The organism is Pseudomonas sp. 14A, assembly GCF_018132745.1.
GTDB classification, from domain to species: Bacteria; Pseudomonadota; Gammaproteobacteria; order Pseudomonadales; family Pseudomonadaceae; genus Aquipseudomonas; species Aquipseudomonas mercuritolerans.
This window is the reverse complement of record NZ_JAGRQJ010000009.1, coordinates 230,686-344,442: the sequence shown is the minus strand read 5'-3', so window position 1 is coordinate 344,442 and position 113,757 is coordinate 230,686. Positions and strand designations below refer to the sequence as shown.

111 protein-coding genes, 1 tRNA gene and 1 pseudogene (2 of these 113 cut by a window edge) are annotated in these 113,757 nt (G+C 59.9%); 64 read left to right on the top strand and 49 right to left on the bottom strand.

The genetic code is table 11. The features are described 5' to 3' along the window. On the top strand, window positions 1–297 hold the final stretch of the coding sequence (locus PS14A_RS26750; protein ID WP_212615956.1) for a trifunctional transcriptional activator/DNA repair protein Ada/methylated-DNA--[protein]-cysteine S-methyltransferase. 786 nt of this gene lie to the left of the window's left edge; 297 of the gene's 1,083 nt are visible here — the last part of the coding sequence; the start codon falls outside the window, past its left edge; it ends in the stop codon at window positions 295–297. A 58-nt stretch (window positions 298–355) separates the two neighbouring features. Continuing rightward, window positions 356–973 (top strand): DNA-3-methyladenine glycosylase, encoded by a 618-nt coding sequence (locus PS14A_RS09550; RefSeq protein WP_212615954.1) that lies wholly within the window; start codon window positions 356–358, stop codon window positions 971–973. Window positions 974–1,049: 76 nt separating this feature from the next. Here PS14A_RS09550 and PS14A_RS09545 read toward each other — a convergent pair whose 3' ends face one another. After that, window positions 1,050–2,000 (bottom strand): LysR family transcriptional regulator, encoded by a 951-nt coding sequence (locus PS14A_RS09545; RefSeq protein ID WP_038861502.1) that lies wholly within the window; start codon window positions 1,998–2,000, stop codon window positions 1,050–1,052. A gap of 279 nt (window positions 2,001–2,279) precedes the next feature. Here PS14A_RS09545 and PS14A_RS09540 point away from each other — a divergent pair, with 279 nt between their 5' ends. From PS14A_RS09540 to PS14A_RS09530, 3 genes are read left to right on the top strand one after another with little or no spacing between them, the layout of a single operon-like run. After that, window positions 2,280–2,978, top strand: coding sequence for a CoA transferase subunit A (locus tag PS14A_RS09540; RefSeq protein WP_212615952.1), 699 nt, complete (start codon window positions 2,280–2,282; stop codon window positions 2,976–2,978). A gap of 24 nt (window positions 2,979–3,002) precedes the next feature. Continuing rightward, window positions 3,003–3,668: a CoA transferase subunit B gene (locus PS14A_RS09535; RefSeq protein WP_016774134.1), complete on the top strand. Its 666-nt coding sequence runs from the start codon at window positions 3,003–3,005 to the stop codon at window positions 3,666–3,668. Window positions 3,669–3,679: 11 nt separating this feature from the next. Then, complete coding sequence (locus PS14A_RS09530; protein ID WP_212615950.1) at window positions 3,680–4,861, top strand: acetyl-CoA C-acetyltransferase; 1,182 nt, start codon at window positions 3,680–3,682, stop codon at window positions 4,859–4,861. A gap of 366 nt (window positions 4,862–5,227) precedes the next feature. Here PS14A_RS09530 and cobF read toward each other — a convergent pair whose 3' ends face one another. Both cobF and PS14A_RS09520 read right to left on the bottom strand, forming a co-directional pair. Next, entirely contained in the window at window positions 5,228–5,983 is a 756-nt protein-coding gene (cobF, locus tag PS14A_RS09525) for a precorrin-6A synthase (deacetylating) (protein WP_212615949.1), read from the bottom strand. Continuing rightward, entirely contained in the window at window positions 5,983–6,552 is a 570-nt protein-coding gene (locus tag PS14A_RS09520) for a histidine phosphatase family protein (RefSeq protein ID WP_137216115.1), read from the bottom strand. Before PS14A_RS09520 ends, cobF begins: the two co-directional genes overlap by 1 nt. A gap of 317 nt (window positions 6,553–6,869) precedes the next feature. On the opposite strand from PS14A_RS09520, the gene PS14A_RS09515 reads away from it, so the two are divergent. The 8 genes from PS14A_RS09515 to PS14A_RS09480 all read left to right on the top strand — a co-directional run bounded on the left by PS14A_RS09515 (window position 6,870) and on the right by PS14A_RS09480 (window position 15,082). Then, window positions 6,870–7,724, top strand: coding sequence for a MurR/RpiR family transcriptional regulator (locus tag PS14A_RS09515; protein ID WP_130911635.1), 855 nt, complete (start codon window positions 6,870–6,872; stop codon window positions 7,722–7,724). Between the two features lie 2 nt (window positions 7,725–7,726). Continuing rightward, window positions 7,727–8,371: an isochorismatase family cysteine hydrolase gene (locus PS14A_RS09510; RefSeq protein ID WP_212615947.1), complete on the top strand. Its 645-nt coding sequence runs from the start codon at window positions 7,727–7,729 to the stop codon at window positions 8,369–8,371. After that, window positions 8,368–9,699, top strand: coding sequence for a glutamine synthetase family protein (locus PS14A_RS09505; RefSeq protein ID WP_212615944.1), 1,332 nt, complete (start codon window positions 8,368–8,370; stop codon window positions 9,697–9,699). The genes PS14A_RS09510 and PS14A_RS09505 overlap by 4 nt, the downstream gene beginning before the upstream one ends. After that, window positions 9,683–10,435, top strand: a complete 753-nt coding sequence (locus PS14A_RS09500; RefSeq protein WP_130911638.1) for an N-formylglutamate amidohydrolase — start codon at window positions 9,683–9,685, stop codon at window positions 10,433–10,435. Before PS14A_RS09505 ends, PS14A_RS09500 begins: the two co-directional genes overlap by 17 nt. 54 nt (window positions 10,436–10,489) lie before the next feature. Further along, window positions 10,490–11,839 carry an APC family permease gene (locus PS14A_RS09495; protein WP_076567476.1) on the top strand — a complete coding sequence of 450 codons (1,350 nt, stop codon included), beginning with the start codon at window positions 10,490–10,492 and terminating at the stop codon, window positions 11,837–11,839. Between the two features lie 118 nt (window positions 11,840–11,957). Continuing rightward, complete coding sequence (locus PS14A_RS09490) at window positions 11,958–12,974, top strand: arginine N-succinyltransferase (RefSeq protein WP_212615942.1); 1,017 nt, start codon at window positions 11,958–11,960, stop codon at window positions 12,972–12,974. A 49-nt stretch (window positions 12,975–13,023) separates the two neighbouring features. Beyond that, entirely contained in the window at window positions 13,024–14,058 is a 1,035-nt protein-coding gene (gene astA, locus PS14A_RS09485; protein WP_130911641.1) for an arginine N-succinyltransferase, read from the top strand. 154 nt (window positions 14,059–14,212) lie between these two features. Then, entirely contained in the window at window positions 14,213–15,082 is an 870-nt protein-coding gene (locus tag PS14A_RS09480; RefSeq protein WP_212615940.1) for an oxaloacetate decarboxylase, read from the top strand. 105 nt (window positions 15,083–15,187) lie between these two features. Here the strand turns inward: PS14A_RS09480 and PS14A_RS09475 are convergent, their stop codons facing one another. From PS14A_RS09475 to PS14A_RS09465, 3 genes are all read right to left on the bottom strand, one after another. Continuing rightward, window positions 15,188–15,490, bottom strand: a complete 303-nt coding sequence (locus PS14A_RS09475; protein WP_212615938.1) for a hypothetical protein — start codon at window positions 15,488–15,490, stop codon at window positions 15,188–15,190. Window positions 15,491–15,891: 401 nt separating this feature from the next. After that, a complete protein-coding gene (locus PS14A_RS09470; RefSeq protein WP_130911643.1) occupies window positions 15,892–17,127 on the bottom strand; it encodes a M20/M25/M40 family metallo-hydrolase in 1,236 nt (411 codons plus the stop codon). A gap of 237 nt (window positions 17,128–17,364) precedes the next feature. Continuing rightward, window positions 17,365–18,438: a diguanylate cyclase gene (locus PS14A_RS09465; RefSeq protein ID WP_212615937.1), complete on the bottom strand. Its 1,074-nt coding sequence runs from the start codon at window positions 18,436–18,438 to the stop codon at window positions 17,365–17,367. 189 nt (window positions 18,439–18,627) lie between these two features. Between PS14A_RS09465 and PS14A_RS09460 the strand changes: the two genes are divergently transcribed. From PS14A_RS09460 to PS14A_RS09415, 10 genes are all read left to right on the top strand, one after another. Beyond that, entirely contained in the window at window positions 18,628–20,082 is a 1,455-nt protein-coding gene (locus PS14A_RS09460) for an NAD(P)/FAD-dependent oxidoreductase (RefSeq protein WP_212615929.1), read from the top strand. Between the two features lie 21 nt (window positions 20,083–20,103). Next, complete coding sequence (locus PS14A_RS09455; RefSeq protein ID WP_212615920.1) at window positions 20,104–21,030, top strand: alpha/beta fold hydrolase; 927 nt, start codon at window positions 20,104–20,106, stop codon at window positions 21,028–21,030. Beyond that, window positions 21,027–22,526 (top strand): glycolate oxidase subunit GlcD, encoded by a 1,500-nt coding sequence (gene glcD / locus PS14A_RS09450; protein WP_212615918.1) that lies wholly within the window; start codon window positions 21,027–21,029, stop codon window positions 22,524–22,526. The genes PS14A_RS09455 and glcD overlap by 4 nt, the downstream gene beginning before the upstream one ends. After that, on the top strand, window positions 22,526–23,575 hold the full coding sequence (gene glcE / locus PS14A_RS09445) for a glycolate oxidase subunit GlcE (RefSeq protein WP_212615917.1): 1,050 nt from the start codon (window positions 22,526–22,528) through the stop codon (window positions 23,573–23,575). The genes glcD and glcE overlap by 1 nt, the downstream gene beginning before the upstream one ends. A 2-nt stretch (window positions 23,576–23,577) precedes the next feature. Beyond that, window positions 23,578–24,798 (top strand): glycolate oxidase subunit GlcF, encoded by a 1,221-nt coding sequence (gene glcF, locus PS14A_RS09440; protein ID WP_212615915.1) that lies wholly within the window; start codon window positions 23,578–23,580, stop codon window positions 24,796–24,798. Between the two features lie 88 nt (window positions 24,799–24,886). Next, window positions 24,887–26,266, top strand: a complete 1,380-nt coding sequence (locus PS14A_RS09435) for a VOC family protein (protein ID WP_212615913.1) — start codon at window positions 24,887–24,889, stop codon at window positions 26,264–26,266. 175 nt (window positions 26,267–26,441) lie between these two features. Beyond that, entirely contained in the window at window positions 26,442–26,984 is a 543-nt protein-coding gene (locus PS14A_RS09430; RefSeq protein ID WP_212615911.1) for a hypothetical protein, read from the top strand. A gap of 175 nt (window positions 26,985–27,159) precedes the next feature. Next, on the top strand, window positions 27,160–28,170 hold the full coding sequence (locus tag PS14A_RS09425; RefSeq protein ID WP_249121225.1) for a DUF6708 domain-containing protein: 1,011 nt from the start codon (window positions 27,160–27,162) through the stop codon (window positions 28,168–28,170). Window positions 28,171–28,288: 118 nt separating this feature from the next. After that, on the top strand, window positions 28,289–28,786 hold the full coding sequence (locus tag PS14A_RS09420; protein ID WP_130911649.1) for a hypothetical protein: 498 nt from the start codon (window positions 28,289–28,291) through the stop codon (window positions 28,784–28,786). Window positions 28,787–28,942: 156 nt separating this feature from the next. Continuing rightward, window positions 28,943–29,770: a glycosyltransferase gene (locus PS14A_RS09415; RefSeq protein WP_212616073.1), complete on the top strand. Its 828-nt coding sequence runs from the start codon at window positions 28,943–28,945 to the stop codon at window positions 29,768–29,770. Window positions 29,771–30,093: 323 nt separating this feature from the next. Here the strand turns inward: PS14A_RS09415 and PS14A_RS09410 are convergent, their stop codons facing one another. The 6 genes from PS14A_RS09410 to PS14A_RS09385 form a co-directional block, all read right to left on the bottom strand. Beyond that, window positions 30,094–30,678 (bottom strand): hypothetical protein, encoded by a 585-nt coding sequence (locus PS14A_RS09410; protein WP_212615904.1) that lies wholly within the window; start codon window positions 30,676–30,678, stop codon window positions 30,094–30,096. An 86-nt stretch (window positions 30,679–30,764) separates the two neighbouring features. After that, window positions 30,765–30,965, bottom strand: coding sequence for a hypothetical protein (locus PS14A_RS09405; RefSeq protein WP_212615902.1), 201 nt, complete (start codon window positions 30,963–30,965; stop codon window positions 30,765–30,767). Window positions 30,966–30,976: 11 nt separating this feature from the next. Then, window positions 30,977–31,219 (bottom strand): hypothetical protein, encoded by a 243-nt coding sequence (locus PS14A_RS09400; RefSeq protein ID WP_130909480.1) that lies wholly within the window; start codon window positions 31,217–31,219, stop codon window positions 30,977–30,979. Between the two features lie 664 nt (window positions 31,220–31,883). Next, a complete protein-coding gene (locus tag PS14A_RS09395) occupies window positions 31,884–32,951 on the bottom strand; it encodes a lipocalin-like domain-containing protein (protein WP_212615900.1) in 1,068 nt (355 codons plus the stop codon). Beyond that, window positions 32,941–35,412 carry an ABC transporter permease gene (locus PS14A_RS09390; protein WP_212616072.1) on the bottom strand — a complete coding sequence of 824 codons (2,472 nt, stop codon included), beginning with the start codon at window positions 35,410–35,412 and terminating at the stop codon, window positions 32,941–32,943. The genes PS14A_RS09395 and PS14A_RS09390 overlap by 11 nt, the downstream gene beginning before the upstream one ends. Continuing rightward, complete coding sequence (locus PS14A_RS09385) at window positions 35,409–36,062, bottom strand: ABC transporter ATP-binding protein (protein ID WP_016774109.1); 654 nt, start codon at window positions 36,060–36,062, stop codon at window positions 35,409–35,411. Before PS14A_RS09385 ends, PS14A_RS09390 begins: the two co-directional genes overlap by 4 nt. Before the next feature lie 138 nt (window positions 36,063–36,200). On the opposite strand from PS14A_RS09385, the gene PS14A_RS09380 reads away from it, so the two are divergent. After that, window positions 36,201–38,174: an alkyl sulfatase dimerization domain-containing protein gene (locus PS14A_RS09380; protein WP_212615898.1), complete on the top strand. Its 1,974-nt coding sequence runs from the start codon at window positions 36,201–36,203 to the stop codon at window positions 38,172–38,174. 335 nt (window positions 38,175–38,509) lie between these two features. Here PS14A_RS09380 and PS14A_RS09375 read toward each other — a convergent pair whose 3' ends face one another. After that, the gene (locus PS14A_RS09375; protein ID WP_212615890.1) at window positions 38,510–39,361 is read right to left on the bottom strand and encodes an AraC family transcriptional regulator; all 852 of its coding nucleotides are present in this window, start codon (window positions 39,359–39,361) and stop codon (window positions 38,510–38,512) included. A gap of 97 nt (window positions 39,362–39,458) precedes the next feature. Between PS14A_RS09375 and PS14A_RS09370 the strand changes: the two genes are divergently transcribed. Together PS14A_RS09370 and PS14A_RS09365 are read left to right on the top strand one after the other, a co-directional pair. Next, the gene (locus tag PS14A_RS09370) at window positions 39,459–40,403 is read left to right on the top strand and encodes a LysR family transcriptional regulator (protein WP_212615889.1); all 945 of its coding nucleotides are present in this window, start codon (window positions 39,459–39,461) and stop codon (window positions 40,401–40,403) included. Further along, window positions 40,400–41,419 carry an AraC family transcriptional regulator gene (locus tag PS14A_RS09365; protein WP_212615887.1) on the top strand — a complete coding sequence of 340 codons (1,020 nt, stop codon included), beginning with the start codon at window positions 40,400–40,402 and terminating at the stop codon, window positions 41,417–41,419. Before PS14A_RS09370 ends, PS14A_RS09365 begins: the two co-directional genes overlap by 4 nt. A gap of 114 nt (window positions 41,420–41,533) precedes the next feature. Here PS14A_RS09365 and PS14A_RS09360 read toward each other — a convergent pair whose 3' ends face one another. Beyond that, on the bottom strand, window positions 41,534–43,231 hold the full coding sequence (locus PS14A_RS09360; protein WP_212615879.1) for a sulfatase-like hydrolase/transferase: 1,698 nt from the start codon (window positions 43,229–43,231) through the stop codon (window positions 41,534–41,536). Between the two features lie 388 nt (window positions 43,232–43,619). On the opposite strand from PS14A_RS09360, the gene PS14A_RS09355 reads away from it, so the two are divergent. The 17 genes from PS14A_RS09355 to PS14A_RS09275 all read left to right on the top strand — a co-directional run bounded on the left by PS14A_RS09355 (window position 43,620) and on the right by PS14A_RS09275 (window position 62,094). Beyond that, window positions 43,620–44,972: a UDP-glucose/GDP-mannose dehydrogenase family protein gene (locus PS14A_RS09355; protein WP_137216092.1), complete on the top strand. Its 1,353-nt coding sequence runs from the start codon at window positions 43,620–43,622 to the stop codon at window positions 44,970–44,972. Beyond that, window positions 44,969–46,003, top strand: a complete 1,035-nt coding sequence (locus tag PS14A_RS09350) for an NAD-dependent epimerase (protein WP_212615877.1) — start codon at window positions 44,969–44,971, stop codon at window positions 46,001–46,003. Before PS14A_RS09355 ends, PS14A_RS09350 begins: the two co-directional genes overlap by 4 nt. A 14-nt stretch (window positions 46,004–46,017) precedes the next feature. After that, window positions 46,018–46,764: a sugar transferase gene (locus PS14A_RS09345; RefSeq protein WP_110646483.1), complete on the top strand. Its 747-nt coding sequence runs from the start codon at window positions 46,018–46,020 to the stop codon at window positions 46,762–46,764. Next, window positions 46,764–47,411, top strand: coding sequence for a CpsD/CapB family tyrosine-protein kinase (locus PS14A_RS09340; RefSeq protein WP_024012451.1), 648 nt, complete (start codon window positions 46,764–46,766; stop codon window positions 47,409–47,411). The genes PS14A_RS09345 and PS14A_RS09340 overlap by 1 nt, the downstream gene beginning before the upstream one ends. A 21-nt stretch (window positions 47,412–47,432) precedes the next feature. Continuing rightward, window positions 47,433–48,455: a polysaccharide biosynthesis/export family protein gene (locus tag PS14A_RS09335; RefSeq protein ID WP_130909491.1), complete on the top strand. Its 1,023-nt coding sequence runs from the start codon at window positions 47,433–47,435 to the stop codon at window positions 48,453–48,455. Between the two features lie 16 nt (window positions 48,456–48,471). Next, window positions 48,472–50,064 (top strand): Wzz/FepE/Etk N-terminal domain-containing protein, encoded by a 1,593-nt coding sequence (locus PS14A_RS09330; protein WP_130909492.1) that lies wholly within the window; start codon window positions 48,472–48,474, stop codon window positions 50,062–50,064. Continuing rightward, window positions 50,061–51,152, top strand: a complete 1,092-nt coding sequence (locus PS14A_RS09325; protein WP_212615875.1) for a glycosyltransferase family 4 protein — start codon at window positions 50,061–50,063, stop codon at window positions 51,150–51,152. The genes PS14A_RS09330 and PS14A_RS09325 overlap by 4 nt, the downstream gene beginning before the upstream one ends. Then, entirely contained in the window at window positions 51,149–52,516 is a 1,368-nt protein-coding gene (locus PS14A_RS09320; RefSeq protein ID WP_212615873.1) for an O-antigen ligase family protein, read from the top strand. The genes PS14A_RS09325 and PS14A_RS09320 overlap by 4 nt, the downstream gene beginning before the upstream one ends. Then, entirely contained in the window at window positions 52,513–53,481 is a 969-nt protein-coding gene (locus tag PS14A_RS09315; RefSeq protein WP_212615871.1) for a glycosyltransferase, read from the top strand. Before PS14A_RS09320 ends, PS14A_RS09315 begins: the two co-directional genes overlap by 4 nt. Further along, entirely contained in the window at window positions 53,474–54,610 is a 1,137-nt protein-coding gene (locus tag PS14A_RS09310) for a glycosyltransferase (RefSeq protein WP_212615869.1), read from the top strand. The genes PS14A_RS09315 and PS14A_RS09310 overlap by 8 nt, the downstream gene beginning before the upstream one ends. A 13-nt stretch (window positions 54,611–54,623) precedes the next feature. Then, the gene (locus PS14A_RS09305) at window positions 54,624–55,625 is read left to right on the top strand and encodes a polysaccharide deacetylase family protein (RefSeq protein ID WP_212615862.1); all 1,002 of its coding nucleotides are present in this window, start codon (window positions 54,624–54,626) and stop codon (window positions 55,623–55,625) included. Next, window positions 55,622–56,929, top strand: a complete 1,308-nt coding sequence (locus PS14A_RS09300) for an oligosaccharide flippase family protein (protein WP_212615855.1) — start codon at window positions 55,622–55,624, stop codon at window positions 56,927–56,929. The genes PS14A_RS09305 and PS14A_RS09300 overlap by 4 nt, the downstream gene beginning before the upstream one ends. Further along, entirely contained in the window at window positions 56,926–58,845 is a 1,920-nt protein-coding gene (locus tag PS14A_RS09295) for a hypothetical protein (protein WP_212615853.1), read from the top strand. Before PS14A_RS09300 ends, PS14A_RS09295 begins: the two co-directional genes overlap by 4 nt. A 61-nt stretch (window positions 58,846–58,906) precedes the next feature. Beyond that, the gene (locus PS14A_RS09290; protein ID WP_212615851.1) at window positions 58,907–59,596 is read left to right on the top strand and encodes an N-acetyltransferase; all 690 of its coding nucleotides are present in this window, start codon (window positions 58,907–58,909) and stop codon (window positions 59,594–59,596) included. Between the two features lie 4 nt (window positions 59,597–59,600). Continuing rightward, window positions 59,601–60,791: a GNAT family N-acetyltransferase gene (locus PS14A_RS09285; protein WP_212615849.1), complete on the top strand. Its 1,191-nt coding sequence runs from the start codon at window positions 59,601–59,603 to the stop codon at window positions 60,789–60,791. Next, entirely contained in the window at window positions 60,788–61,480 is a 693-nt protein-coding gene (locus PS14A_RS09280) for a hypothetical protein (RefSeq protein WP_056784508.1), read from the top strand. The genes PS14A_RS09285 and PS14A_RS09280 overlap by 4 nt, the downstream gene beginning before the upstream one ends. 305 nt (window positions 61,481–61,785) lie before the next feature. Beyond that, window positions 61,786–62,094: an addiction module antidote protein gene (locus PS14A_RS09275; RefSeq protein ID WP_137216070.1), complete on the top strand. Its 309-nt coding sequence runs from the start codon at window positions 61,786–61,788 to the stop codon at window positions 62,092–62,094. A gap of 116 nt (window positions 62,095–62,210) precedes the next feature. On the opposite strand, the gene PS14A_RS09270 is transcribed toward PS14A_RS09275, so the two are convergent. Then, window positions 62,211–63,008 carry a class I SAM-dependent methyltransferase gene (locus tag PS14A_RS09270; protein WP_212615847.1) on the bottom strand — a complete coding sequence of 266 codons (798 nt, stop codon included), beginning with the start codon at window positions 63,006–63,008 and terminating at the stop codon, window positions 62,211–62,213. A gap of 308 nt (window positions 63,009–63,316) precedes the next feature. Between PS14A_RS09270 and PS14A_RS09265 the strand changes: the two genes are divergently transcribed. Continuing rightward, window positions 63,317–63,508: a hypothetical protein gene (locus PS14A_RS09265; RefSeq protein WP_038862015.1), complete on the top strand. Its 192-nt coding sequence runs from the start codon at window positions 63,317–63,319 to the stop codon at window positions 63,506–63,508. Further along, the gene (locus PS14A_RS09260; protein ID WP_082228561.1) at window positions 63,498–63,767 is read left to right on the top strand and encodes a type II toxin-antitoxin system mRNA interferase toxin, RelE/StbE family; all 270 of its coding nucleotides are present in this window, start codon (window positions 63,498–63,500) and stop codon (window positions 63,765–63,767) included. The genes PS14A_RS09265 and PS14A_RS09260 overlap by 11 nt, the downstream gene beginning before the upstream one ends. Window positions 63,768–63,839: 72 nt before the next feature. Here PS14A_RS09260 and PS14A_RS09255 read toward each other — a convergent pair whose 3' ends face one another. After that, a complete protein-coding gene (locus PS14A_RS09255) occupies window positions 63,840–64,739 on the bottom strand; it encodes a LysR family transcriptional regulator (protein WP_130909506.1) in 900 nt (299 codons plus the stop codon). A 233-nt stretch (window positions 64,740–64,972) separates the two neighbouring features. Here PS14A_RS09255 and PS14A_RS09250 point away from each other — a divergent pair, with 233 nt between their 5' ends. Further along, on the top strand, window positions 64,973–65,992 hold the full coding sequence (locus tag PS14A_RS09250) for an alpha/beta hydrolase (protein WP_212615845.1): 1,020 nt from the start codon (window positions 64,973–64,975) through the stop codon (window positions 65,990–65,992). A gap of 108 nt (window positions 65,993–66,100) precedes the next feature. Then, on the top strand, window positions 66,101–67,528 hold the full coding sequence (locus PS14A_RS09245; RefSeq protein WP_137216064.1) for a mechanosensitive ion channel family protein: 1,428 nt from the start codon (window positions 66,101–66,103) through the stop codon (window positions 67,526–67,528). A 208-nt stretch (window positions 67,529–67,736) separates the two neighbouring features. Here PS14A_RS09245 and ycaC read toward each other — a convergent pair whose 3' ends face one another. From ycaC to PS14A_RS09215, 6 genes are all read right to left on the bottom strand, one after another. Further along, the gene (gene ycaC / locus PS14A_RS09240; RefSeq protein WP_016774080.1) at window positions 67,737–68,360 is read right to left on the bottom strand and encodes an isochorismate family cysteine hydrolase YcaC; all 624 of its coding nucleotides are present in this window, start codon (window positions 68,358–68,360) and stop codon (window positions 67,737–67,739) included. A gap of 68 nt (window positions 68,361–68,428) precedes the next feature. Continuing rightward, the gene (locus PS14A_RS09235) at window positions 68,429–70,267 is read right to left on the bottom strand and encodes an amidohydrolase (protein WP_212615843.1); all 1,839 of its coding nucleotides are present in this window, start codon (window positions 70,265–70,267) and stop codon (window positions 68,429–68,431) included. Window positions 70,268–70,307: 40 nt separating this feature from the next. Beyond that, window positions 70,308–70,934, bottom strand: coding sequence for an antibiotic biosynthesis monooxygenase (locus PS14A_RS09230; RefSeq protein WP_041478579.1), 627 nt, complete (start codon window positions 70,932–70,934; stop codon window positions 70,308–70,310). Then, window positions 70,927–71,340 (bottom strand): DoxX family protein, encoded by a 414-nt coding sequence (locus tag PS14A_RS09225; RefSeq protein ID WP_212615842.1) that lies wholly within the window; start codon window positions 71,338–71,340, stop codon window positions 70,927–70,929. Before PS14A_RS09225 ends, PS14A_RS09230 begins: the two co-directional genes overlap by 8 nt. Before the next feature lie 1,185 nt (window positions 71,341–72,525). Beyond that, a complete protein-coding gene (locus PS14A_RS09220; protein WP_212615841.1) occupies window positions 72,526–73,449 on the bottom strand; it encodes a LysR family transcriptional regulator in 924 nt (307 codons plus the stop codon). A gap of 54 nt (window positions 73,450–73,503) precedes the next feature. Beyond that, entirely contained in the window at window positions 73,504–74,478 is a 975-nt protein-coding gene (locus PS14A_RS09215; protein ID WP_249121240.1) for an MBL fold metallo-hydrolase, read from the bottom strand. Window positions 74,479–74,722: 244 nt separating this feature from the next. Here PS14A_RS09215 and PS14A_RS09210 point away from each other — a divergent pair, with 244 nt between their 5' ends. Both PS14A_RS09210 and PS14A_RS09205 read left to right on the top strand, forming a co-directional pair. Continuing rightward, a complete protein-coding gene (locus PS14A_RS09210; protein ID WP_130909566.1) occupies window positions 74,723–75,154 on the top strand; it encodes an AraC family transcriptional regulator in 432 nt (143 codons plus the stop codon). 134 nt (window positions 75,155–75,288) lie between these two features. Further along, a complete protein-coding gene (locus tag PS14A_RS09205) occupies window positions 75,289–78,213 on the top strand; it encodes a winged helix-turn-helix domain-containing protein (protein WP_212615838.1) in 2,925 nt (974 codons plus the stop codon). On the opposite strand, the gene PS14A_RS09200 is transcribed toward PS14A_RS09205, so the two are convergent. Both PS14A_RS09200 and PS14A_RS09195 read right to left on the bottom strand, forming a co-directional pair. Further along, the gene (locus PS14A_RS09200; RefSeq protein ID WP_212615836.1) at window positions 78,178–79,650 is read right to left on the bottom strand and encodes a winged helix-turn-helix domain-containing protein; all 1,473 of its coding nucleotides are present in this window, start codon (window positions 79,648–79,650) and stop codon (window positions 78,178–78,180) included. The genes PS14A_RS09205 and PS14A_RS09200 overlap by 36 nt on opposite strands. A gap of 90 nt (window positions 79,651–79,740) precedes the next feature. Continuing rightward, on the bottom strand, window positions 79,741–80,691 hold the full coding sequence (locus tag PS14A_RS09195; RefSeq protein ID WP_137215839.1) for a GlxA family transcriptional regulator: 951 nt from the start codon (window positions 80,689–80,691) through the stop codon (window positions 79,741–79,743). Between the two features lie 220 nt (window positions 80,692–80,911). Here PS14A_RS09195 and PS14A_RS09190 point away from each other — a divergent pair, with 220 nt between their 5' ends. Further along, window positions 80,912–81,634 carry a pirin family protein gene (locus tag PS14A_RS09190; protein WP_212615834.1) on the top strand — a complete coding sequence of 241 codons (723 nt, stop codon included), beginning with the start codon at window positions 80,912–80,914 and terminating at the stop codon, window positions 81,632–81,634. Between the two features lie 41 nt (window positions 81,635–81,675). On the opposite strand, the gene PS14A_RS09185 is transcribed toward PS14A_RS09190, so the two are convergent. Together PS14A_RS09185 and PS14A_RS09180 are read right to left on the bottom strand one after the other, a co-directional pair. Further along, window positions 81,676–82,092 (bottom strand): hypothetical protein, encoded by a 417-nt coding sequence (locus PS14A_RS09185; RefSeq protein WP_122506565.1) that lies wholly within the window; start codon window positions 82,090–82,092, stop codon window positions 81,676–81,678. Window positions 82,093–82,341: 249 nt separating this feature from the next. Then, entirely contained in the window at window positions 82,342–83,217 is an 876-nt protein-coding gene (locus PS14A_RS09180; protein ID WP_212615827.1) for a LysR family transcriptional regulator, read from the bottom strand. 111 nt (window positions 83,218–83,328) lie between these two features. Between PS14A_RS09180 and PS14A_RS09175 the strand changes: the two genes are divergently transcribed. From PS14A_RS09175 to PS14A_RS09160, 4 genes are all read left to right on the top strand, one after another. Further along, a complete protein-coding gene (locus PS14A_RS09175) occupies window positions 83,329–84,528 on the top strand; it encodes a YbfB/YjiJ family MFS transporter (protein ID WP_212615825.1) in 1,200 nt (399 codons plus the stop codon). Between the two features lie 61 nt (window positions 84,529–84,589). Further along, entirely contained in the window at window positions 84,590–85,588 is a 999-nt protein-coding gene (locus PS14A_RS09170; RefSeq protein WP_212615823.1) for an NAD(P)H-quinone oxidoreductase, read from the top strand. 113 nt (window positions 85,589–85,701) lie between these two features. Next, window positions 85,702–86,646, top strand: coding sequence for an alpha/beta hydrolase (locus tag PS14A_RS09165; protein WP_212615821.1), 945 nt, complete (start codon window positions 85,702–85,704; stop codon window positions 86,644–86,646). Between the two features lie 52 nt (window positions 86,647–86,698). Next, window positions 86,699–87,301, top strand: coding sequence for a hypothetical protein (locus tag PS14A_RS09160; protein ID WP_241669541.1), 603 nt, complete (start codon window positions 86,699–86,701; stop codon window positions 87,299–87,301). 61 nt (window positions 87,302–87,362) lie between these two features. Here PS14A_RS09160 and PS14A_RS09155 read toward each other — a convergent pair whose 3' ends face one another. After that, complete coding sequence (locus tag PS14A_RS09155) at window positions 87,363–87,692, bottom strand: hypothetical protein (protein WP_137215725.1); 330 nt, start codon at window positions 87,690–87,692, stop codon at window positions 87,363–87,365. Between the two features lie 185 nt (window positions 87,693–87,877). On the opposite strand from PS14A_RS09155, the gene PS14A_RS09150 reads away from it, so the two are divergent. Then, complete coding sequence (locus tag PS14A_RS09150) at window positions 87,878–88,153, top strand: hypothetical protein (RefSeq protein ID WP_130911099.1); 276 nt, start codon at window positions 87,878–87,880, stop codon at window positions 88,151–88,153. A 127-nt stretch (window positions 88,154–88,280) separates the two neighbouring features. Then, window positions 88,281–88,496 (top strand): hypothetical protein, encoded by a 216-nt coding sequence (locus PS14A_RS09145; RefSeq protein ID WP_016774063.1) that lies wholly within the window; start codon window positions 88,281–88,283, stop codon window positions 88,494–88,496. 80 nt (window positions 88,497–88,576) lie between these two features. Here the strand turns inward: PS14A_RS09145 and PS14A_RS09140 are convergent, their stop codons facing one another. The 3 genes from PS14A_RS09140 to PS14A_RS09130 all read right to left on the bottom strand — a co-directional run bounded on the left by PS14A_RS09140 (window position 88,577) and on the right by PS14A_RS09130 (window position 91,461). Beyond that, a complete protein-coding gene (locus PS14A_RS09140) occupies window positions 88,577–88,864 on the bottom strand; it encodes a hypothetical protein (protein WP_137215726.1) in 288 nt (95 codons plus the stop codon). A 172-nt stretch (window positions 88,865–89,036) separates the two neighbouring features. Then, a complete protein-coding gene (gene rtcA, locus PS14A_RS09135) occupies window positions 89,037–90,062 on the bottom strand; it encodes an RNA 3'-terminal phosphate cyclase (protein WP_137215727.1) in 1,026 nt (341 codons plus the stop codon). Between the two features lie 172 nt (window positions 90,063–90,234). Further along, the gene (locus tag PS14A_RS09130; protein ID WP_212615819.1) at window positions 90,235–91,461 is read right to left on the bottom strand and encodes an RtcB family protein; all 1,227 of its coding nucleotides are present in this window, start codon (window positions 91,459–91,461) and stop codon (window positions 90,235–90,237) included. A 195-nt stretch (window positions 91,462–91,656) separates the two neighbouring features. Between PS14A_RS09130 and rtcR the strand changes: the two are divergent. Together rtcR and PS14A_RS26595 are read left to right on the top strand one after the other, a co-directional pair. After that, window positions 91,657–93,017 (top strand): annotated as a pseudogene (gene rtcR / locus PS14A_RS09125) (RNA repair transcriptional activator RtcR); the annotation flags it as partial. A 42-nt stretch (window positions 93,018–93,059) separates the two neighbouring features. After that, window positions 93,060–93,254: a hypothetical protein gene (locus PS14A_RS26595; protein ID WP_249121244.1), complete on the top strand. Its 195-nt coding sequence runs from the start codon at window positions 93,060–93,062 to the stop codon at window positions 93,252–93,254. A gap of 847 nt (window positions 93,255–94,101) precedes the next feature. On the opposite strand, the gene PS14A_RS09120 is transcribed toward PS14A_RS26595, so the two are convergent. The 9 genes from PS14A_RS09120 to thrS form a co-directional block, all read right to left on the bottom strand. Then, window positions 94,102–94,178 (bottom strand) — tRNA-Pro (locus PS14A_RS09120). Window positions 94,179–94,267: 89 nt separating this feature from the next. Further along, complete coding sequence (locus PS14A_RS09115) at window positions 94,268–94,624, bottom strand: MerR family transcriptional regulator (RefSeq protein WP_003179985.1); 357 nt, start codon at window positions 94,622–94,624, stop codon at window positions 94,268–94,270. After that, window positions 94,605–94,907, bottom strand: a complete 303-nt coding sequence (gene ihfA / locus PS14A_RS09110; protein ID WP_002553164.1) for an integration host factor subunit alpha — start codon at window positions 94,905–94,907, stop codon at window positions 94,605–94,607. Before ihfA ends, PS14A_RS09115 begins: the two co-directional genes overlap by 20 nt. A gap of 3 nt (window positions 94,908–94,910) precedes the next feature. Continuing rightward, window positions 94,911–97,289 carry a phenylalanine--tRNA ligase subunit beta gene (pheT, locus tag PS14A_RS09105; RefSeq protein WP_212615817.1) on the bottom strand — a complete coding sequence of 793 codons (2,379 nt, stop codon included), beginning with the start codon at window positions 97,287–97,289 and terminating at the stop codon, window positions 94,911–94,913. A gap of 26 nt (window positions 97,290–97,315) precedes the next feature. Continuing rightward, complete coding sequence (gene pheS, locus PS14A_RS09100; protein WP_003226365.1) at window positions 97,316–98,332, bottom strand: phenylalanine--tRNA ligase subunit alpha; 1,017 nt, start codon at window positions 98,330–98,332, stop codon at window positions 97,316–97,318. A 109-nt stretch (window positions 98,333–98,441) separates the two neighbouring features. Next, the gene (gene rplT, locus PS14A_RS09095) at window positions 98,442–98,798 is read right to left on the bottom strand and encodes a 50S ribosomal protein L20 (RefSeq protein WP_002553161.1); all 357 of its coding nucleotides are present in this window, start codon (window positions 98,796–98,798) and stop codon (window positions 98,442–98,444) included. 27 nt (window positions 98,799–98,825) lie between these two features. Next, on the bottom strand, window positions 98,826–99,020 hold the full coding sequence (gene rpmI, locus PS14A_RS09090; RefSeq protein WP_002553160.1) for a 50S ribosomal protein L35: 195 nt from the start codon (window positions 99,018–99,020) through the stop codon (window positions 98,826–98,828). 60 nt (window positions 99,021–99,080) lie between these two features. After that, the gene (gene infC, locus PS14A_RS09085) at window positions 99,081–99,632 is read right to left on the bottom strand and encodes a translation initiation factor IF-3 (RefSeq protein WP_169432615.1); all 552 of its coding nucleotides are present in this window, start codon (window positions 99,630–99,632) and stop codon (window positions 99,081–99,083) included. Then, window positions 99,632–101,554: a threonine--tRNA ligase gene (gene thrS / locus PS14A_RS09080; protein ID WP_024012407.1), complete on the bottom strand. Its 1,923-nt coding sequence runs from the start codon at window positions 101,552–101,554 to the stop codon at window positions 99,632–99,634. Before thrS ends, infC begins: the two co-directional genes overlap by 1 nt. A gap of 370 nt (window positions 101,555–101,924) precedes the next feature. Between thrS and PS14A_RS09075 the strand changes: the two genes are divergently transcribed. Both PS14A_RS09075 and PS14A_RS09070 read left to right on the top strand, forming a co-directional pair. Continuing rightward, window positions 101,925–102,227 carry a hypothetical protein gene (locus tag PS14A_RS09075; protein WP_130899498.1) on the top strand — a complete coding sequence of 101 codons (303 nt, stop codon included), beginning with the start codon at window positions 101,925–101,927 and terminating at the stop codon, window positions 102,225–102,227. A gap of 290 nt (window positions 102,228–102,517) precedes the next feature. Further along, window positions 102,518–102,730: a cold-shock protein gene (locus PS14A_RS09070; RefSeq protein WP_003179963.1), complete on the top strand. Its 213-nt coding sequence runs from the start codon at window positions 102,518–102,520 to the stop codon at window positions 102,728–102,730. 64 nt (window positions 102,731–102,794) lie between these two features. Here PS14A_RS09070 and PS14A_RS09065 read toward each other — a convergent pair whose 3' ends face one another. Together PS14A_RS09065 and PS14A_RS09060 are read right to left on the bottom strand one after the other, a co-directional pair. Then, a complete protein-coding gene (locus PS14A_RS09065) occupies window positions 102,795–103,112 on the bottom strand; it encodes an I78 family peptidase inhibitor (protein WP_130902656.1) in 318 nt (105 codons plus the stop codon). A gap of 166 nt (window positions 103,113–103,278) precedes the next feature. Then, window positions 103,279–103,581: a hypothetical protein gene (locus PS14A_RS09060; protein ID WP_130911082.1), complete on the bottom strand. Its 303-nt coding sequence runs from the start codon at window positions 103,579–103,581 to the stop codon at window positions 103,279–103,281. A 131-nt stretch (window positions 103,582–103,712) separates the two neighbouring features. Here PS14A_RS09060 and PS14A_RS09055 point away from each other — a divergent pair, with 131 nt between their 5' ends. Beyond that, window positions 103,713–103,913, top strand: coding sequence for a hypothetical protein (locus tag PS14A_RS09055; RefSeq protein ID WP_130911081.1), 201 nt, complete (start codon window positions 103,713–103,715; stop codon window positions 103,911–103,913). 33 nt (window positions 103,914–103,946) lie between these two features. On the opposite strand, the gene PS14A_RS09050 is transcribed toward PS14A_RS09055, so the two are convergent. The 8 genes from PS14A_RS09050 to PS14A_RS09015 all read right to left on the bottom strand — a co-directional run bounded on the left by PS14A_RS09050 (window position 103,947) and on the right by PS14A_RS09015 (window position 111,560). Next, the gene (locus tag PS14A_RS09050) at window positions 103,947–104,975 is read right to left on the bottom strand and encodes a nucleoside hydrolase (protein ID WP_212615816.1); all 1,029 of its coding nucleotides are present in this window, start codon (window positions 104,973–104,975) and stop codon (window positions 103,947–103,949) included. Window positions 104,976–105,006: 31 nt separating this feature from the next. Then, window positions 105,007–105,411 carry a D-ribose pyranase gene (gene rbsD / locus PS14A_RS09045; protein ID WP_212615814.1) on the bottom strand — a complete coding sequence of 135 codons (405 nt, stop codon included), beginning with the start codon at window positions 105,409–105,411 and terminating at the stop codon, window positions 105,007–105,009. Continuing rightward, on the bottom strand, window positions 105,408–106,325 hold the full coding sequence (rbsK, locus tag PS14A_RS09040) for a ribokinase (protein WP_212615812.1): 918 nt from the start codon (window positions 106,323–106,325) through the stop codon (window positions 105,408–105,410). The genes rbsD and rbsK overlap by 4 nt, the downstream gene beginning before the upstream one ends. Before the next feature lie 24 nt (window positions 106,326–106,349). After that, entirely contained in the window at window positions 106,350–107,369 is a 1,020-nt protein-coding gene (locus tag PS14A_RS09035) for a LacI family DNA-binding transcriptional regulator (RefSeq protein ID WP_212615810.1), read from the bottom strand. A gap of 3 nt (window positions 107,370–107,372) precedes the next feature. Next, window positions 107,373–108,350 (bottom strand): ABC transporter permease, encoded by a 978-nt coding sequence (locus PS14A_RS09030; protein WP_212615808.1) that lies wholly within the window; start codon window positions 108,348–108,350, stop codon window positions 107,373–107,375. Beyond that, window positions 108,347–109,900: a sugar ABC transporter ATP-binding protein gene (locus PS14A_RS09025; RefSeq protein WP_212615799.1), complete on the bottom strand. Its 1,554-nt coding sequence runs from the start codon at window positions 109,898–109,900 to the stop codon at window positions 108,347–108,349. The genes PS14A_RS09030 and PS14A_RS09025 overlap by 4 nt, the downstream gene beginning before the upstream one ends. 55 nt (window positions 109,901–109,955) lie before the next feature. Continuing rightward, window positions 109,956–110,912 (bottom strand): sugar ABC transporter substrate-binding protein, encoded by a 957-nt coding sequence (locus PS14A_RS09020; RefSeq protein ID WP_024012403.1) that lies wholly within the window; start codon window positions 110,910–110,912, stop codon window positions 109,956–109,958. Between the two features lie 198 nt (window positions 110,913–111,110). Continuing rightward, entirely contained in the window at window positions 111,111–111,560 is a 450-nt protein-coding gene (locus tag PS14A_RS09015) for a hypothetical protein (protein ID WP_212615798.1), read from the bottom strand. Window positions 111,561–111,896: 336 nt separating this feature from the next. On the opposite strand from PS14A_RS09015, the gene PS14A_RS09010 reads away from it, so the two are divergent. The 3 genes from PS14A_RS09010 to PS14A_RS09000 form a co-directional block, all read left to right on the top strand. Next, window positions 111,897–112,985: an asparaginase gene (locus PS14A_RS09010; protein ID WP_212615797.1), complete on the top strand. Its 1,089-nt coding sequence runs from the start codon at window positions 111,897–111,899 to the stop codon at window positions 112,983–112,985. A 197-nt stretch (window positions 112,986–113,182) separates the two neighbouring features. Then, window positions 113,183–113,452 (top strand): DUF1654 domain-containing protein, encoded by a 270-nt coding sequence (locus tag PS14A_RS09005; protein WP_016774035.1) that lies wholly within the window; start codon window positions 113,183–113,185, stop codon window positions 113,450–113,452. Between the two features lie 4 nt (window positions 113,453–113,456). Next, window positions 113,457–113,757, top strand: the 5' end (the start) of a protein-coding gene (locus tag PS14A_RS09000; RefSeq protein WP_137215737.1) for an endonuclease I family protein. It continues 389 nt past the right edge of the window; the window shows 301 of its 690 coding nt (coding positions 1–301); the start codon lies at window positions 113,457–113,459; the stop codon falls past the right edge of the window.

Below are 113,757 nucleotides of genomic sequence, written 5' to 3'. Positions count from 1 at the left end.
CCGCTGCACCTGCCCGGCAGCGCGTTCGCCCGTGAGGTGTGGGCGGCGCTGTTGCAAATTCCCTATGGCCACACCAGCACGTACGGCGCCATCGCGGCAGGCCTGGGCAAACCCGGCGCCAGCCGTGCCGTCGGCCTGGCCAACGGGCACAATCGCCTGTCGATCGTGGTGCCGTGCCACCGAGTGATCGGCGCAGACGGCTCGCTGACCGGCTATGGTGGCGGACAACCGCGCAAGGCGTTCTTGCTCAGGCTGGAAAACGCCGCACTGCAATTGACTCAACAATTGGCTTTTTGAGCCATGCAATCCAACACGCAAGTAAGGATTTCGATGGGTATGTCCGAATCACCGCAACATGGCTGACATGTATGAGATGGCCAGCGCTTTTCTGGCCGCGATAGACACTGACTGGCAGCGCCATATCAACGCCGTCGGCCCGTGCCTGCATCAGCCACATCCGGCGCGCGATCCCTATGAATCGCTGGTCCGGGCGATTGCCTATCAGCAACTGCACGCCAAGGCCGGCGATGCGATCCTTGGGCGTTTGGTGGAGTTGTTTCCGGGGCAGGCGTTTCCGCGTCCGCAGCAGATTCTGGCTACCGAGGTCGAGCAACTGCGCGCTTGCGGATTTTCCGCCAGCAAGATCGCGACGATCCAAGGGATTGCCCAGGCGACGCTGGACGGCGTGGTGCCGGATTACCCGACTGCACGGGCGATGGGCGATGAAACCCTGATCGAACGCCTGACCAGCCTGCGCGGTGTCGGCCGCTGGACCGTGGAGATGCTGCTGATCTACAGCCTCGAACGCATGGACATTCTGCCGGCCGATGACTTCGGCGTGCGTGAGGGATATCGGCGCTTGAAGAGACTGGAGGTGCAGCCGACGCGCAAACAGATGATCGAGATTGGCCAGGCGTGGAGGCCTTATCGGACGGTGGCGGCCTGGTATCTGTGGCGCGTGGCCAAGGTTTAGACCGCGTTATCGTTCTTCGCGAGCAGGCTTGCTCCCACATTAATTGGAGGCGGCAGGTAGAACCCGGGAGTTGAAACTAAACGCGGTCGGCTCCCTTTCCCCCTCTCCCTGGGGAGAGGGCTGGGGTGAGGGGGAAATCGAACTGCCGCTGCAAATTTTCCGCCCTGAGAATCTCGAACAACGCCTGCGCCGCCGCCGACAGTTCATTGCCCGGCTCGGTCAACACGCCAATCGCCCGCTCCACCGAGTCATTCAAGGTCAAGCAATGCGCGCCCAATTCGCGCATCTGCCCCGCGCACAATGCCGGCACCGCGCTGACCCCAAGCCCGCTGGCAACCATTCGCCCGACGGTCGCCAATTGATGACTTTCGAACTCCACCGGCAACTTCATTCCGCGCGCCTGCAAATGCTCTTCCAGCATCACCCGCACGGTCGATGGCCGCTGCAGGGTGATGAATGGTTCCTTTAGCAAGGTCTGCCAATCGATGTCGGCGCGACCGGCCAGCGCTGAATCGGCCGGCACCACGGCGACAAAGCGATCGACATACAGCGGCGTGAATGTCATCGATGTGCTCTGCATCGGCGCGAACGCCACACCGAGTTCAACCTGACGATCGCGGACCATTTCCAGCACTTGCTCGTTGATCACGTCGTTGACCGTGACGTTGACGTTCGGATAACGCGCGCGGAAGCTCTTGAGAATCGGCGGCAGCAGATTGCCGGCAAATGACGGCATCGCCGCCAGCGTCACGCGTCCGCGTTGCAGGCTGAAACGCTGGCGCATCTCGTCTTCGGCATTGTCCCAGTCGGCGATCAAGCGGCGCGCCAGCGGCAGCAGGGACTCGCCTTCCGGGGTCAGCGCGACATTACGCGTGTTGCGGCTGAACAAGCGCCCTCCCAGCCCCTCTTCCAGGGCTTTGATGGTCAGGCTCAGCGCTGACTGCGACAGGTGCAGACGCTCGCAGGCCACGGCGAAGCTCAGGCTATGGGCCACGGCGAGAAAGGCACGGATCTGTTTGATGGTCATGGTCGCTTTGCTCCAGTTGCGAGCGGCAAGCTTCAAGCTGCAAGCCGTGATGCGACGACTCCATGTAGGAGCTGCCGAAGTCTGCGATCTTTTGATCTTGAAAATCAACGGCAAAAGATCGCAGCCTTCGGCAGCTCCCACATTAGGTTGCCGAAACATTGATTATTGATGTTTATCAATCAATCAACCGCAAAAATCAACTTAACAAATATATCCCGCAGAGAGACACTCCAGTCATTCGGCTAGCCAGCCGCCCGCAAATAATTAAAAGAGGTGCCTATGGCAGGTTTCGACAAGCGTGTGTATTCCTACGAGGAAGCGATGGCCGGGCTGGAACACGGCATGACCGTCATCGCCGGCGGCTTTGGCCTGTGCGGCATTCCAGAAAACCTGATCGCAGAGATCAAGCGCAAGGGCACCCGTGACCTCACCGTGGTTTCCAACAACTGCGGCGTTGATGGGTTCGGCCTTGGCGTGCTGCTCACCGACCGCCAGATCAGCAAAGTCATCGCCTCGTACGTTGGCGAAAACAAACTGTTCGAAGAGCAACTGCTCAAGGGCGAAATCGAAGTCATCCTTACCCCGCAAGGCACCCTCGCCGAAAAAATGCGCGCGGGCGGCGCCGGCATTCCGGCGTTCTTCACCGCCACTGGCGTTGGCACCCCGGTTGCTGAAGGCAAGGAAGTGCGTGAGTTCAAGGGCCGCAAATACCTGATGGAAGAGTCCATCACCGGCGATTTCGCCATCGTCAAAGGCTGGAAGGCCGACCATTTCGGTAACGTCGTTTACCGTCACACCGCGCAGAATTTCAACCCGCTGGCCGCGACCGCGGGCAAGATCACCGTGGTCGAAGTCGAGGAAATCGTCGAGCCCGGCGAACTCGACCCGACGCAGATCCACACCCCGGGTATCTACGTCGACCGGGTCATTTGCGGCACGTTCGAAAAACGCATCGAACAGCGCACCATCCGCAAATAATTCAGGCCTACGGAGAACAACAACATGGCACTTACCCGCGAACAAATGGCTCAGCGCGTCGCCCGCGAAATGCAGGACGGCTACTACGTCAACCTCGGCATCGGCATTCCGACCCTGGTCGCCAACTACATCCCCGAAGGCATGGAAGTCATGCTGCAATCGGAAAACGGCCTGCTCGGCATGGGCCCGTTCCCGACCGAAGAAACCATCGATGCCGACATGATCAACGCCGGTAAACAAACGGTGACGGCGCGGATCGGCGCGTCGATTTTCAACTCCGCCGAATCCTTCGCGATGATCCGTGGCGGGCATGTCGACCTGACCGTGCTCGGCGCCTTTGAAGTGGATGTGGAGGGCAACATCGCCTCGTGGATGATCCCCGGCAAACTGGTCAAGGGCATGGGCGGCGCGATGGATCTGGTGGCCGGCGCCGACAACATCATTGTCATCATGACCCACGCGTCCAAGGACGGTGAGTCCAAGCTGCTGGCCAAATGCAGCCTGCCGCTGACCGGTGCCGGCTGCATCAAGCGCGTGCTGACCGACCTCGCCTATCTGGAAATCGAAAATGGCGCTTTTGTCCTCAAGGAACGCGCACCTGGCGTCAGCGTTGAGGAAATCGTCGCCAAAACCGCTGGTAAACTGATCGTCCCGGATCATGTACCGGAAATGCAGTTCGCTGCCCAGTGAGGAATTCGCACATGCAAGACGTCGTCATTGTTGCCGCCACGCGTACCGCGATCGGCAGTTTTCAGGGCTCCCTGGCCAATGTGTCCGCAGTAGATCTGGGCGCGGCGGTGATCCGCCAGTTGCTCGAGCAGACCGGCCTCGACGGTGCGCAGGTCGATGAAGTGATCATGGGCCAGGTGCTGACCGCTGGCGCCGGGCAGAACCCGGCACGTCAGGCCGCGATCAAGGCTGGCCTGCCCCATGCCGTACCGGCCATGACCCTGAACAAGGTTTGCGGTTCGGGTCTCAAGGCCCTGCACCTGGGCGCGCAAGCGATCCGCTGCGGCGACGCCGAGGTGATCATCGCCGGCGGTCAGGAGAACATGAGCCTGTCCAACTACATCATGCCGGGCGCGCGCACCGGTCTGCGCATGGGCCACGCACAAATCGTCGACACCATGATCAGCGATGGCCTGTGGGATGCGTTCAACGATTACCACATGGGCATCACTGCCGAGAATCTGGTCGACAAGTACGAGATCAGCCGCGAACAGCAGGACGCCTTTGCTGCCGCGTCTCAGCAGAAAGCCGCCGCCGCGATCGAGGCCGGTCGCTTCGTTGATGAAATCACGCCGATCCTGATTCCCCAGCGCAAAGGCGATCCTGTCGCGTTCAAGGTCGACGAGCAGCCACGCGGCGATACCACCGCAGAATCTCTGGCGAAATTGCGTCCGGCGTTCAAAAAGGACGGCAGCGTCACCGCTGGCAACGCCTCGTCGCTGAACGACGGTGCCGCCGCTGTGATTCTGATGAGTGCCGAAAAAGCCAAAGCGCTGGGCCTGCCGGTTCTGGCCAGAATCGCTGCGTACGCCAACGCTGGCGTCGACCCGGCGATCATGGGCATCGGCCCGGTATCGGCGACCCGCCGCTGCCTGGACAAGGCTGGCTGGAGCATCGATCAGCTCGACCTGATCGAAGCCAACGAAGCGTTCGCCGCGCAATCGCTGGCCGTGGCCAAGGACCTGCAATGGGACTTGAACAAGGTCAACGTCAACGGCGGCGCCATCGCCCTCGGTCATCCGATCGGCGCATCGGGCTGCCGCGTGCTGGTGACGCTGCTGCATGAAATGCTCAAACGCGATGCGAAAAAAGGTCTGGCGACCTTATGCATCGGCGGCGGTCAGGGTGTCGCGCTGGCGCTGGAACGCGTTTAACCACGACATCCGCGTTAGCCTGCTCAAAAGCCCCTCACCCTAGCCCTCTCCCAGAGGGAGAGGGAACTGATCGGGGAATGCGCAGGAGTGATGTCGGCTTGAACGAGCAGAGTTGATTCCATAATCGACTCGGTCATCCAGGTCGATGTCTGACGCAAGACACCTCGGTCGGCTCCCTCTCCCCCCGGGAGAGGGCTGGGGTGAGGGGAACTGGTGACTGCGTTGCATCGAGTTTCTTTTTGCATGTTCAGAGTCTGTAGTGAATGTTCTGGCCCCTTCGCGAGCAGGCTCGCTCCGACATTCTGCAACGCAATTCCCTGTGGGAGCGAGCCTGCTCGCGAAAGCGCTTGTTCAGGCGCCAACCACTCAAGGCTTGCGCAATAGATAGGTATCCATAATCCACCCATGCTCCGCCCGCGCCGCTTTGCGCACCCGTTCGATCTCATCGGCGACATCCGCCAGCCGGCCGCTGAGCAGTATCTCGTCCGGCGTGCCCAGGTAAGCGCCCCAGAAAATCTCGGTCTGCCGATCCGCCACCCGCTGGTAGGAATCCTCGGCATCGAGCATCACCACCAGACTGTCCGATTCACTCACCTGCCCCGCCGCCAATCGCCGACCCGTGGTGATTTCCACCGAACGGCCAATCGTGTTCAACGGTATTTTGTGCTGCGCCGCCAGGGCCTGCACGCTGGTAATCCCCGGGATCACTTCGTATTCGAACTCACAGCGACCACCCGCCTGAATCGCCTGGAGGATGCGCAGTGTGCTGTCGTACAACGCCGGATCGCCCCAGACCAGAAAACCGCCGCACTCGCCGTCGGACAATTCTTCATTGATCAGGCGTTCGAAAGTCTGTTGCCTGACGCGGTTCAGCGCATCGACACTTGCCGCGTAATCCACGTTGCCGCGCTCGCGCTCCGGACTGCTGGCTTCGACAAAGCGATAAGCGTGGTCGGTGATGTAGCGCTCGCAGATCTCCCGGCGCAGGTCGATCAGTGTCTGCTTGCTCTGGCCTTTATCCAGCAGAAAGAACACATCGACCCGATTCAGCGCTTTCACCGCTTGCATGGTGATGTAGTCCGGATTGCCGGCGCCAATGCCGATGACCAGCAGCTGTTTCATCAGAATTCCTCTTCAAGGGCCATGCCCGGCAAGCGTAGCCGCCAGAGGCCATTGAAGCGCAAGTCGATCATCGCCAGCGGTTCGATGTCGATTGCGTGGAACGCCGCGCCTTGCAGCACCTGCATCAGCGCTGCGCGCATGACGAAAGGATGAGTCACCGCCACGACATGCCCAGGCGTTGCAGCGATTGTGTCCAGCCACTTTGCCACCCGCTGCGTCAGTTGCCTGACTGATTCGCCGCCATGGGGTGCCGCTTCAGGATCGGCCAGCCAGGCCTGCAACGCGTCGGGTTCCCTGGCTTGCAATTCTTTGATCGACTGGCCGTGCCAGCGTCCCCAGTCGCAATCGCGCAGGGCTTGATCAATCTCTGCATCGGCACCAAACCATGCCGCCGTTTGCTGAGTTCTCAATTCCGGGGCGCAAATCAGCCGCCGTGTTACCGCCAATCGGGCCCTGAACGCGTCGGACCGAACAGCCAGATTTTCAACAGGCTCGTCCGTAGGAAAACGCGCCAGTTTCTGTGCGACGGTTCGCGCATGGCAAATCAGTGTCAAACGGCTACTTGGCACAAGCAGGTACTCGCTCGAATTATATGAAAGCAACGGCCACTAGCCGGGCTGCGGCGCATTGTGCCGTAAAACCGTGGTCCTTAGCGTAGCCCGGCCGCTGGCTGAACGCGCTCATTGGGCAATGTCTGACACCAGCGAGGGCAAAGGACTACAGAGCGTTGCAACTTCCACGTAAGCCTTGCTACACGGGCATCCTGCACACTTTTGGTGCTCGAAAAACCTGTACAAAAATTCGCTAGACATGTAACACCCATTACATAAATACTCGTTTAACGGATTGTGAAACGAATTCGACACCCCATCCAGCAGGAGCCCGGATGCCCCCTCTCAGAGACCTGATCACCGAGCCCGGCCTGGACTTGACGCCGTCAGAGCGCAAAGTCGTTCGCGCCCTGCTCGACCAGTACCCGCGCAATGGTCTCGGGCCTATGGCGCGGCTGGCCGAACATGCCGGTGTCAGCGATCCGACTATCGTGCGCTTGGTGAAAAAGCTCGGTTTCGGCGGTTATGCCGAATTCCAGGAAGCCCTGCTCAGCGACATGGATCATCGCCTGCGTTCACCGCGCACCTTGTTGCAGCCGCGCTCGCAGCAGAACAAGGACGATGCCTGGGCGCATTACCTGGCGGACAGCCAGCGTTTGCTGGTCGACACCCAAGCCCTGACCCAGCCTGAGGACGTGCGCATCCTCGTGGAATGGCTGCTCGACAGCCGCCATCAGGTCTACTGTTTCGGTGGCCGCTTCAGCATTCTGCTGGCCAATTACCTGCTCAACCACCTGCGTCTGCTGCGCCCCGGCTGCTTCGCCCTGGAAGACAACGCCCTGTTGCCCGACCGTTTATACGATCTGCAACGTCAGGACGTGGTGCTGGTGTTCGACTACCGGCGCTATCAGACCCAAGCTTTGCGCGTTGCGCAGGCGGCGAAAAACAACAACGCGCGAGTGGTGTTGTTCACCGATGTCTACGCCTCGCCGCTGCGCGAACTGGCCGACCTGATCATCAGCGCGCCGGTCGAATCGGCATCGCCGTTCGACACCATGGTACCGGCGCTGGCGCAGGTCGAGGCGTTGATCGCCTGCCTGACCTTGCGCGTGCCAGACCCGGCCGATCGCCTGGAAGGCATCGATGCCCTGCGCAACGACTTTGCGACTCACCTGCTGGAGGACAAATAAGGATGTTCAGCCTTCCCCACCGCTCGCCTCGGGACCTGCCGTTTGCGACCGATCACACCGCTTTGCTGCTGGTGGACATGCAGCGCGCCTGGCTCGAACCGCAATTCGACCCGCACCTGAGCGAGCCGGATGCCGAGTATTTTCTCCAGCGCACGCGCAAGCAGGTGGTGCCCAATCAACAACGTCTGCTTGGCGCCTTTCGCCAGGCGCAGCAGAACGTGCTGCACACGATTATCGAAAGCCTGACCGCCGACGGTCGCGACCGCTCGCTGGATCACAAGCTGTCGGACATGCATCTGCCCAAGGGCAGCGCTCAGGCTCAGGTCATCGCTGAGCTGACCCCGGCCGAGAACGAAATCGTGCTGCCGAAGACCTCCTCCGGGGTGTTCAATTCAACCAACATTGATTACGTGCTGCGCAATCTGCAAACCCGCCATCTGATCATCGCCGGCATTGTCACCGACCAATGCGTGGACATGGCTGTGTGCGATGCAGCCGACCGTGGCTATCTGGTCACGCTGGTGGAGGACGCCTGCGCCACTTACACAGCTGAACGCCACCACGCCTGTCTCAACGCGATCAAGGGTTATTGCTGGATCACCGACACGGACACTGTGCTCGGCCGTTTGCAGGAGATGCAGCCATGAGCCCGCGCCTGACGCCGTTGCCGATGACCACACTGGTCACCACCGACCTGATCGGCATCACCCGTGGCCGCTCGTTTCCCAGCGATGAGCTGGAGCATTACCAGGCGGCGGGTTGCGGCTGGGTCCCGGCCAACAGCGCGTTGACGCCGCAGGACATCATCGCGTCGAGCAATCCGTGGGGCGCGTACGGCGACCTGCGGCTGATTCCCGATCTGAGCAGCCGCGTCACTGTCGGCAGCGGCCCGGACGCCAATGCGCCGGTGCTGGATTTCATCCACGCCGACATTCGTGAGACCGACGGCCAGGCATGGGGCGCCTGCCCACGCACATTGCTGCGCGATGAAATCGAGCGCTATCACGATGAGCTGGGGTTGCAGGTCAACGCCGCCTTCGAACATGAATTCAACCTGCACGCTGGCGTGGCTGAACACGCGGCGTTCTCTCTCGAAGCGCAGCGCCAGGGCGCCGAATTCGGCGGCTGGCTGCTCAGCGCCCTGCGCGATGGCGGGGTCGAGCCGGAAATGTTCCTGCCGGAATACGGCAAGCACCAATACGAAATCACCTGCCGCCCGACCCTTGGCGTGGCGGCGGCGGATCGCGCGGTCAACGTGCGGGAAATCACTCGGGAAATCGCCCGGCAGATGGGCCTGGATCTGAGTTTTGCGCCGAAGACTGCCGCCGAAGCGGTGTGCAACGGTGTCCATCTGCACGTCAGCCTGCTCGATGTGGCCGGTCAGCCGATGCTCTACGACGCCGGCACCAGCAACGGCCTATCGAGCATCGGTCAGCACTGGGCTGCCGGAGTCCTGCATTTTCTACCGGCGCTGTGCGCGTTCACCGCGCCGACGCCGCTGTCGTACCAGCGTTTGCAGCCGCACCACTGGAGCGCGTCGTATGCGTGTCTGGGGCAGCAGAACCGTGAAGCGGCGCTGCGCATCTGCCCGACCGTGACCTTGGGCGGCAAGTCCGCCGCGCAGCAGTTCAACCTGGAATTCCGCGCCATGGACGCTACCGCCTCGCCGCATCTTGCCATGGCTGCGCTACTGATTGCCGGGCGGCTGGGCATCGAACAGCGTCTGGCGCTGAACGCGGTTACCGATGAAATTCCCGATTCACTCAACGACGAGCAACGCAAGGCCCGGGGCATCGTCGCCCTGCCCGCCTCGCTGGCGCAGGCGCTGGATTGCCTGCGCGACAGTGCAGCCTTCAACGAATGGCTGCCCAAGCCGTTGCTCGACACTTATTACGCCCTGAAAACCGAGGAACTGGCGCTGACGGAACAGCTCTCGCCCGCTGACCTGTGTGAGCACTATGCACGCCTGTACTGAATCCGCCGAGCTTGGGTTGTACACCCGCCCGGTCTACAACCTGAGCCGCGAGGACTCGACGAACCCGTTGATCCTCGTGTGCGAACACGCCAGTCGCTACATTCCCGAAGCCCTGAACAATCTGGGCCTGGACGAGGCGGCCGCACGCGAACATATCGCTTGGGACATCGGCGCGCTGCAACTGGCCGAACAGTTATCGGAACAGCTCGGCGCCACGTTGCTCAGCGCCAATTACTCACGGCTGCTGATCGACCTCAACCGCCCGCGACATGCCCCGGACAGCATTCCACTGCAAAGCGAGATCTACCAGATCCCCGGCAATCGCGAGCTCGACGAAGCGGCCCGCGAGTATCGCCGGCAGACCCTGTTCAAACCGTTTCATGCGCGCTTGCAGACTTTGATCGACGAGCGCATCGCCCGAGGCCAAGCGGTGCGTGTGGTCGGCATTCACAGTTTTACCCCGGTGTATTACGGCCAGCCGCGACCGCTTGAAGTCGGCGTGCTGTTCGGCCAGGCCAGAGACTATGCCGAGCGCCTGCTTGACGGCCTCCAAGCGCATCCACTGAAAGTCGCGGGCAACCAGCCGTACAAAATTGATCCCTTGGGCGACATGACCGTGCCCGTGCACGGTGATGCCAGGGGCCTTGAGGCGGTGCTGATCGAGGTGCGCAATGATCTGCTGCGCAGCCCCGAAGCGGTTTCGCGCTGGGCAGGTTACCTCGCACCTTTGCTGTAAACGATGGACCGATAAAACATAAAACGACCGATGGCTGACAAGGAGTTGCGCTTCATGGAAATTGAAGAATTCGGCTACAAGCAAGAGTTGAAACGTAGCCTGACGCTGACCGATCTGGTGGTGTACGGGATGATCTTCATGATCCCCATCGCGCCGTTCGGTGTGTATGGCTACGTCAACGCCGAAGCGCCGGGGATGGTGCCGCTGGCGTACATCATCGGCATGGTGGCAATGCTGTTCACTGCGCTGAGTTACGGCAGCATGGCCAAGGCCTTTCCGGTTGCCGGTTCCGTATATTCCTACGCCCAGCGCGGCCTCAATCAACATGTCGGTTTCATCGCTGGCTGGCTGATGCTGCTCGATTACCTGCTGATTCCACCGCTGCTGTACCTGTATTCGGCGATGGCGCTCAACCATTTGTACCCGGACATTCCCAAGGTCGGCTTCATCCTGGCGTTTCTGGTCAGCGCGACGTTCGTCAACCTGCGCGGCATCACCTTCACCGCGCGGATGAACATGCTGTTCCTGCTGGCACAACTGGTGGTGCTGGGCATCTTCCTGTTCTATGCCTGGAACGCGTTGCACAACGGTGGCGGTAACGGTGAGCTGACGCTGGCGCCGCTGTATCACCCGGAAACGTTCAACTTCGCCCTGCTAATGCAAGCCGTGTCGATCGCCGTGCTGTCGTTCCTCGGCTTCGACGCGATCTCCACCCTCGCCGAAGAAATCAAGGAAGATCCGGGCCGCAGTGTCGGCAAGGCAGCGCTGATCACTCTGGCGGTGATGGGCACGATTTTCGTCGTACAAACGTGGATTGCCACCGATCTGGCAGCGGGCATGGGCTTCAAATCCGCCGACACCGCGTTTTATGAAATTGCCGAAATCGCCGCCGGCAGCTGGCTGGCGACCCTGACCGCCGTCGCCACGGCGCTGGCCTGGGGCGTCGCGGTGGCGATCACCTCGCAGGCCGCCGTCTCGCGTCTGCTGTTCGGCATGGCCCGCGACGGCAAACTGCCCAAAGTGTTGGCCAAGGTCCACCCGAAACACAACACGCCGTACCTGAGCATTTATCTGGTGGCGGTGTTGTCGCTGCTGATCTGCTACCTGTTCATCGACGCGGTCGACATCCTCACCTCGCTGATCAACTTCGGCGCCCTCAGCGGTTTCATGCTGCTGCACCTGACGGTGATCAACCACTACTGGCGTCGGCAGAAGTCGGGGCAGTTTGTGCGCCATCTGCTCTGCCCGGTGATCGGCTTCATCATCGTCGCCGCCATCATGTACAACATGGGCGTCGATGCGCAGAAACTCGGCCTGATCTGGATTGCCCTGGGCCTGGTGTATCTGTTCTTCCTCAACAAGCTCGGCGCCAGCACTGCGCTGCCAGACCCGAGCAAAGGCTGACAAGAAAAAGAGCGGCGTCTGACAACAAATCAGGCGACCGCCGATTCAACGCGTGGAAACCGACAGTGATAGTCAGGTTCGGCGAACGGGCCGAACCTTTTGATACAGGAGTACATCCATGCTGGTCTTACGCCCAGTCGAGCAGAATGATCTGCCCCAGCTACAGCGCCTGGCTCGCGAGAGCCTGATCGGCGTGACCTCGCTGCCGGATGACAGCGAGCACCTGCGCGAAAAAATCGCCGCCTCGTGCGCGTCATTCGACAGCGCCGCCGCAGCGCAGGGGCCGGAGAACTATTTCTTCGTGCTCGAAGATCTCGAACGCCGGCAATTGGTCGGTTGCTCGGAAATCCTTGCCACCGCCGGCTTCAAGGAGCCGTTCTACAGCCTGCGCAACCGCCATTTCACCAGCGCTTCGCGGGAATTGAACATCGAGCACGGCGTGCCGGCGTTGTCGCTGTGCCATGACCTCAGCGGGCATACCCTGTTGCGCGGTTTCCACATTGACGCCGCGCTGGTGCGCACGCCGTTTTCCGAACTACTGTCGCGAGCGCGCCTGCTGTTTATTGCTGCGCATGCACAGCGGTTCTCCGAGGCGGTGATTACCGAGATCGTCGGCTACAGCGACGAGCAGGGTCACTCGCCGTTCTGGGATGCGCTGGGCAAGCATTTCTTCGACCTCCCCTACGCGGAAGCCGAGCGTCTGTGCGGGTTACAGAGCCGCACGTTCCTTGCCGAACTGATGCCGCAATACCCGATCTACGTGCCGATGCTGCCGCAAGCGGCGCAGGATTGTATCGGGCGCGTGCACCCGGACGGCCAGGAAGCGTTCGACATCCTTGAGCGGGAAGGCTTCGAAACCAACAGCTACATCGACCTGTTCGACGCCGGACCGACGCTGTATGCGCGTACCGCGAACATTCGCTCGATCGCTGACAACCAGACTGCCATCGTCCGCCAACAAGTATCGACCGACGCCCGTGGCCGTTACCTGCTGAGCAACGACGCCCTGCATGACTACCGCGCGATGGTCACCGAACTCGACTATCACCCCGGTCAGCCGCTACCCCTGACACCCGCCATCTGTGCGGCGCTGAAGGTCAGCGATGGCAGCTCGATACGGTTGGTCGCTCTGTGAGCCGCGTTAGCCATCCGCGCCTGAATCGGTACGCCAAAGGAGTTGGAGCATGATTGTCCGTCCGGTAAAAGTCAGTGATCTGCCTGCATTGATGACCCTCGTCGAACAGGCAGGGCCAGGTTTCACCACCCTTCCTGCCAACGAGGACCGCCTCGCACATCGAGTGCGTTGGGCACAGCGCGCATTCGCCGAACAGGTGGAACGCGCCGATGCCGATTACCTGTTCGTACTCGAGGATGATGAGCAGCGCGTGGTCGGTGTCAGCGCGATGGCCGGCGCCGTTGGCTTGCGCGAGCCCTGGTACAACTACCGGCTCGGGGTGACTGTCAGTTCGGCACCGGACCTGGGCATTCAACGACAGATTCCGACGTTGTTCCTCAACAACGAACTGACCGGCCAATCGGAGCTGTGCTCGCTGTTCCTGCGCCATGACCAGCGCAGCGGCAGCAATGGCCGCCTGTTGTCGCTGGGTCGTCTGTTGTTCGTCGCCGAATTCCCGCATCTGTTTGGCGAGAAGATGATCGCCGAACTGCGCGGCAGTGCCGATGAAAACGGTTGCTCGCCGTTCTGGGACAGCCTCGGCCGGCACTTTTTCCAGATGGATTTCACCCACGCCGATCACTTGTCCGGCCTGGGCAACAAAGCCTTTATCGCCGAACTGATGCCACGTCAGCCGCTGTACACCTGCCTGCTCACCGAACAGGCGCAGGCGGCGATCGGCCAGACGCATCCAAACACCCAACCGGCGTTGAAAATCCTTCAGGCTGAAGGTTTTGCGCACAGAGGCTACATCGACATTTTCGACGGTGGCCCGGTCATCGAAGCGCCGATCCGCAGCATCCGCACGGTACGCGACAGCCTCGAACTGACCCTGAGCCTCGGCACCCCGGATGAGCAGGCACCGCTGTGGCTGATTCACAACCGCCGCCTGGAAAACTGCCGTATCACCGCAGCCCACGGTCGACTTGTCGGCAACAGCCTGGTGGTCGACCGACTCACCGCCAAACGCCTGCAATTGCAGCCGGGCAATTCGGTGCGCGCGGTGCTCCTGCCCCATCAACAGCAACATGCCGTGGCGGCCTGATATTTCCGGCACGGGAGATTAAACCTTTCAGCCGCCAGTCCTGCCGCGCAAATTCGTCATGATTCTTGACCCATTCGCGTGATAGCCTTTTCATTCTTCGGCGTTGACACCTTTGCTCAAGCCTTTCCATTCCTTATGTATTGGTGGAACTCGTATGACCAGGCTTTCCCATCAAGATTTGCGCCGCAATTTCCGTCAGCTGCTGGCCTCCAACACCTGCTACCACACGGCTTCGGTATTCGACCCGATGTCCGCCCGCATCGCCGCTGACCTGGGTTTTGAAGTCGGTATCCTCGGCGGTTCCGTGGCCTCGTTGCAGGTGCTCGGCGCGCCGGACTTCGCCCTCATCACCCTCAGCGAATTCGCCGAACAGGCCACGCGCATTGGCCGCGTCGCCCAATTGCCAGTGATCGCAGACGCCGACCACGGCTACGGCAATGCCCTCAACGTGATGCGCACCATCGTCGAACTGGAACGCGCCGGCGTCGCTGCACTGACCATCGAAGATACCCTGCTGCCCGCGCAATTCGGGCGCAAATCCACCGACCTGATCACCGTAGCCGAAGGCGTCGGCAAGATCCGCGCGGCGCTGGAAGCCCGGGTCGACACGGAAATGGCCATCATCGCCCGCACCAATGCCGGCATTCTGCCGAACCAGGAAATCATCAGCCGCACCCGCCAATATCAAGCGGCGGGCGCTGACGGTATCTGCATGGTCGGCGTGCAGGACTTCGATCAACTGGAACAGATCGCCGAGCACCTGACCGTGCCGCTGATGCTGGTCACCTACGGCAACCCGGCCCTGCGCGACGACAAACGCCTGGCCGAACTGGGCGTGCGCGTGACCATCGACGGCCACGGCGCCTACTTCGCCGCGATCAAGGCCACCTACGACAGCCTGCGCGAACAGCGGCAGATCTTCACCCAGGCCGCCGATTTGAGCGCGACCGAGTTGACCCACACCTACACCCAGCCGGAGGAATACATCCTCTGGGCCAAGGAATACATGAGCGTCAAGGAGTGATGCATACGCTGTACCGGCCCCTTCGCGAGCAGGCTCGCTCCCACAGTTGAAATGCGCTCCCCTGTGGGAGCGAGCCTGCTCGCGAAAGCGTCTATTGCAACACCGCTAAACCGGCGTCTTGTACCCCGCCTCCCGCTGCGCCGCCCGCGCCTGAATCACATTCAGAATCGCGCAGCCCTCGCGCATCAGCAGATGAACCGCGCTGGTCACCCGCGTCAGATCACAATCGGAAATGCCCTTGAGGTTAAGGCTGGCAAAGGTGTCGGCCAGATCACGCACGACCACAAACCGGTTCATCGCACAGGCGGCCATGTCGCTGAGTTCAGTATGGGTATTGATGAAGAGCACCGGCGATTCGGCGTCGTAGGTGTCGATGGGGAGGTAGTGCGACATTACTTGGTCGGTCATAGAGTTCACTCCAGAAAGGTCAGGTTCTGTATTCGACCGGCCAAGATCGTCGCAGAGTTATCTGCGAACCGAGACTATAAGAGCCGCGCCCAACGGCCGCAACCAAAGCTTCTGTCGGACTTTTCGGTATTTTTTGTACGCCGCCCTCGACTTCCACTTTTCCCACAAAAGCCCCTCACCCTAGCCCTCTCCCAGAGGGAGAGGGGACTGATTGGGGGATGCTCTGGATCTACGCCGACGTGAGAGATCGCGTTGAATGCGAATTTGAATTCAACTTGATCTGGCGGTTGCCACATGGACCACAAACAACGCGGTCAGTCCCCTCTCCCTCCGGGAGAGGGTTAGGGTGAGGGGCCGATTTCTCTGGCACCCCGCCCGGCCTTGTCACACCGCAAACCCCATCACCGCGGCTTGGCCAACTCCATGATCATCCGCGACAACAGATAAATCCGCGGCGCCACGCTCGCCACTTCGGCGTATTCCTCAGGCGTGTGAATATTGCCGCCGACGATCCCGAAGCCATCCAGCGTCGGCGTGCCAACGCCTGCGGACAGACTGGCATCCGCCGCGCCACCACTGCCCTCCTCGGTCAGTTTGCGGCCAATTTCGCCGTAAATTCCCTGGGCCATGGCCATCAGCCGATCCGACTCGGCCGTTTGTGGCATCGGCGGTAAACCGCGCTGCAGGGACGTTTTCACTTCGGTATCGGCAATCAACTTGTCCTGCGAGACCCGCGCCAGATCCTTCTCGATGCGATCAAATTCCTCCGGCACTGCCGCACGCACATCCGCCTTGGCCGTGGCCTGATCCGGAATCACGTTGGTGCGATCGCCGGCCTTGAGCACGGTGAAGTTGATGGTGGTTTTCTTCGCCTCATCGCCGAGTTTGCCCAGCTGGAGAATCTGGTGCGCCGCTTCCATCGCCGCGTTCCGTCCAAGCTCTGGCGCGACGCCGGCGTGGGCGGCCTTGCCTTTGACTTCGACCAGCGCCGTCGCACTGCCCTTGCGCCACACCACCAGGCCATCGGCCGGGCGGCCCGGTTCGAGGTTGAGGGTGACGTCGTGCTGTTTGGCGGTTTTCTTGATCAGGTCGGTGGCGACATCCGAGCCGGTTTCTTCGCTGGCGTCCAGCAGGAAAGTGATCTGCGCGTAGTCTTTGAAGTCGAGGTTCTTCAGCACTTTCAGCGCATAGATGCCGGCGACGATGCCGCCCTTGTCGTCCATCACCCCCGGCCCATAGGCGCGGCCGTCCTTGATGTGGAATGGCCGCTCGGCTGCGGAGCCTTCCTTGAACACCGTATCCATGTGCGCCATCAGCAGGATTTTCGCCTTGCCGGTGCCTTTGAGCGTGGCCAGCACGTGGTTGGATTTTTCCGGGGTGTTCGGCACCAGTTCGATAGTTGCGCCGAGTTTTTTCAGCTCATCGATGGCGATCTCGCTGACCTGTTTCAGGCCCGGTTCATAACCGGAACCGGAGTCGATATTGACCAGCCGTTCCAGTAACTTCAGGGCTTCGGGCTGATACTGCTCGGCATCGGCGAGCACTTGTTTATGTGGTTCGGCGGCGTTTGCGGCCGAGAATGCGAGGGACAGACCGAGGCTGGCAGCCAGCAGTGAGCGGGGAAATGAGAACGTCATGAAGCAGTCCTTGTTTCGTGTCGGGGGACTTCAACCGTAACCGACATCGGCGCGAGGCTCTATAGCGGATGCGACACTTGCCCGACTGACACCGAACAAACTGTAGGAGCTGCCGAAGGCTGCGATCTTTTGATTTTGATCGTTCCCACGCGCAGCAAAGGAATGCAGGCCGGGACGCAGAGCGTCCCAAAAGATCGCAGCCTTCGGCAGCTCCTACATGGGATCTCCGATCACTCGTCAAACCGAATCCAGCAGCGCCTGCCTCGGTTTGTTGTCGCTGTTGCAGATCACCCGGTTGCGCCCACTCGCCTTGGCTTCGTACAACGCCTGATCGGCCTCATCCAGCCAACGCGTGGCGTCTGCATGGCTCGGGTCGTAGGCGGCCAGGCCAATGCTCAGACTGACCTTCAGCGCAGGGTTCTGCTCATAGCCCATCACGGCGAAACGCTCGCGCAAGGCCTCCATCGCCTGAGCTGCGTTGAACAGCGGCAGTTCCGGCAGGATCACGCAGAACTCATCCCCGCCATAGCGCCCGGCCACGTCCGTAGCGCGCAGATTGTGTTTGAGCAGTTTGCTCAACTGGCGCAGGACGATATCGCCAGCGACGTGGCCATAGGTGTCATTGATCGCTTTGAAATGGTCGATATCGATCAAGGCAATCGCCGCGCCCTGCTGCTGGCGTTTGCAGCGCTGGAACGCGAGGTTCAGTTGATCCTTCCATGCGCCGTGATTGAGCAGGCCGGTCAGGCTGTCGGTGCGACTCAGCGCCAACAGCTCGCGCTTGTGCCGACCGAGGGTCGAGGCCTGACGAAAGCAGATCCAGCCCAGCGCCAGCGGATACAGCAACAGCAACGGCAAACAGGCGTACAGCTGCAGCGGCGTTGTTGGCGGAATGAACGCCGGCGCAAACACCACCAGCCCCACGCCGATGCCCAATAGCTGCGCCGCCGACCCGGCGAGCAAAAAACGCCCACCGCCAATGGCGACGTTGTTCATTGCCATCATCGAAATCGTGGTTGCGCTGGGCAGCGGATTGAACTGCATGGCAGCGACCCAGAAGCCGCCCATGAACGCATCGATCAGCAAGTTGCGGTGTTCGGCGCGAAACGGCACGCTCGCACGGCGCGCCCATTGAAAGGCCAGATGCGGCCAGACTAGGCCGTTGAACAGCATCAAACCCCACACCCACAGCGGCGGATCGAGCGCATGCATCGCCACGCTGACACACATCAGCCCGAGCAGCAGCCCGAACACCCGCGACCTGTACAGCCTCCTGGCCAGTGAAAGTCCCTTTCCCCGCGTATTTCCCATAAGGGCCTCGACCGCGCGATGCATGGTTACACCCCGACACGGATGTGTTCGGAGTCTATCAGGGCACGGTTAAATAGCCATCACCGGCCAGCGGCCTGAATAGAGCGCCATCAGCGCCGCACACATGGCCAGGAGTTGGCTATAAATGAAAGAGGGGAAATGGAAAAACAACTATAAAAAAGGGGGCACATGCATACCTACGCTGTGTTGATCATCGGCAGCGGTTTCGGCGGCCAGTGCGCGGCGGTCAACCTGCTCAAGGCCGGAATCGACGACTTTCGCATTCTCGAGCGACGCGACTTCTTCGGCGGTACCTGGTGCCAGAACACCTACCCCGGCGCAGCGGTAGACGTGCCGTCGCCGCTGTATTCGCTGTCATTCGCGCCCTACCGCTGGTCGCAGATGTTCGCCGAACAGGCGGAACTGCGGCGCTACACCGAACAAGTAATCGAGCAGTTCGGTTTACGCGAGCGCGTGGAACTGGGGGCCGATGTCGAGCGCGTCGAATGGGACGAAGCGGAAAAGCATTGGTTGGTGCACACCCGCGCCAGAGGTACTTTCCGAACCCAATTCCTGATCAATGCTTCCGGGCCGTTGAGTCAGCCGGTCATTCCCAACTTTCCCGGGATGGATCGCTTTCAAGGCAAGACTTTTCACACAAATAATTGGGATCACAGCTACGACTATCGCGGTAAACGCGTGGCGATCGTCGGCAGCGGTGCCAGCGCAGCCCAAGTGATCCCGGCGATTGCACCCCAGGTCGAACATCTGCATGTGTTCCAACGCACGCCGCATTGGGTGCTGCCGCGAGCCGATCGCAAATTCGGCCGTTTCCAGCGCTGGCTGCTTGGCCTGAAGCCGGCGTACAAGCTGCTGCGCTGGCTGATCTACTGGCAATTCGAAACCCGGGTGATCGCCTTCAAATACTCAAGACCGGCAATTCACCTGGTCCAACAACATGCGCTGCGCTTTCTCAAGCGCCAGGTTCCAGACCCGCTGCTGAGAGAGAAGCTCACCCCGGACTTCACCATCGGCTGCAAACGGGTGTTGGTGTCCAGCACGTACTACCCGGCGCTGAGCCGCGCCAACGTCACGCTGCACAGTCGCGAGCACGGCATCGCTTCGATCGACGAAAGCGGGATCAACACCGTGGACGGCGAGCATCTCGAAGTTGATCTGATCGTCTGGTCCACCGGTTACGACGCCACCGACGGGGTAATTTCCTACCCGGTCAGCGGCAAGAACGCGGTGCAACTCAGAGATGTCTGGGCCGAATACCCGCGCGCCTACCTAGGCACCAGCCTGCCGGATTTCCCCAACCTGTTTATCGTCACCGGGCCGAACACCGGCATTGGCCACACTTCGGCGCTGTTCATCATCGAATCGCAGATGAACTACATCCTCGACTGCATCCGCACCGTACGGGCCAAAGGCCTGCGCAGCATCGAAGTGCGCCGTGACGCAGAACGTACCTACACTGCAATGATCCACCGGGAAATGCAGCGCACGGTGTGGAAGTCCGGTGGTTGCCACAGTTGGTACCAGAGCAAGAGCGGTCATGTGATCGCCATGTTTCCCGGCTTCAGTTTCAGCTATCACCTGCTGACCCGGGCGCTGAAACCGGCCGACCATATTTTGTCCTGAATACGTAAAAGGAAGACGTCGATGCTTTTGCTGTTTGTCGCACTCGCGGTTTTCGTGGCCTGGAGCTGGCTGAGTTATCCGGCGGTTGGCCATTGGCTGTACGACCTGGCCATGGCCAGCGAGGCCAGGTTGTACAAATTGCACAAGATCGAAGTGCCGATCGCCGAAATGACCGTGTCGACTTGGCAAGGCGGGCCGTACGAGGCGTCCAGCGCGATCCTGATGCTGCACGGCTTCAGCGCCGACAAAAACCTCTGGCTGCGCTGCGCCCGGCATTTCGTGCGCCAGTATCGGGTGATCATTCCGGATCTGGCCGGCCACGGCGAAACCGGCTTCAAGGCTGGCGGCGGTTACGACATTGCGGTTCAGGCCAAACGCATGATTCAACTGCTCGATGTCTGCGGCGTGGAGAAAGTCCACGTCATCGGCAACTCCATGGGCGGCTACATTGCCGCGTGGCTGGCGGCGACCTATCCGGAGCGAATCGCCTCGCTGGCCTTGATCGACCCGGCCGGCGTCACCGCACCGGAGCCGAGCGACATGGAGCGCCATCTGGCGCGCGGGCACAATCCGTTCCTGATCAACTCCCGCGAAGAATTCCAGCGCTTCTACGCAATGACCATGGAATCGCCGCCGTGGGTACCGAAGCTGGTGCTCGACGCCGTCGCCCAGCGTTACGAGCGGCAGCGCGATGAACTCGAAGAAATCTTCCGCGACTTCCACGCCAGCCCGCCGATGGAGCCAAAACTGGCCGAGATCAAATGCCCGGCGCTGCTGCTGTGGGGGCGCAAGGACCGCTTGATCGACGTCAGCAGCGTACCGGTCTGGAGCAAGGGCATCGCCAATCTCGAAGTGGATGTGTGGGATCACGTCGGGCATATGCCGATGGTCGAACAGCCGGGAAATACCGCGCGGCTGTACGGGGAATTTCTGGAACGACAGCGATGAACATCCTTTACGACGAACGCCTCGACGGTCCGTTGCCCGAGGTGAACAAGGGCGAATTGCTCAAGGCTCTGCAACAAACCCTGCCGGACCTGGACATCCTCTGGCGCGAAGATGAACTCAAACCCTACGAATGCGACGGCCTCTCCGCCTACCGCACCACGCCGATGCTGGTCGTCCTGCCCCGGCGTCTGGAGCAAGTGCAAACCCTGCTGAAACTCTGCCATCAGAACAACGTGCCCGTGGTCGCGCGGGGTGCCGGCACTGGATTGTCCGGCGGCGCGCTGCCACTGGAAAAGGGCCTGTTGCTGGTGATGGCGCGCTTCAACAACATCCTGCACATCGACCCCGCTGCACGTATCGCGCGGGTTCAGCCGGGGGTGCGCAATCTCGCCATCTCCCAAGCGGCGGCCCCGTTCGGCTTGTATTACGCACCGGATCCGTCGTCGCAGATTGCCTGTTCGATCGGCGGCAACGTCGCGGAAAACGCTGGTGGCGTGCATTGCCTCAAGTACGGCCTGACCGTGCACAACGTGCTGAAAATCGAAGTGCTGACCATCGAGGGCGAACGCCTGACGCTGGGCTCCGAGGCACTCGATTCCGCCGGTTTCGACCTGCTCGCCTTGTTCACCGGCTCCGAAGGTCTGCTGGGGATTATCACCGAAGTCACGGTGAAGCTATTGCCCAAACCGCAAGTCGCCAAGGTCCTGCTCGGCAGTTTCGATTCAGTGGAAAAGGCCGGCCGCGCGGTTGCCGAAATCATCGCTGCCGGGATCATTCCGGGTGGTCTGGAAATGATGGACAACCTCGCGATTCGCGCCGCCGAAGATTTTATCCACGCCGGTTACCCGGTCGACGCCGAGGCGATTCTGCTGTGCGAACTCGACGGTGTCGAAGCCGACGTGCACGACGATTGCCAGCGCGTACGGGAAGTCATGACAGCGGCCGGCGCCACCGAGGTGCGCCAGGCCCAGGACGAAGCCGAGCGCGTACGTTTCTGGGCCGGTCGTAAAAACGCGTTCCCGGCGATTGGCCGGTTGTCGCCGGATTATTACTGCATGGACGGCACTATCCCGCGCCGCGAATTGCCCGCTGTGCTGCAAGGTATCGCCAGCCTCGGCGAGGAATATGGCTTGCGCGTAGCCAACGTGTTCCATGCCGGCGACGGCAACATGCATCCGCTGATTCTGTTCGACGCCAACCAGCCAGGCGAACTGCATCGCGCCGAGGCGTTGGGCGGCAAGATCCTCGAACTGTGCGTGAAAGTCGGCGGCAGCATCACCGGCGAGCACGGCGTCGGTCGCGAGAAAATCAATCAGATGTGCGCGCAGTTCAACAACGACGAGTTACTGCTGTTTCATGCGGTGAAAGCCGCGTTCGATCCGCAGGGCCTGCTCAATCCCGGCAAGAACATTCCGACCCTGCACCGCTGCGCCGAATTTGGCGCGATGCACATCCACGCCGGGCAACTGCCCTTCCCCGAGCTGGAGCGATTCTGATGGCTGATTTCGACGGCGCCGAGGCCCTGCTCAATCAGGTCAACGCCGCGCGGGCCAATGCCACGCCGCTGAAGATTCAGGGCGGCAACAGCAAGGCCTTTCTCGGCCGCGAGGTGGCCGGCGAAGTGCTCGACACCCGTGCTCATCGCGGCATCGTTCAGTACGACCCGACCGAACTGGTGGTCACGGTGCGCGCCGGCACGCCGTTGTCCGAGCTGCTCGCGGCGCTGGATGACGCCGGGCAAATGTTGCCCTGCGAACCGCCATCCTTTGCCGACAGCGCCACGGTCGGCGGCATGGTCGCCACGGGACTGTCCGGACCTCGCCGGCCGTGGTCCGGCTCGGTACGCGACTTCGTTCTCGGCACGCGGGTGATCACCGGCCTCGGTCAACATCTGCGCTTCGGTGGCGAAGTGATGAAAAACGTCGCCGGCTATGACCTGTCGCGGCTGATGGCCGGCAGTTTCGGTTGCCTCGGCGTGCTCACCGAAGTGTCGCTGAAAGTCCTGCCGAAACCGCGCCAGTGCCTGAGCATTCGCCTTGATATCGACTGCGCTCGCGCCTTGAGCAAACTTGCCGAATGGGGCCAGCAACCGCTGCCGATCAGCGCCGCGTGCCACGATGGCCGGAGCCTGTACCTGCGCCTGGAAGGTGGCGAAGGTTCGGTGACGGCGGCGCATCAACGCCTCGGCGGCGAGCCGCTGGATTCGGTTTTCTGGCGCGACCTCAACGAACAGCGCCTGAGTTTTTTTGACGAAGGTTTGCCGCAGTGGCGCCTGTCATTGCCGAACAACCTCGGCCCGCTCGAGCTGCCCGGCGAGCAACTGATCGACTGGGCCGGTGCGCAACGCTGGGTGAAATCCGAAAGCCCTGAGATTCACGCACTCGCCCATTCCTTGGGCGGCCATGCAACGTGCTTTACCCACGGTGCCACCGACTCGCCGTTTCAACCCTTGGCGCCAACCCTGCTGCGCTACCACCGGCAACTCAAGGCGCAACTCGACCCGCAAGGGCTGTTCAACCCCGGGCGAATGTACGCGGAGGTCTAGCCATGCAAACCACCCTCAGCGAGCAATCGCGGCAACTGCCCCGCGCCGCCGAAGCGGAAAAGATCCTGCGCACCTGCGTGCATTGCGGTTTCTGCAACGCGACGTGCCCGACGTATCAACTGCTCGGCGATGAACTCGATGGGCCGCGCGGACGCATTTACCTGATCAAGCAAGTGCTGGAAGGCGCACCGGCCACCGAGCAGACGCAACTGCATCTGGATCGGTGCCTGTCGTGCCGCAACTGCGAAACCACCTGCCCATCCGGCGTCGATTATCACAACCTGCTCGACATCGGCCGCGCGGTGGTCGACAGCGCGGTGCCGCGCCCCGCCGCCCAGCGCTTGCTGCGCGAAGGCTTGCGCGCGTTGGCGCCGAATCCGGCTGTGTTCAAAGGCTTGCTGCGCATGGGCGCGACCTTTCGGCCGCTGCTACCGCGCCTGCTGGAAAGCAAACTGCCGCAGCGCTTGGGTGTTATGGGGTCGCGCCCTGCTCCTCGGCATGCGCGCCGGGTGTTGTTGCTCGAAGGTTGCGTGCAACCGGGTCTGTCGCCGAATACCAATGACGCAACGGCGCGGGTGCTTGATCGTTTGGGCATCAGCGTCACTCCGGTGAGCGAGGCCGGTTGCTGCGGCGCTCTCGACTATCACCTCGACGCTCAGGGCAAAGGTCTCGACCGCGCTCGGCAGAACATCGACGCCTGGTGGCCGCATCTGCAGAACGGCGCTGAAGCCATCGTGCAGACGGCCAGTGGTTGCGGCGCGTTCATCAAGGATTACGGGCATTTGCTTGCGGACGATCCGATCTACGCGTTGAAAGCCCGGCGGATCAGCGAAATGACTCGGGATCTGGTGCAAATAATCGCTGAGGAACCACTGGAGCAAGTATGCGCCGCCAGCGAACGGCGCATCGCCGTGCATTGCCCGTGCACCTTGCAGCACGCGTTGAAACTTGGCGGCGCGGTGGAAGCCGTGCTGACCCGACTTGGCTTCAACCTCACATCAGTGCCGGATGGCCATTTGTGCTGCGGCTCGGCGGGCACCTACTCGCTGACCCAACCCGTGCTGGCGCGGCAACTGCGTGACCAACGGCTCAACGCGCTGGAAAGTGGCCGGCCTGAATTGATCGTCACCTCGAATGTTGGCTGTCAGAGTCATCTGGCCAGCGCGGGCCGTACGCCAGTCAAGCATTGGATCGAACTGGTGGATCAGTCGTTGGCAGAATGAAGTTCGTAGGATTCTTCGTTTGCCCGCGTGGGCGAAGGCTGCGATCTTTTCCGGCATCCATTTCGTCACCGTGGCAGGAATTTTTTTCATGACCGTGCAGCCGTTCGTCAGCCCCGACCTGATCCGCCAACGCTTCTCCCGAGCGATGTCCGACATGTACCGCGAAGAGGTGCCGCTGTACGGCGCGCTGATGGAACTGGTGGAAAAAACCAATCGCGAAGTGCTGGCACGTCAGCCTGAGATTGCCGGACAGCTCAAGCGCACCGGCGAAATCGAGCGGCTGGACATGGAACGCCACGGCGCCATTCGCGTCGGCACCGCGAGCGAACTGGCCACCCTCGCCCGCCTGTTCGCGGTGATGGGTATGCAACCGGTGGGTTATTACGACCTGACCCCGGCCGGTGTGCCGGTGCATTCAACGGCGTTTCGTGCGGTGCATGAAGAAGCGTTGCAGGTCAGCCCGTTTCGCGTGTTCACCTCGTTGCTGCGCCTGGAGCTGATTGAAGATCCTGAATTGCGTTCGTTTGCCGAGTCGGTACTGGCCCGTCGTTCGATTTTTACTGAAGAGGCGTTGCGCCTGATTGAACAGGCGGAAACGGCAGGCGGACTGAATGACGACGAAGCCGCAGAATTCGTCCGACAGGCACTGGAGACTTTTCGCTGGCACCACAGCGCCACGGTCAGCGCCGCGCAATACCAGAAACTCAGCGCCCAGCACCGCTTGGTCGCCGATGTCGTTGCGTTCAAAGGTCCGCATATCAATCACCTTACGCCGCGCACGCTGGACATCGACACCGTGCAGGAGCAGATGCCTGCCCATGGCATCACACCCAAAGCGGTGATCGAAGGCCCACCGCGCCGCGACTGCCCGATCCTGCTGCGCCAGACCAGCTTCAAAGCGCTGGACGAGCCGATCGCCTTCACCGATCAGCCCGAAACCCGTGGCAGCCACAGCGCGCGTTTCGGCGAAATCGAACAACGCGGCGCCGCCCTCACGCCCAAGGGTCGCGCGCTGTATGACCGCTTGTTGAATGCCGCTCGCGATGAATTGGGCGACTTCCCTAACGAAGCCAATGCCGCACGCTACAACGCGCTGATGACGCAGCACTTTGCCGAATTTCCTGACAGCATCGAGGGCATGCGCGAACAGGGGCTGGCGTACTTTCGTTATTTCGCTACGGAAAAGGGCTTGGCCGCTGAAGGACTTGGTGAGTCGTCCCTGGAGGACTTGCTGCGCGATGGCTATGTGAAAGCGGAGCCGCTGGTGTACGAAGATTTCCTGCCGGTTAGCGCAGCGGGGATTTTTCAGTCGAACCTGGGGGATGCCGCACAGGCGCATTACGGCGAACACTCCAATCGACAGGCTTTCGAACAGGCGCTGGGGCGTTCGGCCATCGATGAGTTGGGGTTGTATGCCGAGACGCAACGGCGGTCGATTGAGGAGTGTTTGACCCGACTCGCGCGTTAAACATTAAAAGATCGCAGCCTACGGCTGCTCCTACAGGGGAAACGCATTCCAAATGTAGGAGCTGCCGTAGGCTGCGATCCTTTGATCTGAAGCTATGAGGCAATCTTTGCCTCTGGACGACTTGCAAAAATGGATGGAGTCCAGCGTCTGGGGGAACAAAACTAAGAATCGCAGCATGCAGGACGAATGGAACGAACTGGCAAAGGTCGTGCAAAAACCTACTTGTGAAATGATTCGTGATGCCAAGCAGACCTATCTGAAGCTTATAATTCCAGGCGTTAGCACGCAGGAAATGGATACTCGAAAATTGCAATTGAAAGCGTACCAGCAATATCGCGATGTTCCAAAGAAAGGGGGTTACGCGCCCGGCCCTTTTCCCTTGAGATGGCGGGAGTGCACGACAACCTGGATTAGTCGATTAGTCGTAGCCAGTAAAGGCAACGAAGCGTTGACAATTCATTTGCCGATCAGTGACTCATTGCAGACCACAGATTTTTCCTTGGCATTGACCATCGCTTATCAATTGGAAGCTGAACGTGACGTAATGCACGAAACCTGCTTTGTGCTCCGTGACCTGCATATTATTAGCTCACCTTATAGGCGCGATCCAGCGCGCGGTGTCTTTAAGCTTGATTCTGCTGACTCGTTGCCGATTGGCACAAGTAAATCCCAATTCATATTGTTCAAAAAAGAAGATTTGGGGACCATCGATGCTTAAAAGCCTTTTCAAGCGCGGCGCTAAATTCACTACTTCTGAAGCCGCAGCGGACATCCGTAGCGAGAGGCCAAGGGCTGGAGAAGTCCGCGTCCGTGGAATGAATGAAACTTTGTTTCTATCGCCATTACCGGTCTATACAGGACAAACTCAATCCTCTCGCCGGAATTTTTCAGGGATGAACGAAGTATTCCTGGAACTCGGTGGAAGTAATTGGGGAATGGTTGAACAAGGAAAAATACTTGCCGCTGGAATTTGGATGGCATTGACGACAGCATTCATTGCTCCGGTGCTTATCTGTGCTTGGCTCGCACTTTTCAGCCCTCACGGAATAGATCGAAGGTTCGTCGACCTAATTGGTGACTCGTTACTGGTTTTTGCTAGTGGCTCTCTACTGTTTATTCTCCCTCTTGGTGCGTACTTATACGGAATGCTCTCCGGCGTCTTTGAAGCAGCAAAAACCTACCCCGTCCGCTTCAACCGCCAACGCCGCGAAGTCTGCTACGTCGACAGCAAAACCCGCCGCGTCCTCATCGTACCTTGGGAAAGCGTCGTCGCCTGGGTCTCCAACACTCAGGGCGTCACCAGTTATGGCGCTACTCGCCAGTACGCGTTCGGCATGGGTCTGGAGGATGAGGAGCAGGACAAAGTGCAATTCCTACTGCTACCACAACCCAGCGATGCACATGCTTTAGGGATGTGGACGTCAATTCGTAATTACATGGAAGACGGTCAGTTGGTAGATGCTTCAAACCCGATGCTCAAGGCACTGGGTTTGACTCCATCCGGTGATCGGCTCAAACCGTACGAAGGCCTACACACTTTTGAAATCGAACGCGAAGACGCACGCGCGATGGGGTCGCTGGACGAGGGTGGCGACGAACTGACGCCCGAGCAGCGCGAGCATTACGGTTACTCGAAAAAATCCTACTGGCCATTGCGCCGCTGGTACATGTGGCGCGTGCTGAGCTTCTGGAAGATGCCTTACATGCTAGCCGAATGGGCGCATCGCAAAGGGCGGCCTACCCTTCCGGAGCAAGTGCAAACGTGGTCTGAGGCGTTGCCACCAGAACAATGGGCCAAGCCCAGCGCTGCATTGGTGAAAGCCAATCAAATGGTCAAGACTGCCATGGACAAAAAAGGCGCCACGTTCGTCGAAGCGTGCAAAGCGGCGGGGTTACATGGATGAAATGGGAGCAACCACGTTCGTCTATTTATTTGAATTCTTAACATCTGTTAAAACGTAAAGCCGATTTGTTTCGGTTTATGCGACGCCATAAGTCGGAAATTTCGAGTCTGAACCCCCCATGAATACCCGTCAGATAACGCTTGCCAATCGATGGACCGCAACCTTTCAAAACATCGGCGAGTTTCGCATGGGCGTCGAGGGCTGGAGCTTGCTTCTACAGGGTCCGGATAACCAGACGATCAAATACTTCGCAGACCAGATTGTTCTAGCGAACGATGAGGACGGCCACCAAGCCAACACCTGCATCCTGCTGTCGGTCGATGGTGTTTACGGCTATTTGCGTACGGCCATAGACGGCGACTGGGTGATCGATTTTGCGCGAGGGATGATTGCCCCTCATCGAGTAACGATTCGCCACCATCACGACGCTTACGACGAGACCCTTGCGCTGTACGAGCAGCCCGCTTTCAAACGTGCGCGCCAGTACATCAGTGTTGTCGGAAAACACATCTATCTGACCTTTCCGCTAACCAGAGATGAGGACTTTCCCAATTTGTGGGAAGAATACTTGGCAATCCGCAAGCGCCAACTGGATGAGCTTTACTTCGCAACCTGATGAACGCATGGCTACATCCGGTACACATCCCAACCGTTTTACGTCCTCACATTTCTCCAGTGTCCGACCCTGCCAAATTAAGCTTCACCTAAGCTTCCCCCGCTAGCATCCCGTCTCATCAACCTGTCGTCTTGAGCCGTGATGAGTCCCTCCGACATGAAAGCCTTCGATTTACCCACCCAGCCGCAAGCCAACTTCAGCCTCGTGCTGGTCAATTACAAAACCCCGGACATCACCCGCATGTGTCTGGAGCTGTTGCGCGAGCATGTTCAGGCGCAGGGCATTGCAGTGTGGGTGGTGGATAACGATTCGGCGGATGCCAGCCTTGATTACCTGCGTTCGCTGGACTGGATCAATCTGATCGAGCGGCCGTCGCCGGGCAAGGAAATGGGGCATATTGCCCATGGCAAGGCGTTGGATCTGGCCTTGGCGAAAGTTGAGACCGATTACTTGTTTCTGCTGCACACCGACACCTTTGTCTACGACATGGAAGTGTTTGCGATGATGATGCGCGAATGCACGAAAAATGCGGACATGGCGGCGGTGGGTTGTGTTGAGCAACTTGATCGTGGGTTACTGCGTGATAGCTGGCGTTTAACTTCGCGGTTCTGCAAACATCATGTTCGTCGGCTCAAAGTTCATCTTGGCCTGCGTTCAAAACCGCCACGCCCGTATAAGGAAACGCATCTGAAAAGTTTCTGCACGCTGTGGAATGCGCGGCTGATGAAGTCGCTGGGTTTGCACTTCTGCATGGATGAGGAGGTACCTGGTTACACCCTGCAGGATCGAATGGTCGGGTTGGGCTATGGCGTCAGGTTTCTCTCGCCGCGGAAAATCTTCCGCTATCTGGATCACATCCAGGCCGGCACCGTAGCGGCGGCAGGCACGTACGGCAAGGATCACCGCCGTACGAAGATGTATCAGCAGACTCTGAAGCGCTTGCAAGGGCAGCAGGCCAAAGCCGGGATGCCAGCTGCGACATGATCGAAAACAATAAAAAAGGGCGACTTCAAAGTCGCCCTTTTTTGTATTTTGATTTTGCATACATCTGTCACGGTGGTGGAGTTCGCCCAGTGTTACGGCCTGGCAATCCTTGCACCGGTAAAGAGCCCTGACACTGGGCGAACGCGGAGGATTTTAATTCAATCCAATGCATATGTCGTCAGGTAGAAAGATGAAATTTTTGAACTGAAAAGTTAAAAACTGTGTTTATCGATTTTCCCCGAGAATTGTCCGACAAAAAACATTTATATGATTGTTCTCATACCTAAAGTTGTACAAGAACAATCAACTTGTAGAGCGATTACTCAACTATCGTGCTGACTAGTCACTTTCAGGATATCGGTGTAAGTGACAATAACGCTCTGCCCTACTTTCAAATCTTTCAATTTGGCTTGAATCTCCGGCTTCTTCACATCGAGCGTCTTCGATTGTCCGGACGGGTTTTCGAGGGTTACCTGATTGGTCTTCAAATCAATTTTGGTGATTTTCAGTTGCACCTGAACCTGCCGATAGGCCTCACCGCCCGGGTTGTCGCTGCCCGGCGCCTTGCGCAGTTCGCCGGTGCGTTCGGTGGTGCCTGGCAGACCTTTATCCACATCGGTGTCGAGATAAGCGGCGACAGACCGCTGTACCTCAATCTTTACCAAATCGCCCACCTTGAGATTGGCGAGGTTTTTCGCTTTGTCGCTGAGCTGAACGTGGACCTGACGACCCTCGGGGCCTTCCAGCACGACCTGGTGATTGGCCGGATCGACGGCAAGCACTTTGGCGGTTACTAAATCGGCCTCAACGGCGGCGGATAACGGAATATCGGCAGCCAAAGCGCCGAAACTGGCGGCAGAAAGCAGCGTTGCGAGAGTGATGGCCTTGGCCAGAGCGTCGAGCTTCATATGCATTACTTTCCCTGTGATGAAATGGCGACGCCCGCCGCCGAAGCAACTTCAGCAGCGGGCGTGCCAGTGAGCATAGACGCTGTTCAGGGCTTGACTTGGGTTTGTGGGCCGCGGGTATGTGACTTGGCGGTTTCCTGGGCGGTGGATTCGCCGCTTGCGGTGCCTTTGCCGCTGTCCTGCCGCTGCTTGGGATCGGTCGGGCGCAGGGCGTCGTTGTCGCGCTCGGTTTCGCCGGCCGGGCGCGGTTCGTCGGGGTTGTCGTTCTGATTGACGGTTGTATTCACGGCGGTAGTCCTCAGGCTTCGGGATCGTCAAGTTCGCGGGCGACGTTGACCTCAGGCGTTTGCTTGTGCAAATCGTCGGCCTTGGCGCGTAGCAACTGCCATTGCTCAAGATCGATCGCGCCTTGGCCGAGCAGGTCGTCGGCGATGCGCTGCAGATCGAAATAGTGAGCGTCGGGCGATTGCTGCCAAAGGGTCTGATCGTCGAACAGGCGTTGCCAGGTGTTGAGGTCTGGGAGTTGCACGTCGTCGCTCATGGGTGAGTCCGAAAATGGCGGGTTTCTGGGTAGAGCGTATTGGCGAAGGGAGAGTTCCGAGCGGTTTGATTAGTGGTGGCCTTGCTGACGCCATCGCTGGCAAGCCAGCTCCCACAGGGATCGGGTAAACCTGCTATTCATCGTTTTTTTTGAGATAGCCATCGCGAGCAGGCTCACTCCTACACGATCAAGATCAAGATCAAGATCAAGATCAAGATCAAGATCAAGATCAGAAGATCGCAGCCTTCGGCGGCTCCTACAGTTTCTGCGTTCGCCCTTGGGTCGAGTGTCAGCTCGCCTGCTTTTGATCTTGATCCACTAGCGACGTCGGAAGGCTGAGTGGAGGGATTGAGCCGGGCGTGGGAGCGCAGCGACCGTCTGGCGCAGCCAGACACAGCGGAAGGAGGTGCAGCGAAGCAAACCGGAGCCGCTGCGCCAGGATCGATCCCGCAGCGAAGGAACCCGAGCTTGCGAGGGCCGAACGCAGGAGCAAGCCTTTTGGGTTACCTTTTTGGCGTTTGAAAAAGGTGACCCGCCGTAAGGGCGGAACCCTAAGCAGCCGTTACCGCAGCAACGGATATGTACTCGGTCAAACATCCTCACAGCCTGACAAAAAGCCTTCGCGAGCAGGCTCGCTCCCACAGGGAAGAAAGCGGTGCCGCAGTTAATACCCGGTCATTTCCAGATAGCCCTGGCCAGGATGGCTGCCATCAATCTTCACCGGACCTTCCCAGTAAGGAATACGCAAATCCATCCACGCATTGCGATTGAGCGCATCAACGCTGATATCGAGTTTCTTGTCGGGAATGCGGATCGACCATTTCACCGGCATCGGTCGATCAGCCACCTTGGCCGTATCCTGAGGAACGAGGCTGATCTGCTCGCTGCGCAACGTCTGAATTTGCCCATCGGCGGCGATCCAGGTGCCGGTCAGATAAGGCGCGCCGTCCTTCTGCCGCATGCGGTAAAGCATCACATGTTCGCCACTGTCCAGATGCAGCGAAAACCAGTCCCAGCCAGTCTGATTGGCGGTCAGCGGTTGACTGCTCCACTCGCGATCGAGCCACGCCGGGCCGCTGACGGTATAGGTCTGACCGTCGATCTGCAGCGTGCCGCTGGCCTGGAAGAACGGCTGGCTGTAGTAATACGAAGCCTGGCCTTCTTCGGATTTCTGGCTGAAGCCCTTGTCACCCTGCAACACCAGCGGGCGGCTGGAGGTGAGGCGCAGTTGATAAGCGAAATTCTTGTCACGAGCACTGAGTTGCATATCGCGCAACGGATCCTGCGCCTGGCTGGCAAACATCCAGTCATCGATCCACGCTTCGAACGGCGCCAGGCGCACGCCGGCCTGGCCTACACCGCCCCGGGCGTAGCGCTCGGCGGCGTGGTGCACCGAGGGCGAAGTGACCGCCGCGTGGCCAAGCCAGATTGTCTGATTGCCCCAACCGGCCTGCTCAGCGACGGGTTTCAGGGCGCTGCGAAACAGCGTCCATTGCACGCCGAAATCATTGCCCTGCTGATCCTTGAGGTTGGCGGTGACGTACCACCACTCGATGCGAAAACCATCATGCGCGCCATGATCGGCCGGGAAGCTGAATACCCGACCGGGCACCACCGGGGTGAAGGATTGCGCCTGATCGCCCATGCCGGCAAAACCCTTCTCCTCGGGTGCAGGCTGATCGCAGCCACCGAGCAGCAGCGCAATCATCAGCACGAGCCATTTAGTCCTCATGGGCAAACGTCCTCAGCAAGTCCGCCGGTTGCGTGCGGTACAGCGAATACAGCGGCCATGCCGAAGCCAACAGAGTCGCCAGCAACGCCAGGCCCATCAGTTGCAACAACTGCAACGGAAACACCCGCAACGGCAAGCGCCAGCCGAATGCCTGCACATTGATCACCGCATCCAGGCACCATGCCAAAGCAATGCCCAGCGGCAGCGCCAACAGCAACGTCAATACGGCGAGCAGCCAGGTCTGGCCGAGGTTGAGCAGCATCAATTGTTTGCGCGTCACGCCCAGCGCCCACAGCGGTGCGAGTTGACTGAGGCGGCTCTGGCTCTGGGTCAGCAGGCTGATGAACAGCGCCACGCCAGCCACGGCCAAGGTCAGGCTGTTCAACGCCGCCGTCGCGGCAAAGGTGCGTTCGAACACTTGCACCGACCAGCCCTTGAGCCGCGCCTGATCGACGATGCGGCTGTCGTCCAGCTCAAAGCGCGCCTGCAACGCGTTGAGCAGCGCCGGAATCTGTGGCGGATCGATGCGCAGATTGAATCGGTTCGGCGTCAGTTGCGGCCAGCCGCGCAACAGGTGCTCACTGCTGATCAGCACATGCCCTTTCGGATTGCCGTAGTCGGCGTAGATGCCGACGATGCGCGGCGACCACGTGCCGTTCGGCGTGGGAATGTTCAGATGCTCGCCCGGCTTCACTTTCAGGCGACGCGCCAGTTGTTCGCTGAGCATCACCGCATCATCCGTGGCCAGTTTGGCCCACGGATCGCTGCCACTGCTGTCGAGCAACGGCCAGTGCTGGCGATAGTACGAGTGATCGATGATGCCGTAGACGTCGGCAGGCCAGCCTTGCAGCGTCACCGAGACTTGCCAGTTGGGCAGCACAGCGGTCACGTTGGGCTGCTGCTTGAGCCAACTGTGCATCTCGCGGGCCTGCGCCGGATTGGCCGGGTTGATGTACAGCTCGGCGCTCAAGCGTTGTTCGAGCCAGTCGTTGAAGGTCTGGCGAAAACCGGCGGTCATGCTGCCGGCGCCGATATTGGCGGCGAGCGCCAACAACAGCGCCATCAGCGCCAGACTCAGGGCCGGCAGTTGCTGGCGGCAATCAGCGAGAAACCATTGGCCAAGCACCGAACGACTGCGCCCGAGCAACGGGTTCAACAACGCGCTGAGCAGCACCGGCAAGGCCAGCGCGGCACCGAGCAACAACCCGGCCATGAGCACGAAGCCGCTGCTCAAGCTGTCGCCCCAGATCAGCGCCGCCAGCGCAATCGCAAGCAGTGCCGTCGCCAGCCAACCCTGTCGGCGCAACCACCGCGAATACTGTTGATGCCACGCCTGCGGATCAGCCACCGCCAGCAACGGCAGGCGCGCCGCCCGCAGCAGACTGTTGGCCCCGGCCAGCAAGGCGCCAAGCAGGCTCAGACCGATGCCGCTGAACCACCACCAGGGGCTCAGGCGCAACTGCCCCGCCACTTCCGCGCCATACAGACCGCGCAGACTCGCGGCGACGTCCGGCAGCAGCACGCTGGCCAGCCAATAGCCGCTGATCACACCGAACATTCCACCGATCAGCGCCAGCACACCCAGTTCAACCACCAGACACGCGATCAGCATTCGTGCACTGACGCCACAGGCACGCAACGTGCGCAGCAAACCTCGGCGCTGTTCCAGAGCAAGACCGATGGCGGCGTGGACGATGAACAGGCCGACCAGAAATGACAAAAATCCAAGGGCATCAAGATTGAGGTGAAAGCTCTCGGTCAGCCGCGCGAGATTGTTTTCTTCGCCGCTGCTTTTGAGCTGCAAGCGATCGGTGAAACTCGCTGGTAATTCTTGATGAAAGTCCTTGGGCAGCAGCAGTCGCGACAGTTGCTCAGGTTGTTCGAGCAGGCGTTGCGCTACGCCGATGTCGACCAGCAACAACCCCGGTGCCATGTCCTTCTGCGCGAGCAGCGGCGGCAGGGTTTGGCCGTTTACGGTTTGCGGTGTATCACCTTCGCGCAAGCCGAGCAGTTGCATCGTGTCCGGGGAAATCCAGGTGCTGCCCGGCGGGCTGAAAAATTCGACGATGCGCTCGATCGGCATCGCCTGCCCGGCTACCGCGGAATCCGACGGCAGCGACACCGGCTCGATGCCCATCACTTGAATGCGTTGATCTTCCTGGCCCTTGAGCGTCAGCCGGCCCTGCAACACCGGCGACACCGGCCAGCCCTGACGGCGCAATTCGATAAACCAGCGCTGGGGAAACAGTGCCCCATTTGGCGTGCTCAGGCTGGCCTGTGGTTCACCGCCGATCATCTGGCTGGCCCGCGCGTAGCTGTCGCGCGCCTGACTGTTCAGCGCCTCGACGCCGGTGAGCAGACTGGTGGCCAGCCACAGCCCGGTCAGCACACTGAAAAACTGCACGGGATGGCGCCGCCAGTGGCTGAGCAGCGCGCGCAGGGTTTGCCGCCAGATCATCAGGCGACCCGTCCGTTCGACAACACCACACGCTGAGCCAAACGCGCCGCAACGCGCTGACTGTGAGTGACCATCAACAAAGTCGTCGGCGTGTCATCGAGCAATTCCAGCAACAGCCGCAGCACCTCATCGCTGGTCGCTTCATCGAGGCTGCCGGTGGGTTCATCGGCCAACAGCAGTTTCGGCTGCGAGGCCAATGCTCGGCCCAATGCGACCCGCTGCTGCTGGCCGCCAGAGAGTTGCTCGGGATACCGCGAGAGCAGATCGCCCAGACCCAGGCGCTGCACCAGATGCGCTTGCCAGCGCGGCTCATGGCGCCCGGCGAGGCGCGCCTGAAAGGCCAGATTGTCTTCCACGCGCAGGCTGCCGATCAGGTTGAACTGCTGAAACACCAGACCGATTTCCGTACGCCGCCAGTTGGCCAGTTGCGCTTCGCTCATGGCTTCCAGGCGATGTTCGCCGCTGCGGATGCTGCCGCTGTCGACCTTGTCCAGCCCCGCCACCAGGTGCAGCAGCGTGCTTTTGCCACTGCCCGATTCGCCCATCAGCGCCAGGCTGCCACCGGCCTCCAGCGTCAGGTCAACGCCTTGCAGCACCGGCAACAATCCCTGTGGCGTGGCATAGCTTTTGAAAACGTCGCGAACCTCAAGCATGGGCAAACCCGATCAGTGAACCTGGGCCTAGGATAGCGGCCCTGAATGGTTTTTGTCCGCTGATGATCATCGCCAACGCCGGGACGCGCCCTACGCTGCTGGCTGTTCGGCCATAACGATAAAAAACCGGAGACACCCATGCCCCGTTTCATCCTGAGCCCGCGCGGCCTGCTGACCTGCCTGATCACCGCTTGCCTGAGCCAACCGTTGCTCGCTGCTGACGGTGCGGTGGCGCCGAGCATGCAAACCACCGCAAGCAACGCAGCCGTCCTGCAAACCCTGCCGTTCAGCGACCGCACCGATTTCGAATCCGTCAGCAAAGGCCTGATCGCACCGTTCAAGGGTCAGATCAAGGACGCTGCCGGCAAAGTCATCTGGAACGTCAATGCCTATGATTTCCTCGCCAAAGACAAGGCGCCAGAATCGGTCAATCCAAGCCTGTGGCGACTGGCACAGCTCAATGCCCACGCCGGTCTGTTCGAGGTCAGCCCCAAGCTCTATCAGGTACGCGGTCTCGACCTCGCCAACATGACCATCATCGAAGGTGACGACGGGCTGATCATCATCGATCCGCTGACCATGGCCGAAACCGCCAGGACGGCGCTGGACCTGTACTACGCCAATCGGCCGCGCAAACCGGTCGTCGCGGTGATCTACAGCCACACTCATGTCGATCATTTCGGCGGCGTGCGCGGGGTAATCGACGAGGCCGATGTCAAGTCCGGCAAGGTCAAGGTCTACGCGCCGGTCGGCTTCATGGAACACGTGATGAGCGAGAACGTCATGGCCGGCAACGCCATGAGCCGCCGCGCGCAGTACCAATTCGGCAGCCTGTTGCCGCGCAGTGAAAAAGGTCAGGTCGACGCTGGCCTCGGCAAGAGTGCGCCCAGCGGTGGCACGGTCACGCTGATCGCGCCTACCGACCTGATCGCCGAGCCGTTGGAAACTCGCACCATTGCTGGCCTGCAAGTCGAATTCCAGCTGACCCCGGGCACCGAAGCGCCAGCGGAGATGAACCTCTATCTGCCCGAATTGAAAGCCTTGTGCATGGCCGAAAACGCCACGCAGATGATGCACAACATCCTAACCCCGCGCGGTGCGCAGGTACGCGATGCCAAGGCCTGGTCGCAATACCTCGATGACAGCCTGGCGCGCTATGGCGACAAGGCCGACGTGCTGTTCGCCCAACACAACTGGCCGACCTGGGGCGGCGAGCGGATTCGTACTTTGCTCGCCGATCAGCGCGACATGTACGCCTTCATCAACGACCGCACCTTGCATTTGCTCAACCAGGGCCTGACGCCGCTGGAAATTGCCGAAGCAATCAAGAAACTGCCCGGCTCGCTCGATCAGAAGTGGTACACCCGCGGCTATTACGGCTCGCTGAGTTTCAATACGCGCGCGGTGTATCAGCGCTACATGGGTTTCTACGACGGCAACCCGGCCAACCTCAATCCGCTGCCGCCGGTGGATGCGGCGAAACGCTCGGTCGAGGCCATGGGCGGTGCCGCGTCGGTGCTGGAGAAAATGCGCAGCGCGATGGCCAGTGCGGACTACCGCTGGGCCGCGCAGTTGGGCAATCAGTTGCTGTTCGCCGATCCGGACAACGCCGACGCACGCAAGGCGCAGGCCGAGACGCTGGAACAACTGGGTTATCAAAGCGAGAACGCCACCTGGCGCAACATGTACCTGACCGGTGCGATGGAACTGCGCAACGGCGTGCCGCCGCAGTCAGCCAATACCGTGTCGGTGGATATGGTCCGGGCGATGAGTCCGGAAATGTTCTTCGACTACCTCGCGGTACGCCTGGACAGCGACAAAGCCGTGGCCCATGACCTGACGCTGAACTGGACGTTCGACGATGTGCAAAGGGATTTCACCCTGACCTTGCGCAACGGCGTGCTGACTCACCGCGCCGGTCTGAATCCGGCGGCGGATGCGAGGGTAAGCCTGAGCCGCGATACGCTGGAGAAGATCAGCCTGAAACAATTGGACTTCCCGACGGCGATGCAAAAAGGACTGGTGAAGTTGCAGGGCAATGGTCAGAAATTCGGATTATTGATGGGCAGCCTGGATACGTTCGGGCCGCAGTTCAATATCGTCACGCCGTAAGTCAAAAGCCCCTCACCCTAGCCTCTCCCAAGGGAGAGGGGACTGACCGCATTGGATGTACGAGATACGCCGACGTGGGATACCGAGTTGAATGCAATTTTGAATAACACGCACATCAGCTCCCATGAGTCATAAGCCCCCTTCCCGGAGGGAGAGGGGACTGACTGTGTTGGATGTACGAGATATGCCGACGTGGGATACCGAGTTGAACTCAGATTCCGAACGCCATGAAGATCGGCTCCCTTTCCCCCTCGCCCCCTTGGGGGAGAGGGCTGGGGTGAGGGGGTAAATCTTGCTGGCACCCTCAATAACGATCAATCACCTCAATCCTTCTTTCAACAAACCTGCCCCGGATTCAACCGAAACTGCTTCGGCGTAATCCCGAACTGTTTACGAAACGCGCGGATAAAGTTGCTCGGCTGGCGATACCCCAGCCGCTCGGCGATCCGCTCGATCGGTTGGTCGCCCGCCGTCAGCCAGTGCCGCGCCATTGTCAGATTATCCTGGCGTGCTGGTATGCAGGTTTCAGCGTGCCAGTGACGCAGCATGCTCTGGTGCAGAAACGGGTTGGCGCCCAGCAAGGCCTGATCGAGGCTATATCGCGGCAAGGTCAGGCACAGCTGCTCGCCCCGCTCCACCGCAATGCCCACTTCACGCAGCCAGCCACCGGCCATTTGCGCCGGGCGCAGACTCACACTCACGAAGAGGTCTCCGGGCGCCCTGCCCAATCGACGGGCAATATTGCGCACCAGCGTTATCGCCGCCGCGTCCAGAGCGAAATGATGCAGCTGCCCCTGCGGCGAACGCAGGTGTATATGAGCCAATTCGCCCGCCTCGACCAACTCCACCGCGACGTAGTTGATCACCTGCGGCAAGCAGTCGATGAAGCACTGCAGGCTGGCGCGCAAGGTCGCCGCCGAGTCGAGCAGGATATTCAGCCCTTGCAGGCAATCGGTCGCCATCCCGTCGGCCAGTTCACAGCCAAACGTCGGCGCTACCCCTGACCATTCACACTCACGCCACAACTGTTCAACCGCTTGTGCGGCGATCAATTGATGCTGCCCGGCGAGCACTGACGGGCAGATCCCCACCCGCGCCATCAAGCGTTGCGGGCACAGCCCGGACTGGCGAGCATGCGCGAGAATCGTGCGGGTAAACGCGCTGGAGGCGAACAGAGACTGAGACATGAAGGCGCGCCATCGAAGAACAGGCGTGTACTTATGCCAGCGGACGTGCTATCGATCCAATGCATTAAAAGTATCCGCAAAATGCAGGAGACGCATGATGGATCTTCGCCAGCTTCGCCACTTGGTCGCCCTCGCTGATTACCGCAACTTCGGTCGCGCCGCCGAGGCGATCAACCTTAGCCAACCGGCGTTCAGCCGCAGCATCCAGACGCTTGAGCGCGACCTTGACTGTGAGCTGGTCGAGCGCAGCAGCCGTGAATTTCGCCTGACCGGGCAAGGCGAACTGGTGCTGCAACATGCGCGGCGCCTGCTCGCCGGCAGTCAGGCACTGCACAACGAATTGACGCAATACAACGGCCTCACCGGCGGTGAACTGCAATTTGGTTGCGGCCCGTATCCGGCACAGGTGCTGGTGCCGGAAGCGCTGGCCGATTTCATTCAGGCGCACCCGGCAATTCGCACGCGCTTTCATCAGGGCGACTGGCAGCAATTGACGCTGTGGTTGCGCGAGCAGCAGATCGAGTTTTTCGTCGCGGACGCGCGGCACTTTGTCAGCGATCCACAGTATCAGGTGCACCTGCTGCGCACGCGGCCGGGACGGTTTTTCTGCCGCGCCGGCCATCCGCTCGTCACGCAAGCAAAGCTGCGCTTGCGCGCCCTGCTCGACTACCCGATCGTCGGCACACGCATTCCACCGATGATTCGCAAGGTGCTCGCCGATATCCTCGGGGAATCCGACTTCACCCCGAGCGTCGAGTGCGCGCAATTCGACGCCATCCAGCGCGTGGTCCTGCGCTCCGATGCCGTGGGGCTGGCCACGCTGGAGGCCTTGCGTGAGCAGCTCGACGCAGGCCTGATCGAGTTGCTCGATTTTGTCGACGTGCCGCATGACGAAGCGGCGCTGCAATTGGGTTACGGGGTCGTCAGCCGCGCCGGCTATACCCTGACGCCGGCCGCGCGGGCGATGATCGAAGCGATCCTCAGCGTCGATCAGCGGTTGCTGGCGGCTAACGGAGCGACGGGAGACGCGCACACAACATGAGCAAAACCCATCCGCAATCCGTCAACGCTTTTTACGCGCCGACCTTGCTGCCGGCCATTGAAGAATTGCTCGCGCGCGGCATTAGCCAAGGCGCCATCGAAGCACAACTGCGCCGCAGCCTGTTCGATCTGCGCACGCCGTTCACGCGCATGCCGCTGCTGATGTCGCGGCGCTTCTGGGCGTTTGCCGTGGAACAGAGCGGGGATCCACTGATCGGTCTGGCGGCGGGTGAACGCTTCGTTTCGACGGCCACCAATGGACTGACCTATCTGTTCGATGTCGCCGTGTCGCTGGAACGTGCCTGTGAGTTTTTCGCCGAGTACTTTGCGTTTTTCAACGGACATTTCCATGTGCAAATCCTGCGTGAAGATGACGGCGTAACACTGCGTCTGGTCGAAGCCGGGAGTCTTGATGCTCCGGCGGCGCTGACCGATTACATCCTCGTCAGCCTGTGCAGCCTGGTGCGACGCAAGTTGCTCGCCAGCGGCGTGCCCGGTGATCCGGTGCTGGGTGTGGCACTGGCATCGGCAAGCCGCGAGCAGCATCAATCGGCATTGCGCACCCCGGTGAGCGCAGAGCGGTCATGGGCGGCGATTCATCTGGATCCGCAGCTGTTCGTGATGCCGTTGACACCGGGCAATCCGGCATTGGAAACAACGCTTGTCGATCTGCTGGAACAGACTCGCCGTCACAGCGAGTCGACTCTGCTCGGACAGCTCAGCGATTATCTGATCGAAGATCTGGCGACGGCGGACTGGCCACAATTCTGCGCCGCGCAGCATGTGCTCGAGCGCACGGCGGCAAGGCGTTTGAAGGCGTTGGGCTGGACTTTCAGCGAACTGCTCGATGAGCATCGGCGCAATCGGGCCGAGGACCTGTTGCAGTCCGGGGCGCTGGAGCTGGTCGAAGTGGCGGATCGGTTGGGTTACAGCGATGTGCAGGGATTCAATCGGGCTTTCGCGCGCTGGCTGGGCTGCGCGCCTGGGGAGTATCGGGCGCGGTTCAACAAGGGTTGAGACTGTCGCAGCCTGACCCGACTTGTTCGCGAGCAGGCTCGCTCCCACCCTGGAATGCAATCCCCTGTTGGAGCGAGCCTGCTCGCGAAGAGGCCCGCCCGAGCAACCCAAAACTCACTGCCCCGCAGCCACACTCGCCGGCGCCCGCTCAGGCGTAACGATGCTGCCCAGATCGATATGCTTCCACTCAGGCTTGGCCCCCAACCGTGCATTGAAGCGGTAGTTGAAGGTGAACTCATCCGCCGTCGGCACGCTCAGCGGTTTGCCATATACCGCTTCAATCCCCGCCAGGTCATAACCCATCACCTGCAACAGCGTCGGGAAGATGTTGTAGTGGCTGGAGCGGTCCTTGTTTACCGGCAGATTCGCCGCCCAGTCCGGCGTCTGCAATCCACGGCCCTGGATCACCACCAACGGCACCAGCCCCTCCTCTTCCACCGGGTCGCCACCGCAATGGGTATTCAAGCCCGGGTTGCCGCGCTCGTGCAGATCCTGGCCATGATCGGAGGTGTAGATCAGCAGCGCGTTGTTCAGGTTGGCCTGGGCAAACACCCTGGCGAAGAACTCGCCGACGTTCCACAACAGCGTGTTCTTGTAGGCGTTGCGATACAGCACCCAGTCATCCGGCTGGCCATTGAAACCGGCGCGTTCGCCAGTGTCGGCGACTTCCGTGAATTGCCCGCGTGGCAGCGTTGGCCGGTAAGCCATGAACGCATCGGGGTATTTGTCATGCACTGGAAAATGCGCGCCAACCTTGTTGATCACGATCAGCTCGGCGTGATGGTCGTTGAGCAGTTCGATCAGCTTCGCCGCTGCCGCCATGTCGCGGTCGCGCACGCTGGTCTGGTCGAATTGCACGAAACTGTCGATGTCGTTTTTCTCGGCGGCGGTCATCAGGTTCTGCAGGTTGCCGGCGGTGCGCTGGGCGTCGATGTACACCGTGCCGAGCCCGGCCTTTTTTGCGTACTGCCAGATCGACGGCTGCGTGCTGTTGATGCGCCGGTAATCGGCGCGGGTGCCGCCGTAGCGCAAGGTGACATTGGTGTCGGCGCTGCAATTGGCAATCGACGCCGCATAACCGAAGTTGAAGACATCGACCCCGGCCGGCGCTTGCTTGAGGTTGCTGTGCACGCCGAACGGCGCATTGATGTCGAGGTAATTGCCGGAAATGCTTTCGTCGATGATCAGCACGATGTCGTGGCCGACGGCAGGCGCGGCACGTGCGAGCGTCACTGGTTCACGCGGGCCTACGGTGTCTTGCAGCGCTTCATAGGCAAACAGGTTCAGGTAGGCCAAAGGCGTGTACATGATCGGCAGGCCCCGGGCGCCCTCTCCCGCGCGTAAAAACAGTAGAGCGCTGAGCATCAACACGCCGGCGATGGGTGCCGCGACCCGCAACGCGTTCGGTATGACCAGCGCATGACGCGGCTTGAGCCCGATGCCAAACAACAGCAGCAAGCCATTGAGCACCGCGCGCAAAATCGCGTCGCGGTATTGATACGCCGCTTCCTGAATGAACCCACCCGAATACACCAGCGAGACAAAATCGCTATACCTCAAGTAATCCGCGGTGACCCGGGTGTAGACATCAAAAAAAACCGCAGCAGCAAACAGCGTTAATGCGAATGCATGTCGAACAAGAGCCTGCCTTATATAGGCAGTCAGATATAGCGCTAAAGTAAGCGCCAAAAACATCGCGCCAAAAACAAGTGCATTGAAACCCCACCCGATAGCATTTAACCGCTCCAGGTAATAGTCGGAATACAACAGCAAAAAGACAACTAAGAGTAGTTCTTTGGCATATCGGAACATGGCGATACCGGGCGTGCGAAAGGGCGGGATGTCAAAGCTTTGTCGGTCAGAACCTGACACTAGCACTCGGCCTCAAAAGCGCAAGAATTGACTGATAGCCGGATTAAGCGTCAAAAAAACGGTGCCTCAAATCTGACACACCAAATCGCTAAAAGCCTTTAAAACCAATACTTTCGACCGCTTGTCGCTTACTTTAAATCTGAACAAATCTGTAAAAAAACAACAATTTCAATCGCAGCAATGACTTGATGGCCAATCGCCAAAAACGTCTCAAGTGTTATACCCGCGCAACATGTCATTTTGCTGACACGCTTTTCCAACCCTGCGCTATACCCCTTTAACAATCTCATTCCGTAGTTAACTTTTCTGGTTTTATTGAGGTGCGTAGATGGACGTGAGCGTATTTGGCACTGGCTATGTCGGACTTATACAAGCCGCTGCACTTGCCGATGTCGGCCATCGGGTTTTATGCATTGATATTGACCCGAACAAGATCAAACAACTGCAACAAGCGGTGCCGCCAATCAGTGAGCCAGGCCTGTCCGCGACACTTGAAGAAAACATCAAGGCCGGGCGTCTATCGTTCAGTACCCAGGCCAGCGATGCGGTAACCCACGCCGAGCTGATTTTCATCGCCGTCGGCACCCCGGCGGACGAGGATGGCTCCGCCGACCTCAGTCATGTGCTCAACGTCGCCCGGCAGATTGCCGGCCTGATGGAGGCTGATCGCACGTTGATCATCAAATCCACGGTGCCGGTCGGGACCGCCGACCAGGTTCTGGCCACGGCCACCAGCGAATTGCTGTTGCGCGGCAAAACCGAGCTGCAGGTGCGCGTGGTATCCAACCCGGAATTTCTCAAGGAAGGCAGCGCCCTCGCCGACTGCATGCGCCCGGACCGGATCATCATCGGCACCCGCGACGACGCTGCCCGCGAGCAGATGAGCGAGCTGTACGCGCCGTTCTGCCGCAACCACGAAAAACTGATGTTCATGGACAACCGCAGCGCCGAGCTGACCAAGTACGCGGCCAACGCGATGCTCGCCACCCGCATCAGTTTCATGAACGAACTGGCCAACCTCACCGAACTGCTCGGCGCCGACATCGAAGCGGTGCGCAAAGGCATCGGCTCCGACCCGCGCATCGGCTACCACTTCATTTATCCGGGCTGCGGCTTCGGTGGCTCGTGCTTTCCCAAGGATCTGCGGGCCTTGCTGCACACCGCCGAACACAACGGCATGCCGTTGAAACTGCTGCGCAGCGTCACCGACGTCAACGATAGCCAGCGGCACATCCTGTTCAGCAAATTGCGCGCGCAGTTTCCGCAAGGCCTGGCCGGCAAATCCATTGCGGTCTGGGGCTTGGCGTTCAAACCGAACACCGACGACATGCGCGAAGCCCCCAGCCGCTATCTGATGGACGCGTTGTGGGCCGAAGGCGCCAGCGTGCAGGCCTACGATCCGGAAGCCATGTCCGAGTGCCGGCGCATTTACGGTTACCGCAACGACCTGCACCTGTGCGCCACCCGCGACGACACCCTCGAAGACGCCGATGCGCTGGTGATCTGCACCGAGTGGAAAAACTTCCGCGTGGTCGATTTCGAACTGCTCGCCGAGAAGCTGCGGTCGAAGGTGATCATCGATGGCCGCAACCTGTACAACCCGGAACAGGTTGCCGCCGCCGGCCTGCACTACAGCGGTATCGGTCTGCGCCACATCGCCCCTGAAGGGCTGCGGCCATGAAGATTCTGGTGACCGGTGCCGCCGGTTTCATTGGTGCCCATTGCGTCCTGCGCTTGCTGCGCGACGGGCATTCGGTGGTCGGCCTGGACAATTTCAACCACTACTACGACCCGCAGCTCAAGCACGATCGCGTGCAGTGGGTGCGCGAGCAGGTCGGCGATTTTCCGCTGGCCACGGTGGATCTGGCCCACGCTTCGGCCATCGACGCGCTGTTTGCCCGCGAACAACCACAGGTCGTTATCCACTTGGCCGCGCAGGCCGGGGTGCGTTATTCGCTGGACAATCCACGGGCGTATCTGGACAGCAATCTCAACGGTTTCCTGAACATTCTCGAGAGCTGCCGGCATCACCCGGTCGAGCATTTGATCTACGCCTCGTCGAGTTCGGTTTACGGCGCCAATCAGCACACGCCTTACTCAGTCAAGAATGGCGTCAACCATCCGCTATCGCTGTACGCCGCGACCAAAAAAGCCAATGAACTGATGGCGCACAGCTACAGCCATCTGTTCGGCATTCCCTGCACCGGCCTGCGTTTTTTCACCGTGTACGGACCTTGGGGCCGGCCGGACATGTCGCCGATCCAGTTCGCCCGGGCGATCAGCGAAGGCGAGCCGCTGAAGCTGTTCAATTACGGCGAGCACCAGCGCGACTTCACCTACATCGACGACATCATCGAAAGCATCGCGCGCCTGATCAATCAGCCACCGCAAGCCAATCCGCAGTGGGATCGCGAACAGCCCGATCCGGCCAGCAGCATGGCGCCGTGGCGCCTGTTCAACATCGGCGGACAGCAACCGGTGGCGCTGAAAACCTATCTCGCACTGATGGAAAAACACCTCGATCGCAAAGCCATTGTCGAGCTGCTGCCGCTGCAACCGGGCGACGTGCTCAACACCTGCGCCGAAGCCAGCGATCTGGCCGAGGCCACCGGATTCCAGCCCCGGATAGAACTGGATGAAGGACTGGGCCGCTTCATCGCCTGGTTCCGCGACTACTACCCCACTGCCCGTGCGCCGCTTGCGGCTGATTGAATGCGGAGGACGCCATGACTGGACATGAAAGAAGTGTGTCGATTGCACAGATGCGCCCTGACAAGCGCGTCGACCCGGAACATCGCATGCGCCTCGACGCAGCGATCCACCGTCAGGGTCGCGGCTGGCTCAGCGGCCGCGATGGCGGCCGCCCATGGCAGCTTTCGCGGACCAACCGGGTGGTCGCCTGCCTCGGTGCGCTGACGATTCTCGTGCTGATTTCGCCAGTGCTGCTGGGTCTGGCCCTGGCCATCAAGTTCACCAGCCCGGGGCCGGTGCTGTTCGTGCAGAAACGCACCGGTTATCGCGGGCGCAAGTTCGGCATGTTCAAGTTCCGCACCATGGTCAGCAACGCCGAAGAACTCAAAGAGTCGCTGCGCCACCTGAACAAGCACGGCGCGGACGCCATCGACTTCAAGATCGACAAGGACCCGCGCGTCACCGGCATCGGCAGTTTTCTGCGGCGCACCAGCCTCGATGAGCTGCCGAATCTGATCAACGTAGTGACCGGCGACATGCGCCTGGTCGGCCCTCGTCCGACCTCGTTCAACGCTTACCGCTACAAGGACAATCACCTCGCGCGTCTGGCGATCTACCCCGGCATGACCGGTCTGTGGCAGATCTCCGGACGCAGCAACATCGACTTCGACCAGCGCGTTGAGTTGGACCTCAGCTACATCGCCGAGCAGAGCCTTCTGCTTGATCTGAAGATTCTGTTGAAAACCCCCTTCAAAGTATTCAGCGGCCACGGAGCAAGCTAATGGACGGTTCAACCAATAAAAGCCTGAGCATCGCCAGCCCCAGCGAATCGAATCTGACTTCGACCGTGCTGGATCTCGATCTGCGCATTCTGTTCCTGACCGCCGCCAACCCCGGCGCCGGCACCACCACCAGCGCGCTGGCACTGGCCAGTCAACTGGCGCAGATGAGCAGCGGCCAGGTGCTGCTGGTCGATGCCAGCCAGTCGGCGAACAACCTCACCCAGCAGATGAACCTCGGCAAGGAGCGCGGCCTGCGCGACCTGCTGTTCAACCCGGGCAACCCGCCGCTGTTGCAGGACTGCGTGGTGCAGGTCTCGAGCCTGCCCTTCCATGTGCTGCCCAACGGCCGGCCGATCCGCACGCTGGAACACCTGACCGCCGAGCGCCTGAGCCCGTTGCTCGACCAGTTGGGCAGCCAGTACCGCTTTGTGGTGATCGACGGCGACGCAGTGTATTCCGCCGCCGACACGCTGGTCATCAGCACTCAGGTCGACGGCGTGGTGTTTGTCGTGCGCGCCGAAGACACCCGCTGGGAAGTCGCCCAAGCCGCTGTGCAACGCCTGACTCAGGCCGGGGCGAAAGTGGTCGGCAGCGTGTTCAACCGGCGCAAGTACTACATGCCCAAATGGCTTTACAAAAACCTGTAAGCGAACGCAAAGGATGACGCCATGAACGCCAGAATGCTTGTCCTGCTGTTGCTGCCGCTTGCGGGCTGCACCAGCACTTCCGAGACCCGCAACATGCCGGTGAATATCCTCACCGCCACGCCGGCCAACGCCCAGGCCACCGATATGCCGCGGGTCGAACAGACCCTGCGCCCGAAAGACGTGCTGGATGTGATCTTTCACATCAGCACCAGCGGTTCGGACGCTTACCGCGTGCAATCAGGTGACCAGATCGGCCTGAATTTCACCGCCGCCAGCCAGCTCAACGGCACGCAACTGGTGCTGCCCGACGGCACCATCGAACTGCCGGGCGCCAACACCTCAGTGAAAATCGCCGGACTGACCAGCGAAGAAGCCCGTCAGGAAATCCAGCGTGCGTATGAGCGCAAGCAACTGTTCCAGCCCAACCGCAATCAGCTCTCGGTACAGATTCTCAGCCCGCTGAGCAACGAGCAGAACCTCAAAAGCGCGTTGAATCATCCGGCCACCGGCATGAGCCGCGAGATCACCGTCGGCACCGATGGCTACGCGAGTTTTCCGGAAATCGGCGCCGTGCCGCTGCAAGGCATGACCGTCAATCAGCTGGAAACCTTCCTCAATCAGAGATACGCGCAACTGCCGGGGCGAATGACCGTGGACGTGCTGCTCAAGTCCACCGCCGGCAACGAGATCTACGTGCTCGGCGAAGTCGCTCAGCCAGGCTCCTACCCTATCCGCCGGCCAGTGTCGGTACTTGAGGCGCTGACCCTGGCGCGCGGCACCAACGTCAAGGCGCGGCTGGATTCGGTGGTGATCATGCGGCGCAACGGCAATCAGGTGCAGGCGATGAACTACGACGTCGAGAAAGCACTGTCCGGGGACGCGCCACAAATCGCCTATCTGCAGCCGGATGACATGCTCTACGTGCCAAAAACCAAACTGGCCAGCGCCGGCGAACTCGCCCGCCAACTGGCTGATGTGGTGCTGTTCCAGGGCGTCGGTTTCAGCTTCGGCTACCGCGTCGACAACAAAGGCAGTGACAACTGACTCTCAGGTGACCGACATGAACCCAAAAGAAAATTACCTGCACGAGTTCTTCAGGATTTTCTTCGCCAACAAGCAAACGGTGAAGCGCATTTTCCTGACCTTTGCAGTGATCGCCCTGCTCCTGCCGTTGCTGCTCAAACAGAGCTTCGATATCACCGCGCAGGTCATCGTGCAGTCGAAAAAACTCTCTCAGGGCGACGCGACCACCTCGCTGACCCAGGACAACGCCACCTTCATTCCGCCATCGCTGGCGGACATGGAAACCGAGAGCAACATCCTCCGTTCGCCGGCGCTGATCCGTCAGACCATCAGCGAACTGCGCGACAAGGGTCAGTACAACCCGCCGCCGGGGGTGCTCAGCAAACTGGCTGGCGAGCCGTTCAAGCGTTACGTCAGCACGCCACTGCGCGAATACGTGGTCAATCCGCTGCGTGATGCGCTGGGCATGCAAACCGATCCGGTGCGCGACACGGTACTGGACGGCTTGACCCAGGAGGCCATCGACAATCTGAAGATCGAAACCTTGCCGGGTTCCAACGTGATCTCGATCGTCTACAGCTTCCCCGATCCGGCCCAGGGCACAACGTTTGTTGCCGCGTTGCTGCAGAACTACCTGGTCGATCGTCAGGCGCTGCAGTCAATCGAGCTGCCGCATTCGTTCTACGAGACCAAGAAGCATCAATATCAGGTGCGGCTCGATGGCCTGGAAGGCGCGCGACTGGGGCTGCTGGAAAGCGTCGGTTCTTCCGACCCGAAAGAGGAAATCACCTTTCGCCTCAACGCGATCAACACCGAAGAGCAGGCACTCAACCTGTATCGCGATCGCTTGCTGCAGAGCCAACGCTGGCTCGATTACCTGAAAACCAGCCTGGCGGCGGCCAACTCCAACAAACTCAACGACTACACCTTCCCGTTCACCTTCACCACGACGGTGGACAACATTGCGTTCGAAGACCGCGAGATCAGGCAGATGGGCGAGGCGCTGACCACTCAGGTCAGCCGCTATATGAATGACCTGGCGGTATTTCAGCCCGGTAGCGAACCGATGTTGCTGGCCCGCGAGCAAATTGCCCGCACCCGCCAGCAGTTCCTCAAAGTGGTCAACAACCGCATCCAGGAACGCACGATCGACCTGTCGGTGGTGAGCCAGGTAATCGAACAGAAAACCGCGCGCATTGCCGAGTTCAAGAATCGCATCCATCAGTTGCAGCAGACCCAAAGCAAGCTGCGTCAGATGGACACCGAGATCGGCGCGTTGCACGCAGCGTTTTCCACCTATGCGCAACGCTTTGCCGAAAGCAGCACGACACGCGCTTTGGACAATGACTTGTCCAATGCCCGGGTGTTGAGTCCACCGTATGAACCGACCGAGGCGGCCTTTCCCAAGCCGATGCTGATCATTCCATTCGGGCTGTTCACCGGGCTTCTGCTGGCAATAGCGTTCGTCTACGTGCGTGAGTTCTTCGACCATCGCTTCAAGCATCCGGCGCAAATCAGCCATGAACTGGGCGTGCCAGTGTTGTTGGTGCTCAACGAAGAAACGTCGCAGCCGGGCAATCCGCACAAGAACTGGACCATGCCAAGCCTGGTTCACTGGGTGCGCAATTGAACGCGGTGTCCACCCCAATCGTCGCCCTGCCGATCATTCACTTGCTCAGCAGCGGCGGCTTCTACGGCGCCGAGCGGATGTTGCTGGATCATTGCCTGGCCACGCCGGGGCAGCACCAGGTGCTGTTCCTCGACGCGCCGCCAGAATTGATCTCGCGCTTTCGCGAGGCCGGGGTGGACGCTCGCGCTTGTGCCGGGCTCGGCGAATTGCTGCGGCACTTGCGTCAGCGCCGTGGCGACAAGCCGTTGCTCAACACCCACAACTTCAAAGGGCTGCTGTTCGGCTGGGTTGGCGCCACGCTGTTGCGCCTGCCGCTGGTGATTACTCAGCACGGCTTCACGCCGCGCAGTCGCAAGCAGAAGTTCTACACCTGGCTGAGCCTGCAACTGTGCCGCACGGCGTCGGTGAAACGGGTGGTCTGCGTGGCGCACAGCATCGCCACGCTGCACCTTGAGGCCAGCGTGCGTGCGGAGAAGTTGCAGGTGATTCCCAACGGTCTGCCAGCGGCGCCAGCGATGCCGCCGTTGGCAGAGCGGCAACGCTGGCTGGCCGGTTACGTCGGTCGCTTGAGCAGCGAAAAAGGCCCGGATCTGTTTCTTGATGCGCTGATCGGCCTGTGTCACCAGCATCCGCAACTGGACGCGGTGATGCTCGGCGACGGCCCGGAACGCGAAGCCTTGCTGGCGCGCATCGACGCTGCCGGTTTGCAGCAGCGGATTCGCCTGCCGGGCTACCAGACGGCGATGCAAGGCTGGTGGCAGCAACTCGATGCGCTGGTGATCAGCTCGCGCACCGAGGGCACGCCGATGATTCTGCTCGAAGCGATGCAGGCCGGCGTGCCGGTGGTGGCGTTCGCGGTCGGCGGTATTCCCGATGTGTTGCAGGACCGCCACAACGGCCTGCTCGCAGCGCCGACGGATACCGTCGCCCTCGCCCGCCAGCTCGACACACTGCTGGCCGAACCGAAGCTGGCCGCGCAGCTGCGCGACAACGCCAGACGCACCCAACAGGAACACTACGACCTCAAGGCTCTGGCCGAACGCTGGTCGCAGCTGTACATCCAAACGGCACGGGAGACACGCGCATGATTTTCCCGCTCTCGATCGTCAGTCTGTTCGCCCTGGTCAGCCTCGGTCTGCTGGCCAGTCCCTGGCCGTATCTGGCACCGGGGGCGGTGATTGGCCTGGTCGGTTTCACCGTCCTCTACCGCAAGCCGACCTGGGGCCTGCTCGGCATTGCCGCGCTGGTACCGTTCGAAGGGTTCTTCAAGGACAGCTCGGTGTCGGGCAGCAAGTTGCTCGGCGCCTCGCTGGCAGTGATCGTGATGCTGCAACTGGCGCTGCACCAGATTCCGTCGCAACGCCTGCGCAGCAATCTGTGGCGCTACCTGATCGGTTTCATGGCGCTGTACCTGCTGAGCCTGTTCGCCAGCGACAATCTGGGCATGTCGCAAACTCATCTGCGTGAACTGAGCGTGGGTCTGGTCCTGTTCGTGATCACCCTGTTGATTGGCCGTGAGTTGAATCTGGATCTGTTCGCCCGACTGGTCACGCTCAGTGTCAGCGCGACCTGCGCGATGGCGATGTTTTCCAGCCGATTCCAGGACAAGGGCCGCGCCGCCGGCCTGCTCGAAGACCCGAATGCCTTTGCCCTGCTGATCGCTTTCGCCGTGCCGCTGGGCCTGCTGCTGGTGATTCGCAGCCCGAACCTGCTGCACCGTTTGTTCTGGGCTGGTTGCTGCCTGTTGTTGCTCGGCGGCATGACCAAAACCGAGTCGCGCTCGGGGCTGGTGGTACTGGCGTTGAGTCTGGCAATCGGAGTCTGGCACTACCGCCAGCAGTTGACCCGCATTCGTCCGCGGCATTTCGGCTTCGCCATGCTCGGTGCTGCGATCATCCTTCCGCTGGCGATTTACGCGATGCCGGCCGGTTATCTGGCACGCATCCAGTCACTGAGCATCCTCAGCGCCGGGGCCAAGGCCCAGGACGAATCCCTCGGCCGTCGCGCCTCCTACATTGTCGTTGGCAGCCAGATCATTCGCGAGCATCCGCTGCTCGGCTCCGGCCCTGGCACCTTCCCGCTGCACTACGCGACCACCGGTTATGCCAAGGCGTTCTCGGCCAACCGCAAGATCGGCGACCTGTATCGCCGGGCGCATAACACTTATCTGGAGATCTTCAGCGAACTGGGGATTCCCGCCGGCCTGCTGTTTGTCGGCATGCTGGTACAGGGTTTCTACAACCTGATCCGCGCACGACGCACGTGGCTGCAACGGCGCGAGTGGCAGCACGCAGGCATGGTTACCCATCTGGGCATGAGCTTTCTGTCGTTGACGTTGTTCCTGATGTTCCTTAGTGCGCCGAACCTGAAATACCTGTGGATCATGCTGGCGCTGACCTGGGTGCTGCGCCTGAAAGCCGAGCAGCCAGCGCTGCCGGAGGCCAAAGCATGAGCCGGATCAGCATTGTCATTCCGATGTACAACGAAGCGCGGCACATCGGCCGTACCCTGCTGGCGGCCAGCAAGGCCGCGCACGCAGCCGACATCGACTGTGAATTGATAGTCGTCGACAACGGCTCCACCGACGAGGGGCCGCAGATCGCCCGCGCATTCGGCGCGCAGGTCCTGCTGCTGCCCGGCCTGCTGATCGGCGCCTTGCGCAATCGTGGCGCAACGGTTGCCCGCGGTGAATGGCTGGCGTTCATCGATGCCGATATCGAGATGCCCGAAGACTGGCTGAAGCAGATGTTTGCTTTGGCTACGGACGACCAGGGCGACGTCTTCGGCCTCGACCTGCACACCCCTGCCGCCGCGCCATGGTTCGCCGCCGCGTGGCAGCGCCGCTCGTTGCGGCCGTCGAGCCGTGCCACGCGCACTGTGCAATGGCTGCCCAGTGCCAACCTGCTGATGCGCAAGCAGTGGTTCGACAAGGTCGGCGGATTCAACGAAACCCTGCGCACCGGCGAGGACAAGGAATACACCCTGCGTCTGCACAGGCACGGTGCTCGCCTGCTGTCGGTCAATACCAGCGTCGCTCTGCATTGGGGCTACGAAATGACCTGGCGCGAATGGGTCGGCAAGGAACTGTGGCGTCAGGGCAGTCATCTGCAACTGCTCCGAGCCCACGGCATGAGCTTGCGTCTGCTGCGGTTTCCGCTGCTCTCGTTACTGGTGTGGCTGCTTGATGCTCTGGCGATTCTTGCGTTGCTGGGCGGCCACGCGCAGCAGGCGTTGCTGCTGCTGATGGCGGGCCTGCTGCCCAGTCTGCTGCTCAGCCTGCGGCAAAGCATTCGCCAGCATCACCTCAGCCTGACCTTGCAACTCTGGGGCCTGCACTGGGTGCGTCTGCACCTGGCGAGCGCGGCATTGATTCTCGGTCTGTGTCATTGGAATGCCAGGAGGCCTGCCCGTGGCTGAACTCATTTTTTGCCTGTGCCTGTTGTTGCCAGCGTACGCCTACATCGGCTATCCGCTGCTGCTGACCTTGCTCGCGCCACTGTTCCCGGCCTGGCGACATGCTCCCGCACCGCCGCTGAACGTCAGCATCGTGATTGCCGCGCACAACGAGGCACGCCATATCGAGCACAAGCTGCGCACGCTGCTGGCTCAGGACTATCAGCCGGCCGCGTTGCAGATCATTCTGGCCAGCGATGGTTCGACCGATGACACCGTGGCTTGCGCGCACAAAGTGATTGATCCGCGCATCACCGTGCTCGACCTGCCGCGTCAGGGCAAAGCCGCCACGCTGAATGCCGGCGCGGCCCTGAGCAGCGGCGACATTCTGGTGTTCACCGATGCCGACAACCAGTGGTCGCGCGACACCCTCGGCCACTTGCTCGCGCCCTTGAGCGATCCGCAGGTCGGCGCCTGCGCCGGGCACATGGTGATCCCGGTTACCGGTGGCGGCCTGAGCGTCGGCGACAGCCTGTATCGGCATTACGAAGGCTGGTTGCGCCGGGTCGAGAATCGCACCGGCTGCATGGTCTCCGCCGACGGCGCCCTGCTCGCCTTGCGCCGCGAGCTATTCCAGAACGTGCCGACGGAGGTCAACGACGATTTCTTCATCAGTACCTGCGCTCCGGTGGCGCATAAACGCATCGTCTACGTGCCCGAGGCGCAGGTGATCGATCAGGGCGTCGACGAAGCGGACAAGCAATGGCGTCGCCGCCAGCGGGTCACCGTCGGTGGCCTGCAGAGCCTGGCGCAACGCCGTGAACTGCTCAATCCCTTCAAGCACGGCCTGTATTCGATCGCGTTAATCAGCCACAAACTGATTCGTCGCCTGGCGCCGGTGCTGTTGCTGCCGCTGCTGCTGAGCAATTTCTGGCTGTGGAACCAGCACGGCTTCTACCGCCTCAGCCTGGTCGCGCAATTGCTCGGTTACGCGATTGCCATCGCCGGCCTGCTGGATTCGCAACACCGTTTACCGAAACCGTTCCGCCTTGCGGCATTCCTGCTGGTGACGCTGGCAGGCATGAGCGTCGGCCTGTGGCAGTTCCTGCGCGGGCAACGTTACGCACAGTGGAATCCTGATCAGAATCGTTGAGAGGACGCATGCCATGGCGATCAAACAGTTGATAAAACGCACCAGCGGCTGGCTCTATCTCAACTCGTCAGTGGGGCGCAACCAGTTGCACGGGGCCGGGGTCATCCTGATGCTCCACCGGGTGCTGGCCAACGACCGTGCCGCCAATCTGCCGCACCGCAACGAACTGTGCGTCGGCCCGCAGGCGTTCGAACGCTTGCTGATGTGGCTGCGCAAGCATTTCGATTGCGTGCCGCTGATGGAGTTGTTGCAGCCCAACGCCCTGCGCACCGAGCGCCCGCGCGTGGCGCTGACCTTCGATGACGGTTGGCGTGACAACGCGGTCAATGCCTATCCGCTGCTGCAAAAATATCAGGTGCCGGCGAGCATTTTTCTTTCCACCGATTTCATTGGCAGCCGGCAACGGTTCTGGTGGGAAAGCGTCGGTGAAACGCTATGGGGCAGCCATGGCGAAAAGGCCCGCATGCACCTTATCGAGCACCTGCGCATCACCGGTCATCCGCTGCCGGTGTTGCTCGACGATATCGATGTCGACCGGCGCAGCCTGGCGCTGCTGCATTACCTGCAGAGTTTGAAGAGCCTCGATCCGCAGGAACTCGAACGTCTGACCAATGAGTGTCCGCCGGATTCTCTGCCGCAAGCGCTGGACTGGCATCAGGTGCGCGCCATGGAAGCGTCCGGTCTGGTGCGCTTCGGCCCCCACGGCGCCAGTCATGCGATCCTCACCGGCCTGGATGACGTGCGCCTGCAAGAAGAAATCAGCCGCAGCCGCGACGCCCTGCACAACGGCTGCAATCGGCCCCTGCCGGTATATTGCTACCCCAACGGCGACAACGATGAGCGCGTGCGCGAGCAGGTCGCCAATCACGATTATGCGTTTGCGCTGGGCACGGCCACCGGACTCTATCGCGGCGCCGGCGACCCGCTGAACCTGCCGCGTTTCGGCGTCAGCCAACGCACCGCGCGCAATCCGGAGCTGCTGTCGCTACGGATCTTTCGCGGGGCACGGCCATGAGTCGCGGCAGCTATATCCGGCATCTGGCCCTGAGCATGGGCACCAAACTGGCGATGATCGCCCTGCGCCTGCTGCGCAATGTGTTGCTGGCGCGGATTCTCGGGCCGAGCGAACGCGGTCTGTTCGCCCTGCTCAGCACCCTGCCGGATCTGATCAGTGCGGCCACCAGCGGCGGCTTGAATTCAGCGGTCGGTTATCAAGCGGCCAACCAGCGGCCGATGGGTCTGTTGCTCGCTCAGGTGCTGGTGTTCGGTTGTCTGCTGGCCGGGCTGCTGACCTTGCTGGTGGTGGCGCTGGCGCGAGAATTCGGCAGCGAACTCGACGTCACGATTCAGCTCGGTCTGCTGGCCTGGCTGTTGCTGCTGGCGGTGCCGCTGACCGTGCTCAAAAGCGGCCTGCTGACCTTGCACAACGCGTCGGGTGGCGTAGTCGCCTTCAATGTCCTGCGCCTGATCGAATCACTGGCACCCCTGCTGCTGTTTGTTGCCCTGTTCTGGATGTGGAAAGAGGCGGCACTCGAAGCGGCGCTCATCAGTTGGCTGGCCGGTATCAGCTTGGTGGTACTGGTGGGCTGGATGTGGCTAAAACGTGCACAGCCGCTGCAATTGCAATGGGATCGTGCGAGCCAGAAGGAGCTGCTGAAATTCAGTGCGCGCAGCCATCCGGACCTGCTGTTCCAACAGGTCATTCTGCGCTCCGATTATTTGTTCATCGGCGCCCTGCTCGGCAGCAGCGCGCTCGGCCATTACGCCATGGCCAGCGCCGCTGCTGAACTGTTGCTGATCGTTCCGGAAGCGGTCACCACACCGCTGATGAAGCGTCTGCTGCAACAGGACAAGGGCATGGACAAGGTCACGCCGCTGGCGCTGCGTCTGACCGCGACGGTAATGCTCTGCGCCTGCATCACCATGGCGCTGATCGGCGAATGGCTGATCATCACCCTGTTCGGCGTCGCCTACCAACCGGCCTACCCGGCGCTGCTGGCTTTGCTGCCGGGGCTGTTGGGCCTGTGCTACGCAAGCATTCTGCGCCTGGACTTGATCGGCAAGAACCGCCCTGCCACCGTCTCGCTGATGATGGGGGTGGGTGCGTTGCTCAATCTGGGCCTGAACCTGCTGCTGATCCCGAGCTACGGCATCGTCGGCGCAGCGGCGGCGTCCTCGATCGCCTATCTGGCAGTGACCCTGGCGATGCTCGTGCTTTATTGCAGACTGAGCGGCGTGCCGTTCTGGCACACGCTGTTCATTCTGCCCGGTGACCTCAGCCCGATGTGGCTGATGCTGCACCGCAGGAAAGCCGCATGAAGCGCCTCGCCCTGCTGCTCGGACTCGGCATGACGCTGAACGCCTTCGCTGCGCCCATGCAGTGGGGCGACATCCGCGACGGCAGCCTGTATCTGCAAGCCGACCAACCGGACACAGTCACTGTGCGCTGGGTCCCGGCGTGGCAGGCCGAGGCCAATGAAGAGCATATCTATCTGCTCGACGGCCATGGCCGCTTGCAGGGTGACCGCTTCATCAAGGCCAGTGAAGTTCGCGGTGCGCAAAGCTGGCCGCTGGTGCCGGGAGCTGCCGCTTATCGTCTGGAGATTCCCGGCTACAGCTTCCGCAGTTACCGCGTCGAGCATGACGCCACGACCGTGGCGCTGTTCAGTCCGGCCAAAGTGCATTTCAGCGTCGAAACCCGCAATGGTGCTGAGCTGTTTTTCCAGGTCGCACCGGGAGAGCATGCGGTGCTGAACGGCAAGTACCATGGCGGCATCAACGCGCTGCAAGCACAGCGTGTGGACGATGGACAACAACTGTCGCTGGCCCTCAAGCCCTACCGCGCATATTGGCAATTCGATCAAGTGGCCTTGCCGGTCAGCGACCGGACCCAGGTCTGGCGCTTGCGCCTGCAGGGCAGCGGCAAAGCGGCGTTCTGGCTCGACGGCACGGCCAACCTGTTTGCGCAGAATCCGCAGCAGCTGCGGCCAGTGCGTGAAGAGTCGGGTGAGGTACGCCTGACCCTGCACGGCAAGGTGCTCGGGCGCACTCCGGATCTGGGCATTGCGCTGCCCAATCTGATGCCGCCCACGAGCAGTCATGCCGCACTGGATGCGTTGAAGCCGGGTGCGGCGAGTTATTACAGCTACGTTGACGTCAGCGCGAAAAATGCCCGCTTCGAAGACCCGGTTCGTCAGCTCTATCAGACGCGCTTCGGCATCCGCCAGGACATCACCCTGCTCGCCGGCACCGGGCGTCAGGCCAATCTGCGCGCCGACGTGCAAAGCAGCAACGGCCTCGATGCCTGGCTCGCCAGCACGCGCACACTGGGTGGGCAAGGCACGCATTACATCGGCTTCGCCGACGAGCCGAACCTCAACTATTCGAGCTACGACGACTACCAGGCGATTTTTGTCAGCATGGCCCGCCAGGTGCGCAGCGATCCGGCCAACGCCAGGGCCGGCGTGCGCATCGCCATGCCGGCCAGTTCGCGCCTGGTCAACGGCCCGTTCGCCAATAACGCCGCAGACAAACGCGGGATCGATTGGGCACGGCGTCTGCTCAGTGAAGCGCCCGACCAGATCGACGCGTTGGCCTGGCACGAATGGATGATCCGCGACCTGCTCGCCACCCGCGTCTACCGCGAGAGCGTACGCCGCGCCGCGCAACTGGTCGGCCTCGACGCCGAGGGTCAGCCGCGCAAGGCCTTGTTGCTCGACCAGACCAATCTGTCCAGCGGCTCGAGCCTGAGCTCGTACGAGCAGGAAACTCACTACGCCGCGCTGTGGTGGACATCGGTCGTCATCAATGCTTCTCAGGACGGCTTGCTGAGCATGCTCAACTGGTTTCAGGCGGCCGACGAACCGCCCTACGCCAAAGGCATGGTGCGCGTGCTGGGTGGCGATCGCTTCGAGCTGAAACCGGTGGGCCTGGCCCAGCAATTCATCGCTCGGCATTGGCTGCCACACGTGCTGCAACTGGAGAACGACGCTTTCGAAGTGGATGTGCTGGCGATGGCCGGCGAAGAGCAGCGCACTTTGCTGGGGGTGAACAAAGGCACACGCCAGCAACGCGTTGATCTGAGCGGCGCCAAGTGCCCGCTTGACCACGGCGCCCTGCGTTTGTTCGGCGCTGACAATCGCGCCCGCGACGCACCGTTCGCCTGCGAAAACGGGCGCGTGCGTTTCGAATTACCCGGACAGACCCTGTTTGCCCTGAACTGGAACGCTTCATGAACCGCCCTTCTGCCCTGCGAGCGTCATGCTGCGCGCGGCACCTTCATCAGGAGAAGAGACCATGGATATCTTGAAAAAACTCAGCGGACATATCCGTCGTAAAGGTCTGCGAGCGACCTTGGCGAAGATCCGCAGAATGTACATTTTTTCCCATCGGCAACTGCTGTGGATGGAACGGGATCTGGTCAGCCCCGTGCCGCCGCACAACCTCAAACCATACCCGCCACTGCGATTAATGCGGATCACCGCAGACAACGCCAGCGCCTTCACCCGTTACTTCGGCGACCGTGTCGGCGTCATGGCCGAACTCGCCAATGAAGGTCACACCGGGCATATGCATGTCGACGAGCATGGCGATGCCGTGGCGTTTATCTGGGGCACGCCGCGTGATTATTTTGATCGGCATTACTACGGTTGCCGGTTCCCGGTGAAACCTGGCGAGTTTTTCGAGTTCGGTGGCGAACTGACTCGCGCCTACTGGGGCACCGAATTGTCGGTAGATCTGCAACTACGCTTATGGAAAGCCATGGCCGTGAAAGGCTGCAGCAAGGTGGTCGATGTCTGTGAGTCGAGCAACATTCCGGCGCTCAAGCTGCACCTGCGCATGGGCTATACCGAACAACAGCGAATCACCCATATCTACACGCTGTTTGGTCGCTGGCGCTTTTATCGCGAAACCCGCTACAGCGGTTCGCGCCTGACGGCGTTGCGCAAAACTTCCCGTCCACCTGTCCCAGCAACGGCGGCCTGAACCTATGGCGATGCGATTCGAATGGCGCACATCGCTGTGCGCTGCCGACTTCCCGGCGACGGCCTACGAGGCATTGCGCCTGCGCGTGACCGACCACACGCCGTTCAACAATCTCGCCTGGTTGTGCGCGGCAGAACAGGCGTTGGAAGAGAATCAGTGCCTGCACGTTCTGCTCGGCTGGGAAGCAGAGGCTTTGCGCCTGTGCCTGCCGCTGGTGGCCAGCCGCGAACGCTTCGCGGGCGTGCCATTTCGCGTCTTGCGCCACTTGGGTTATCCGCTGGCCGATCGGTTGGCCCTGCTGTCGTTGCTCGGCGCAGAGGATATGCGCGATGCGCTGATGCTGATCCGTCAGCGCCTGCCCCATGCGCTGCTGCAACTCAACGAACTGTCGGAACCTGCCGGGGAAGAAAGTGCCCTCACCGATTGGATGGCGCGTAGCTCCACGGCTGAACGGCGCCTGAGTTGCCGGGTGCCGGTGCATCTGATCAGCGACGCCGACCAGCAGGAAGTTTCCGGCGACCCGCGCTACAAACTGCGCCGGGCGCGCAAACGGATTACCGCGTGCGGCGCTCAAGTGCGGCGCATCATCCCCGATGCGCTGTCGATGCCTACGGTTTTACAGGCGTTGGAAGAAGTCGAGTCGGTCAGTTGGAAAGGTGACGAGGGCGTCGGCATTTTCGCAACTGACCACAGTCGTCAATGGATACAGAACGCCTTCACCGCCCTCGCCGCTCAAGGGCTGGTGCGAGTGGTGACGCTGGAGCTGGAAGGCCGCTGCATCAGTTATCGGCTGGGCCTGCTCGAGCAGGGCCGACTCTACGACTACAACCTGGCGTTCCTGCCGCAACATGCCGATCTGGGCAGCGGTCGGGTGCTGCTGGAGGAATGGATTCGCTGGGGCCTGGACGAGCAATGGCACTGGATTGATGCCTCGCGGGTCAGCCTGGAAAACTCCAGTCATCAACTGCACGAGCGCATGACCGGGCAACTGGAACACTGGCGCTGGAGCTTCTACTCATGGCGCCCCAGTGGCTTGCTGCTGGGCCTGGGGCTGCGTCTTTGGTACTGCGTCAAACCGGCCCTGCAAAAATGGCGCGCACAGCGTGCCGGCAAACCGAAAGCGGCAAATACATCCGCAACACAACCTGCAACTTCATCCACCACACCTGGGCTAGCGCCTCGGAGAGCATCATGAACGTCATCGACAAACTGCTTCTGCGCATCAAACAAAAAGGCCTGCGCCGCACCCTTGGCGCGTTCGGCAAACGTTATGTCTTCGCTCACCGTGAATTGCTGTGGATGGAGCGCGATCTGGTCACGCCGATCGCGCCAAACAAACTGCGCCCCTGTGAAGGTTTACATAGAGTCGACATTACCGAGGACAACGCCAAGGCTTTCGGCAAGTACTTTGGTGATCGTGTGCAGACCATGGCCGAATTGGCCGCTGAAGGGCACACGGGGCACATGTACCTGGACCAGGAAGGCCACACCGTCGGGTTCGTCTGGGCCAGCACCCGCGACTATTACGATCGCCACTTCTACCGCTACACGTTCACGATCCAGCCCGGTGAGTACTTCCAGTTCGGTGCCGAAATTGCCCGGCCCTATTTCGGCAGCACCTTGACCGTCGACGCACAGACCGCACTTTGGCAAGTCATGGACGCCGGGGGATATAAAAAGGTGGTGGATATCTGTGACAACGCCAATATCCAGGCCCTGAAGATGCATGTGCGCCTGGGCTACAAGGAACAAGGCCGGATCACGCATGTTTACGACCTGTTCGGCCACTGGCGCTTCTTCCGCGAAACGCGCTACAGCGAGTCGAGGCTGGAGGCGCTGCGCAAGCCGGAAAGACCAGTAGTAAGTACGCCCGCGCAGGCTTGATTCAGGCTGAATATTTGCGGCGGTTTTGATACCGCCATCGCGAGCAGGCTCGCTCCCACACTGGAATGCGTTTCCCTGTGGGAGCGAGCCTGCTCGCGAAGGGGCCAGTAGCTGCACCCGCAGCTCTCACAAGCGATTGGCTGGTTGCCTACAAACTGTGACGACACTTCCAACATCCAGTAAAGATTTGGCCGACTGTTTATCCGTATCCACTTGGATACAGTCGAGCACGACATCGGAGGCGACAAATCCTCACAAAGCGCAGACATCCGACGCGCACAACAAATGGCAAAGGAGGTTTAACCATGAGCCAGACTTTGACGAATTTCGACATGGTCGCGCTGCTGGACAGTGACGAAGCCATCAGTGAATACCTGTCGCAGGTGCTTGCAGACGGAGACAGCGAAGAATTCCTTCGCGCAATCGGTTACGTGTTAAGGGCGCGAGGAATGACGCAGATCGCCAAGAATTCAGGCATGGGTCGTGAAAGTTTGTACAAAGCTTTTGCTCCCGGAGCGAAGCCGCGATTTGACACAGTGTTGAAGGTAATTCATGCACTAGGCATTGATCTCTACGCGCAGCCGGGGCACGTAGTCAATCACGCCGTTCCGTGAATTTTGTAGCGGTCGCAATGCCGCCCATCGCGAGCAGGCTCGCTCCCACAATGGAATGCGTTTCCCTGTGGGAGCGAGCCTGCTCGCGAAGAGGCCAGCCGTCGCAATAAAGGATCTCAGGCCTTGCTCGCCACCAGGCTAAAGCACATCGGCAACTGCGCCTGCTGGTTCAGGTAGCAGTCATACACCTCTTCCCGGTTCGAATGCGCATATTCCTGAAAATCCACAATGCGCAGCCCCGCTCCAATGGCGCCGCTGAAGATCGCGCCCAGCGTATGCACGAACCAGTACGACTTTGCCGCCGGCTGCCCGACTTTACCTACGTAAACGATCGGCTCTTGCTGCACAAACGGCTCGGCACGGAAATACGAGCTGGCGAGGCGGTAGGGATTTTCAGCCTGCGGATCAACCATTTCCAGAAACGGATGGGTTTCGTAGATCACCAGCTTGCCACCCGGCTTCAGCACCTGCGCGACATGATGGAAGAATTCGCCGATGTCAGGCATCCAGTTAAGTACACCAATGGTAATCAGGGCTACGTCGAAGCGGTTATGCAGCGATGCGGGCAGATGGTGGATGTCGCTCTCGACGAATTCGGCAGTATGCGGCGAGCGGCTGTTGAGCTCGCGGGCCTGCTCAAGAAACGCTGCGGATTGATCGACGCCGACGACACTGCGCGCACCCAGCGCGAACAGCGACAGGCTTTCCCGACCGTTATTGCAGCCCAGTTGAATCACGTCTTTGCCGTCGACGTCCAGCAAGCCGCGCGAGGTGTAATCAAGGCAGCAAAACTCCGCCTGCGCGACATCGTTGAGCAATGCCTGCCAGTCCGGCGAATCCTGATGATGGCGGGCGGAATCGTTCCACGCCTGTCGATTGCTTTCGATGGCGGTTTTGGGGTTGGGCACTTCCATGGCGCTACTCCGGGTGAGGCTCGTGATTGAGCGGCGTGAGTCTAGAACAGACCCGGGGTGGCGGTTGTTCCAATGTTGTAATCACACTGCGCAGTCCTCTTCAGCGAGTCCTACAGAAAAAGGAAGGAACTCGGGATACCCCAACCGTTTTCCTACATCTTCCGTCGGTTGGCCGTCGGAAGCGCTCAGTCTAGGATTTGTCGAACTACAAGTACTCATGGAGCTCGACCCAGATGCAGTTCATCCAGACAACGACGACAGCAATCCCTGTACCGAATAGACTGCCAGGCATTGATCCCGGAGGCACAATGGACGGCAAAATCTTTCCCGACGATTCAGGGTTTGAAAACGACGAGCAGGCTGCCAGTCATGATCGCTGGTTGCGAGCCAAGGTGCAGGCGTCCAGAGATGATCCCCATCCGAGTCTCCCCCATGAGGACGTGATGGCGGACATGCATGCCTTGATCGAATCCATGCGAAAAAAGGCTGATGCAGATTGAGTGGCGGCCCGAAGCCAAGGCCGATCTTTCGAACATCCTCAGATACATTGGCGAGAGAAACTTTGCAGCCGCAGTGAGTCTCTCGAAATCCATCGAAGAATCCACAACCTCACTCTCCGTTCATCCCCATCTCTACCGTAAAGGTCGATCTCCCGGCACCCGGGAAATCGTTGTACATCCTAACTACGTAGTGATTTATGAGGTGACGGATCGAATCGAGATACTTAGCGTTTTGCATACCCGACAGGAATATCCATAAAGACATCGCAGGAAAAAACGGTGTGATGTTCGCCCGATCGATAACACGCCGTTTGCCCAGTAGGCACCACTATCAAAGATTCACATGACTCTGGTTAAGCCGCTCACGCAGAAACTCCACCAGTGCCTGCACCGGCCGCGAAGCCTGGCGATGTTGCGGATATACCGCCGACAAGGTCAGTGGCTCCGGGCGTAAATCATCCAGCACCGGCACCAGCCGCCCGTCCTTCAGCGCCGCGCCGACGATGAAGGTCGGCAGATAGGTGATCCCCATCCCCTGCACCGCCGCGTCTCGCAGCAGTTCGCCGTTGTTGACGCGCATGCGCCCGGTGACGTTGATCAGCAGCGGTTTGCCCGGCGCTTCGTTGAAGCGCCATTGCACCGACCGACCGTGGCCGTAAGGCAGGCAATCGTGGCTGTGCAGGTCTTCGGGTTTGAGTGGTGTGCCGTGCTCGGCAAGGTAGGCCGGGCTGGCGCAGTAGACCCGTTCGATGCTAGCGATGCGCCGGGCGATCAGTGTCGAGTCCTCCAGCACGCCGATGCGCAGGGCCAGGTCGTAGCCCTCGCCGAGCAGGTCGACCGGGCGATCGCTCAGATCGACCTCGACGGTGACTTCGCGATAACGCTGCAGGAACAACGGCAGCAGACAACCCAGATGCGCCACCGCGAACGACAGCGGCGCGCTCAGGCGAATCGTGCCGCGCGGCTCGGCGGTTTCGCCGGCGATGCCCTGCTCGACCTGCTCTACCTCGCCGAGCAAACGCAACGCCGATTCGTAATAGCTCTGCCCCAGCGGCGTGACGTCGAGGCGGCGGGTCGAGCGATTCAACAAGCGCACACCAAGTCGCTCTTCCAGTTGCATCAAACGGCGGCTGACGAACTGCTTGGACAGCCCCAACTGATCGGCCGCGGCGGTGAAGCTGCCGGAGTCCATGACCTGGCAAAAAATACGCATGTCTTCGAACGGGTTCATTGTCACTCTCTGGTGGACAGTTAAACGCTTTATAGCCGCTTTTTCGCTTTTCAGCAGCCCATTAATCTGTGCTCACGGTTTGAAAACAACCCTGAACAGGTAGGAGCTGCCGCAGGCTGCGATCTTTTGATCTTGATCTGCAGTGACGCTGGAAATGGCAAAACAGGATCAAAAGATCGCAGCCTTCGGCAGCTCCTACACGAACGTATAAATACTCAAAAATGGAATTGAACATGAGCATCAAGAAAACCCTCGCCGCGTCCCTCCTCGCCCTGTCCGTCAGCAGCGCTTTTGCCGCTGGCAGCCCTGGCGTCGAACACAACACCCAAGCGTTCCTCGATGCCCTCGCCGCTGGCGGTGGTCGTCCGCTGGAGCAACTGAGCCCGAAGGACGCCCGTGCGGTGCTGACCGGTGCCCAAGCTTCTGTGAAGGTTGATCTGTCCGGTGTGGAAGTCAGCGACAAGGCGATCAAGGTCGATGGCCGGACCTTCAACGTGAAAGTGGTGCGCCCGGCCAAGGTCAAGGGCGAGTTGCCGGTGTTCATGTTCTTCCACGGTGGCGGCTGGGTGCTGGGTGACTTCCCGACGCACCAGCGCCTGATCCGTGATCTGGTGGTCGGCTCGGGCGCCGTTGCAGTGTATGTCGATTACACGCCGTCGCCGGAAGCGCAGTACCCGACGGCGATCAATCAGGCTTACGCTGCGACGAAATGGGTGGCCGAGCACGGCAAGGACATCGGTGTCGATGGCAAGCGTCTGGCGGTGGCCGGCAACAGCGTCGGCGGCAACATGGCGGCGGTCGTGGCGTTGATGGCCAAGGAGCAGAAAACCCCTGCCCTGCGCTTCCAGCTGTTGATGTGGCCGGTAACCAATGCGCAGTTCGAGGACGGTTCGTACCAGCAATTTGCCGAGGGCCACTTCCTCACCAAAGGCATGATGCAGTGGTTCTGGGACAACTACACCACCAACCCGGCCGAGCGTGCGCAGATCCATGCCTCGCCGCTCAACGCCAGCAGCGAACAGCTCAAGGGCCTGCCCGCTGCCCTGGTGCAGACCGCCGAGTTCGACGTGCTGCGTGATGAAGGTGAAGGTTATGCGCGGCACTTGGATGCGGCTGGCGTGCCGGTGACCTCGGTGCGCTACAACGGGATGATTCATGACTTTGGTCTGCTCAATCCGCTGAGCCAGATTCCGGAGGTGAAAGCTGCGATGCGTCAAGCGGCTGCAGAACTGAAAACTCATTTGCAGCCTTAACCGCAAAAGATCGCAGCCTTCGGCGGCTCCTACAGGAAAACGCATTCCAAAGTAGGAGCTGCCGCAGGCTGCGATCTTTTTTCTCACCAGCGTCGCGGAGTACCGGTCATGACTCTTTTCTACGCCCACCTGCTGTCCTGGAGCACTGTGCTGTTGCTGCTCGACGCCGCACTCTGGCATTTCTCGCCCTTCAGCCATCGCGCGCCGCGAGTCGGCGTGCGTCTGGCGCTGTTTCTGGCGTTCAGCGCGCTGGTGATCAATGCCGGTGTCAGCCCGTTGCAGGCTCCGCTGTTCGCTGATGATCGCGTGGCACAACTGGGGGCGACGGCGCTGGGGATTCTCTGGTGGCTGTATGCAGCACGGGTGCTGACCGAAGTGATCGGCCTGGCGTTGATGCGCCGCATCGGCCACAGCGGTCGCTTGTTGCAGGATGTCATCGGCGCGCTGGTGTTTCTGGTCGCCATTGTCGCGGCGGCCGGCTACGTGCTGGAGCTGCCGGTCAAAGGTCTGCTGGCCACTTCCGGGGTGGTCGCCATCGTGGTCGGTCTGGCGCTGCAAAGCACCCTCGCCGACGTGTTTTCCGGCATCGTCCTCAACACTACCAAGCCGTATCAGGTGGACGATCTGGTGATGATCGACGGCGTCGAAGGCAAGGTCTTCGATATCGACTGGCGCGCCACGCACCTGCTGACCAGCGCCGGCACCATGGCTGTGGTGCCGAACTCGGTGGCGGCCAAGGCGAAGATCGTCAACCTCAGCCGGCCGAGCAACATGCACGGCGTATCGATCAGCATCCAGGTGCCCAATCACATTCGTCCGCGCCGGGTACTCGATGCCCTTGATCGCACCTTGCAGGGCAGCAGCTCGCTGTTGCTCAGCCCGGCGCCGAAAGCCGTGCTCAAAGAGGCCGGCGAAACCATGTCGGAATACGTTGCCAGCGGTTTCATCGCTGAGCTGGGCAAGAAGAGCGAAGTGCGCAATCAACTTTTCGACCTCGCCCACCGCCATCTCGAAGCGGCGGGTATTTCCCGGCATCCCGACGGCGTGATCGAACCGTCGAGCCGTGCCCGTGCGTTGCTGGATGAAGTGAAGATTTTCCGCTCGCTGAGCAGTGAAGAACGCGATCGCCTCGCTGAGTCGATGGTCGCGCAGCAGTACACGGCCGGTCAGGTGGTGCTGGATCTGGAGGAAGTGCCGGACAGCCTGTTCGTGATTGCCACGGGCGTGGTCAGCGCGACGGTGCCGGACGGCAATGGCCAGACCGAGGCCGGGCGCATGGGGCCGAGCGAAGTCATGGGTGAGCAGAGCATTCTTGCCGATACACCGTCGCAAGCGACGTTTACGGCGCTGACGTCGAGCATCATCTATCGCCTCGACAAACAGTTGACCCGTGAGTGCATGGACAAGCGCAGCGAAGTCGGCCAGGCCTTGAACAAGTTGCAGGCGGTGCGTCAACAGAACAGTCGCCTCGCGTTGATGGCCAAACCGGTGGCGGTGAAAAAAGGTGGATTTCTGGGGTGGTTGCAGAAGCGTTGAAGCGCCAAATTCAAGATCAAAAGCCTCCCCCTCACCCCAACCCTCTCCCTCAAGGGGGGCGAGGGGGAAAGGGAGCCGATCTCCGGGCCTTTCAAGACCGAAGCTCGGCTCGGTATTGCAGGTCGGCGTATCCCGAACAAGCCCCTCGGTCAGTCCCCTCTCCCTCCGGGAGAGGGTTAGGGTGAGGGGCTTTTGACTTTCGACCAGATTACTTGGCAGTGAACTTGGTGTAGCTGTTGATCAGGTTGCGATAGTTAGGTAGACGCTCGGACAGCAGATGCGCCAGGCCTTCCATGTCGTTGCGCCAGTCGCCTTGCAGCTCGCAGGCCACTGCGAACCAGTTCATCAGGTGTGCACCGGCGGCCGACATCCGCGCCCAGGCCGCTTGTTGCACGGTGGTGTTGAAGGTGCCCGACGAGTCGGTGACGACGAACACTTCAAAGCCTTCAGCAATCGCCGACAGGGTCGGGAATGCCACGCAAACGTCGGTCACTACACCGGCGATGATCAGTTGTTTACGGCCGGTGGCCTTGATCGCTTTGACGAAGTCTTCGTTGTCCCAGGCGTTGATCTGGCCTGGACGCTGGATGAACGGCGCGTCGGGGAATTGCTCGAGCAGCTCAGGCACGATCGGGCCGTTGGGACCTGCGTCGAAGCTGGTGGTCAGAATGGTCGGCAGCTTGAAGAACTTGGCGATGTCGCCCAGCGCCAGCACGTTGTTCTTGAACTCGTTCGGCGAGAAATCCTGCACCAGCGAGATCAGACCGGTCTGGTGGTCGACCAGCAGGACGACGGCATCATCTTTGTTCAGACGCTTGTAAGGAACGCTCATGGCAAAACTCCTGGATGGATGGTTGTTGCGGGAAGCGCCGGCCCTGATGACCGGCGCTTTTTTCAAACTCAGAACGCGAAGCAGGAACAGCCGAACGCGCCCCAGAAACCGGCGAAATCGCTGACCGGCGCATTCGACATCCGCGCTTTTTCATGGCTGTGGGTGTGCACGGCGCATGGCCCGCTGCACTGGTGAACCTGCGCTTGCAACGGCGAGTTCGGGCGCCAGTGGCCCGGCACCTTGACCACGGGCGACCAGTCCGGCAGCACCGGAATCGAACGCGGGCCGAGGTCCTCGAAATCGCCGGCGGCGTAGACAATCTTGCCGCCGACCACGGTCATCACCGACTCGATCCACTTGATCGCTTCTTCTTCAACGCTGAAGAAGTCCGCGCTCAGTGCAGCGAGGTCTGCCAGTTGGCCGACGCGGATCTGGCCCTTCTTGCCCTGCTCCGAAGAGAACCAGGCGCTGCCGTGGGTGAACAGTTCCAGCGCAGTGCTGCGTGGCAAACCTTCTTCGTACAACGCCAGACCGCCAACGGTGCGGCCGCTGACCATCCAGTACAACGAAGTCCACGGGTTGTAGCTGGACACGCGAGTGGCATCGGTGCCGGCGCCGACCGGCACGCCTTCAGCGAGCATGCGCTTGATCGGTGGCGTGGCTTCGGCGGCTTGTTTGCCGTAGCGATCGACGAAGTATTCACCCTGGAACGCCATGCGATCCTGAATCGCGATACCGCCGCCCAGCGCTTTCACGCGCTCGATGTTTTGCGGAGTGATGGTTTCGGCGTGGTCGAAGAACCACGGCAGACCGTTGAACGGAACGTCGCGGTTGACCTTCTCGAACACGTCGAGCATGCGGCTGATCGATTCGTTGTACGTGGCGTGCAGACGGAACGGCCAGCGCTGCTCAACGAGGTGGCGCACCACCGGCTCCAGTTCCTGTTCCATGGTCTGCGGCAGGTCCGGACGCGGTTCGAGGAAGTCTTCGAAGTCGGCGGCGGAGAACACCAGCATTTCGCCGGCGCCGTTGTGGCGCAGGTAGTCGTCGCCCTGATGCAACTTGACGCTGCCGGTCCAGTTCTGGAAATCGGTCAGCTCTTCTTTCGGCTTCTGGGTGAACAGGTTGTAGGCGATGCGTACGGTCAACTGGTCGTCTTTGGCCAGTTGTTCGATTACTTGGTAGTCGTCCGGATAGTTCTGGAAACCACCACCGGCGTCGATCGCACTGGTCAGGCCGAGACGATTGAGTTCGCGCATGAACTGGCGGGTCGAGTTGACCTGATATTCCAGCGGCAGCTTCGGCCCTTTGGCCAGGGTCGAGTAGAGAATCATCGCGTTCGGCCGCGCGACCAGCATGCCGGTCGGGTTGCCGTTGCTGTCGCGCACGATCTCGCCGCCCGGCGGGTTCGGCGTGTCGCGGGTGTAACCGGCCACACGCAGGGCGGCGCGGTTGAGCAGCGCACGGTCGTAGAGGTGCAGGATGAACACCGGAGTATCCGGCGCGGCCTGGTTGATTTCTTCCAGGGTCGGCATGCGTTTTTCGGCGAACTGGAATTCGTTCCAGCCACCGACCACGCGCACCCATTGCGGGGTTGGCGTGCGGTCGGCCTGGTCTTTGAGCATACGCAGCGCGTCGGCGAGCGATGGCACACCTTCCCAGCGCAGTTCGAGGTTGTAGTTCAGACCGCCGCGAATCAGGTGCAGGTGCGAATCGTTGAGGCCAGGGATGACGCAGCGGCCCTTCATGTCGACCACTTGTGTGGCGCTGCCCTTGAGGGCCATGGCCTCGGCATCGTTACCGACGACGACGAAGCGGCCGTCCTTGATCGCCACCGCACTGGCCAGTGGTTTTTCCCGGTCTACGGTATGAAACTGGCCATTGAATAAAATCAGATCGGCGCTCATCGCAGTTCCTCAAGCAAAAGTGAAAAGAAGCAAACCCCGCTCAACGCGGCGAGGTCTCTTGGGAATCGAGGTGTTCATGGGCCTGACTGGCTTCCAGCCACGGGGTGAACAAACGGGTGACCGGCGGCATCACCACGTAGACCACCGAGAGGACGATGGTCAGGGTGATCAGGAACGTGGCGACCACGTAGTTGGACAGAAGCGGATGCAGCGCCAGCAACGGCCCCCAGATCAGCGGCACCAGCAGGGTGTGCGGCAGAATCACTAACAGGGTGACGACAGCCTGCTTCCAGCGCGGCGGTGGCGAGCCGGCTTCGGCCAGCGGTGTGAACCAGAATTCATTGACCGGCGCGACTTCGGTCTGATCGCCGTCGGCCAGCATCGGTGCGGCTTCAGCCACCAGCGCCTGACGCTCGGAGGATTCCAGCCAGCCTTGCATGGCCTCGGTGGAGCTGAAGCGCAGCACGCAAGTGTAAAAATCCAGACGCCCGCGCTTGCCGCGCACCACGTCCACACCCAGATGCCCCTCGCGCTGCCCGGCAACCCGCACGATATTGCGCAGCCATGCTTCATACGCCGACTCGAAACCGGCCTTGACCGAGTGCTTGATGATCAACGTGACGGTCTCATCGGCCCCCGGTGCTTGTGAATTGAGGACTTCAGGCATAACGCAGCACTCCGGGCAAACGAACAGGAATCGCCAGCCGTCCGGGCCCGGCGATCAATACGGTGGTGAAAAGAATCAACAGCAACCAGCCGAACTGCCCTTCGGCCACACTCCATTGCGGATGCACGACCAGCAGCGCCACGAGCAGTACAAAGAGAATAGGCAGGCAGGCCAAACGCGCCAGCACACCGGCGACGATCAGCAACGGGCAGAGGACTTCGGCGAAGATCGCCAGGATCAGCGTCAGGCGGGCGCCGAGGTGGAACGGGTCTTCGATCAGCTGCAGTTGCGCGGTGAAGTCCAACAGCTTGGGCAAGCCGTGCACGCACAACAGAAACAACCCGCCGCTGACCCGCAGGAACAGCAACCCGATGTCGCGCGCCTGTTCATCCCTCGTAGCAATCATGACCCGACCCTTTGAATGTCATTGACGAGAATCATGCCAAGGCCGGGGCGGAAGAAATTGGATGGGTGTGCTTAGTTGCTTTTCAGGTCACTGACGTTCTGCTGCCAGCCACAAACAATGTGAGAGTGAGCCTGCTCGCGAAGGCGTCAGGCCAGTCACATCCACACTCACATCCACACTCACTGACACACCGTATTCGCGAGCAGGCTCGCTCCCACAGGGATTGACGGCGTGCGCTCAATATGCAGACCGCCACAAAAACAACGTGGGAGCGAGCCTGCTCGCGAAGGCGTCAGGCCAGTCACATCCACACTAACTGACACACCGCATTCGCGAGCAGGCTCGCTCCCACAGGGTTTGGCGGCGTGCATTCAATTTGCAGACCACCACAAAAACAAAGTGGGAGCGAGCCTGCTCGCGAAGGCGTCAGCTCAGTCACATCCACGTTGACTGGCACACCGCATTCGCGAGCAGGCTCGTTCCCACAGGGATTGGCGGCGTGCGCTCAATATGCAGACGGCCACAAAGACAATGTGGGAGCGAGCCTGCTCGCGAATGCGGTGTGTCAGTCACATCCACGTTGACTGACACACCGCATTCGCGAGCAGGCTCGCTCCCACAGGGATTGGCGGCGTGCGCTCAATATGCAGACCGCCACAAAAACAGTGTGGGAGCGAGCTTGCTCGCGAAGGCGTCGGGTCAGTCAGATCCACACTAACTGACACACCGTATTCGCGAGCAAGCTCGCTCCCACCGGGATTGGCGGCGTGCGCTCAATATGCAGACCGCCACAAAAACAGTGTGGAAGCGAGCTTGCTCGCGAAGGCGTCGGGTCAGTCACATCCACACTCACTGACACACCGCATTCGCGAGCAAGCTCGCTCCCACAGGGGTTAGCGGCGTGCGCTCCATTTGCAGACCGCCACAAAAACAATGTGGGAGCGAGCCTGCTCGCGAAGGCGTCAGCTCAGTCACATCCACGTTGACTGGCACACCGCTTTCGCGAGCAAGCTCGCTCCCACAGGGGTTAGCGGCGTGCGCTCCATTTGCAGACCGCCACAAAAACAGTGTGGGAGCGAGCCTGCTCGCGAAGGCGTCAGGTCAGTCACATCCACACTCACTGACACACCGCATTCGCGAGCAGGCTCGCTCCCACACGAAAACTGCTTGCGTAATCGAGGGCGGTTAAAGCGCTGGAATATCCAGCGGCGCCGCCATGAACTGGCTAATGCGCGAGCGCAGCCATTTCTCTGCCGGGTCGTTGTCGTGCACCCCGCTCCACGCCATCGACAACTGCGCCGCATCGATCGGGAAAGGGGGATCTTCGGCGCGCAGCGCACAGCCTTCGACCAAGGCACAGGCAGCGTAATCCGGCACGGTGGCGATCATGTCGGTTCCGGCGAGCAAGGCGCGCAAGCCGCTGAACTGCGGTACACCGAGGACGACTCGGCGGCAGCGACCGATCTTGGCCAGATCCAGGTCGATATTGCCGCTCAGATCACCGGAGAACGACACCATCGCATGCGGACGCGCGCAATATTCGTCCAGCGTCAGCGGCCCCGGACGATCGTCGCCGCGCAGCACTTTGCAGGGAATGTCGCGCAGCTTCTTGCGCTTGGCATTGGCCGGCAGATCGGTGGTGTAGCTGACGCCCACGGAGATTTCCCCCGAAGCCAACAACGCCGGCATCAACAAGTAATTAGCCCGGCGCACCACCACGACTATCCCCGGTGCCTCCTGCTGAAGCTGGCGCAACAGCGGCGGAAACAGACCGAACTCGGCGTCGTCCGACAGTCCGATGCGAAACACATCGCAACTGCTCGCCGGTTCGAATTCCTTGGCGCGGCTGACTGCGCCGGAAATCACGTCCATTGCCGGTTGCAATTCCTTGAGGATCGCCAGCGCCCGCGCCGTCGGTTCCATACCGCGACCGTTGCGCAGCAGCAACGGATCGTCGAACAGATCACGCAAGCGCCCCAGCGCAGCACTGACCGCTGGCTGGCCCATGAACAGTTTTTCGGCAACGCGGGTCAGGTTCTTTTCGAACATCAACGCTTCGAAAATCACCAGCAGGTTCATGTCGACGCGGCGCAGATCGTTACGGTTCATGGGCGTGGTTTCCTTATCGGTGTCAGACGCTTTATGCCACTGGCGCTGGGCACTTTACTCGATCAACGGCACTTTCGCCGCGCGTTTGTAAGGGCCGTACTCCACAGGCACCCACTGGAAATGTTTGCCCTCGGCGGCGATGTGGCCGATGCCCGGGAACGGCAGATGCGCGGCCGTCACCCAGGTCTTGCTCGCTGCTGCAGCACTGAACACTGCCTGCCGACTGGCGATCGCTTGCTGACTGTTGACGTCGAAACCGATCGAGACTTCCGGGTGCAAGAACTGCACCGCGAGGTTGTGCACCAGATCGCCCATGAACACGATGCTCTGCTGCTGCGAGGTGAAGCGGTACGTGGTGCTGCCCGGGGTGTGCCCGGCTTCGAGGGTTGCTTCGACCAGTCCCGGCAATGGCGACTGCCCGGCGGCAAACGTCTTGAAGCGGCCAGCGGCAACGTAGGGCGCCGTCGAATCCTGGGCAATTTTGAAAAACTCTTTGGCTCCCGCCGGAGCTTTGGCCAGTGCTGCCGGATCGAGCCAGTAGTCGGCCTCGGCTTTGGCTGCAAACACGGTGGCGTTGGCGAACACCGGTTTCTTTTCGGCATCGACCAGACCGCAGACGTGATCGAGGTGCAGGTGGGTCAGCAAAATTGTGTCGACCTGCTCAGGCTTGTAACCGGCGGCCTGCATGTTGGCCGAGAGTTGGCCTGCGGTGGCGCCGATGCACTGTCCTGCGCCCGTGTCGACCAAAATCAGTTGTGTGCCGGTGTTGACCAGAAAGGCATTGAACGCCGTCTGCACGCCCGGGGTTTCAATCGAACGCCGTGCGAGCAGCGCGCGAATCTGACTCTGGCTCATGCCCTGCAACAACTTCGGCGACAGATCGTTGTAACCGTCGAACAACGCGGTGACTTCGTAATCGCCCACGGCCAGCCGGAAGTAACCCGGTGCCTGAGTGCCCACCTGCGGCGCCTGCGCCATCGCGCCGGACATTGCCAGCATGACTGCCAGAGTCGTTGCTGCTTTAACCATGCCTTTCATTGCATTCCCCTTGAACCTGGCCGACGGCGGCTGCGCTTTATCGACATCGTCGCGCAAAGCGCCGGGCGCTGACTTGCAAGGATGTGCTGAGTTCCAGCCTTTGCGATGAAATTAACAACGATTAACTCGTCAGCCTCACGCCCTCACCCAACAATGAAGCCCTCTGCGCAGCGTTGCTTTTTTGACCTGAGGGAATGCGCCGACCGTGCCTTCCCCACCGACACGGACCTTGGCCATGGCTTATCTACAGCAAACCGTCGCCCTCGCCCCTGCTTGCGAACCGCGGAAAAACGCGACTGGCGGACTCAGTCCACAGCGCGAACGCCAGATCAAACAGTTGATCCTCGAGCGCTTGGGCGAAAGTCTCGAAGTGGCTGAGCTGGCCCGTGCCTGCTCACTGTCACGCAGTCACTTCTCACGTGCATTCAAATGCAGCACCGGCCTGTCGCCACAGGACTGGATTCGCGCCCAGCGTCTGGCCCGGGCCAAGTTGCTGATCCAGCACACCGACCTCAGCCTGACGCAGATCAGCCTGGAATGCGGCTTCTGCGATCAGGCGCACTTCTGCCACATGTTCACCCGCAGCGAGGGCATCAACCCTTTCGCCTGGCGCTGTCGAGTCATGGGCAAACTGAAAAACAACGCAGTGCAGCCTGCGCTGTTGTGACTGCTGCCGTTACGCCACCCGTTGCACTGATGCCAAAACCTGAGGATTATGCCCGGACACCCCGGATCAGACGGCCTGCGCATGCGCCAGGCACTGGTTCCCCCTGTCCGCCGCACTACCGCAGGAGCGCGCTGTTGAGTTTTTCCCCGAATCAGGCCGTTGCGTTTGGCCCCTATCGGATTCATCCCGGGCAACGACTGCTACTTGAAGGCCAACAGCCTTTGCGCCTGGGACGGCGGGCGATGGACATCCTCCTGATTTTGCTGGCCCACGCCGGCGAGGTGGTGAGCAAGCAGCAATTGATGGCCGGGGTCTGGCCAGACAGCGTTGTCGAAGACATCAACCTGCGCGTGCACATGGCGGCCCTGCGCAAAGCGCTTGGCGACGGGCAGAACGGCCAGCGCTACATCGTCACCGTGGCGCAGCGCGGCTACAGTTTTGTCGCACCGATCGTGCTCGACAGCATTGAACAAAAACCGGCAATGCCCGTCGCCAGGCACAACCTCCCGCTGCGCCGTACGCGAATGATTGGGCGCCAGCCCGTGATCGATCACCTGATCGCGCAACTGCCGCGCCGACGCTGCATCACCCTGATCGGTCCCGGCGGCATCGGCAAGACCACCGTCGCCCTGCGCGTCGCCGAACAATTGCTCGGCCAGTATCGCGATGGCATCCGCCTGGTGGATCTGGCGCCGATCGCCGATCCCGCGCTGATTGGCTCGCACCTGGCGACATTGCTCGATCTGTCCGCACCGGAAGGTGATGCGCAGGCGTGTCTGGTCGATGGCCTGCGTGACCGGCAAATGTTGCTGGTGATCGACAACTGCGAGCACCTGATCGATGCGGTCGCGGCGCTCAGCGAGCAGATTCTGCGCGGCGCGCCCAAGGTGCATATCCTCGCGACCAGCCGGGAGAGCCTGCGCGCCGAGGGCGAATTCGTGCAGCGTCTGCAATCCCTCGAATGCCCGTCCATGTCGACCCCGATGGAGCCGGCCCAGGCGCTGGGCTTTGCTGCTCTGCAACTGTTTGTCGAGCGCGCCACGGCGGCCCGGGAAAGCTTTCAACTGAGTCGCGCCGAGCTACCGCAGGCGATCGAAATCTGCCAGCGTCTGGACGGCATCCCGCTGGCGCTGGAACTGGCCGCCGCGCAGGTCAGCGAATTGGGCATGGACGGATTGCTCAAGCAATTGCGCGAAGGATTGCCGCCATTATCGGCCGGACACCACAGCAGCGCCGAACGCCACCTGACCCTGCGCGCGACGATGGACTGGAGCTTCAACCTGCTCAACACCTGCGAACAAACCTGTTTGCGGCGACTGGGAATTTTCCGCGGCAGCTTCACCCTCGCCTCCGCGGCAGCAGTGGTCATTGGCCAACAGATTGATCCCGGCGCGGTGTTCACCGCTGTGACGCAACTGGTGGCCAAATCCCTGCTGAGCGTCGAAGTGGGTGACGAAGATGTTTTCTACCGGTTGCTCGACACCACGCGCCACTACGCACTGGAGAAACTCGAGCGGGCCGACGAGCTCAGCGCAACCCGCCAACGCCACGCCGAGCGCTGCCTGACACTGATGCAGCAGGCACAAGCGGATTGGGACAATACCCCGACTGTATTGTGGATGGAGCGCTATGCCAGGGGTCTGGAGGATTTGCGCGCGGCACTGGACTGGAGCCTCAAAGGGCCGCGACCAGATGAGCTGGGCGTGCAACTGGCAGCCGCGTCGGCACCGTTGTGGCAGGAGCTGTCGTTGCTGCGCGATTACAGCCGCTACGTGCGCCGGGCATTGAGTCTGCTGGAGGCTTCGCCAGCAGGCTCGCTCCTGCCGCCCTGCCCTCGCCTGCAAATCGCCTTGAAACTGGCGCTCGGCAGCGCCAGCTATCACACCTGGGGCGGCACGCCACAAACCATCCAGGCCTTCATCGACGCCTGCCGCTTAGCCGAAGAACACGGTGACGTGGCCGGGCAACTGCGTGCGATATCGGGGCATATGGCGGTCAATCTGAGTTGCGGGCATTACCGCATGGCGCTGGCGCAGAGTGAGCAATTTGATCGCATCGGCGTGCACGACGAGCCATTGCTGTCGCTGAGCACGCATCGCTTGCGCGTGCTGGCGTTGCATTATGCCGGCGACCAACCGCAGGCCCGCGTACATGCCGAGCAGGTGCTGCAACGCATGGCTCACAGCGGCCATCTCAATCGCTTCACCCATGGTTTCGGCGTGCAATACGACCAGAGTGTCGCCTCGCTGACGGTGTTGGCCCGAGTGCTGTGGCTGCAGGGTCTGCCCGAGCAAGCCTGGCGCGCGGCACGGCAGGCGCTGGACATCGCCGTGCAGATCAATCATGGCACTTCGATCTGCTACACCTTGGCGCTGGCCAGTTGTCTGATCGCCCATTACAACGGCGACGCCGCCAACGCCCGCGCGCTCCTGCAATTGTTGCTGGAGCAGTCGCAGAAGCATTCGGTGCTGCTGTTCAATAATTGGGGGCGGCAGTATGCGCAGGTGATCGATCCGGATAATGCCGCGCCCGTGTCAACGCAGAGCAGCGGTTTGATCAGGGAAGTGATGGTTACGCTGGATGAGCGCTTTGTCGATGATGCACTGGTGGAGCGCGCGCGCACCGGGGACGCGGGTTGGAGTGCAGCGGAGATATTGCGGGCACGGGCGGCGGCATTAGTGAAGGGTTCAGAGTGGCCCCTTCGCGAGCAGGCTCGCTCCCACAAGGGGGCGGTGTCGGGCGCAAATTCCGAGTTGTGCGCTGTTTCCTGTGGGAGCGAGCCTGCTCGCGAATCGGCCTGCTCAGACACCGCTGAAACCCGAGAAGCCGAACAAACCCTGCAACAAGCTCTGGTCATTGCCAGAAGCCAAGGCGCGTTGGCCTGGGAACTGCGCAGCGCCACGGACCTTGCTCAGTTATGGCAACGCCAGTCCCGCCATCGCGAAGCTTTGGATTTGCTCAGCCCCGTCTACCAGCGCTTCACCGAAGGCTACGCCACCCCGGACTTGCGCAAGGTCCGCCTGCTACTCGACAGCCTGCGCGAGCAGTGCCTGGCCTGATGCCTTGCGCGTGCGGCTGAGATAGCGCGCATGACGCTGTTGCAGTTCGAGCCTGTCGTCGCTGCGCTCAAAGCGATCCCGCGCATAGCGGCGCACGGTGTTGAGCATCCAATAGCGCGCCGTTGCCCGGTTGGGTTCTTGAATGAGCAACGACTTGCGCGCCAACCCTTCGATGATTGCGCTCAACCTGGATCCCGCCAGATCCACGCTGCTGATCACGCTCAGTGCCGCCTCCAGGGTAAACCCCGTGCTGAACACCGACAGCCGCAGCAGCACACGCTGTTCCATTTCCGTCAGGTACTGGAAGCTCCAATCGATCGCAGCGGCCATCGACTGATGGCGCGGCTCCGCGGTGCGCCGTCCTTGGCCAAGCAACTGCAAACCGTTTTCAACCTGTGCCTGTAAGCCGATCAAGCCCAGCGCGTCGATCTGCGCAGCGGCGAGCTCGATCGCCAGCGGCAAACCGTCCAGTTGGCGGCAGATTTCGCGCACACCTGGCAAATCCTGTTGACGCAAACTGAAGCCCTGTTGCCGCGCTCGCGCGCGATTGACGAACAACTGCACCGCCGGATAGCCCATGGCTTCCTCGACGGAGTTCAATGCCGAGCGCTTGGGAATCGCCAACAGCGGCACGTAATGGACGGTCTCCTGCGCGATGTTTAAGGCTTCACGGCCGGTGACCAGAATCGACAGGCGAGGCGCGGCATGCAACAGGGTCTCTACCAGAGCCGCGCAACTGTCGCGCTGGTGATCGCAGTTATCCAGGATCAACAGGGCGTGCCGGCCGGTCAGTGTGAAAAAGTCTGTGTTCAGGGTGTGCAACAGGCGCTCGATCAATGGAATGTCATCTTCGAGGCTGGCAAGGTCGACCCACCAGGCGCCATCACGAAAGTATTGCAGCAGCAATTCCGCCACGCGCAGTGCCACAGTGGTTTTGCCAACGCCCGGGGCACCGGTAATCGTCATCAAGCGGCATACCGGCATTTGTCGAACCAGACCACCGATCAAGGCGTCGCGCCCACTGACTGGCGTCAATCGTGCCGGAAGATTGTGCAGGGGCGTGAGCGCGGCAGCGGGCATGGTCAGCGCATCACTGGTGCCCTGCTCCACCGGGGCGACAAAGCTGTAGCCGCACTGCGCCACGTGAATGATGAAACGCTGCCCGTTTATGCCGTCACCCAGTGCGCGGCGCAACGCTGCGATGTGCACCCGCAGGTTGATCTCTTCGACGACCGAGGTCGGCCATACCCGAGCAATCAACTGCTCTTTGCTGACCACCTCACCCGCGTGTTCGAGCAGCACCTGCAGAATGTCCATGGCGCGCCCGCCCATGCGCAGCGGCTGTTCTCCTTCGAGAACCAAGCGTTGGCGCACATGGAAAGCGTACGGGCCAAAACGCAGCACCGAACCTTGGCTTGTGTCGTTGTGATTATTCATGCCAAACATCTTGGCACTGTTGCGTGACGATACAACCGCCACAACCGACGCAATACGGACATCCGGCTGCGGCAGACGGACAGAACCGCTCTAGCTGAACTGTTCGCGGTATTGCAAAGGCGTGAGACCGAGCTTTTCGGCGAACAACGAGCGCATGCGCCGAACACTGCCAAAGCCACTTTTATAAGCGATGGTCTTCAGCGGCAGATCGCTGGTTTCCAGGAGGTTTCGTGCGCAGTCGATACGGGCGTTCTGCAGAAACTCCATTGGAGTCATGTTGACGTCACGGGCGAACAGCCGAGCAAAGTGCCGTGCGCTCATATTCGCCAGTCCGGCCATGCGCTCGACGGTAAAGGCTTCGTCCAAGTGTTCAAGCACGTAATTCTGCGCGCGGGTGACAGGCGTTTCTTGCGGTGAGACGGCCGCCATCAACGGGCTGAACTGCGCTTGCCCACCCTGACGCTTCATGACCACCAACAACACCTTGGCGACGTCCTGGGCGATTTTCTTGCCGTGATCCCTGGCCACCACCGCCAGCGCCAGATCGATGCCAGCGGTTACGCCACCGGAAGTGATGAGATTGCGATCCTCAACGTAGATCTGGTCGGTGGTCACCGTGGTTTTCGGGAAAGCCTTGATCAGGCGCTCGGTGTAGTTCCAGTGCGTGGTGACGCGATAACCATCAAGGAGGCAGGCATGGCCGAGGATGAATGCGCCGGTACAAATCGAACCGTAACGCTCCGCCCGCGGCACGGCTTTCTTCAGCCAGCCAAACAGCTCGGGAAATCTCTGGTTATAGGCGCCGGGGCCGCCGGGCACCAATAACAGGTCATAGCGCTCGGCCGCCTCGTCGATGTGCAGGTCAGCCTGGACCTGTACACCATTGGAAGCCCTCAGCAAGCCGCGCTCCGTGCCTAGAGTCGTCAGTTGGTAGTGCAAATCGGGTTTCAGATAACGGTTGGCGACTGAAAACACTTCCAGCGGCCCGGCCATGTCGAGCATCAGAAAGTCAGGGAACAGCACCATTGCCACGGTTTTCATGGGAGGCATCACACATGTTCAAGGATCAATACGCACGCTACAGCCGGGGCATTATGGCCAACTGAATCGAGATGGGCGTAACCGAATGCGTTAACCATAACGCAAAACTGTCAACCTGAGCCGGACAGTCTTTCAATTTCCACCTACTTATTGGCTTGTCGGGTAACCAGTAACCTTCTCCTCACTCGGACGAATTCACGTCCCGCCAGGAGATTTCATCATGCTGACTCTTCGCAATGCCTCCGATCGCGGCCTCGCCAATCACGGCTGGTTGAAGTCGTTTCACACCTTCTCTTTCGCCAGCTACCGCAACCCGCGTGAACAGGGTTTTTCCGACCTGCTGGTGATCAACGATGACCGCGTCGCCGCCGGCAAAGGTTTTGGCCAGCACCCGCACCGCGACATGGAGATCTTTTCCTATGTGCTCGAAGGCGCGCTGGAACACAAGGACACCCTCGGCACTGGCTCGGTGATCCGTCCCGGCGACGTGCAATTGATGAGTGCCGGCAGCGGCGTGGCGCACAGTGAGTTCAACCACTCGGCCACCAAGCCCGTGCACTTTCTGCAAATCTGGATCGTGCCGGACGTCAGCGGCGCCAAACCGCGCTATCAACAGGAGCATTTCAGCGCGCAGAAAAAACGCGGTCGCCTGCAACTGATCATCTCGCCGGATGGCAGTAAAGGTTCTCTGAAAGTCCGCCAGGACGCGCGGGTCTATGCAGGATTATTCGACGGCAAGGAAAGTGCCACGCTGCAATTGCCGGCCAATCGTTACGCCTACGTGCACGTCGCGCGTGGCAGTGTCGAACTCAATGGCCAAGCCTTGCAGGAAGGCGACGGCGTGCGGGTTCGTGAAGAACAGCTGCTCACTTTGAGCAACGGTATCGATGCCGAAGTGTTGGTGTTCGATTTGCGCCCTCAGGAGTTGCCGGAAATGCCATGATCTGGCGCGATGCAGAACGGCCTTCCGATGAAGGCCGTTTTTTATTGTGGCGGCACTGTTGAGGGTTGTACGACCGGTTTGGGTGACGATACCTCTTTGCCAATCTGAATCGCTGCCAGCGTAGTTTGTATGGTGGTCAACACCGCCGCCTGATTGGCGAAATGTGCGCCAACCAGCAAGGAAGCCACGCCGAGAAAATGCACAGTGGTGGCCGCCCAGTAATTGGCCTTTACCGTTGATGCCTGCCTGATCGCTTCCCGCGATTCGTCGGCAATTTTCTGCACGCCCATCCACATCACGTCATAACGCTTGTCCCGCTCCTGCAGGGCCTTGTCCCGCTCTGCCTGAGCAGCCAGGAACCCGCGAATGTCGGCGCGCATTTCTGCCACGCGGCCGTCCATCCTCGTCTCGATGGTCTCTATCCTGGCATCGAATTCTTCGCGACTTATGCTGCTCATGGTTTGCCTGTCCCGCCCTGCATTCGATCTGTCCGTGACCGCATATTGATTCACTTCCCTGATTTTCAATTCGGCACCTTTCCATGGCTACGCGGCCTTCCCTGGCTCTTCCTTTCGATGCGTAACTGAGGTTCGCATCGAGCTGCAGTGACAATAGAACTCATCATTGCTTACGACAAGCCGGCCCATTCTGCCTCGGACGTAGGCTGTTTCGTCAGACCTTGTAGCCTCTGCAAAACCCTGCACCCATTATTGGTTTTCCAGCGCAAAAGCCTCAACGATCTGCTCGATGACCGCCCGTACCCGCGCGGTGTGACGCAGGTCGGCGTGGGTGACCAGCCAGACTTCATACGGCAGCGGCCGGGTGCGCTCCGGCCAGAGCCTGACCAGGCCGTCGCGTTCGCCCATGTACACCGGAATTTCCCCTACACCCAGGCCGGCGGCAAGTGAGCGACGCACCAACAGGCTTGAACTGAGCGTCGCCACGATGCGCCCTCTGTTCAACGGTTCGGAGACCAGGGTCAAATCCTTTTTGCTCTGCAAATACGGCTGATAGACCACCAGATCATGGCCCTCGAATGCACTGCCGGGCTGCGGTTCGCCGTTGCGGTCAACATAGGCCTGCGCTGCGAAAAGTCCTACAGGCCAGCGGGCGATTCGCCGGGCGATGAGATCCGGGTTATCCGGCCGAGTATTGCGCACCGCGATATCGGCTTCGCGCTTGGCCAGACTGAGGATTTGCGTCGACGCATCCAGCTGGATCTGCACATCCGGATGCTGATCATGCAGGCGCGCCATCGCCGGGATGATGAAGTCGATGGCCAGCGAGTCGGTGGTGCTGACGCGTACGTTACCGGTCAGACGATCATCCAGCCCATGGATGTGCCGCTCCAGTTCCAGCGCCGAATGCTCCATCTTTTCCACGCTTCTGAGCGCCGCTTCACCGACTGCAGTCAGCGCGTAGCCATCAGATGTGCGCAGGAACAGCGTCGCGCTCAAAGACTTCTCCAGCGCGGCGACACGCCGTCCGACCGTGGCCTGGTCCACGCCCAGAACCCGCGCAGCCCCACGCAATGTCGACTCGCGACAGACCGCCAGAAACACTCGGGCATCATCCCAATTCATGCTGATCCTCTTCGAAGCATTTTTGCATCAGTGTGCCGCTTAATCGCTGCGTATGCGCAGCAACGATAGCCGATAAGCTGAGCGCCATACACCTCTTGTGAGATCGCCATCATGCGTACTGCACACTCTACCGGCATCTGGCTGCCGATCTTCGCCGGACTTTGCGCCAGCCTGGTCAGCATCGGCCTGGCGCGTTTCGCTTATACGCCCTTGATTCCTTCGCTGATTCAGGCGCAGTGGTTTTCGGCCAATGATGTCGTTTATCTCGGCGCGGCCAATCTGGTCGGCTATTTGATCGGCGCCCTGCTCGGTCGGCCCATGGCTCACCAAACAGGCAACCGCAACGCCTTGCGCCTGATGATGCTGGCGGTCACGGCGGCATTTTTTGCCTGTGCTTATCCGCTGTCGGTGAGCTGGTTTTTCGGCTGGCGTTTGCTGTCAGGTGTTGCTGGCGGCGCGATCATGGTGCTGGTCGCGGCAACCGTGCTGCCTCACGTTCCTGCGTCACGAAGAGGCTTGGCCAGTGGCGCAATCTTCCTTGGCATCGGCCTCGGAATCGCCGGCTCCGGGACTATCGTGCCGCCGCTGCTGAGCCTCGGCTTGCAGGCAACGTGGCTGGGACTGGGCGCGCTGGCGTTGCTGCTGACCGCGGTGAGCTGGTTCGGCTGGCCTGCGGATACCACGCATGCCGTGGCTGCGCACGCAACGTCGGCTGATGAGCCAACACCGTCGGGCGTTTACCTGTTGTTCGCTCAATACGCGTTCATGGCTGCCGGGCTGGTACCTGCCATGGTGTTTCTGGTGGATTATGTGGCTCGCGGCTTGGGGGCCGGCGCGCATATCGGCGCAATGGTCTGGGTCATGTATGGCCTGGGGGCGATTGTCGGGCCGGTGACTTACGGCTTCCTGGCCGACCAGCTTGGCGCCCGCACCGGTATTCGACTGGTGTTGGTAGTGCAAGCCGTTGCCCTCGGTTTGCTGGCCGTCCTTCATTCGTTTCTGGCGCTGGCGTTACTGGCGGTGATTCTCGGCTCGTTCCCGCCAGGCATCGTGCCGCTGGCCCTGGCCCGCGTGCATGAACTGGTGCCGTCGCATCACCGCCAACAGATCGCCTGGAGCCGTGCCACTGTGTCATTCGCAACCTTTCAGGCGCTGGCCGGGTTTGCTTATTCGGCATTGTTCAATGCCTCGGGCGGCCAGTACACGCTGCTGTTTGTGATCGCCGCTGGCGCGATCGTGGTTGCCCTGCTGCTGGAGCAAGCCATGCGCTGGCTGCCCTCGGCGCCTGAAAGCCGTTGCGCGGCGAACTGAAGGGAATCATTGCACGTTGCCAGCGCTCCCATCTACACGACCTTTTTCACAGGAATCGACAATGTCACTGCCCAACGAAATGACCCGTATTGAAATCACCGAACCCGGCGGCCCTGAAGTATTGCAAGCCAGGCGCGTGCCTCTGCCGACCGTTGCCGAAGGCCAAGTGCTTATCCGCGTTCACGCTGCCGGCATCAATCGTCCGGATGCCTTGCAGCGCGCCGGCAAATATCCGATGAAACCCGGGATGGACCCGATTCCCGGCCTGGAAGTGGCTGGCGAAGTGGTTGCACTGGGTCCCGGAGTTACGCGGTTCGCTGTGGGCGATCGTGTTTGCGCACTGACCAATGGCGGCGGATACGCCGAGTATTGCGCGGTACCAGCCGGCCAGACTTTGCCTGTGCCGGATGGAGTCGATTGGGTCCAGGCCGCCGCGATTCCGGAAACGTTTTTCACCGTCTGGGCCAACCTGTTTGGCCTCGGCGGTGCCAAGGCCGGCCAGCGCGTGCTGATTCACGGCGGCACCAGCGGTATCGGCACCACCGCGCTGATGCTCTGCCGTGAATTCGGTATCGAAGCGTTCGCCACCGCCGGCAGTCCTGAAAAATGCGCCGCAATCAGTAAACTTGGCGGGCAACCGATCAACTATCGGGAAGAAGATTTTGCCAAGGTCATTGCCGAGAAGACCGCAAATCAAGGCGTGAACGTGATTCTCGACATCATGGGCGGCTCGTACCTCAACGGAAATATCAGCGCACTGGCAATGGATGGGCGACTGGTGATGCTCGGCTTCCTCGGCGGCGCCCGCGCTAACGATGTGGATTTGTTGGCGATCCTCGGCAAACGCGCGGTGGTCACCGGTTCGCTGCTACGCGCGCGCACCGCTGCGGAGAAAGCCGCCATCGCCGATCAACTGCATGAACACGTTTGGCCTGCTCTCAGCGCCGGGCGCTGCCTGCCGATCATCGACAAGGTTTACCCGCTGGCTGACGCGGCTCAGGCCCATGCCCGCATGGAGGGCGGCGATCATATCGGCAAGATCGTCCTGCAAGTGGCGTGAGTGATTGCAGCATCTTGTAATCGTTGCACATGCACGGTGGTCGAAAATAATCACGCGCAGACCGAGGCATCTGGTAAAAAGCGTTCTTTGTCTGCGCCGTGGTGAAACGATTAATGTTCCTGTCCTTGCTGACTCGTCTGCGACGCCGCCGCTTGGCATTCGCCATGATGGCCGCGCTGATCATTGGCGTGCCGACGAGTTGTGCGGTGCTGGAACACACCGAGCGCAAACTGCTTTTTCGCATTGAGCCGGGCACTGCCGGCTGGTATCGCGGACTGCCCGGCAGCGTTCAGGAACTCGATCTGCAACCGAAGAGTTTCAAGGCAGGGCAGAACATTCATGCCTGGTGGTGGCCGGCGGAACATGCCAATGCGCCAGCAATACTTTATTTGCATGGCGTGCGCTGGAACCTCACCGGACAGTTGTTTCGCATAGAGCAGCTACGCGCGGCGGGCTATTCGGTGCTGGCCATCGATTATCGAGGGTTCGGGCAAAGCAAGGGTGATTTACCATCCGAAAGCAGCGTTTATGAAGATGCCCGCGTGGCGTGGGAGCGCTTCCAGTTGCTGCAACCGGACCCGAACAAGCGCCTGATCTACGGCCACTCTCTCGGTGGCGCGGTGGCGATTGATCTGGCGGCCGAACTGGGACAGAACGCGGCGCGCAACCACACACCGCTGCCGGTACGCGGTCTGGTCATTGAATCAACCTTCACTTCCTTGGCCGATGTCGCCGCCGCCGTGGCGAACACCTCGCTCCCGGTGCGCTGGTTGCTGTCGCAGAAATTCGATTCCATCGACAAGATCGCCGATATTCATATGCCGCTTTTGGTGGTGCATGGCCTGGCTGATGCCTTCGTGCCGCCGCGCTTCAGCGAGCAGCTGTTCAATGCCGCTGAGCAGCCCAAGCGTCTGCTGCTGGTGCCCGGAGCAACGCACAACAACAGCATGGCGCTGGGCGGTCAGGGTTATCGCAAGGCCCTGGATGCGCTGATGCAGACCAGACCGTTGCCAAGGGTTGCCGGGCCGACGGTGGCCAAAGGCTCGCGCGACTCTTGATCAGCGCACTGGCATACTGGCGCCCCTTGCGACACCACAAAAAGGACTGAGTGTGTTAACCCGCCCCAATGCCCAATGGATTTACTACCCGATTTGCTGGCTTGCTGTTCTCTCACTGCTGCTGCACATCGCTTTCTATGACTGGAATCTCCTCACCCCAATCGACGTCGGTGGTACCTTCATGGGGGGAATGGGCGGCCAGCTGTTCGCCAGTGGCTGGGTCGCCGCCACTGTAGCTTTGTTATTGGCCATGCTGGTGCGCATACCAGGCGCGATTCATGCCTGCATACTCGCCGGCCTTATGCCGTTGGCCATCGGCGTCTGGTGGCAAATCAACTATCCCGACGACGCGGAACAGCGCATCTACAGCATCAGCCCTCACGAGATCGGCAGTGCGATGCTGATCGGTGCGGTGTTATTCGGGCTCGGCCTGTTTTTGCGTTCCAGGCTTAACAAGCAAAACAAAGGCGCGCCTACACTTTGGGCAATGATCGGCAGATCAGCCACGGCGATTCTCATATCGACAGTATTTATTGGCGTGCCCATTTATGTCGCCAGGCAGATGTCACTGCCGCATTGTGCGTTCACCAAAGACGGCCAGCAGTTGACCATATGTTTGAGTGACGACGACAACGAACGCGTGATCGTCGACTGAATATTTCGCCACCGTTCAAAAAACACAAAAAAGACCAACCAGTCAGGTTGGGCTTCTTGGCTTATCGCCGTGCCAACTCGTGGCGTACGCACTGTTCGTAATAGGTCTGCTTGACCGCTGCCGGTTTGAGTTTCGAACTGCTGTTATAGGTCTGCTCGGTAATTCCCATCGCGGTCATACGCATCCAGGGTTGCTGGAACCGGCGAACCTGCAATTGCTTGCGCGCGCCATACAGCGAGACTCCGGACAGCTTGGATTGCTGCGCACCGGCAGCAATATCCGAGCCCCAAGCGCAGGCAAAGCGATGGCCCTTGCTTAACTCTTTTGCCTGCACTCCCGAAGCGATCAAAGCCAGGGAAAGCATCGCAACGGTGATGACAATCGTCCGCATATAGCCAACCTAACCTTTTGAAAAAAGGCGATTTTGCCGGGGCGAAATGTCTCTGGGGGCCAGCAATTTGCCTGCTGTCAGGATTTTTTCATCAGGGTGAAATTCGCCGTTCGTCCAGTACCGCGCACCTTCGCCAGACAGGCCTATCCAACGCTGTACATTCCACCTCGCAGAAGGCCCACGTGATGAACAAGAAAATTTTCGCCTTGTCGTTTTTCAGCCTGTGCCTGATCGGCCCAATTCACGTTTCGGCAGCCGAATCCACGGCGGGCGCCGCCACCCCCGCCACCGCCCTGCCCGGCGTCAATCATGCAGAAAGCTCTCGCGATCATGATGAGAAGGCGAACAAGAAAGGCGAAGAGTCGTCAGGCGCCAACGCAGGCTCCCAGCCGCATGAGACAGAAAAGGATGCCGCGACGTCGAGCGATTCCAACGACCTGGATAAAAAACCCGCTCAGTAAGAGTGGATTCGCTTTTGGTAACGAAAATCCGACACCGAAACTAGCGCAACACCGGGTGATATCAATATGATGCGCGCACTGGCCGCCATAGAGGGCGGCCAGAGGAAAATACATCCAAGGAATGCAAATGAAAGATTTCGTCATCGGCGTCAACAACATCGTTCTCTACATCGCACTGGCGGTCATCCTGATCGTTTCCCTCTTCATGATGAGCCAGAGCTTTCTCTCGGGTCTCGGTATGTTCGTAGGCGGCACCCTGGGCTGGTGCATCGTCTCCGGCTTCTGGTTCGTGCAATCGGCGACCTATGAAGAACTGCGCAAGTTGAACTCGAAAACCAACTGATCTGCGCCGAGTATTCGTTAAAGAGGAAAGGCCAATGTCATCGACATTGGCCTTTTTTTAGCGGCGAAGAGACTGGCTGGTCATTGTTTGGTGCACTGAGCGCCCAGTCCCATGCCCATGGAACCCAGGGCTACCATCGGACCGCTCGGCAATTCGCAGGTATATTCGCCACTTTCGGTTTGAGCGGTGTAGAACGTTGTATTGAAGTCGCTGCGGATGTTGGAAACCTTGATCACGGGTTTGCCGATGGAGGTCTGTGCGCGATTCTTGAGATCACTCTCCCCCGGCTTCACGGTCTGGCATCCCGTGACCGCGAGGACCAGTGTTGCGATTAAAGCGAGAACCGGAATAGTCCTTGATGAATTCATTGCAGATCGACCTTTTTGATTTTGTACCGGAAAATTTGACAGTCAGCTGCCAAGCGACAGGACTTTAAGGTCGAGCCGGAACAGGGGCAATTAGGTCGGATGTGCTAATGGCTCAAGGCTAGCGGCGCTCTCAGTGAAGTTTTGCGACTGCCTTCGGGATCGCAGGTCGCTGCTAATGAGTTTGTAAAACTGCTATACGCAAGCGATCACTGCCCTCCTCCTGGCAATCGATACGGACGGGCAAAAACATCTGGATGACTTCAATGTTGCTGCGCAAATGATCAGTCATGCGCGGCGTGGTGAACGATCCACCGCCGGCCAGCGCCATCGGCAACAGCAACTGATCGGCCAAGTGCTCAGCGACCGCAGCACCACTACGCAGCCAGTCAGCAGCCTGATTGATCGCGGCATCCGCTACTTTCTCAGCGCGTAACGACACTTGGCCAAATGCGCTGAACACTTCAGTGACGTGTTCGAAAACGTACTCCAGCAATAACACATTGCCCGGGCCGCGTGCCGGATCAAGCGTCACCGCTTGCAGCGTCTCCGCAAGCCAGTTCAACCGCTTGGCCACTTGGCTCAGTTCTCGCTGAGCGACGGTAGGCGCAAGTCCGGCAGTCAGCGCCAGAGCCTGCCGTGAAATCGCCTCGCCGCGCTCACACACATCCAGTCGCGTCAGGCGCGACGGCTGCACCGTCACGGCAATCTCGCCACCGCCAGCCGGTACGAAACCATGACGCAGCAACTCCAGCTCGACATTGCCGCCCATGCGCCGCAGCAGCGGTAGCCAACTGCGCGAGAGGAAATCCGTCGGCGGTGCCAGCGGATTGTGCGTGCCACCGGAGATCGTCACCCGACTGGTTTGAGGCGCCTGCAACAGGGCTGGCAACAAAGTCTGTAACACCAGCGTGCAACTGCCGGCCGTGCCGATGGCGAACCTGAAATCGCCGGCACGAATTTCGCGCGGTTCGAAGCTCAAAGCCTGTGAACCCAAGTGCGCACCCGATATCTGTGCGCCGCAAACCTCGGCCGCCGCCATCACGGCTGTCAGATGTTGACGCAGCAATCCCGGACGGCTGCGTCTGGCGCGGATCTGTTTAATACGAAACGCCCGGCCTGTCACCATCGACAGGCTCAGCGCACTGCGCAACACCTGACCGCCACCAATGGCGCCGTCCAGTTCAATTATTTCTTTCATTGCCAATCCTTATGCATACAGCCCGACGATATCCCTGAGGTACCGATACTGCCGTCACGAATCTTGCTGAGCTCTGAGTAATGTCAGGACTTTGCGGTCCAGCTCAGCCGCGATGAAACGGTGCAGTGCCGGACGACGGAGGTTCCAAATGCCCTATCCAGCACGGCAGTCGTTATCCTTTAACGCACACCACCTGACGCAGGGTATGCAGCACTTCCACCAGCTCGCGCTGGGCGTGCATGACTTTGTCGATGTCCTTGTAGGCCATCGGAATTTCGTCAATCACCGCTTCGTCCTTGCGGCATTCCACGTGGGCGGTGGCGCGAATCTGATCGGCGACGGTGAAGGTATTCTTGGCCTTCGTGCGGCTCATGGTGCGCCCGGCGCCATGACTGCAGGAACTGAACGATTCTTCGTTGCCCAGACCGCGCACAATGAAACTCTTCGCCCCCATCGAGCCCGGAATAATGCCCAGCTCGCCCTTCTTCGCTGACACCGCGCCTTTGCGGGTAATCAGCACGTCTTGGCCAAAATGCCGCTCCTTCTGCACGTAGTTGTGATGGCAGTTGACCGCTTCCAGCGCGACCTCGAAAGGTTTGCGGATGATCTGCCGCGTAGCCTGAATCACTGCGCGCATCATCAGTTCACGGTTCTGTCTGGCAAAATCCTGCGCCCAGCCCACCGCCTCCACGTAGTCATCAAAATGTCGGCTGCCTTCTTCGAAGTAGGCCAGGTCACGGTCTGGCAGGTTGGCGATGTGCTGACGCATATCGGCTTGGGCCATCTGGATGAACAGGTTGCCGATGGCGTTGCCGACACCCCGCGAGCCACTGTGCAACATGAACCAGACCCGATTGGCTTCATCGAGGCACACTTCAATGAAGTGGTTGCCGCTGCCAAGCGTACCCAAATGCCCACGGTTGTTGGTGTTGGCCAGTTTCGGATACTTGTCGGTGATCAGTTTGAAACGCGGCTGCAACCCCGCCCAGGCCTGATCGGCTTGCTGAGGAATCTCATCCCACGCGCCTTTGTCTCGCCGCGAACGAGTCGAACTGCGGCCGTGCGGCACCGCTTGCTCGATGGCGCTGCGCAGTCCATGCAGGTTGTCCGGCAGATCCGCGGCTGTCAGCGACGTACGCGCAGCGATCATGCCGCAACCGATGTCGACGCCCACCGCTGCGGGAATGATCGCGCCGACCGTTGGAATCACGCTGCCAATTGTCGAGCCCTTGCCCAAGTGCACATCGGGCATCACCGCCAGATGCTTGAAGATGAACGGCATTTTTGCCGTGTTCATCAACTGTGCGCGGGCTTCGTTTTCAACCGGAACGCCTTCGGTCCAGAGTTTGATGGGTTTGCCATTGGCGACTTCGAGAAGCTGATAGGTTTGGTCTTTCATATCTTGGTGTCCATGTTCGTTTCCATCAGCACTGCAGCCGCTGTGCCAGCTTTGGATGCGGCTATGGTTGTTTCTGCTATCTTTTTGATTTTAATAGCTTTTATATCTGATGCGACGAGTCTCGATAATCCATGGAAGACAAATCCAACCAGCAAAATTATCATTGCATATCGTCATTTATCTTATGAGATAAGCATGCCCAACAAACGCACGGTCGCCATCGGATTTATCGGAGCCACCCTGGATCGTGTCGGCAAAGGTGCCAGCCGTTGGAATTATTGGCGACCAAGCGTAGGCCTGTGCCAACAAACAGACCTCCCTATCCATCGGCTTGAATTGATTCACGGCCTCGACGCGCGCGACGTCAGCCTCGCCGAGCGTGTCCGAGCGGACATCCAGCAGATTTCTCCGAGCACCGAAGTGCGCCTGCATCCAATGTCGCTGCGCAACCCTTGGGATTTCGAGGAGGTGTACGGCGCCCTGCACGACTTCACCACTGCGTACAATTTTGACACCGAGCACGAGGATTACCTCGTCCACATCACCACCGGCACCCATGTCGCACAGATCTGCTGGTTCCTGCTCACCGAGGCGCGCTATCTGCCGGCCCGACTGATCCAGACCTCCCCTGCCAAGCGCAAGAGCGAGAACGAGCCCGCCTGCGGCACTCATGCGCTGATCGATCTCGATCTGTCGCGCTATGATCGGATTGCTTCACGCTTCGCCAGCAAACGTCTCGAAGGCCTGGAATTTCTCAAGTCCGGCATTGCCACGCGCAACCCGGCCTTCAACCGCTCCATTGAACAGATCGAGCGCGTTGCGCTGCGCTCCAAAGCCCCCATGCTGCTGATCGGCCCGACCGGCGCCGGCAAATCCTTCCTGGCTCGACGCATCTACGAACTCAAACGTAACCGTCATCAAATGCAGGGACGCTTTGTCGAAGTCAACTGCGCCACTTTGCGTGGCGACGGCGCGATGTCGGCCTTGTTCGGCCACGTCAAAGGCGCTTTCACCGGCGCGCAGAACTCACGCGATGGCCTGCTGCGCGCCGCCGATGGCGGGATGTTGTTTCTCGATGAAATCGGCGAGCTCGGCGCAGACGAACAAGCGATGCTGTTAAAGGCAATCGAAGAGAAACGCTTCTTCCCGCTGGGCTCGGACAGGGAGATCGAGAGCGATTTTTTGATCATCGCCGGCACCCACCGCGACCTGCGCAGCCGGGTCGCCGAAGGCCTTTTTCGCGAGGACCTGTACGCACGGATCAACCTCTGGACATTCGACCTGCCCGGCCTCGCCGGCCGCCGCGAGGATATCGAGCCAAACATCGACTTCGAACTGGAACGCCATGCTCGCGAACAGGGTGAGCGGGTGCGTTTCAATCTCGAGGCACGCCGACGCTACCTGGCTTTTGCCAGCTCACGCGAAGCAGCCTGGCTGGGCAACTTTCGCGAACTGTCCGCATCGATTACGCGGATGGCGACTTTGGCGACAGCGGCCGCATCGATGAAGCGCAGGTAGATGATGAGATCGATCGATTGCGGTATGCGTGGAGCTTGGCGCAACCCTCTGCAGCTGATTTGCCGGGAGATGGAGAGAGCATGGACTTGTTCGACCGCTTGCAGTTGAAGGCTGTCATTGAGGTGTGCCAGCAGGCGGACAGCCTGTCCGACGCCGGCCGACAGCTGTTCGGTGTTTCCCGGCAGGCCAAGGCGCAACCCAATGATGCAGATCGTTTGAGAAAGTACTTGGGGCGGTTCGGACTTGAATGGGGCGAGGTAGCGAGCACAAAGTAAGGCGACATTCATGCTCACACCCCGTCAATGAATACCGTAGAAAAAATGAATTAGCCGCCTGATCCCTCGGTCAAGAATTATGAACGCAGTAAATCTGACGAGGTGACAGCAATGACTATCCAGGCAGAGACACTCGTACAACTGACCGAAGCGCTTCAAGAGCGCGGAATGAAGATGGTTTCAGATGTTCATTTCACTCGCGCGCCGTACCGATACAACCACCGCTGGATCTGCATCGTCGAGTAAACATGCTTGTTGCCGGCGCCTGGATCAATCATTCAGGCGCCGGCGCCGCTCGGCTTCGCCCTTGGAACCCAGATGACCGTCTCCATATACATCCCGGCTACGTTGATAGCGGATTCGGTGGCAATAAATAACCCGGCGCGATGGCCGGGTCTCGTACACGATATGAATTCAATGCGTCTATTTCGCGCCGCCGTTGTCGCGACCCGTTTGCGCATCTTGATCAGAGCCAGGGTTCCCGGGTGGCGGATTCCAGTCCTCTGGTCGTTCGTCGGTACCTTGCTTTGGCTCAGAGTCAGCTTGCTCCAGGCCGGAATCATGGCCCTCGCCAGTGTCAGGGTTTTGCTCACTTGGTCCCGGATATGGCGCTTCAGGGCCATTGTTGTCGTCGATCATCACTTTCTCCCGTCAGTGGCGCAGGGGCTGCGCTTAATAAGTGAGAGGAGATCGGCGCACAGAGAGTGCTATTGGCTCGACGAGCGGACATTCTGACTAACCCAAACACTTGGTGATGCGAGTCGCAGGCGTGATCGAGTAGCCCCGCAAATCTCACACACATGAAAAAGGCCAATGCTGTGAACTTTGGCCTAAGTCATTGAAAATATGGTCGGGACGGAGTGATTCGAACACTCGACCCCTAGCACCCCATGCTAGTGCGCTACCGGACTGCGCTACGCCCCGACTGATGTTGCATCCCGTTCTTCACCTCGAAGAACGCTCAAGAATATATCGCAAGCTTTTGAAAACTGGAAGTATTCAAACGCCGCTTTTTATTTCTTGAGCACCACCAGGACATCTTCCAATTCGGCAATCATCTGCCGAATCATCTGTTTGTACTGGGTGGTATCGTCTTTGGCTTCATCGCCAGACAGGCGCAGACGTGCGCCGCCGATGGTGAAACCCTGATCGTAAAGGAGCGCGCGGATCTGCCGGATCATCAGCACGTCCTGGCGCTGATAATACCGGCGGTTCCCGCGGCGTTTGACGGGGTTGAGCTGAGGAAACTCCTGCTCCCAGTAGCGCAGCACGTGTGGCTTTACGGCACACAGCTCGCTGACTTCACCAATGGTGAAGTAGCGTTTGCCCGGGATGACGGGTAGTTCGTCGTTATGACTTGGTTCCAGCATAAGCCTCAACTCGGGCCTTCAACTTCTGCCCTGGACGAAAGGTGACCACACGGCGAGCCGTGATCGGGATTTCTTCCCCCGTTTTCGGGTTGCGGCCAGGCCGCTGGCGTTTGTCCCGAAGGTCGAAATTGCCGAAACCGGACAATTTGACCTGCTCGTTGTCTTCAAGAGCGTGCCTGATTTCCTCGAAAAACAGTTCTACCAATTCCTTGGCTTCCCGCTTGTTCAGGCCCAGCTCTTCATACAGACGTTCCGCCATCTCAGCTTTCGTCAAAGCCCCCATACGTCACTTCCTTAACGTGGCGTTCAACCTTTGTTCGAGCGAGGTGAGGATATTTTGCGTCGTCGAATTCACCTCATCGTCATTAAGAGTGCGCGATGGATGCTGCCAGGTCAAGCCAACTGCAAGGCTTTTTCTATCAGGATCAATACCTTTACCCTGATACACGTCAAACAGCCTGAGCTCTGTGAGCCATTCGCCTGCATTTTCACGGATTACGTCCAGTACAGCCGAGGCCGCGACATCTTTGTGCGCGATCAGTGCAAGGTCACGACGCACTTCAGGAAAGCGCGACAACTCGTGGAATTTCGGCATTTTACCGAGCGCCACTTCCGCCAGAACCAGCTCGAAGACGAACACCGGACGATCCAGCCCCAAAGCCTTCGACAATTCTGGGTGGATCGCACCAATGAAGCCTACTTCGCGACCTTCACGCTCGATGCGCGCGGTCTGACCCGGATGCAGCGCCGGGTGTTTGCTCGGAGCAAAGGTGAACGAATCCAAGGCACCAGCAAAACCCAATACCGCTTCCACGTCAGCCTTGACGTCGAAGAAGTCGACGGTGTCGCGACCCTGCGCCCAGCCTTCCGGCAAGCGGCTACCGCAGACAACCCCGGACAGCATCGGCTCTTGCTTCAAGCCTTCAAGCTGACCAACGAAGCGCAGGCCGCTCTCGAACAGACGCACGCGATCCTGCTGACGATTGAGGTTGTGCTGCAGCGCTTTGACCAGACCTGGCCACAGCGACGAGCGCATGGCTGCCATATCATTGGAGATCGGGTTGGCCAGCAACAGCGGCTCGACGCCTGGATTGAACAGTTCGAACTGACGCGGATCGATGAAGCTGTAAGTGATCGCTTCCTGATAACCACGAGCAACCAGCAAACGGCGCAACTCAGGCAGATCGCTACGCGCTTCGGCCTTGGCTTGTGGCGCCAGACGCGCTTGCGGGTAGCGAACCGGCAGACGGTTGTAACCGTACAGACGAGCCAGCTCTTCGATCAGGTCGACTTCCAGACTGATATCGAAGCGATGGCTTGGCACTTCAACGCGCCATTGACCTTCGCCGTCAGCGGTAATGCTCAGGCCCAAGGCACTGAGCAGACGCTCGACCTGTGCCGAATCCATCTCCATGCCGAGCATCTGCGCGATGCGCTGAGCACGCAAAGTGATCGGTGCAATCGATGGCAGGTGTTGCTCGCTGACGGTCTCGATGATCGGGCCAGCTTCGCCACCAGTGATTTCCAGCAGCAGGCCAGTGGCGCGCTCCATGGCTTCACGGGCCAGCTGGAAGTCAACGCCACGCTCGTAGCGATGCGAAGCGTCGGTGTGCAAGCCGTAGGAACGTGCCTTGCCGGCAACAGCAATCTGATCAAAGAACGCAGATTCCAGGAACACATCGCGCGTGGTCGCGGAAACACCGCTGTGCTCGCCACCCATGACGCCGGCGATCGCCAGTGCACGAGTGTGGTCAGCGATGACCAGCGTATCGCTACGCAGGCTGACTTCCTGACCGTCGAGCAGAACCAGCTTCTCGCCCTCTTCAGCCATACGCACGCGAATACCGCCATTGATTTCGGCGAGATCGAAAGCGTGCAGCGGTTGGCCGAGCTCCAGCATCACATAGTTGGTAATGTCGACCGCAGCGTCGATGCTGCGCACATCGGCGCGACGCAGACGTTCAACCATCCATAGCGGCGTCGGCTTGGACAGGTCGACGTTACGGATGACCCGGCCCAGATAACGTGGGCAGGCGGCTGGCGCCAGCACTTCAACCGAACGCACTTCGTCGTGCACCGCTGCAACCGCAGCCACCACAGGACGAGTTACCGGCACGGCGTACAGCGCGCCGACTTCACGGGCCAGACCGGCCAGGGACAGGCAGTCGCCACGGTTCGGGGTCAGGTCGACCTCGATGCTGGCGTCTTCCAGATCCAGATACACGCGGAAATCTTCGCCCACCGGCGCATCAGCGGGCAGCTCCATCAGACCGTCATTGCCTTCACCGACCTGCAGCTCGGCCTGCGAGCACAGCATGCCGTTGGACTCGATGCCACGCAGCTTGGCCTTCTTGATCTTGAAGTCGCCCGGCAGTTCGGCACCGATCATGGCGAACGGAATCTTCAGGCCCGGGCGCACATTTGGCGCACCGCACACGACCTGGAAGGTTTCCGCGCCATTGCTGACCTGGCACACGCGCAACTTGTCGGCGTCCGGATGTTGCTCGGTGCTCAGCACCTCACCCACCACCACACCACTGAATACGCCGGCGGCCGGAGTAACGCTATCGACCTCAAGACCGGCCATCGACAGACGGGCAACCAGCTCGTCGCGATCTACCTGCGGGCTAACCCAGCCACGCAGCCATTGTTCACTGAATTTCATCCTGCTCTCCTAAGAATTCGTTACGACTAGCGAAATTGCGCGAGGAACCGCAAGTCGTTGTCGAAGAACAGACGCAAGTCGTTCACGCCGTAACGGAGCATGGCCAGACGCTCGACGCCCATGCCGAAGGCAAAGCCGGAGAACTCTTCCGGGTCGATGCCAGACATGCGCAGCACGTTCGGGTGAACCATGCCGCAGCCCATCACTTCCAGCCAGCCAGTCTGCTTGCAGACGCGGCAGCCTTTGCCGCTGCACATCACGCATTCCATATCGACTTCAGCGGATGGCTCGGTGAACGGGAAGTACGAAGGACGGAAACGCACGGCCAGTTCTTTCTCGAAGAACACCCGCAGGAATTCTTCGATGGTGCCTTTGAGATCGGCAAAATTGATATCGCGATCGACCAGCAGGCCTTCGACCTGGTGGAACATCGGCGAATGGGTGATATCGGAGTCGCTGCGATAGACGCGGCCCGGGCAGACGATGCGGATCGGCGGCTGCTTGGATTCCATGGTGCGGACCTGGACGGGCGAGGTATGGGTGCGCAGCAACATGTTGGCATTGAAATAGAAGGTGTCATGCATCGACCGGGCCGGGTGATGGCCTGGGATGTTGAGCGCTTCAAAGTTGTGGTAGTCGTCTTCGACCTCAGGGCCTTCGGCGATGCCGTAGCCAATGCGGGTGAAGAACTGCTCGACGCGCTCCAGAGTCCGGGTGACCGGATGCAGACCGCCAGAGGTCTGGCCACGGCCCGGCAACGTCACGTCGATGGATTCGGCAGACAGTTTGGCAGCCAGTTCGGCTTCTTCAAACAATGCCATGCGCGCATTGAGAACGCCTGTAACACGTTCCTTGGCAACGTTGATCAGCGCGCCGACTTGCGGACGCTCTTCTGCCGGCAGATTCCCCAGGGTCTTCATCACCTGAGTCAATTCGCCCTTCTTGCCAAGGTATTGAACCCGGATTTGCTCCAGGGCATTGATATCTTCAGCGCTTTGCACAGCCTCTAGTGCTTGAGAGACCAGCGCATCCAGGTTTTCCATGTACAGACTCCAGATACAAAATAGGGGAAGAGCTTGAAGGCTCTTCCCCTATTTATGACGTTTAACACCTGGCCCCACAGAGGTGAGGCCGGGTGACTGTCGGGGGTACTTAAGCCAAGGTGGCTTTAGCTTTCTCGACAATCGCAGCAAACGCCGCTTTTTCGTTCACTGCCAGATCAGCCAGAACCTTACGGTCGATCTCGATGGACGCTTTTTTCAGGCCAGCGATGAAACGGCTGTAGGACAGACCGTTAACACGAGCACCAGCGTTGATACGAGCGATCCACAGAGCGCGGAACTGACGTTTTTTCTGACGACGGTCACGGTAGGCGTACTGGCCTGCCTTGATTACCGCTTGCTTGGCAACACGGAATACGCGGGAGCGTGCGCCGTAGTAGCCTTTAGCAAGTTTCAGAATTTTTTTGTGACGCTTACGGGCAATGACGCCACGCTTTACACGAGCCATGAGTTACTTCCTCTATTCTTGACTAAATTAACGAAGGCGCAGCATGCGCTCGACTTTTGCCACGTCAGACGGATGCAGCAAGCTGCTACCGCGCAGTTGACGCTTACGCTTGGTCGACATTTTAGTCAGGATGTGGCTCTTGAAAGCGTGCTTGTGCTTGATGCCGTTAGCAGTTTTCAGAAACCGCTTGGCAGCACCACTTTTGGTTTTCATTTTTGGCATGTTCGGATACTCCGCATTCAGTTGATAAACATAATCAGAAGGCCTGCCGTGCCCTGTTGATTACTTCTTCTTTTTCGGGGCGATGACCATGATCAGCTGGCGTCCTTCCATCTTAGGATGCTGTTCGACCGAACCGTACTCGAGCAGGTCTTGTTCAACCCGCTTGAGGAGTTCCATCCCCAGCTCCTGGTGGGCCATCTCACGGCCGCGGAATCGCAAGGATACCTTGGCCCTGTCCCCGTCACTCAGGAAACGTACCAGGTTGCGCAGTTTTACCTGGTAATCCCCTTCCTCCGTCCCTGGACGAAACTTGATTTCTTTAACCTGAATCTGCTTCTGGTTTTTCTTTGCCGCGGCAATCTGCTTCTTCTTCTCGAAGATCGACTTGCCGTAGTCCATCACCCGGCAAACAGGCGGGACTGCGTCTGCGGAAATTTCCACCAGATCAAGCTTTGCTTCTTCAGCGATACGAAGCGCTTCATCAATCGAGACGATGCCAATCTGCTCGCCATCAGCGCCAATTAACCGAACCTCGCGTGCCGAGATATTCTCGTTGATCGGGGCTTTCGGTGCAGCTCGTTTATCTTGTCTCATTTCACGCTTAATAATAATTACTCCGAATCTGGGCGACCACGCCGGGAAACCGCTTGCGCGAGAAACTCAGCGAACTGGGCGACGGGCATCGAGCCCAGGTCAGCACCTTCACGAGTACGCACAGCGACAGTCTGCATCTCGACTTCCTTATCTCCGATAACCAAAAGATAGGGAACCTTGAGCAAAGTATGCTCGCGGATTTTAAAGCCGATCTTTTCATTTCTCAAGTCGGACTTGGCACGAAATCCGCTTTCGTTGAGAGTTTTTTCAACCTCTGCAACAAAATCTGCCTGTTTATCAGTGATATTCATGATCACCGCCTGGGTCGGCGCGAGCCACGCAGGGAAAGCACCTTCGTAGTGCTCGATCAGAATCCCGACGAAACGCTCGAAAGAACCGAGGATCGCGCGGTGCAACATCACAGGGTGTTTGCGGCTGTTGTCTTCAGAGACGTATTCAGCGCCCAAACGGACAGGCAGGTTAAAATCGAGCTGCAAGGTACCACACTGCCAGACGCGACCGAGACAATCTTTCAGCGAGAACTCGATCTTCGGCCCGTAGAAAGCACCCTCGCCCGGCTGCAGATCGTACGGCAGGCCAGCAGAATCAAGGGCTGCAGCCAATGCTGCTTCAGCGCGATCCCACAGCTCATCGGAGCCGACGCGTTTTTCCGGACGAGTGGACAGTTTCATCTCGACTTCGGTAAAGCCGAAATCGCGATAGACGTCCATGGTCAGCTTGATGAACGCAGCGGACTCGGCCTGCATCTGCTCTTCGGTGCAGAAAATGTGCGCGTCGTCCTGGGTGAACGCTCGCACACGCATGATGCCGTGCAACGCACCCGACGGTTCGTTACGGTGGCAGGCACCGAACTCGGCCAGACGCATCGGCAACTCGCGGTAGCTTTTCAGGCCCTGATTGAACACCTGCACGTGGCACGGGCAGTTCATCGGCTTGATGGCGTAGTCGCGGTTTTCCGACTGAGTGGTGAACATGTTGTCGGCATAGTTGGCCCAGTGCCCGGATTTCTCCCACAGGCTGCGGTCGACGACTTGAGGAGTCTTGATCTCAAGGTAGCCGTTGTCGCGCTGGATCTTGCGCATGTACTGCTCGAGCACCTGGTACAGAGTCCAGCCATTCGGGTGCCAGAACACCATGCCCGGGGATTCTTCCTGGGTATGGAACAGGCCCAGGCGCTTGCCGATCTTGCGGTGATCGCGCTTCTCGGCTTCTTCGATGCGCTGGATGTACGCCGCCAGCTGTTTCTTGTCAGCCCAGGCGGTGCCGTAGACGCGCTGCAACTGCTCGTTCTTGGCGTCGCCACGCCAGTAGGCGCCCGACAGCTTGGTCAGCTTGAAGGATTTCAGGAAACGCGTGTTCGGCACGTGCGGACCGCGGCACATGTCGACGTATTCTTCGTGATAGTACAGACCCATGGCCTGCTCGTTCGGCATGTCTTCGACCAGGCGCAGCTTGTAGTCCTCGCCACGGGCCTTGAACACTTCGATCACTTCGGCGCGCGGAGTGACTTTCTTGATGACGTCGTAATCCTTCTCGATCAGCTGTTGCATGCGCTGTTCGATGGCCGCCATGTCTTCCGGCGTAAAAGGACGCTCGTAGGCGATGTCGTAATAGAAGCCTTCGTCGATGACCGGGCCGATGACCATCTTCGCGGTCGGGTACAGCTGCTTGACCGCATGGCCAACCAGATGCGCGCAAGAGTGGCGAATGATCTCCAGCCCCTCTTCATCCTTTGGCGTAATGATTTGCAGGGTCGCGTCGCTGCTGATGATGTCGCTGGCGTCGACCAGTTGGCCATTGACCTTGCCCGCGAGCGTCGCCTTGGCCAGACCTGCACCAATGGATGCGGCGACCTCGGCTACGGAAACCGGGTGATCGAATGAACGTTGACTGCCGTCGGGAAGAGTAATAGTTGGCATGGCGCCTCCTCTCCTAGTGGTGACCCCTACCAAAGGTCACGTGGGTTGGGATGAGCCAGTACAAGATCCGATCCAGGCCATTCAATGACGAACGCCTGCCTTACAGCGGCAGGAGCCTTGCGGCCAACCGGAAAACCGAACCAGAGTGACTGGGATTCAAATCGAAAAAATTCGCACGCCGACCGCCTCGGGACTGAAGGTCATCCGAAGCCTGAGAACGCTTGAGCCCGGCATGCTAGCACAGATGAGCGGTCGCTCACGCCCTGATTTGGCAGAAGGCGAAATGTCCGATTTTATGCCAGAGTGCTGAACTTGATCGGCCCTTGCGCCCTCAGATAACAAGACATTGACCCACAAGGAGCATCCTCGCATGCGTCTGAAAAGCTTATTCGCCATCGTCGCCCCCGTCGTTCTGCTGCTGCCACTGAGCGCCCATGCCGACTGGCCGAAAGGCGAGCGCGAAAAGTACATGGCCCAGTGCACTCAGGCTGCGACCCAGCAAATCGGTGCTGCAGCGGCGAAATCCCACTGCGCTTGCGGAGCTGACGCCATCAAGTCCTATCCGGCCAGCGACATTCAGGCGCTGATGGACAACAAGGCGACTCCTGAATTGCAACAGAAAGCCCTTGGCCAGATCGCCAAATGCAAGGCAAATACCGCCCCGAAAAAATAATAAAACCGGGTATTAACATCGGCTGAAAGGCGGAAAAAAGTGCTGGAAATGAGCCTTTTCAGACGATTTATGCAGGTTTTACAGGTTTTTTTATCGTCTTTACGTTTCGCTGAAAGCCTTTCAAACCGGGGCTTTCAGCAGAAACGGGTGGTAAAGAAAACACGACTGATTGGCAAACAGCACGTCCGGGGGGCTACCAAAGCGAACATTTCGACTATGATACCCGGGTGTGCCCAGTTGGCCTGAGCAGCACAGTACTACTGAAAATATATGTTTCTTGGAGATACACCATGTCTAATCGCCAAACCGGCACCGTTAAATGGTTCAACGATGAAAAAGGCTTCGGCTTCATCACTCCTCAAGGTGGCGGTGACGACCTGTTCGTACACTTCAAAGCTATCGAATCCGACGGTTTCAAAAGCCTGAAAGAAGGCCAGACCGTCTCTTTCGTGGCTGAGAAAGGCCAAAAGGGTATGCAAGCTGCACAGGTTCGCCCAGAGTAATTTCTCGGCGCACTAAAAAAACCCCGTCCAAGTGACGGGGTTTTTTATGTCTTGGACAAAGTGTTCAGCCGCAATTGACGCGGGTAACCACCAGGTTGTTGTCGGTGTTCAGATTCAGGCGATCGGAGCGGTATTCCAGGGTGATCATGTCGTTTGGCTTGAGGAAGCGCGCATTTTGCGCCCCAGCCTTGGCACGTGCCTGATCCAGCAATTCAGGGGATGCCTTCTTGCCGATGGCGAATTGCGCTGCCGATGCTTCGCAGCGGCTGCTTCCCGATTCAGCCGCCACGGGCTCCTTTGCCGACTCGCTGGAGGTTGTGCTGCAACCAGCCAATAGCGCAGCGGCCATAAGTGCACCCAGTGTCGCGAACTTCAAAGGCATGAAGCCTCCTTGTTTTCAAATGTTTAAGCAGAGATCGTGCGACCGCCAATGCGGCGTTTGGTTTCAAGGCTCAAGCCATGCCCTGGCCCACGAGCGGAAAAATGCCGAGTGTGCCTGAGCTGCGCGCAGCGACTCAGCAAACAATCGTGACTGAATATTAACGACATCAATAAACGTCGATGTAGTCATAAGGCGGATTCGGCCAGTTGTCCCTGAGCGCGTTGTAAATCTGCATCACCCAGACTTCATCGCTGGCTGCGACGTTACCCACATAGCCGGAGCCTTTTGCCCAGGTTTCCAGGCGAAAAAGAAGACCGTCGATATCCTGCCCACCGGTCACGGTGGACAGATAGGCGATGCCGTCTTTGGTCACGCGCAATTGGTTGTGTACGTCGTCACTGGCCGAGGCGAGCAATTGGCGCACTGCTTCGAGTGTGAGGCCGTCAGGGCTATTCAGATCGATGTGCACAACAGGGTCCTTGGCAAGCCGGAAAAGACCAAGTGTCGCATAGCACTCCGCTCATGCCTAAGTCGCAGTGCCAAACGCCGCGCAAAATGGTTAACTCGAAAAACAGACATCCTGACCTTTCGAGCCTCCTCATGACCAGTGTAAGCATCGACGCCGCCATCAACGCCAGATGGGCCGAAGGACACAGCTCTTACAGCCCCGGCACGACGGAAGAACTGGCGTTGATCGGCATCGATTTACTGGTCAAGGAGTTGGGAATAGAAGCGGCGCAACATTTCATCAATCAGGTATTCGAACGCTATCCGATCGGTCAGGCTGAACAGGCACAGTGAAAACCCGCAGACAACAGCCTGCGGGTTGACGACTTATTTCAGACGCTTCAAGCGCTCGGTCAGCAGGTCAAAGAATCCCTGGGCATCGCCATTTTCGACCCAGAACGCGTTCTTCGGTGCTTTCAAACCGTCGTACCAGTCAACGATGGTCTGGCCGAATGTCGGTCCTTCACGGCTATCCACCACGACGTTGACCGCACGGCCGGTGAACAGCTCAGGCTTGAGCAGGTATGCCACAACGGTCGCGTCATGCACCGGGCCGCCGGGAATGCCGTAGTGCTCCATATCGCCCTTGATGTATTCGTTGAGAATGTCGCCGACGATTTTGCTCGCATTGTTGTTCAGCGCGGCGATCTGCTTCAGGCGTGCATCGCTGGTCAGGATCTTGTGGGTCACGTCCAGCGGCAGATAGGTGAGTTTCACCCCGCTCTTGAGCACCACCTCGGCAGCCTGCGGATCAGCGAACAGGTTGAATTCAGCGACGGGGGTAATGTTGCCACCGTTGAAATGCGCCCCGCCCATGATCACCACTTCCTTGATGCCCTGAACGATTTCCGGTTCCTGGATCAACGCCAGAGCCAGGTTGGTCTGCGGGCCGAGCATGGCGATAGTGATGCTGTGCGGTTTGGCGGATTTAAGGGTGTCGATCAGATAATTGACCGCATTGCCTTTCGCCAGGCCTTTCTTCGGTTCGTGAACCGTCACGCCCGACAGGCCTTCCTTGCCATGAATATTCTCGGCGTAGATCGGCGTGCGCATCAGCGGCCTCGGTGCGCCAGCGTAAACCGGCACGTCTTCGCGCCCTGCCCATTCGCGAGCCAGCCGCGCGTTGCGCGAGGTCTTGTCCAGGCGCACATTGCCCGCGACGGTGGTCAAGGCACGGATATTCAATTCATCCGGCGAAGCCAGGGCAAAGAGCAAGGCGACCACGTCGTCAGCGCCTGGATCGGTGTCGATGATCAGGTCGATCTTTTCCGCCGCCTGTGCGCTGGTCGCAGTAATCACGGACAAAATCAGCAGCCCCCGAAGCAGTTGATGGAGTTTTTCAGCATAGCGTTGCATAGCGCATTCCTTGTGCAGGTGAGATCGGAAATCAGAATGTAACCCCGGCGACCAGAACGATGTTGCAGTACGGCTGACATTCTCCTGTACGAATGATCGCCCTGGCTTGTCGGCTCAGTACCTTGAACTGCTCGTGGGTGAGCAGATCCCTACGGCCCAGCGCGCCCTCTTCGTTCAAAGCATTCAGATCGCCCAGTGCCGTCGGTTGCTTGTCGAAAATCTCCTTGGCCAGCACATGGCTTTCCACCTGCATCTCGCTGAGCACGACTTTCAGCGTGCTGACGAAATCAGGGACGCCATGGGTCAGTGCCAGATCAATCAATTCGACACCCGGCGGCACAGGCAAACCGGCATCGCCAATCACGACCATGTCACCGTGGCCAAGAGAAGCGATCAGTCGCGACAGCGCGACGTTGAGTAATGGAGTCTTTTTCATGCGGGTCTGAACGCCTGTACTTCGGACATGGTTGGAATCGACGGTTGTGCACCGGCACGGGTAACCGACAGTGCCGCAGCGATCTGACCGTAGCGGATCGCCTCGGCTTCGGATTTGCCATTGGCCAGCGCTGCGGCGAAGCCGCCGACAAAGGTGTCACCCGCCGCCGTGGTATCCAGCGCCTTCACGGTCGGCGCGGGGAAGTGTTCGAATCCCTTGCCATTGGCGAACAAAGAACCCTGCGCGCCCAAGGTGACGATGACTTTACCGGCGCCCATGGCGATCAATTGGGTGGCAGCCGTTTCTGCCGACTGCAGCGAGTCGACAGCGAGCCCGCTCAATGCAGCGGCTTCGCTCTCGTTGGGGATCAGGTAGTCGATCGCGGCAAACCAGTCTGCCGGCAAAGGGCGACTGACTGGCGCCGGGTTAAGAATCACTGTTTTGCCCAGTTCACGTGCACGCTTGAGCGCATGCCCGACCGTCGCATCGGGAATCTCGAGCTGACAGATCACTACATCGGCGGCCCGCAAAATTGCGTCAAAGCGCTCGATTACCGCCGGCGTCATCGCGCCGTTGGCACCGGCGACAATCACGATGGCGTTCTGGCTGTTGTCATCCACCACAATCAGCGCGACGCCACTGGAATCCTCAACGACACTGACAGCCTGGCAGTCGATGTGCTCGGCGAGCAAGGCATCGCGCAATCGCACACCGTAGTCGTCATTTCCCACACAACCGATCATCGCCACCTGCGCGCCCAGACGAGCAGCGGCAACTGACTGATTGGCGCCCTTGCCGCCCGACACCGTGGCAAAGGAATGACCAATCAGCGTTTCACCGCCGCGCGGCAGTCGTGGCGCCCGGGTGACCAGGTCCATGTTCAGGCTGCCTATTACCACTACATTTGCTGGCATACATCACTACTCATCAATTCGGTTTCAGCGATATTCGGTGAACACGCCGGACAGCGGCGCGGTCGATTCGCGCAGGACAATGCTCGGGGTCACGATGCGTTGATCGGTGCCCGAGTCCGGCGCAGCAATTCTGCGCAACAGCACTTCGGCGGCCATCTCGCCCAGTTGCAGGATCGACTGGCCGACCGTGGTCAGCGCCGGATAGACATAACGGCTCATCTGGATGTCATCGAAGCCGATCACGGACAATTCAGCCGGCACCCTGACATTCCGTTCCGCCGCCGCACGCAGCACACCGATACCAATCATGTCGTTGCCGGCAAAAATCGCGCTGGGCGGATTGCTTTCAAGCAGCCGGGCAGCGGCGTTGTAACCGCCGGTGCTGGTGAAGTCGCTTTCCAGCATGCGCTCTTCGCGTACCTCGATTCCCGCCTCTTGCAGCGCTCGGCAATAACCGGCCTGACGCATTTGCGCCACGCTGGTACTGGCCGGACCGCCGATGGTGGCGATGTCGCGATGCCCCAACTCGAGCAGGTGACGGGTTGCCAGATAAGCGCCGTATTCGTGGTCGATGCGCACCAGATCGGCATTTACACCTTCCAGGCCCCGGTCAACGATAACCATCGGCGTCTTCACGCCTGCCAGCCCTTGCGCCAGACCAGTGTCACCGCCGGCGGAGGCGACGATCAAACCGTCGATGCGTTTTTCCAGCAACACGCGCAGATAACTGCGCTGCTTGTCCGGATTGTCGTCGGAGTTACAGAGAATCACGCAGTAACCGTTGCGCTCGCAGTAATCCTCGATTCCCCGCGCCAATTCAGCGAAGTACGGGTTGAGACTATTAGGTACCAGCAAACCGATGGTCGCAGTGGTCTTGGCTTTCAGCGAGCGCGCCACGGCACTGGGAACGTAGTCGAGGCTCTTGATCGCCGCCTCGACTTTGCGCCGCACTTCTTGACTCACCGGGCGGGTGTTATTCACCACGTGCGACACGGTCGTGTAGGAAATACCCGCAAGCGCCGCTACATCCTTGATCGTTGCCATGGTTCAGCCCCGGCGACTGGCGCGTTGACTGCGATAGGTGTCGAGCACCACAGCGATAACGATTACCGCACCGGTGATGATGCGCTTGGTCGGCTCCGTCGCACCAATCTGCGCGAGACCGGCCGCGAGTACGGAAATGATCAACACACCAAAGAAAGTGCTGATCACCGAACCGCGCCCGCCCATCAGGCTGGTACCGCCGATAACCACCGCTGCGATCACTTGCAGTTCCAGGCCCGAACCTGCGTTCGGGTCAGCCGCCTCCAGACGCGAAATCTGAAACAGAGCGGCAATGCCCGCCAGCAGGCCCATAAGGCTGAACACCAGAATCTTGTAGGGCTTGGGATTAATCCCGGCCAGACGAACCGCCTCTTCGTTGGTGCCGATGCCGATCAGGTAGCGGCCGAAAACCGTGCGGGTCAAAACTGCCTGCGCGATGAAGATCACCAGTAAAGCGATGATGAACGACGGGGAAATGCCGAACGCGATCGGATTCGACAGCCAGGCGAACGCATCGCCAATGTAGGCAGTGCGCGACCCGGTCATCTGATACGCCACACCGCGGGCCATTTCCAGCACGCCGAGGGAGACGATGAACGACGGAATCCGCCAGGCCACGGTGATCGAGCCAGTGACGGTCCCGGCCAGAGCCGCCACCGCCATGCCGAGCAGCGCCGCTGGCAAAACGCTCCAGCCCCAGCCGAGAATCGCAACGCTGACCGTCGATGCGGCCAACGCCAGCACCGAGCCGACGGACAAATCAATGCCGCCGATGATCAGCACAAAGGTCATGCCTACCGCCAGCACCATCAGGTCGGGAATCTGGTTGGCCAGGGTGCTGAAAGTGTTGTACGAGAGAAAATGGCTGCTCAAGACCGAGAACAGCGCAATCATCGCCAGCAAGGCACCGGCCAGGCCCAGATAAGTACCCAGGCCGAAGAAATTGCCACTACGTTTACTGGCAGAAGATGCAGTTTTCATGGGAGATCCCTAGGCGCTGCTTCATTGAGCAACGCATCACGTTTCTGGTAGCCGGCGAAAGCGGCGGCAAGCAAATCATCCTGGGTCCAGCTGTCGCGCTCGAAGGTGTCGATCAGACGTCCCGCCGAGAGCACGCCGATCCGGTCGCAGATCAGCATCAACTCACGCAAGTCACTGGAAACCACGACCAACGCCTTGCCCTGGCGGGTCAACTCTCCGAGCAAACCGTAAATATCGAACTTGGCACCGACATCGATCCCGCGAGTCGGCTCGTCGAACAGCAGCACGCAACAGTCGCGCTCCAGCCAACGGCCGATCACGACCTTCTGCTGATTGCCGCCGGACAGTTCCGAAACCAACTGCGTAGGGCTCGAGCTGCGGATGCGCATGGCCTCGATCTGACGTTGCGCCAGGGAAATTTCGTCGCCGTTGTTGACGAAACCGCCACTGGAGATTTCCGGCATGTTGCCCAAGGCGATGTTGGCGCTGATCGACTGACTGAGCAGCAGCCCTTCGCCTTTGCGATCCTCGGTGATCAGCGCAATGCCGTTGCGTACCGCATCGACAGGCGAGCGAACACTCACAACCTTGGCCGGCGAGCCGAGCGCGATGGTGCCGCTGTCGGCAACATCGGCACCGAAGATCAGCCGCAGCAACTCCGTGCGCCCTGCCCCGATCAATCCGGAAATGCCGTAAATCTCGCCGGCGCGCACCTCGAAGGAAACGTCGCGAACTTTATCCGAACGCGTCAGGCCGTTGACCGTCAACGCCGGAGCGCCGATCTTGCGCGGCCCCATGTCGATGTGTTCGCCCAGTTCGCGACCGACCATCAAGGTGACCAGTTGCTCGCTGTTGTAGTTGGCCATCGGCTCGACGCAGACCAGATTGCCGTCACGCAGCACAGCAATGCGTTGCGCCACACGCGCCAGTTCTTCGAGGCGGTGAGAGATATAAATGATGGAAACGCCGCGAGCCTGCAGTCGCGTGATCTGCTCGAAGAGCATTTCGACTTCGCGCGCCGTGAGCATCGCGGTCGGCTCATCGAGGATCAACACGTGGCAATCGCCGATCAGGTTGCGCGCGATTTCGACCATTTGCTGATGACCGATGCCCAACTCGCCGACCAGCGTGTCCGGGTCGATCGCATCGAGGCCGACCTGCGCCATGGCTTCGATCGCCGCCTTGCGCAATTGCTTGCGGCTGATCCAGCCCGCGCTGCTCGGCAGATTATCCAGAAACAGGTTTTCCGCGACCGACAGCGTCGGCAACAGATTGAGTTCTTGCATGACCATGCGCACGCCAAGCTCTTCAGCCTGGGTACGGCTGCCCGGACGGTAGTCCTTGCCGTGGAATTGCATCTGGCCGGTAGTGGGTGTGACCAGACCACCAATGATCTTCGACAGGGTACTTTTGCCGGCACCATTTTCGCCGGTCAGCGCCAGTACTTCACCGCGCATCAGCGTCAGATCGATGCCGGTGAGCACCGGTTGCGCATAGGTCTTGCCGATACCGCTGACCGAGAGGACAGCGTTCGGGGCGGAAACTGACATAGAAATCTCCATGCGCTCGCCCGGACGGACGAGCGCCGTTGTGTCGCCAGATGACTTACTGGGTGACCAGCTCGACCGGTGTTTCGATCACGCCGTTGGCACCGCTGTCGACTTTCTCGCCCTTGATGATTTTCAGCGCGGTTTCGATGCCGAACACGGCCTGCTTTGCAGCAAACTGGTCAGCAGTGGCCAGCACACGACCGTCCTTGAGCATTGGCTTGATGGCATTGATGTTGTCGTAACCGACGACTTTCACCTGCCCTGCCTTGCCAGCGGCACGGACTGCGGAAACGGCGCCGACCGCCATGCTGTCGTTACCAGCCAGCAGTGCTTTGACATCGGGGTATTCACTGAGGATCGAAGCGGCAACCTTGTTGCCCTTGTCGATTTCCCAATCACCGGATTGCAGCGAGACCACTTTGATCTGCGCAGCTTCCATCGCGTCCTTGAAACCGGCCGTACGCGCCTGCGCGTTGGTGGTGGTGGACACGCCTTCGATGATGCCGACCTCGTCGCCCGCCTTCAGTTGCTTGGCCAGATATTCGCCAACCAGACGTGCACCCTTGCGGTTGTCCGGACCTACGAACGGCACGTTGATGTTTTTGCTTTTGACCACGGCGGGATCGAGCTGGTTGTCGATGTTGATCACCGTGATACCGGCGTCTACGGCCTTCTTGATCACCGGCACCATGGCCTTGGAGTCAGAAGGCGCGATCACCAGTGCATTCACCTTGGCCAGGATCATCTGTTCGACGATGCGGGTCTGGCCGGCGGTGTCGGTTTCGTCTTTGATACCGTTGGAGATCAGATCGAAATCGGCGGAGTGTTCTTTCTGGTAGGCCTTGGCGCCGTCTTCCATGGTCAGGAAGAATTCGTTTGCCAAGGATTTCATGACCAGCGCGACTTTGGGTTTTTCTGCGGATTCGGCGAACGCCGAGGAGACAGGTAGTGCGGCGGCTGTGGCAGCCAGCATAGCGACAGCAAGAAGACGTGCGGCGAATGGCAGCTTCATGGGTTCACTCCGATCTTATGATTATTGTGAGCAACGTTTGCGCTGACGTAAGCTACGTCACGGCTCCGACAGCAGATGCCCTTCCAAGCCGCGCAAACGTTTGCGTAGACCGAACTATGAGAATACCGCCGACATTTGTCAACAATCAGAAATCGTCTTTTGTTGTAGGCCGAATCGCTGAGCTGGCCATCTGACGCTTCAGGCGGTCGTGTTGACCAAGCCCCCGCTGGTAGCGCTTTTCGACATTTCCTTGACCAATGCACCCGCTACTTCCGCCAGTGCCGCGCTGGTTTGCGCAATCTGGCCCTGGATCGACATTACTGCCTGGGTTTTCGCTTCAGGCGTCGGATAGCTGGCAGCCTGAGCGGCAGCCAGTTGCTGTTGCTGCTCCTGGAGTTGCTTTTGTAATTCCTTCATCCGCTTGAGCAACGTCTTGACGGTGATGCTGAGATTGCTGTCAGCCTCGGTTTCACTGTTTTCCTGCACAGGACCACCACCGGTTCTGACCTGATTCTTCTCAGTCTTCTCGGTACCCAGCGCCTGCGCCGATGCCTCATTGGTCGCGTCGTTCAGGCTGTTGATAGTCGCTGCAGTTTTACCGCCGATGGTGACTGCAGCGGGATTGGCAAAACCGACCGTCAGTGACATGTGAACTCCTAAGATTTGGTTTCCTTGAGGACGCATCGGCCTTAGAGCACATTTCTTTAGCGGGGATTTGTCACCCGCCTGGCTTTTCAGAGATTGCCTATCGGCGAGCCGAACACGAATCCGCCTATCGTTCGGAATCCCGGATGGATGGATCCTCAACGATGCTCCAGCCCTCGACAATTATTGATTTAAATCATTGGGTTAAACATTTTCCGCCAGCACATTACGCATGGTATGAATCCTGCTCCCCTCCTTGCACCTCGAGCATTCAGATCGGCTTGGGGCGCATCTAGATGAACCTGCATCAGCACCGTCTCACGACTAGAGAGAAAAATAATGAAATCTGCTTTCAATACTTTGATTCCGGGCGCATTGGCCCTCCTCCTGCTCCTGCCTACTGCCCTTCAGGCAAAAGAAGTCGAAACCCAGACCAAACTGGCGAACGTCGTTATTCTCGCCACGGGCGGTACCATCGCCGGCGCTGGCGCCAGTGCCGCAAACAGTGCCACTTACCAGGCAGCGAAAGTCGGTATCGAACAACTTATCGCCGGCATCCCCGAGTTGAGCAAGCTGGCTAACGTGCGTGGCGAACAAGTCATGCAGATCGCTTCGGAAAGCATTACCAACGACAACCTGCTGCAATTGGGTCGTCGCGTTTCCGAACTGGCTGACAGCAAGGACGTTGACGGCATCGTTATCACCCACGGCACCGACACCCTCGAAGAAACCGCTTACTTCCTGAACCTGGTCGAGAAGACCGACAAGCCAATCATCGTCGTTGGCTCGATGCGTCCGGGCACTGCCATGTCGGCAGACGGCATGCTCAACCTGTACAACGCCGTAGCCGTGGCAGGCAGCAAAGAAGCGCGCGGCAAAGGCGTGCTGGTCACCATGAACGACGAGATCCAGTCCGGTCGCGACGTCAGCAAAATGATCAACATCAAGACCGAAGCTTTCAAAAGCGCCTGGGGTCCACTGGGCATGGTTGTCGAAGGCAAATCCTACTGGTTCCGCCTGCCAGCCAAGCGTCACACCATGGATTCGGAATTCGACATCAAGGACATCAAGAGCCTGCCTGATGTAGAAATCGCCTATTCCTACGGCAACGTCGGCGATACCGCCTACAAGGCACTGGCGCAAGCCGGCGCCAAAGCGATCATCCACGCCGGCACCGGCAACGGTTCGGTATCGTCCCGCGTGGTTCCATCGCTGCAAGCGTTGCGCAAGGATGGCGTGCAGATCATTCGCTCGTCCCACGTCAACGCCGGAGGTTTTGTCCTGCGTAACGCCGAACAGCCTGACGACAAATACGACTGGGTTGTCGCTCACGATCTGAACCCGCAAAAAGCCCGCATCCTGGCGATGGTCGCGCTGACCAAGACCAACGACAGCAAAGAACTGCAACGGATGTTCTGGGAATACTGATTGATCTTCGCCTGATCACTTCTCGATCGGGCAATTGCGCACCACTTGCCAACTTGGCAGGTGGTGCCTCGCTTACAACCCTCAAGCATTTTTCCCACACAAATCTCGACAAGCCTTACACCAAAATCAGAAACCCGCTGTCAGAGGATTTTCTTGAATTTTAAGCAGTTGCGAAATCGCTTACAGTTAAATACTGTATGCACGTACAGCTTAATAAGGATAACCTCGTGGCCACCTCTCCTGCTGCTCCTGACGCCTACGAACGCATGGGTATGCGCGTTCAGAAAATCATCAATTCCCCCACCGCACAAAAAGCCAAAGCCGCACTTATTTTCCGTTTGCCGGATGAGCCGATGGATGACTGGGAGCGCCTGCTTGAGGAAATCGACGAGAACGACAACGTTACCCTCGCTTATCGCGATGACGGTGGCGTGCAGATTTTTTGGGTTGTGCCGAAGGAAGATTGATTCAATGAGTGTCCGGTGTATTGCTTTGCTGTTGCTGATTTTCGCTGTGGGCGCCCAGGCTGGCGCGCCACGAACCTTTTCCGAAGCCAAGAAAGCCGCGTGGAAACTCTACGCGCCGCAGTCCACCGAGTTTTACTGCGGCTGCAAGTACACCGGCAACAAAGTCGATCTGAAGGCTTGTGGTTATGTGCCGCGCAAAAACGCCAAGCGTGCGTCGAGAATCGAGTGGGAGCACATCGTGCCGGCGTGGCAGATCGGACATCAGCGACAGTGCTGGCAGCAAGGCGGACGCAAGAATTGCACAC

Coding starts and splice junctions, on each gene's coding strand:
- PS14A_RS09255 (WP_130909506.1), bottom strand. CDS start 64,739: ATGAACCCGTTCGAAGACATGCGTATTTTTTGCCAGGTCATGGACTCC.
- PS14A_RS09455 (WP_212615920.1), top strand. CDS start 20,104: ATGCTTTTGCTGTTTGTCGCACTCGCGGTTTTCGTGGCCTGGAGCTGG.
- PS14A_RS09435 (WP_212615913.1), top strand. CDS start 24,887: ATGACCGTGCAGCCGTTCGTCAGCCCCGACCTGATCCGCCAACGCTTC.
- PS14A_RS09220 (WP_212615841.1), bottom strand. CDS start 73,449: ATGAACCGTAACGATCTGCGCCGCGTCGACATGAACCTGCTGGTGATT.
- PS14A_RS09320 (WP_212615873.1), top strand. CDS start 51,149: ATGATTTTCCCGCTCTCGATCGTCAGTCTGTTCGCCCTGGTCAGCCTC.
- PS14A_RS09215 (WP_249121240.1), bottom strand. CDS start 74,478: ATGGTTAAAGCAGCAACGACTCTGGCAGTCATGCTGGCAATGTCCGGC.
- PS14A_RS09275 (WP_137216070.1), top strand. CDS start 61,786: ATGAGCCAGACTTTGACGAATTTCGACATGGTCGCGCTGCTGGACAGT.
- PS14A_RS09355 (WP_137216092.1), top strand. CDS start 43,620: ATGGACGTGAGCGTATTTGGCACTGGCTATGTCGGACTTATACAAGCC.
- glcF (WP_212615915.1), top strand. CDS start 23,578: ATGCAAACCACCCTCAGCGAGCAATCGCGGCAACTGCCCCGCGCCGCC.
- PS14A_RS09050 (WP_212615816.1), bottom strand. CDS start 104,975: ATGCAACGCTATGCTGAAAAACTCCATCAACTGCTTCGGGGGCTGCTG.
- PS14A_RS09425 (WP_249121225.1), top strand. CDS start 27,160: ATGAACGAAGTATTCCTGGAACTCGGTGGAAGTAATTGGGGAATGGTT.
- PS14A_RS09290 (WP_212615851.1), top strand. CDS start 58,907: ATGGATATCTTGAAAAAACTCAGCGGACATATCCGTCGTAAAGGTCTG.
- PS14A_RS09365 (WP_212615887.1), top strand. CDS start 40,400: ATGAGCAAAACCCATCCGCAATCCGTCAACGCTTTTTACGCGCCGACC.
- PS14A_RS09530 (WP_212615950.1), top strand. CDS start 3,680: ATGCAAGACGTCGTCATTGTTGCCGCCACGCGTACCGCGATCGGCAGT.
- PS14A_RS09490 (WP_212615942.1), top strand. CDS start 11,958: ATGCTGGTCTTACGCCCAGTCGAGCAGAATGATCTGCCCCAGCTACAG.
- PS14A_RS09185 (WP_122506565.1), bottom strand. CDS start 82,092: ATGAGCAGCATAAGTCGCGAAGAATTCGATGCCAGGATAGAGACCATC.
- PS14A_RS09025 (WP_212615799.1), bottom strand. CDS start 109,900: ATGTCAGTTTCCGCCCCGAACGCTGTCCTCTCGGTCAGCGGTATCGGC.
- PS14A_RS09005 (WP_016774035.1), top strand. CDS start 113,183: ATGCACGTACAGCTTAATAAGGATAACCTCGTGGCCACCTCTCCTGCT.
- PS14A_RS09535 (WP_016774134.1), top strand. CDS start 3,003: ATGGCACTTACCCGCGAACAAATGGCTCAGCGCGTCGCCCGCGAAATG.
- PS14A_RS09430 (WP_212615911.1), top strand. CDS start 26,442: ATGCAGGACGAATGGAACGAACTGGCAAAGGTCGTGCAAAAACCTACT.
- PS14A_RS09295 (WP_212615853.1), top strand. CDS start 56,926: ATGAAGCGCCTCGCCCTGCTGCTCGGACTCGGCATGACGCTGAACGCC.
- PS14A_RS09415 (WP_212616073.1), top strand. CDS start 28,943: ATGAAAGCCTTCGATTTACCCACCCAGCCGCAAGCCAACTTCAGCCTC.
- PS14A_RS09410 (WP_212615904.1), bottom strand. CDS start 30,678: ATGAAGCTCGACGCTCTGGCCAAGGCCATCACTCTCGCAACGCTGCTT.
- PS14A_RS09465 (WP_212615937.1), bottom strand. CDS start 18,438: ATGGGAAATACGCGGGGAAAGGGACTTTCACTGGCCAGGAGGCTGTAC.
- pheS (WP_003226365.1), bottom strand. CDS start 98,332: ATGGAAAACCTGGATGCGCTGGTCTCTCAAGCACTAGAGGCTGTGCAA.
- PS14A_RS09280 (WP_056784508.1), top strand. CDS start 60,788: ATGAACGTCATCGACAAACTGCTTCTGCGCATCAAACAAAAAGGCCTG.
- PS14A_RS09020 (WP_024012403.1), bottom strand. CDS start 110,912: ATGAAGCTGCCATTCGCCGCACGTCTTCTTGCTGTCGCTATGCTGGCT.
- PS14A_RS09340 (WP_024012451.1), top strand. CDS start 46,764: ATGGACGGTTCAACCAATAAAAGCCTGAGCATCGCCAGCCCCAGCGAA.
- ihfA (WP_002553164.1), bottom strand. CDS start 94,907: ATGGGGGCTTTGACGAAAGCTGAGATGGCGGAACGTCTGTATGAAGAG.
- PS14A_RS09460 (WP_212615929.1), top strand. CDS start 18,628: ATGCATACCTACGCTGTGTTGATCATCGGCAGCGGTTTCGGCGGCCAG.
- PS14A_RS09210 (WP_130909566.1), top strand. CDS start 74,723: ATGGCTTATCTACAGCAAACCGTCGCCCTCGCCCCTGCTTGCGAACCG.
- PS14A_RS09170 (WP_212615823.1), top strand. CDS start 84,590: ATGTCACTGCCCAACGAAATGACCCGTATTGAAATCACCGAACCCGGC.
- rbsD (WP_212615814.1), bottom strand. CDS start 105,411: ATGAAAAAGACTCCATTACTCAACGTCGCGCTGTCGCGACTGATCGCT.
- PS14A_RS26595 (WP_249121244.1), top strand. CDS start 93,060: ATGGACTTGTTCGACCGCTTGCAGTTGAAGGCTGTCATTGAGGTGTGC.
- PS14A_RS09305 (WP_212615862.1), top strand. CDS start 54,624: ATGGCGATCAAACAGTTGATAAAACGCACCAGCGGCTGGCTCTATCTC.
- PS14A_RS09420 (WP_130911649.1), top strand. CDS start 28,289: ATGAATACCCGTCAGATAACGCTTGCCAATCGATGGACCGCAACCTTT.
- PS14A_RS09180 (WP_212615827.1), bottom strand. CDS start 83,217: ATGAATTGGGATGATGCCCGAGTGTTTCTGGCGGTCTGTCGCGAGTCG.
- PS14A_RS09145 (WP_016774063.1), top strand. CDS start 88,281: ATGAAAGATTTCGTCATCGGCGTCAACAACATCGTTCTCTACATCGCA.
- PS14A_RS09165 (WP_212615821.1), top strand. CDS start 85,702: ATGTTCCTGTCCTTGCTGACTCGTCTGCGACGCCGCCGCTTGGCATTC.
- PS14A_RS09075 (WP_130899498.1), top strand. CDS start 101,925: ATGCGTCTGAAAAGCTTATTCGCCATCGTCGCCCCCGTCGTTCTGCTG.
- PS14A_RS09260 (WP_082228561.1), top strand. CDS start 63,498: ATGCAGATTGAGTGGCGGCCCGAAGCCAAGGCCGATCTTTCGAACATC.
- PS14A_RS09515 (WP_130911635.1), top strand. CDS start 6,870: ATGCCCCCTCTCAGAGACCTGATCACCGAGCCCGGCCTGGACTTGACG.
- PS14A_RS09015 (WP_212615798.1), bottom strand. CDS start 111,560: ATGTCACTGACGGTCGGTTTTGCCAATCCCGCTGCAGTCACCATCGGC.
- PS14A_RS09265 (WP_038862015.1), top strand. CDS start 63,317: ATGGACGGCAAAATCTTTCCCGACGATTCAGGGTTTGAAAACGACGAG.
- rpmI (WP_002553160.1), bottom strand. CDS start 99,020: ATGCCAAAAATGAAAACCAAAAGTGGTGCTGCCAAGCGGTTTCTGAAA.
- cobF (WP_212615949.1), bottom strand. CDS start 5,983: ATGAAACAGCTGCTGGTCATCGGCATTGGCGCCGGCAATCCGGACTAC.
- PS14A_RS09245 (WP_137216064.1), top strand. CDS start 66,101: ATGACTCTTTTCTACGCCCACCTGCTGTCCTGGAGCACTGTGCTGTTG.
- PS14A_RS09190 (WP_212615834.1), top strand. CDS start 80,912: ATGCTGACTCTTCGCAATGCCTCCGATCGCGGCCTCGCCAATCACGGC.
- PS14A_RS09250 (WP_212615845.1), top strand. CDS start 64,973: ATGAGCATCAAGAAAACCCTCGCCGCGTCCCTCCTCGCCCTGTCCGTC.
- PS14A_RS09510 (WP_212615947.1), top strand. CDS start 7,727: ATGTTCAGCCTTCCCCACCGCTCGCCTCGGGACCTGCCGTTTGCGACC.
- PS14A_RS09285 (WP_212615849.1), top strand. CDS start 59,601: ATGGCGATGCGATTCGAATGGCGCACATCGCTGTGCGCTGCCGACTTC.
- PS14A_RS09335 (WP_130909491.1), top strand. CDS start 47,433: ATGAACGCCAGAATGCTTGTCCTGCTGTTGCTGCCGCTTGCGGGCTGC.
- PS14A_RS09545 (WP_038861502.1), bottom strand. CDS start 2,000: ATGACCATCAAACAGATCCGTGCCTTTCTCGCCGTGGCCCATAGCCTG.
- PS14A_RS09550 (WP_212615954.1), top strand. CDS start 356: ATGGCTGACATGTATGAGATGGCCAGCGCTTTTCTGGCCGCGATAGAC.
- PS14A_RS09175 (WP_212615825.1), top strand. CDS start 83,329: ATGCGTACTGCACACTCTACCGGCATCTGGCTGCCGATCTTCGCCGGA.
- rbsK (WP_212615812.1), bottom strand. CDS start 106,325: ATGCCAGCAAATGTAGTGGTAATAGGCAGCCTGAACATGGACCTGGTC.
- PS14A_RS09140 (WP_137215726.1), bottom strand. CDS start 88,864: ATGAATTCATCAAGGACTATTCCGGTTCTCGCTTTAATCGCAACACTG.
- PS14A_RS09500 (WP_130911638.1), top strand. CDS start 9,683: ATGCACGCCTGTACTGAATCCGCCGAGCTTGGGTTGTACACCCGCCCG.
- PS14A_RS09070 (WP_003179963.1), top strand. CDS start 102,518: ATGTCTAATCGCCAAACCGGCACCGTTAAATGGTTCAACGATGAAAAA.
- PS14A_RS09540 (WP_212615952.1), top strand. CDS start 2,280: ATGGCAGGTTTCGACAAGCGTGTGTATTCCTACGAGGAAGCGATGGCC.
- PS14A_RS09350 (WP_212615877.1), top strand. CDS start 44,969: ATGAAGATTCTGGTGACCGGTGCCGCCGGTTTCATTGGTGCCCATTGC.
- PS14A_RS09505 (WP_212615944.1), top strand. CDS start 8,368: ATGAGCCCGCGCCTGACGCCGTTGCCGATGACCACACTGGTCACCACC.
- PS14A_RS09155 (WP_137215725.1), bottom strand. CDS start 87,692: ATGCGGACGATTGTCATCACCGTTGCGATGCTTTCCCTGGCTTTGATC.
- ycaC (WP_016774080.1), bottom strand. CDS start 68,360: ATGAGCGTTCCTTACAAGCGTCTGAACAAAGATGATGCCGTCGTCCTG.
- PS14A_RS09300 (WP_212615855.1), top strand. CDS start 55,622: ATGAGTCGCGGCAGCTATATCCGGCATCTGGCCCTGAGCATGGGCACC.
- glcD (WP_212615918.1), top strand. CDS start 21,027: ATGAACATCCTTTACGACGAACGCCTCGACGGTCCGTTGCCCGAGGTG.
- PS14A_RS09385 (WP_016774109.1), bottom strand. CDS start 36,062: ATGCTTGAGGTTCGCGACGTTTTCAAAAGCTATGCCACGCCACAGGGA.
- PS14A_RS09395 (WP_212615900.1), bottom strand. CDS start 32,951: ATGAGGACTAAATGGCTCGTGCTGATGATTGCGCTGCTGCTCGGTGGC.
- PS14A_RS09480 (WP_212615940.1), top strand. CDS start 14,213: ATGACCAGGCTTTCCCATCAAGATTTGCGCCGCAATTTCCGTCAGCTG.
- PS14A_RS09345 (WP_110646483.1), top strand. CDS start 46,018: ATGACTGGACATGAAAGAAGTGTGTCGATTGCACAGATGCGCCCTGAC.
- PS14A_RS09225 (WP_212615842.1), bottom strand. CDS start 71,340: ATGATTGCTACGAGGGATGAACAGGCGCGCGACATCGGGTTGCTGTTC.
- PS14A_RS09270 (WP_212615847.1), bottom strand. CDS start 63,008: ATGGAAGTGCCCAACCCCAAAACCGCCATCGAAAGCAATCGACAGGCG.
- rplT (WP_002553161.1), bottom strand. CDS start 98,798: ATGGCTCGTGTAAAGCGTGGCGTCATTGCCCGTAAGCGTCACAAAAAA.
- pheT (WP_212615817.1), bottom strand. CDS start 97,289: ATGAAATTCAGTGAACAATGGCTGCGTGGCTGGGTTAGCCCGCAGGTA.
- PS14A_RS09115 (WP_003179985.1), bottom strand. CDS start 94,624: ATGCTGGAACCAAGTCATAACGACGAACTACCCGTCATCCCGGGCAAA.
- PS14A_RS09330 (WP_130909492.1), top strand. CDS start 48,472: ATGAACCCAAAAGAAAATTACCTGCACGAGTTCTTCAGGATTTTCTTC.
- glcE (WP_212615917.1), top strand. CDS start 22,526: ATGGCTGATTTCGACGGCGCCGAGGCCCTGCTCAATCAGGTCAACGCC.
- PS14A_RS09475 (WP_212615938.1), bottom strand. CDS start 15,490: ATGACCGACCAAGTAATGTCGCACTACCTCCCCATCGACACCTACGAC.
- PS14A_RS09495 (WP_076567476.1), top strand. CDS start 10,490: ATGGAAATTGAAGAATTCGGCTACAAGCAAGAGTTGAAACGTAGCCTG.
- PS14A_RS09230 (WP_041478579.1), bottom strand. CDS start 70,934: ATGCCTGAAGTCCTCAATTCACAAGCACCGGGGGCCGATGAGACCGTC.
- PS14A_RS09400 (WP_130909480.1), bottom strand. CDS start 31,219: ATGAGCGACGACGTGCAACTCCCAGACCTCAACACCTGGCAACGCCTG.
- PS14A_RS09315 (WP_212615871.1), top strand. CDS start 52,513: ATGAGCCGGATCAGCATTGTCATTCCGATGTACAACGAAGCGCGGCAC.
- PS14A_RS09195 (WP_137215839.1), bottom strand. CDS start 80,691: ATGAAAACCGTGGCAATGGTGCTGTTCCCTGACTTTCTGATGCTCGAC.
- rtcA (WP_137215727.1), bottom strand. CDS start 90,062: ATGAAAGAAATAATTGAACTGGACGGCGCCATTGGTGGCGGTCAGGTG.
- PS14A_RS09030 (WP_212615808.1), bottom strand. CDS start 108,350: ATGAAAACTGCATCTTCTGCCAGTAAACGTAGTGGCAATTTCTTCGGC.
- PS14A_RS09375 (WP_212615890.1), bottom strand. CDS start 39,361: ATGTCTCAGTCTCTGTTCGCCTCCAGCGCGTTTACCCGCACGATTCTC.
- thrS (WP_024012407.1), bottom strand. CDS start 101,554: ATGCCAACTATTACTCTTCCCGACGGCAGTCAACGTTCATTCGATCAC.
- PS14A_RS09150 (WP_130911099.1), top strand. CDS start 87,878: ATGAACAAGAAAATTTTCGCCTTGTCGTTTTTCAGCCTGTGCCTGATC.
- PS14A_RS09380 (WP_212615898.1), top strand. CDS start 36,201: ATGCCCCGTTTCATCCTGAGCCCGCGCGGCCTGCTGACCTGCCTGATC.
- PS14A_RS09235 (WP_212615843.1), bottom strand. CDS start 70,267: ATGAGCGCCGATCTGATTTTATTCAATGGCCAGTTTCATACCGTAGAC.
- PS14A_RS09470 (WP_130911643.1), bottom strand. CDS start 17,127: ATGACGTTCTCATTTCCCCGCTCACTGCTGGCTGCCAGCCTCGGTCTG.
- PS14A_RS09360 (WP_212615879.1), bottom strand. CDS start 43,231: ATGTTCCGATATGCCAAAGAACTACTCTTAGTTGTCTTTTTGCTGTTG.
- astA (WP_130911641.1), top strand. CDS start 13,024: ATGATTGTCCGTCCGGTAAAAGTCAGTGATCTGCCTGCATTGATGACC.
- PS14A_RS09370 (WP_212615889.1), top strand. CDS start 39,459: ATGGATCTTCGCCAGCTTCGCCACTTGGTCGCCCTCGCTGATTACCGC.
- PS14A_RS09065 (WP_130902656.1), bottom strand. CDS start 103,112: ATGCCTTTGAAGTTCGCGACACTGGGTGCACTTATGGCCGCTGCGCTA.
- PS14A_RS09055 (WP_130911081.1), top strand. CDS start 103,713: ATGACCAGTGTAAGCATCGACGCCGCCATCAACGCCAGATGGGCCGAA.
- PS14A_RS09010 (WP_212615797.1), top strand. CDS start 111,897: ATGAAATCTGCTTTCAATACTTTGATTCCGGGCGCATTGGCCCTCCTC.
- PS14A_RS09035 (WP_212615810.1), bottom strand. CDS start 107,369: ATGGCAACGATCAAGGATGTAGCGGCGCTTGCGGGTATTTCCTACACG.
- PS14A_RS09200 (WP_212615836.1), bottom strand. CDS start 79,650: ATGAATAATCACAACGACACAAGCCAAGGTTCGGTGCTGCGTTTTGGC.
- PS14A_RS09130 (WP_212615819.1), bottom strand. CDS start 91,461: ATGAAAGACCAAACCTATCAGCTTCTCGAAGTCGCCAATGGCAAACCC.